The sequence below is a fragment of the Modestobacter sp. SYSU DS0904 genome (assembly GCF_054051115.1).
Map to the genome: position 1 here is coordinate 1 of NZ_JBJHAQ010000012.1, position 112,968 is coordinate 112,968.

General features: G+C 72.8%; 110 protein-coding genes and 1 tRNA gene (1 of these 111 only partly in view). 57 read left to right on the forward strand and 54 right to left on the reverse strand.

All coding sequences use genetic code 11. From position 1 onward, the window contains the following. Positions 1-334: 334 nt before the first annotated feature. A complete protein-coding gene (locus ACI79U_RS09990; RefSeq protein ID WP_457067192.1) occupies positions 335-1,846 on the reverse strand; it encodes an MFS transporter in 1,512 nt (503 codons plus the stop codon). 97 nt (positions 1,847-1,943) lie between these two features. On the opposite strand from ACI79U_RS09990, the gene ACI79U_RS09995 reads away from it, so the two are divergent. Together ACI79U_RS09995 and ACI79U_RS10000 are read left to right on the forward strand one after the other, a co-directional pair. Then, a complete protein-coding gene (locus ACI79U_RS09995) occupies positions 1,944-2,615 on the forward strand; it encodes a TetR/AcrR family transcriptional regulator (RefSeq protein ID WP_457067195.1) in 672 nt (223 codons plus the stop codon). Positions 2,616-3,060: 445 nt separating this feature from the next. Further along, positions 3,061-4,038, forward strand: coding sequence for an NADPH:quinone reductase (locus tag ACI79U_RS10000; protein WP_457067197.1), 978 nt, complete (start codon positions 3,061-3,063; stop codon positions 4,036-4,038). 76 nt (positions 4,039-4,114) lie between these two features. On the opposite strand, the gene ACI79U_RS10005 is transcribed toward ACI79U_RS10000, so the two are convergent. Next, on the reverse strand, positions 4,115-5,560 hold the full coding sequence (locus tag ACI79U_RS10005) for an aldehyde dehydrogenase family protein (RefSeq protein ID WP_457067200.1): 1,446 nt from the start codon (positions 5,558-5,560) through the stop codon (positions 4,115-4,117). Between the two features lie 183 nt (positions 5,561-5,743). Further along, on the reverse strand, positions 5,744-6,547 hold the full coding sequence (locus ACI79U_RS10010; RefSeq protein ID WP_457067203.1) for a PaaX family transcriptional regulator: 804 nt from the start codon (positions 6,545-6,547) through the stop codon (positions 5,744-5,746). A 296-nt stretch (positions 6,548-6,843) separates the two neighbouring features. On the opposite strand from ACI79U_RS10010, the gene ACI79U_RS10015 reads away from it, so the two are divergent. The 10 genes from ACI79U_RS10015 (at position 6,844) to ACI79U_RS10060 (ending at position 19,347) form a co-directional block, all read left to right on the forward strand. After that, a complete protein-coding gene (locus ACI79U_RS10015; RefSeq protein WP_457067205.1) occupies positions 6,844-8,187 on the forward strand; it encodes an MFS transporter in 1,344 nt (447 codons plus the stop codon). Positions 8,188-8,291: 104 nt separating this feature from the next. Beyond that, positions 8,292-9,881: an FAD-dependent monooxygenase gene (locus tag ACI79U_RS10020; protein ID WP_457067207.1), complete on the forward strand. Its 1,590-nt coding sequence runs from the start codon at positions 8,292-8,294 to the stop codon at positions 9,879-9,881. Beyond that, positions 9,878-11,965, forward strand: coding sequence for an acetate--CoA ligase family protein (locus tag ACI79U_RS10025; protein WP_457067209.1), 2,088 nt, complete (start codon positions 9,878-9,880; stop codon positions 11,963-11,965). The genes ACI79U_RS10020 and ACI79U_RS10025 overlap by 4 nt, the downstream gene beginning before the upstream one ends. Then, on the forward strand, positions 11,962-13,674 hold the full coding sequence (locus tag ACI79U_RS10030; RefSeq protein WP_457067211.1) for a (2,3-dihydroxybenzoyl)adenylate synthase: 1,713 nt from the start codon (positions 11,962-11,964) through the stop codon (positions 13,672-13,674). Before ACI79U_RS10025 ends, ACI79U_RS10030 begins: the two co-directional genes overlap by 4 nt. Positions 13,675-13,772: 98 nt before the next feature. Continuing rightward, entirely contained in the window at positions 13,773-14,921 is a 1,149-nt protein-coding gene (locus ACI79U_RS10035; RefSeq protein ID WP_457067213.1) for a cupin domain-containing protein, read from the forward strand. Continuing rightward, on the forward strand, positions 14,918-15,760 hold the full coding sequence (locus ACI79U_RS10040; RefSeq protein WP_457067215.1) for a fumarylacetoacetate hydrolase family protein: 843 nt from the start codon (positions 14,918-14,920) through the stop codon (positions 15,758-15,760). The genes ACI79U_RS10035 and ACI79U_RS10040 overlap by 4 nt, the downstream gene beginning before the upstream one ends. After that, the gene (locus ACI79U_RS10045; protein ID WP_457067217.1) at positions 15,757-16,473 is read left to right on the forward strand and encodes a maleylpyruvate isomerase family mycothiol-dependent enzyme; all 717 of its coding nucleotides are present in this window, start codon (positions 15,757-15,759) and stop codon (positions 16,471-16,473) included. The genes ACI79U_RS10040 and ACI79U_RS10045 overlap by 4 nt, the downstream gene beginning before the upstream one ends. A 134-nt stretch (positions 16,474-16,607) precedes the next feature. Then, positions 16,608-17,714, forward strand: coding sequence for an NAD(P)-dependent alcohol dehydrogenase (locus ACI79U_RS10050; RefSeq protein ID WP_457067220.1), 1,107 nt, complete (start codon positions 16,608-16,610; stop codon positions 17,712-17,714). A gap of 81 nt (positions 17,715-17,795) precedes the next feature. Beyond that, positions 17,796-18,593: an alpha/beta fold hydrolase gene (locus tag ACI79U_RS10055; protein WP_457067222.1), complete on the forward strand. Its 798-nt coding sequence runs from the start codon at positions 17,796-17,798 to the stop codon at positions 18,591-18,593. A 58-nt stretch (positions 18,594-18,651) separates the two neighbouring features. Further along, positions 18,652-19,347 carry a cysteine hydrolase family protein gene (locus tag ACI79U_RS10060; RefSeq protein ID WP_457067224.1) on the forward strand — a complete coding sequence of 232 codons (696 nt, stop codon included), beginning with the start codon at positions 18,652-18,654 and terminating at the stop codon, positions 19,345-19,347. Here the strand turns inward: ACI79U_RS10060 and ACI79U_RS10065 are convergent. The 4 genes from ACI79U_RS10065 to ACI79U_RS10080 all read right to left on the reverse strand — a co-directional run bounded on the left by ACI79U_RS10065 (position 19,313) and on the right by ACI79U_RS10080 (position 25,283). After that, positions 19,313-19,819 (reverse strand): hypothetical protein, encoded by a 507-nt coding sequence (locus ACI79U_RS10065; RefSeq protein WP_457067226.1) that lies wholly within the window; start codon positions 19,817-19,819, stop codon positions 19,313-19,315. The genes ACI79U_RS10060 and ACI79U_RS10065 overlap by 35 nt on opposite strands. A gap of 13 nt (positions 19,820-19,832) precedes the next feature. After that, positions 19,833-21,245 (reverse strand): APC family permease, encoded by a 1,413-nt coding sequence (locus tag ACI79U_RS10070; protein WP_457067229.1) that lies wholly within the window; start codon positions 21,243-21,245, stop codon positions 19,833-19,835. 332 nt (positions 21,246-21,577) lie between these two features. Continuing rightward, positions 21,578-23,572, reverse strand: coding sequence for a primary-amine oxidase (locus ACI79U_RS10075; protein ID WP_457067232.1), 1,995 nt, complete (start codon positions 23,570-23,572; stop codon positions 21,578-21,580). A gap of 106 nt (positions 23,573-23,678) precedes the next feature. Then, entirely contained in the window at positions 23,679-25,283 is a 1,605-nt protein-coding gene (locus tag ACI79U_RS10080; protein WP_457067234.1) for an amidohydrolase, read from the reverse strand. Positions 25,284-25,527: 244 nt separating this feature from the next. On the opposite strand from ACI79U_RS10080, the gene ACI79U_RS10085 reads away from it, so the two are divergent. Next, a complete protein-coding gene (locus ACI79U_RS10085) occupies positions 25,528-26,433 on the forward strand; it encodes an AraC family transcriptional regulator (protein ID WP_457067236.1) in 906 nt (301 codons plus the stop codon). Positions 26,434-26,465: 32 nt separating this feature from the next. On the opposite strand, the gene ACI79U_RS10090 is transcribed toward ACI79U_RS10085, so the two are convergent. After that, the gene (locus ACI79U_RS10090; protein WP_457067238.1) at positions 26,466-26,951 is read right to left on the reverse strand and encodes a MarR family winged helix-turn-helix transcriptional regulator; all 486 of its coding nucleotides are present in this window, start codon (positions 26,949-26,951) and stop codon (positions 26,466-26,468) included. 203 nt (positions 26,952-27,154) lie between these two features. Here ACI79U_RS10090 and ACI79U_RS10095 point away from each other — a divergent pair, with 203 nt between their 5' ends. The 5 genes from ACI79U_RS10095 (at position 27,155) to catC (ending at position 31,681) form a co-directional block, all read left to right on the forward strand. Next, on the forward strand, positions 27,155-28,261 hold the full coding sequence (locus ACI79U_RS10095) for an NAD(P)-dependent alcohol dehydrogenase (RefSeq protein WP_457067240.1): 1,107 nt from the start codon (positions 27,155-27,157) through the stop codon (positions 28,259-28,261). Between the two features lie 188 nt (positions 28,262-28,449). After that, entirely contained in the window at positions 28,450-29,391 is a 942-nt protein-coding gene (locus ACI79U_RS10100; protein ID WP_457067242.1) for a LysR substrate-binding domain-containing protein, read from the forward strand. After that, a complete protein-coding gene (locus ACI79U_RS10105; RefSeq protein ID WP_457067244.1) occupies positions 29,388-30,491 on the forward strand; it encodes a mandelate racemase/muconate lactonizing enzyme family protein in 1,104 nt (367 codons plus the stop codon). The genes ACI79U_RS10100 and ACI79U_RS10105 overlap by 4 nt, the downstream gene beginning before the upstream one ends. A 39-nt stretch (positions 30,492-30,530) precedes the next feature. Further along, positions 30,531-31,385: a catechol 1,2-dioxygenase gene (gene catA / locus ACI79U_RS10110; RefSeq protein ID WP_457067246.1), complete on the forward strand. Its 855-nt coding sequence runs from the start codon at positions 30,531-30,533 to the stop codon at positions 31,383-31,385. After that, entirely contained in the window at positions 31,382-31,681 is a 300-nt protein-coding gene (gene catC, locus ACI79U_RS10115) for a muconolactone Delta-isomerase (protein WP_457067248.1), read from the forward strand. Before catA ends, catC begins: the two co-directional genes overlap by 4 nt. A gap of 36 nt (positions 31,682-31,717) precedes the next feature. Here the strand turns inward: catC and ACI79U_RS10120 are convergent, their stop codons facing one another. Next, positions 31,718-32,254 carry a PadR family transcriptional regulator gene (locus ACI79U_RS10120; protein WP_457067250.1) on the reverse strand — a complete coding sequence of 179 codons (537 nt, stop codon included), beginning with the start codon at positions 32,252-32,254 and terminating at the stop codon, positions 31,718-31,720. 115 nt (positions 32,255-32,369) lie between these two features. Between ACI79U_RS10120 and ACI79U_RS10125 the strand changes: the two genes are divergently transcribed. Genes ACI79U_RS10125 through ACI79U_RS10145 form a run of 5 tightly spaced genes read left to right on the forward strand, consistent with a single transcriptional unit; the run spans position 32,370 to position 36,161 of the window. Next, the gene (locus ACI79U_RS10125; protein ID WP_457067252.1) at positions 32,370-33,182 is read left to right on the forward strand and encodes an ABC transporter ATP-binding protein; all 813 of its coding nucleotides are present in this window, start codon (positions 32,370-32,372) and stop codon (positions 33,180-33,182) included. After that, a complete protein-coding gene (locus tag ACI79U_RS10130; RefSeq protein ID WP_457067254.1) occupies positions 33,179-33,856 on the forward strand; it encodes an ABC transporter permease in 678 nt (225 codons plus the stop codon). Before ACI79U_RS10125 ends, ACI79U_RS10130 begins: the two co-directional genes overlap by 4 nt. Before the next feature lie 5 nt (positions 33,857-33,861). Beyond that, on the forward strand, positions 33,862-34,560 hold the full coding sequence (locus ACI79U_RS10135) for an ABC transporter permease (RefSeq protein WP_457067458.1): 699 nt from the start codon (positions 33,862-33,864) through the stop codon (positions 34,558-34,560). After that, positions 34,557-35,480 (forward strand): ABC transporter substrate-binding protein, encoded by a 924-nt coding sequence (locus ACI79U_RS10140; RefSeq protein ID WP_457067256.1) that lies wholly within the window; start codon positions 34,557-34,559, stop codon positions 35,478-35,480. Before ACI79U_RS10135 ends, ACI79U_RS10140 begins: the two co-directional genes overlap by 4 nt. Positions 35,481-35,537: 57 nt before the next feature. Continuing rightward, on the forward strand, positions 35,538-36,161 hold the full coding sequence (locus ACI79U_RS10145; protein WP_457067258.1) for a cysteine hydrolase family protein: 624 nt from the start codon (positions 35,538-35,540) through the stop codon (positions 36,159-36,161). 122 nt (positions 36,162-36,283) lie between these two features. Here ACI79U_RS10145 and ACI79U_RS10150 read toward each other — a convergent pair whose 3' ends face one another. Beyond that, complete coding sequence (locus ACI79U_RS10150) at positions 36,284-36,790, reverse strand: MarR family winged helix-turn-helix transcriptional regulator (RefSeq protein WP_457067260.1); 507 nt, start codon at positions 36,788-36,790, stop codon at positions 36,284-36,286. An 89-nt stretch (positions 36,791-36,879) separates the two neighbouring features. Here ACI79U_RS10150 and ACI79U_RS10155 point away from each other — a divergent pair, with 89 nt between their 5' ends. The 17 genes from ACI79U_RS10155 (at position 36,880) to ACI79U_RS10235 (ending at position 51,126) form a co-directional block, all read left to right on the forward strand. Further along, entirely contained in the window at positions 36,880-37,455 is a 576-nt protein-coding gene (locus ACI79U_RS10155; protein ID WP_457067262.1) for an NADPH-dependent F420 reductase, read from the forward strand. A gap of 121 nt (positions 37,456-37,576) precedes the next feature. Further along, on the forward strand, positions 37,577-38,020 hold the full coding sequence (locus ACI79U_RS10160) for a DoxX family protein (protein ID WP_457067264.1): 444 nt from the start codon (positions 37,577-37,579) through the stop codon (positions 38,018-38,020). 82 nt (positions 38,021-38,102) lie between these two features. Further along, complete coding sequence (locus ACI79U_RS10165) at positions 38,103-39,014, forward strand: dioxygenase family protein (RefSeq protein ID WP_457067266.1); 912 nt, start codon at positions 38,103-38,105, stop codon at positions 39,012-39,014. A gap of 9 nt (positions 39,015-39,023) precedes the next feature. Beyond that, entirely contained in the window at positions 39,024-40,112 is a 1,089-nt protein-coding gene (locus ACI79U_RS10170; RefSeq protein ID WP_457067268.1) for an LLM class flavin-dependent oxidoreductase, read from the forward strand. Beyond that, the gene (locus ACI79U_RS10175) at positions 40,109-40,633 is read left to right on the forward strand and encodes a VOC family protein (protein WP_457067270.1); all 525 of its coding nucleotides are present in this window, start codon (positions 40,109-40,111) and stop codon (positions 40,631-40,633) included. Before ACI79U_RS10170 ends, ACI79U_RS10175 begins: the two co-directional genes overlap by 4 nt. Then, positions 40,630-41,256, forward strand: a complete 627-nt coding sequence (locus tag ACI79U_RS10180; protein WP_457067272.1) for an alpha/beta hydrolase — start codon at positions 40,630-40,632, stop codon at positions 41,254-41,256. Before ACI79U_RS10175 ends, ACI79U_RS10180 begins: the two co-directional genes overlap by 4 nt. Beyond that, positions 41,256-41,966, forward strand: coding sequence for an SDR family oxidoreductase (locus ACI79U_RS10185; RefSeq protein WP_457067274.1), 711 nt, complete (start codon positions 41,256-41,258; stop codon positions 41,964-41,966). The genes ACI79U_RS10180 and ACI79U_RS10185 overlap by 1 nt, the downstream gene beginning before the upstream one ends. A 106-nt stretch (positions 41,967-42,072) precedes the next feature. Continuing rightward, positions 42,073-42,627, forward strand: coding sequence for an ABC transporter substrate-binding protein (locus ACI79U_RS10190; RefSeq protein WP_457067276.1), 555 nt, complete (start codon positions 42,073-42,075; stop codon positions 42,625-42,627). A gap of 29 nt (positions 42,628-42,656) precedes the next feature. Continuing rightward, positions 42,657-42,947: a hypothetical protein gene (locus ACI79U_RS10195; RefSeq protein WP_457067278.1), complete on the forward strand. Its 291-nt coding sequence runs from the start codon at positions 42,657-42,659 to the stop codon at positions 42,945-42,947. After that, a complete protein-coding gene (add, locus tag ACI79U_RS10200) occupies positions 42,944-43,972 on the forward strand; it encodes an adenosine deaminase (RefSeq protein ID WP_457067280.1) in 1,029 nt (342 codons plus the stop codon). Before ACI79U_RS10195 ends, add begins: the two co-directional genes overlap by 4 nt. Then, positions 43,969-44,841 carry an ABC transporter permease gene (locus ACI79U_RS10205; protein ID WP_457067282.1) on the forward strand — a complete coding sequence of 291 codons (873 nt, stop codon included), beginning with the start codon at positions 43,969-43,971 and terminating at the stop codon, positions 44,839-44,841. The genes add and ACI79U_RS10205 overlap by 4 nt, the downstream gene beginning before the upstream one ends. Further along, the gene (locus ACI79U_RS10210; protein WP_457067284.1) at positions 44,838-45,623 is read left to right on the forward strand and encodes an ABC transporter ATP-binding protein; all 786 of its coding nucleotides are present in this window, start codon (positions 44,838-44,840) and stop codon (positions 45,621-45,623) included. Before ACI79U_RS10205 ends, ACI79U_RS10210 begins: the two co-directional genes overlap by 4 nt. A gap of 83 nt (positions 45,624-45,706) precedes the next feature. Then, positions 45,707-47,092 (forward strand): NtaA/DmoA family FMN-dependent monooxygenase, encoded by a 1,386-nt coding sequence (locus ACI79U_RS10215; RefSeq protein WP_457067287.1) that lies wholly within the window; start codon positions 45,707-45,709, stop codon positions 47,090-47,092. Beyond that, positions 47,089-47,601, forward strand: coding sequence for a flavin reductase family protein (locus tag ACI79U_RS10220; protein WP_457067289.1), 513 nt, complete (start codon positions 47,089-47,091; stop codon positions 47,599-47,601). The genes ACI79U_RS10215 and ACI79U_RS10220 overlap by 4 nt, the downstream gene beginning before the upstream one ends. Further along, positions 47,598-48,863, forward strand: coding sequence for a bifunctional 3,4-dihydroxy-2-butanone-4-phosphate synthase/GTP cyclohydrolase II (locus ACI79U_RS10225; RefSeq protein WP_457067292.1), 1,266 nt, complete (start codon positions 47,598-47,600; stop codon positions 48,861-48,863). The genes ACI79U_RS10220 and ACI79U_RS10225 overlap by 4 nt, the downstream gene beginning before the upstream one ends. Positions 48,864-49,039: 176 nt before the next feature. Then, positions 49,040-50,014, forward strand: coding sequence for an ABC transporter substrate-binding protein (locus tag ACI79U_RS10230; RefSeq protein ID WP_457067295.1), 975 nt, complete (start codon positions 49,040-49,042; stop codon positions 50,012-50,014). Further along, on the forward strand, positions 50,011-51,126 hold the full coding sequence (locus ACI79U_RS10235) for an adenosine deaminase family protein (RefSeq protein WP_457067298.1): 1,116 nt from the start codon (positions 50,011-50,013) through the stop codon (positions 51,124-51,126). Before ACI79U_RS10230 ends, ACI79U_RS10235 begins: the two co-directional genes overlap by 4 nt. 64 nt (positions 51,127-51,190) lie before the next feature. Here ACI79U_RS10235 and ACI79U_RS10240 read toward each other — a convergent pair whose 3' ends face one another. From ACI79U_RS10240 to ACI79U_RS10275, 8 genes are all read right to left on the reverse strand, one after another. Next, positions 51,191-52,111: an Lrp/AsnC family transcriptional regulator gene (locus ACI79U_RS10240; RefSeq protein WP_457067301.1), complete on the reverse strand. Its 921-nt coding sequence runs from the start codon at positions 52,109-52,111 to the stop codon at positions 51,191-51,193. A gap of 75 nt (positions 52,112-52,186) precedes the next feature. Beyond that, the gene (locus ACI79U_RS10245; protein WP_457067304.1) at positions 52,187-53,521 is read right to left on the reverse strand and encodes a carboxypeptidase regulatory-like domain-containing protein; all 1,335 of its coding nucleotides are present in this window, start codon (positions 53,519-53,521) and stop codon (positions 52,187-52,189) included. Next, positions 53,518-54,078: a TetR/AcrR family transcriptional regulator gene (locus ACI79U_RS10250; RefSeq protein WP_457067306.1), complete on the reverse strand. Its 561-nt coding sequence runs from the start codon at positions 54,076-54,078 to the stop codon at positions 53,518-53,520. The genes ACI79U_RS10245 and ACI79U_RS10250 overlap by 4 nt, the downstream gene beginning before the upstream one ends. A gap of 69 nt (positions 54,079-54,147) precedes the next feature. Next, entirely contained in the window at positions 54,148-54,693 is a 546-nt protein-coding gene (locus tag ACI79U_RS10255) for a TetR family transcriptional regulator C-terminal domain-containing protein (RefSeq protein ID WP_457067309.1), read from the reverse strand. A gap of 142 nt (positions 54,694-54,835) precedes the next feature. Next, entirely contained in the window at positions 54,836-55,891 is a 1,056-nt protein-coding gene (locus ACI79U_RS10260; protein WP_457067312.1) for an ABC transporter permease, read from the reverse strand. Beyond that, positions 55,888-57,507, reverse strand: coding sequence for a sugar ABC transporter ATP-binding protein (locus ACI79U_RS10265; RefSeq protein WP_457067314.1), 1,620 nt, complete (start codon positions 57,505-57,507; stop codon positions 55,888-55,890). The genes ACI79U_RS10260 and ACI79U_RS10265 overlap by 4 nt, the downstream gene beginning before the upstream one ends. A gap of 62 nt (positions 57,508-57,569) precedes the next feature. Continuing rightward, positions 57,570-58,742 carry a sugar ABC transporter substrate-binding protein gene (locus tag ACI79U_RS10270; protein ID WP_457067316.1) on the reverse strand — a complete coding sequence of 391 codons (1,173 nt, stop codon included), beginning with the start codon at positions 58,740-58,742 and terminating at the stop codon, positions 57,570-57,572. An 85-nt stretch (positions 58,743-58,827) separates the two neighbouring features. Next, the gene (locus ACI79U_RS10275; RefSeq protein ID WP_457067319.1) at positions 58,828-59,787 is read right to left on the reverse strand and encodes a LysR family transcriptional regulator; all 960 of its coding nucleotides are present in this window, start codon (positions 59,785-59,787) and stop codon (positions 58,828-58,830) included. Between the two features lie 85 nt (positions 59,788-59,872). Here ACI79U_RS10275 and ACI79U_RS10280 point away from each other — a divergent pair, with 85 nt between their 5' ends. Genes ACI79U_RS10280 through ACI79U_RS10305 form a run of 6 tightly spaced genes read left to right on the forward strand, consistent with a single transcriptional unit; the run spans position 59,873 to position 65,576 of the window. Then, a complete protein-coding gene (locus ACI79U_RS10280; RefSeq protein WP_457067322.1) occupies positions 59,873-60,871 on the forward strand; it encodes a cyclase family protein in 999 nt (332 codons plus the stop codon). A gap of 31 nt (positions 60,872-60,902) precedes the next feature. Continuing rightward, on the forward strand, positions 60,903-62,033 hold the full coding sequence (locus ACI79U_RS10285; RefSeq protein WP_457067324.1) for an FAD-dependent oxidoreductase: 1,131 nt from the start codon (positions 60,903-60,905) through the stop codon (positions 62,031-62,033). Positions 62,034-62,051: 18 nt separating this feature from the next. Next, positions 62,052-62,990, forward strand: a complete 939-nt coding sequence (locus ACI79U_RS10290) for a VOC family protein (protein ID WP_457067326.1) — start codon at positions 62,052-62,054, stop codon at positions 62,988-62,990. After that, on the forward strand, positions 62,990-63,952 hold the full coding sequence (locus tag ACI79U_RS10295; protein ID WP_457067329.1) for a fumarylacetoacetate hydrolase family protein: 963 nt from the start codon (positions 62,990-62,992) through the stop codon (positions 63,950-63,952). Before ACI79U_RS10290 ends, ACI79U_RS10295 begins: the two co-directional genes overlap by 1 nt. Before the next feature lie 23 nt (positions 63,953-63,975). Continuing rightward, positions 63,976-65,151, forward strand: a complete 1,176-nt coding sequence (locus tag ACI79U_RS10300) for an alpha/beta hydrolase family protein (RefSeq protein WP_457067332.1) — start codon at positions 63,976-63,978, stop codon at positions 65,149-65,151. Positions 65,152-65,180: 29 nt separating this feature from the next. Further along, complete coding sequence (locus ACI79U_RS10305; protein WP_457067460.1) at positions 65,181-65,576, forward strand: VOC family protein; 396 nt, start codon at positions 65,181-65,183, stop codon at positions 65,574-65,576. 425 nt (positions 65,577-66,001) lie between these two features. On the opposite strand, the gene ACI79U_RS10310 is transcribed toward ACI79U_RS10305, so the two are convergent. Beyond that, the gene (locus ACI79U_RS10310) at positions 66,002-66,655 is read right to left on the reverse strand and encodes a TetR/AcrR family transcriptional regulator (RefSeq protein ID WP_457067334.1); all 654 of its coding nucleotides are present in this window, start codon (positions 66,653-66,655) and stop codon (positions 66,002-66,004) included. 107 nt (positions 66,656-66,762) lie between these two features. Here ACI79U_RS10310 and ACI79U_RS10315 point away from each other — a divergent pair, with 107 nt between their 5' ends. The 5 genes from ACI79U_RS10315 to ACI79U_RS10335 all read left to right on the forward strand — a co-directional run bounded on the left by ACI79U_RS10315 (position 66,763) and on the right by ACI79U_RS10335 (position 70,972). Then, entirely contained in the window at positions 66,763-67,971 is a 1,209-nt protein-coding gene (locus ACI79U_RS10315; RefSeq protein WP_457067336.1) for an FAD-dependent oxidoreductase, read from the forward strand. A 3-nt stretch (positions 67,972-67,974) separates the two neighbouring features. Then, a complete protein-coding gene (locus tag ACI79U_RS10320; RefSeq protein ID WP_457067339.1) occupies positions 67,975-68,214 on the forward strand; it encodes a putative quinol monooxygenase in 240 nt (79 codons plus the stop codon). A gap of 453 nt (positions 68,215-68,667) precedes the next feature. Continuing rightward, positions 68,668-69,693 carry an alpha/beta fold hydrolase gene (locus ACI79U_RS10325; protein WP_457067342.1) on the forward strand — a complete coding sequence of 342 codons (1,026 nt, stop codon included), beginning with the start codon at positions 68,668-68,670 and terminating at the stop codon, positions 69,691-69,693. Positions 69,694-69,835: 142 nt separating this feature from the next. Beyond that, positions 69,836-70,297 carry an SDR family oxidoreductase gene (locus ACI79U_RS10330; RefSeq protein WP_457067344.1) on the forward strand — a complete coding sequence of 154 codons (462 nt, stop codon included), beginning with the start codon at positions 69,836-69,838 and terminating at the stop codon, positions 70,295-70,297. Positions 70,298-70,384: 87 nt separating this feature from the next. Next, a complete protein-coding gene (locus tag ACI79U_RS10335; protein ID WP_457067346.1) occupies positions 70,385-70,972 on the forward strand; it encodes a GyrI-like domain-containing protein in 588 nt (195 codons plus the stop codon). A 259-nt stretch (positions 70,973-71,231) separates the two neighbouring features. Here the strand turns inward: ACI79U_RS10335 and ACI79U_RS10340 are convergent, their stop codons facing one another. Genes ACI79U_RS10340 through ACI79U_RS10350 form a run of 3 tightly spaced genes read right to left on the reverse strand, consistent with a single transcriptional unit; the run spans position 71,232 to position 72,893 of the window. Next, on the reverse strand, positions 71,232-71,594 hold the full coding sequence (locus tag ACI79U_RS10340; protein WP_457067349.1) for a hypothetical protein: 363 nt from the start codon (positions 71,592-71,594) through the stop codon (positions 71,232-71,234). Continuing rightward, positions 71,591-72,490: a helix-turn-helix transcriptional regulator gene (locus ACI79U_RS10345; protein WP_457067351.1), complete on the reverse strand. Its 900-nt coding sequence runs from the start codon at positions 72,488-72,490 to the stop codon at positions 71,591-71,593. Before ACI79U_RS10345 ends, ACI79U_RS10340 begins: the two co-directional genes overlap by 4 nt. A gap of 1 nt (position 72,491) precedes the next feature. Further along, positions 72,492-72,893 carry a nuclear transport factor 2 family protein gene (locus ACI79U_RS10350; RefSeq protein WP_457067353.1) on the reverse strand — a complete coding sequence of 134 codons (402 nt, stop codon included), beginning with the start codon at positions 72,891-72,893 and terminating at the stop codon, positions 72,492-72,494. A gap of 156 nt (positions 72,894-73,049) precedes the next feature. On the opposite strand from ACI79U_RS10350, the gene ACI79U_RS10355 reads away from it, so the two are divergent. Further along, the gene (locus tag ACI79U_RS10355) at positions 73,050-73,787 is read left to right on the forward strand and encodes an alpha/beta fold hydrolase (RefSeq protein WP_457067355.1); all 738 of its coding nucleotides are present in this window, start codon (positions 73,050-73,052) and stop codon (positions 73,785-73,787) included. A 191-nt stretch (positions 73,788-73,978) separates the two neighbouring features. On the opposite strand, the gene ACI79U_RS10360 is transcribed toward ACI79U_RS10355, so the two are convergent. The 11 genes from ACI79U_RS10360 to ACI79U_RS10410 all read right to left on the reverse strand — a co-directional run bounded on the left by ACI79U_RS10360 (position 73,979) and on the right by ACI79U_RS10410 (position 84,679). Beyond that, a tRNA-Pro gene (locus tag ACI79U_RS10360) sits at positions 73,979-74,052 on the reverse strand. 86 nt (positions 74,053-74,138) lie between these two features. Further along, positions 74,139-75,536, reverse strand: coding sequence for a ribosome biogenesis GTPase Der (gene der, locus ACI79U_RS10365; protein ID WP_457067357.1), 1,398 nt, complete (start codon positions 75,534-75,536; stop codon positions 74,139-74,141). Next, complete coding sequence (gene cmk / locus ACI79U_RS10370; protein ID WP_457067359.1) at positions 75,533-76,225, reverse strand: (d)CMP kinase; 693 nt, start codon at positions 76,223-76,225, stop codon at positions 75,533-75,535. Before cmk ends, der begins: the two co-directional genes overlap by 4 nt. Before the next feature lie 17 nt (positions 76,226-76,242). After that, entirely contained in the window at positions 76,243-76,605 is a 363-nt protein-coding gene (gene aroH, locus ACI79U_RS10375; protein ID WP_457067362.1) for a chorismate mutase, read from the reverse strand. Between the two features lie 116 nt (positions 76,606-76,721). Next, the gene (locus ACI79U_RS10380; protein ID WP_457067364.1) at positions 76,722-77,639 is read right to left on the reverse strand and encodes an aldose 1-epimerase family protein; all 918 of its coding nucleotides are present in this window, start codon (positions 77,637-77,639) and stop codon (positions 76,722-76,724) included. After that, positions 77,636-78,709, reverse strand: a complete 1,074-nt coding sequence (locus tag ACI79U_RS10385) for an ABC transporter ATP-binding protein (RefSeq protein WP_457067366.1) — start codon at positions 78,707-78,709, stop codon at positions 77,636-77,638. Before ACI79U_RS10385 ends, ACI79U_RS10380 begins: the two co-directional genes overlap by 4 nt. A 95-nt stretch (positions 78,710-78,804) precedes the next feature. Further along, complete coding sequence (xylB, locus tag ACI79U_RS10390) at positions 78,805-80,241, reverse strand: xylulokinase (protein WP_457067369.1); 1,437 nt, start codon at positions 80,239-80,241, stop codon at positions 78,805-78,807. Between the two features lie 58 nt (positions 80,242-80,299). After that, complete coding sequence (xylA, locus tag ACI79U_RS10395; RefSeq protein ID WP_457067372.1) at positions 80,300-81,490, reverse strand: xylose isomerase; 1,191 nt, start codon at positions 81,488-81,490, stop codon at positions 80,300-80,302. Between the two features lie 49 nt (positions 81,491-81,539). After that, the gene (locus ACI79U_RS10400) at positions 81,540-82,451 is read right to left on the reverse strand and encodes a carbohydrate ABC transporter permease (RefSeq protein WP_457067375.1); all 912 of its coding nucleotides are present in this window, start codon (positions 82,449-82,451) and stop codon (positions 81,540-81,542) included. Beyond that, positions 82,448-83,323 (reverse strand): carbohydrate ABC transporter permease, encoded by an 876-nt coding sequence (locus tag ACI79U_RS10405; RefSeq protein WP_457067377.1) that lies wholly within the window; start codon positions 83,321-83,323, stop codon positions 82,448-82,450. Before ACI79U_RS10405 ends, ACI79U_RS10400 begins: the two co-directional genes overlap by 4 nt. A 45-nt stretch (positions 83,324-83,368) precedes the next feature. Continuing rightward, positions 83,369-84,679, reverse strand: a complete 1,311-nt coding sequence (locus tag ACI79U_RS10410) for an ABC transporter substrate-binding protein (protein ID WP_457067379.1) — start codon at positions 84,677-84,679, stop codon at positions 83,369-83,371. Positions 84,680-84,996: 317 nt separating this feature from the next. Here ACI79U_RS10410 and ACI79U_RS10415 point away from each other — a divergent pair, with 317 nt between their 5' ends. Then, positions 84,997-85,995, forward strand: coding sequence for a LacI family DNA-binding transcriptional regulator (locus tag ACI79U_RS10415; protein WP_457067381.1), 999 nt, complete (start codon positions 84,997-84,999; stop codon positions 85,993-85,995). 53 nt (positions 85,996-86,048) lie between these two features. Further along, complete coding sequence (locus ACI79U_RS10420; RefSeq protein ID WP_457067383.1) at positions 86,049-88,409, forward strand: beta-xylosidase/alpha-l-arabinosidase; 2,361 nt, start codon at positions 86,049-86,051, stop codon at positions 88,407-88,409. Between the two features lie 89 nt (positions 88,410-88,498). Here ACI79U_RS10420 and ACI79U_RS10425 read toward each other — a convergent pair whose 3' ends face one another. The 8 genes from ACI79U_RS10425 to ACI79U_RS10460 form a co-directional block, all read right to left on the reverse strand. Continuing rightward, on the reverse strand, positions 88,499-89,341 hold the full coding sequence (locus ACI79U_RS10425; RefSeq protein ID WP_457067385.1) for a pseudouridine synthase: 843 nt from the start codon (positions 89,339-89,341) through the stop codon (positions 88,499-88,501). Positions 89,342-89,414: 73 nt separating this feature from the next. Then, a complete protein-coding gene (gene scpB, locus ACI79U_RS10430) occupies positions 89,415-90,350 on the reverse strand; it encodes an SMC-Scp complex subunit ScpB (protein WP_457067387.1) in 936 nt (311 codons plus the stop codon). Further along, positions 90,347-91,171, reverse strand: a complete 825-nt coding sequence (locus tag ACI79U_RS10435; RefSeq protein ID WP_457067390.1) for a segregation and condensation protein A — start codon at positions 91,169-91,171, stop codon at positions 90,347-90,349. The genes scpB and ACI79U_RS10435 overlap by 4 nt, the downstream gene beginning before the upstream one ends. Before the next feature lie 167 nt (positions 91,172-91,338). Beyond that, positions 91,339-91,797 (reverse strand): hypothetical protein, encoded by a 459-nt coding sequence (locus ACI79U_RS10440; RefSeq protein WP_457067392.1) that lies wholly within the window; start codon positions 91,795-91,797, stop codon positions 91,339-91,341. 59 nt (positions 91,798-91,856) lie between these two features. Beyond that, positions 91,857-92,777 (reverse strand): ParA family protein, encoded by a 921-nt coding sequence (locus ACI79U_RS10445; RefSeq protein WP_457067395.1) that lies wholly within the window; start codon positions 92,775-92,777, stop codon positions 91,857-91,859. A gap of 217 nt (positions 92,778-92,994) precedes the next feature. Further along, on the reverse strand, positions 92,995-93,942 hold the full coding sequence (gene xerD / locus ACI79U_RS10450; RefSeq protein WP_457067396.1) for a site-specific tyrosine recombinase XerD: 948 nt from the start codon (positions 93,940-93,942) through the stop codon (positions 92,995-92,997). 5 nt (positions 93,943-93,947) lie between these two features. Further along, positions 93,948-95,063, reverse strand: a complete 1,116-nt coding sequence (gene ald / locus ACI79U_RS10455; protein ID WP_457067398.1) for an alanine dehydrogenase — start codon at positions 95,061-95,063, stop codon at positions 93,948-93,950. A gap of 154 nt (positions 95,064-95,217) precedes the next feature. Beyond that, on the reverse strand, positions 95,218-95,661 hold the full coding sequence (locus ACI79U_RS10460; RefSeq protein ID WP_457067401.1) for a winged helix-turn-helix transcriptional regulator: 444 nt from the start codon (positions 95,659-95,661) through the stop codon (positions 95,218-95,220). A gap of 128 nt (positions 95,662-95,789) precedes the next feature. Between ACI79U_RS10460 and ACI79U_RS10465 the strand changes: the two genes are divergently transcribed. Next, positions 95,790-96,662, forward strand: a complete 873-nt coding sequence (locus tag ACI79U_RS10465) for an aldo/keto reductase family oxidoreductase (RefSeq protein WP_457067403.1) — start codon at positions 95,790-95,792, stop codon at positions 96,660-96,662. Between the two features lie 4 nt (positions 96,663-96,666). Here ACI79U_RS10465 and ACI79U_RS10470 read toward each other — a convergent pair whose 3' ends face one another. Both ACI79U_RS10470 and ACI79U_RS10475 read right to left on the reverse strand, forming a co-directional pair. Continuing rightward, positions 96,667-97,203: a dihydrofolate reductase family protein gene (locus tag ACI79U_RS10470; RefSeq protein ID WP_457067406.1), complete on the reverse strand. Its 537-nt coding sequence runs from the start codon at positions 97,201-97,203 to the stop codon at positions 96,667-96,669. Between the two features lie 13 nt (positions 97,204-97,216). Further along, positions 97,217-98,146, reverse strand: a complete 930-nt coding sequence (locus ACI79U_RS10475) for a helix-turn-helix domain-containing protein (RefSeq protein ID WP_457067409.1) — start codon at positions 98,144-98,146, stop codon at positions 97,217-97,219. A 118-nt stretch (positions 98,147-98,264) separates the two neighbouring features. On the opposite strand from ACI79U_RS10475, the gene ACI79U_RS10480 reads away from it, so the two are divergent. After that, the gene (locus tag ACI79U_RS10480; protein ID WP_457067412.1) at positions 98,265-98,912 is read left to right on the forward strand and encodes a hypothetical protein; all 648 of its coding nucleotides are present in this window, start codon (positions 98,265-98,267) and stop codon (positions 98,910-98,912) included. On the opposite strand, the gene ACI79U_RS10485 is transcribed toward ACI79U_RS10480, so the two are convergent. From ACI79U_RS10485 to steA, 9 genes are read right to left on the reverse strand one after another with little or no spacing between them, the layout of a single operon-like run. Beyond that, the gene (locus ACI79U_RS10485) at positions 98,897-99,310 is read right to left on the reverse strand and encodes a GlcG/HbpS family heme-binding protein (RefSeq protein ID WP_457067414.1); all 414 of its coding nucleotides are present in this window, start codon (positions 99,308-99,310) and stop codon (positions 98,897-98,899) included. The genes ACI79U_RS10480 and ACI79U_RS10485 overlap by 16 nt on opposite strands. Before the next feature lie 52 nt (positions 99,311-99,362). Then, complete coding sequence (locus ACI79U_RS10490) at positions 99,363-99,953, reverse strand: NUDIX domain-containing protein (RefSeq protein ID WP_457067416.1); 591 nt, start codon at positions 99,951-99,953, stop codon at positions 99,363-99,365. After that, the gene (locus tag ACI79U_RS10495) at positions 99,953-101,767 is read right to left on the reverse strand and encodes a CTP synthase (protein WP_457072638.1); all 1,815 of its coding nucleotides are present in this window, start codon (positions 101,765-101,767) and stop codon (positions 99,953-99,955) included. The genes ACI79U_RS10490 and ACI79U_RS10495 overlap by 1 nt, the downstream gene beginning before the upstream one ends. Continuing rightward, on the reverse strand, positions 101,673-104,030 hold the full coding sequence (locus tag ACI79U_RS10500) for a hypothetical protein (RefSeq protein WP_457067421.1): 2,358 nt from the start codon (positions 104,028-104,030) through the stop codon (positions 101,673-101,675). Before ACI79U_RS10500 ends, ACI79U_RS10495 begins: the two co-directional genes overlap by 95 nt. Beyond that, on the reverse strand, positions 104,027-105,175 hold the full coding sequence (locus ACI79U_RS10505) for a glycosyltransferase family 4 protein (protein ID WP_457067424.1): 1,149 nt from the start codon (positions 105,173-105,175) through the stop codon (positions 104,027-104,029). The genes ACI79U_RS10500 and ACI79U_RS10505 overlap by 4 nt, the downstream gene beginning before the upstream one ends. Continuing rightward, positions 105,168-106,799: a murein biosynthesis integral membrane protein MurJ gene (gene murJ, locus ACI79U_RS10510; RefSeq protein WP_457067426.1), complete on the reverse strand. Its 1,632-nt coding sequence runs from the start codon at positions 106,797-106,799 to the stop codon at positions 105,168-105,170. Before murJ ends, ACI79U_RS10505 begins: the two co-directional genes overlap by 8 nt. Beyond that, positions 106,796-107,644, reverse strand: a complete 849-nt coding sequence (locus ACI79U_RS10515) for a hypothetical protein (RefSeq protein WP_457067429.1) — start codon at positions 107,642-107,644, stop codon at positions 106,796-106,798. The genes murJ and ACI79U_RS10515 overlap by 4 nt, the downstream gene beginning before the upstream one ends. Then, complete coding sequence (locus ACI79U_RS10520) at positions 107,641-108,594, reverse strand: copper transporter (protein WP_457067431.1); 954 nt, start codon at positions 108,592-108,594, stop codon at positions 107,641-107,643. Before ACI79U_RS10520 ends, ACI79U_RS10515 begins: the two co-directional genes overlap by 4 nt. Further along, a complete protein-coding gene (gene steA, locus ACI79U_RS10525; protein WP_457067434.1) occupies positions 108,591-109,775 on the reverse strand; it encodes a putative cytokinetic ring protein SteA in 1,185 nt (394 codons plus the stop codon). Before steA ends, ACI79U_RS10520 begins: the two co-directional genes overlap by 4 nt. Positions 109,776-109,938: 163 nt before the next feature. On the opposite strand from steA, the gene ACI79U_RS10530 reads away from it, so the two are divergent. Then, complete coding sequence (locus ACI79U_RS10530) at positions 109,939-110,796, forward strand: TetR/AcrR family transcriptional regulator (RefSeq protein WP_457067437.1); 858 nt, start codon at positions 109,939-109,941, stop codon at positions 110,794-110,796. 65 nt (positions 110,797-110,861) lie between these two features. On the opposite strand, the gene recN is transcribed toward ACI79U_RS10530, so the two are convergent. Together recN and ACI79U_RS10540 are read right to left on the reverse strand one after the other, a co-directional pair. Further along, the gene (gene recN / locus ACI79U_RS10535) at positions 110,862-112,655 is read right to left on the reverse strand and encodes a DNA repair protein RecN (RefSeq protein WP_457067439.1); all 1,794 of its coding nucleotides are present in this window, start codon (positions 112,653-112,655) and stop codon (positions 110,862-110,864) included. Further along, positions 112,630-112,968, reverse strand: partial view of an NAD kinase gene (locus tag ACI79U_RS10540; protein ID WP_457067441.1) — the 3' portion only. Its footprint extends 663 nt past the window's final position; 339 of the gene's 1,002 nt are visible here — the last part of the coding sequence; its start codon lies off the right edge, out of view; the stop codon is at positions 112,630-112,632. Before ACI79U_RS10540 ends, recN begins: the two co-directional genes overlap by 26 nt.

The following is a 112,968-nucleotide window of genomic DNA, read 5'->3' on the forward strand; positions in this document are numbered from 1 at the left end:
GTGCGGAGCCGCCCCCCCCCCCCCCCCCCCCCCCCCCCCCCCCCCCCCCCCCCCCCCCCCCCCCCCCCCCCCCCCCCCCCCCCCCCCCCCCCCCCCACCGCGGCGCCAGAACCAGCGGCCTGCGGTCCTGGACGGTCACCGGCAGCCCACTCGGCCTGAACACGTGCGACCGACCGTCGCCGTCCTGCGCCGGCGGTCAGCCCGCTCGACGCTCAACCGACCGGACGTTCGGCGTGGTGCAGGGCGTTCCGCTCGGCACACGGCGCGGGAGTCGGTGTCGCCGACGCCGACGGGCCGGGGAACCACCATCGATGGATCCCCGGCCCGTCGGTGCTCAGTGCGCGATGACGACCGGGGCGTCGGGATCACGCTGGATGGCGCCGTGGGGCAGCAGCAGCCCGCAGATGACCGCGCCGGCGGCGAGGATCCCGGCGGACCAGGCGAACACCGTCGTGTAGCTGGACACCGAGGCCTGCAGCAGGGCGGCCGGGTCGCTGGGGTCGACCCCGACGAGGGCGTCGGTGGCCGCCGCGGCTGCGAGGGCGCTCAGCACGGCGGTCGCGATGGAGCCGCCGATCTGCTGGAAGGTGTTCACCGCGGCGGAGGCGACACCGGCGTCGGACGCCTGCACACCCAAGGTGGCGGCGGAGAAGGCCGGCGCCATCACCATGCCGATCCCGAAGCCGGCGATGACCAGGCCGGGAACCACGTGGGTCCAGTAGCTGCTGCCCACGTCGAGAGAGGTGAACGCGAGCATCCCGGCGGCACCGATCAGGAAGCCGGCCGCGACCGGGACCTTGTAGCCGACCTTCGCCACCACGGTGGGCGTGACCTGCGCAGCCACCATCAACGCCAGGATCATCGGCAGGAACGCCAGCCCCGTCTCCAGCGGGGCGAAGCCGAGCACCGTGGAGAGGAAGTAGGTCAGGAACAGGAAGACGCCGAACATCCCGGCGCCGACCAGCCCGATGGCGAGGAACGCTCCCCCACGGGTGCGATCGGTGACCACGCGCATCGGCAGCAGCGGGTGCGCGACCCGGGCCTCGACGGCGACGAACGCGGCGAGCAGCACCAGTCCGGCGCCGATGAAGCCGAGCGTGCTGACCGCGGTCCAGCCGTCGGTCTCGGCGGTTCCGAGGCCGTAGACGAGGGAGACCAGGCCGGCGACGCTCAGCACGGCACCGGGGACGTCGAGGCCCGGAGCGCCGGCCACGCGCGCCTCACGGCGGGGCAGCCACAGGAGCGCGCCGATCACGGCGATCGCGGCGATCGGCACGTTCACGTACAGGCACCAGCGCCACGACAGGTACTCGGTGAGCGCCCCGCCGAGGATCAGACCGACGGCACCACCGGCACCGGAGACGGCACCGAAGATCGCGAAAGCACGACCCCGGGCCCGGTCACCGGCGAAGGTGACGGTCAGCAGCGACAGGGCCGCCGGCGCCAGCAGCGCCCCGAAGGCGCCCTGTGCGGCGCGGGCGGTGACGAGCAGGCCGAAGGTGTCAGCGGCACCACCGAGGGCGGAGGCGGCGGCGAAGCCGATCAGGCCGGTGAGGAACAGCGGCTTGCGGCCCAGCAGGTCGGCCAGCCGACCGCCGACCAGCAGCAGCGAGCCGAAGGCGAGCGCGTAGCCGGTGACGATCCACTGCCGGGCGTCGTTGTCGAAGCCGATGTCCGCCTGTGCCGTCGGCAGCGCGATGTTGACGATCGTCGCGTCCAGGACGACGACGAGCTGGGCCAGGGCGACGACGGCGAGCACGAGCCAACGTCGCGCCTGCCCGCCGTCCCCGTCGATGGCCGGGTCACGCGGGAGCGTGTCCTGGCCGTGGGCGGTCGTGCTGGACATCAGGTCCTCCGGTTCAAGTGAAAAGGCTTGTTCACTTCCTCGCGCACCGTAGCAGCGGAAGTGAACAGGTCTTTCCGTTTGCGCTACGGTGACCGGCATGTCCTCCGTCACATCGCCTGCGTCGTCGGGCGCCGCCCGTCCGCTCCGAGCGGACGCCGAGCGCAACCGGCTCGCCATCCTCGCCGCGGCCCAGCGGGTCTTCGCCGTCCGCGGGCTCGATGTGGGCTTCGACGTCATAGCGCGCGAGGCCGGCGTCGGCGCAGCCACCGTGTACCGACGTTTCCCCGAACGCGCCGACCTGATCGAGGCACTGTTCGAGCAGGAGATCGACGACGTGGTCGCCCACCTGGAGGCTGCGGCGGCCGATCCCGACCCATGGGCAGGGCTCTGCCGCTTCCTCCGTTGGGGCATCGAGGCCCAGGCGCACAACCGTGGACTGGCTCAGGTGCTGGCCGAGGCCGGCCGCGGCAACGAGGACCTCGACCGCGGGCGCCAGCGGATCGAACCGCTCGCCGGCGCGCTCATCGCCCGCGTCCAGGCAGCCGGCGTCCTCCGTCCGGACGTGACCCCACTGGACCTGCTGCTCCCAGCGACGCTGCTCAGCCGGGTCGGCGCGCCGGAGGACGCCGGCGTCCGCGAGCGCCTCCTGGTCCTACTCCTGGACGGACTGGTCGTCCGGCGGGACGCACCGACGCCACTCCCGGCCTCCCCGCCCACGGAGGCCCACGTGGCGGACGTGACAGGGGCACGCCGTCCCACTGCACACTGATCACCGAAGCTGTGGGAGACGCGGCCGAGCGCACCGCCGCGAGCTCCTGACCGGCCGCCGCCGTTCCGAGTGGCGACCTCGGCGGGCGGGTCCTCGCCGCCGAGCTGCAGGAAACACGCCCAGCGAGGTGCTGCTGCGCATCACGGCCCGGCACCGCCCACGCAGCCTTCGACCTCGACGCCCTTGAGTCGCCGTGCGACGGGGCGCTGACCCCCGCGCCCACTCCCCCCGGCCGGCCGCTTCCGGCCGGACCGGCACGCGGTAGCCCCGAGGTCGCCCCGAGTGACGCCTCCGTCCAGGCTCAGCCCAGCCATCGGTGGCAGTGCACACGCCGGGAACAAGCACCTTCCATGGAAGGTTCCTTGCCGGACGTGCGGCAGTCCAGTGTGGACGCGCCGGCCACGCTGCCGGTGTCGCTGCCGGTGAGCCGAGGGAGGGAAACGAGATGCGCGCCGTCTGGTACGACCGTCAGGGACCTGCAGCGGAGGTGTTCCGGATCGGCGAGCTGCCGGATCCGCAGCCCGGGCCCGGCGAGGTGCGGGTGCGAGTCCGGTTCTCCGGCGTCAATCCCGGGGACACCAAGAAGCGCCGGGGCTGGCTCGGCTCATCCATGCCGTACCCGCGGGTGGTCCCGCACAGCGACGCCGCCGGCGTCATCGATGCCGTCGGCGAGGGCGTCGACGCCCAGCGCACGGGGCGCCGCGTGTGGGTCTACGGCGCCCAGTCCTACCGTGCGTTCGGCACGGCGGCCGAGTACACGGTGGTCCCCGACCAGCTGGCGGTCGACCTGCCCGACGGGGTGTCCGACGAGTTCGGTGCCACGCTGGGCATCCCGGGCATCACCGCTCACCGGGCCGTGTTCGGCGACGGATCGGTCACCGGCGCCACGGTGCTGGTCCACGGGGTGCTCGGCGGGGTCGGAACCGTCGCTGCCCAGCTGGCCGCCTGGGGTGGCGCCACCGTCATCGGAACGGTGCGGCACCAGCGCGACCTCGAGCTGCCTGCACCCGGTGTGGCCCACACGGTCGCGCTCGACCAGTCCGACCCCGCATCCGCCATCCGTGAACTGGCGCCCGGCGGCGTCGACCGGATCGTCGAGGTGGCCTTCTCGGACAACGTCGACCTGGACGCCGGGGTGACCAAGGTCGGCACGGTGATCGCCGCATACGCGACCAGGGACGACCGTCCCGGCCTCCCGTTCTGGCCGATGCTGTTCGACAACGTCACCATCCAGCTGCTCGGCAGCGACGACTTCCCCGTCGAGGCCAAGCGGCAGGCTGCGCGCGACCTGACCCAGGCCGCCGCGCAGGGCGCACTCGCCGTCCGGGTCGGCGAACCACTCCCCCTCGCGGAGGTGGCCGAGGCCCACGAACGGGTCGACGCCGGCACCCGCGAGCGGGTGCTGCTCGCCGTCGACGCCTGATCCGGGGCGGCGGACAGCATGACGGGCCGGTCAGGAACCCCACCGGGGATCCCGACCGGCCCGCCCGCCGTGGCGACTACTTCAGCAGGCGGATGGCGTGGTCCTCGACGTACTCGGACAGACCCGCCTCGCCGAACTCCCGCCCGATGCCGCTCTGCTTGACGCCCCCGAAGGGCATCCGCAGGTCCAGCGAGTCGAACGAGTGGGTGTTGATGAACGTGCTGCCGGCCTCGATCCGCCGGGCCATCGCGAACCCGCGCTCAGGGTCGCTGGTCCACACCGACGACCCCAGGCCCCACTCGCTGTCGTTGGCCCAGGCGATGACCTGCTCTTCGTCGTCGTAGGCGATGAGCGGGACGATGGAGCCGAACTGCTCCTCGCAGGAGACGGGCGCCGCGTGCTCCACGTCGCGCACGACGTACGGGAGCATGTAGTAGCCGTTGTCCCAAGACGACGGGTCGAGCTTCCGGCCGAGCTCGACCAGCGTCGCCGAGGAGTTGCGGGTGCGGTCGAGCAGGTCCTGGACCTTCTTGAACTGGGCCTCGTTGTTGAGCGGGCCGAAGCTGGCCTGCGGGTCCAGACCGTGCCCCACCGCGTACTCATCGACGCGCGCACAGAAGGCGTCGGCGAAGCGGCCGTACATGGCGCGCGGGACGTAGATGCGCTTCACGGCGAAGCAGATCTGTCCGGTGCGGGTGTAGACGCCTCGGAGCATCCGGTCGATCGTCGTGTCGAGGTCGGCGTCGTCGAGCACGATCGCCGGGTCGTTGCCGCCGAGCTCCAGCGTCACGTTCTTGATGGTCTGGGCCGTGGCTTCGATGACCTTGATCGCGGTGGACGTGCCCCCGGTGAAGCCGACCTTGCGCACGAGCGGGTGCCGGGTGAGTGCCGACCCGACATCACCCTCGCCGTGCACGACGTTGAGCACACCCGGCGGCAGGAGGGCGGCGATCTTCTCCAGGGCGAGGGTGAGCGCCGCCGGCGCGAACGGCGACGGCTTGAGCACGAGCGTGTTGCCGGCCCCCAGCGCGGGGGCCAGCTTCATCATCGTCAGGACGACGGGCATGTTCCACGGCACGATGGCGGCGGCCACCCCGCGCGGCACCTTCTCGACGCTGATGGTGCTCTGCTCATCGTCGTACCGGACAGCCTGCAAGAAGTCCTCGAGCAGGCCGGCGGTGTGCTGCAGGACCCCGGTGCCCAGGCCGAAGTCGGTCTGCGACTCCCAGAGCACGCCACCGTGCTCGCGCACCAGCAGCGGTGCCAGCTCCTCGCCACTGCCGGCGAGGGTCTCGGCCGCCGCCAGCAGCTTCTGCGCCCGCTCGGCCACCGGCGTGTCCCGCCACCCGGGGAACGCACCGTGGGCGGCCCGGACGGCACGGTCGACGTCGTCGACGGTGCCCACGGCGACCTGGGCGACGACCTCGTCGAGACATCCCGGATCACGGTGGTCCCGGATGTCGGAGATCACCGTCTCCCCGCCGATGATGTTGCCGATCCGCGGCACTGCGGTCTGGGTCATGGGTGCGTTCCCTTCAAGGGTCCGGGCTGTCGTCGCGGCACACCACGGCGCGGTCGGGACGTGCCCGTGGGCTGGTTGCCTGCCATGGACCAGCGTGGTGACCCACGTCGCATGTGTCAAGTCCTCGTCGGACAACAAGGACTTGACACTCATCCACCCGTCGCCGAGCCGACGTCGCGTCGGTCAACCTTCGTGCCGACCCAGCACCTCTCGCAGGAAGGCGGCGGCAGGCCCACCCAGGGCCTCGTGGGCGGCCACGAAGAGGTCGTGCGCCTGGTGCCCAGGCCACGCCTCCGGGAGGAGCTCGGCCGGCAGGTCGGGGTCCCGGAAGGGGAAGTGCCGATAGTCGGAGACCAGTCCGATCCGCAGACGCAGCGCCTCGGCTCCGGGCATGGCGCCCAGCTCGGCCGTGGACGGCAGCGCCTCGAGGCGGGCGACGAACTCGCGGTAGTCGCGACCGAGCGCCGGCAGGTCCCAGCACCGGTCGACCATGTGCAGGTCCGTCCCTGCCCCCCGGGACCGGCACGTCAGCAGGTCCAGACGGGCCGACGTGCCCTTCAGGGAGTCCTCCACCTCGTCGAGGCGATCGTGCGGACTCACCCACGTCGCGGTCGCCAGCGGACCGAACCCCAGCCAGGACAACGTCCGGCGCAGCCGCTCGCGCTCCGCGCGATCCTGCTCCGACACTGCGTAGATGACCATCCGCCACTGGCCGTCCCACGGCTCGCGCGTGCGCTGGAAGATCCTCGCGCGCCCGTCGTCCAGCAGCCGCCAGGCCTTGTCGGTCAGCCGGTAGACCACCTGACGCCCCTCGCGGCGGGTGTCGAACCAGCCCTCCTTGCGCATGCGCGCGAGGACGATGCGTGCCGTGGGCTCACCGATGTCGAACACCTGCAGCAGGTCGACCAGCGCCTGGGTCCGCGCTTCCCCGCCGTGGTACCGCAAGTGGTCGCCGAACAGGTCGAAGACGACCGACCGCGGCTTCATCTGGCTCCCGTCCGTCAGTTCCCGACGCGACCTGTGCGCACGCCTGGGTCAATTCTGCCGACCTCCGGTCCGGCTCGTCGCCACCGCCACCGCCAGGGTGCCCCCACGAGGGCACCCCGGGGCCTGCATGGCCCAACTTGTGTCATCTGCTTGACGGGTGGCGCCTGGATGACAGACATTGGGGTCGGCAAGGGACTCTCGTCCCGGCCACCGCGGAGCAGCCTCACCACCGCGCTGTCGCGCGCCGGCCAGCTCCCGCACGCCACGTCACGCCACCAGGACCTGTGAGGACGACGATGTCCCGTTCCCCGGCCACGACCAACCGATCCGGCCAGCGAAGCGCCCGCTTCGTGGTGCTCATCTGCTTCACGACGATCGTGTTCGACGGGTACGACCTCGTCGTCTACGGCACGACGGTCCCCGCACTGCTCGCGTACGAGCCCTGGGGCCTGACCCCTGCCCAGGCGGGCGCCATCGGCAGCTACGCCTTGGTCGGCATGCTGATCGGGGCGCTGGTCTCCGGCGCCCTCACCGACGTGCTGGGCCGCCGCAAGGTCATGCTCGCCTCCGTCACCTGGTTCTCGGTGGCCATGGCCCTGACCGCCGCCGCGCCCAACGCCGAGATCTTCGGCTTCCTGCGCTTCGTTGCGGGGCTGGGACTCGGTGGCGTGGTGCCCACCGCGATCGCACTCACCGTCGAGTACTCGCCGAAGGACCGCCGCCAGCTCAACAACGCCCTCATGTACAGCGGCTACTCGGTCGGCGGGATCCTCGCCGCCCTCGCCGGACTGGCCCTGCTCCCGGAGACCGACTTCCGCGTCATGTACGCGCTGGGCGCGCTCCCGCTCGTGATCGTCCTCCCGGTCGCCTGGCGGTACCTCCCCGAGTCGATCACCTTCCTGATGGCGAAGGGGCGCCACGAGGAAGCTCATGAGCTCGCGGCCAGGTACGGCGTCGTGCCCGACGACGTCTCCCCGGCACCCGCTCCGCAGAGCCTCCCGACGGACCGATTGGCCCCCATCCGCACGCTCTTCACCCGCCGCTACCTGACAGCAACGTTGCTCTTCGCCGCCGCGAGCTTCTGCGGACTGCTGCTCGTGTACGGCCTGAACACGTGGTTGCCGCAGATCATGCGCGAGGCCGGCTACGGCCTCGGCAGCTCCCTGGCGTTCCTGCTCGTGCTGAACGCCGGGGCCATCGTCGGAGCCATCGGCGCCTCGCGGCTGGCCGATCGGATCGGCTCGAGGCCGGTCACCGTGCTGGCCTTCGGTGCCGCGACCGTCTCGATCCTGCTGCTCTCCATCGACCTGCCGACGGCACTGCTGTTCTCGCTCGTCGCCGTCGCCGGCCTGGGCAGCGTCGGGACCCAAATCCTGATCAACGGCTACGTCGCGACGCACTACCCCGACACCAGCCGGGCCACCGCCCTGGGCTGGTCCCTCGGCGTGGGACGGATCGGCGCCGTGCTCGGTCCCGTCCTGGGCGGCCTCGTCGTGGGCAGCTCGCTCGGTTTCCAGTGGAACTTCTACTTGTTCGCGGGCTTCGCCGTCCTCGGTGCGCTGCTCATCGCGAGCGTGCCACCGCGGCCCACCGTGGCAACCGCCGCAGACCGGTCGGAGTCGGTCCGGCCCCGGCCATGACGCCAGCGAAGACACCCGCTGCCGTTGCTCGCGCCACACCCAACCTGTCACCATCGACGTCAGGCGGCACAGAAATGACACATTCACGTACTGGAGGGCCCGCCATGCGCATCGCGGTCGTGGGCGGAGGACCGGGCGGCCTCTTCGCCGCCACCCTGGCGAAGGCGAGCGACCCGACCCGCGAGGTCACGGTCTTCGAACGGAACCGGGCCGATGACACCTTCGGCTTCGGGGTGGTCTTCTCCGACGCCACGTTGGAGCGGATCCACGAGGCCGACCCGGTCCTGCGCACGGCGCTGACCGAGCACGGCGTCCACTGGGACCCGATCGAGGTGCGCCTGCACGGCGAGTCCTTCCTGTGCCGCGGCAACGGGATGGCGGCCGTCGAGCGCCGGGCCCTGCTCCGGCTGATGCAGGAGCACGCGGCCGACGCCGGGGTCGACATCCGCTTCTCCGCCGAGGTGGACCCCGAGGCGCTGCTCGCCGAGGGCTGGGACCTCGTGGTGGCCGCGGACGGCGCCAACTCCCGGGTCCGCCGGCTCTTCGACGACGTATTCGAGCCGAGTGAGGAAGAGGCGACAGCCAAGTTCATCTGGCTGGGCACGACGTACCCGTTCGACAGTCTGACCTTCGTCCACGAGCGGAGCGAGCACGGGGTGTTCGCCGTCCACGGCTACCCCATCGGGAACGGCGTCTCGACGTTCATCGTGGAGACCGACGAGGCTTCTTGGCGCGCCGCGGGACTCGACGAGTTCGACGTCACCCAGCCGCCGGGGACCAGCGACGAGAAGAGCAGGCAGTACCTGCAGCGCCTGTTCACCGAGCAGCTCGACGGGCACGAGCTGCTGGTCAACAACTCGCGGTGGGGCAACTTCCGGACCCGGCGCGCGCGGTGCTGGCGGCACCGCGTCGGAGGAACGGCGCTCGCCCTGCTCGGCGACTCGGCGCACACCGCCCACTTCTCCGTCGGCTCCGGCACCAAGATGGCGATGGAGGACGCCGTCGCGCTCGTCGCGGCTCTCAACGAGCACGGGGACGACGTCGACGCCGCCCTCATGACGTACGAGGCGGTCCGGCAGCCCCAGGTGGCCAAGATCCAGGGGTCCGCCCGGCCGAGCCTGTCGTGGTGGGAGACGTTCGGCCGGTCCTACGACACGCTGCCCCCGTGGCAGTTCGCCTACCACTTCTTCACCCGCAGCCTGCCCGAGTCCAAGCTGCGTCGGCGGGACGACGCCTTCGTGGCCGGCGTGCACGAGCGGTGGCAGCAGGCACACGGTGCTCCACCGCTGGACACGCCGATCGAGGTCGCCGGCGTTCGCCTGACCACCCGGCGGGTCCCCGTCGGCGAGCGGCAGGTCCACCTCCCCGGCGGTGACCTGCCGCTGCTGGGCCAGCCGCCGGTGGACGGCAACTCCTGGGGCCTGTCCGTCACTGCACCCGAGACCGAGGACCAGCTCCCCCCGGCCCTCGACGCCGTGGCCAAGGCCGCCGCCGACGGCACCGCACTGGTGGCCGTCTCCGGCGGGACGGCGCTGACCCGCCGCCTGCTGTGCGAGGCGGCACGACTGGAGCACGGCACCGTGGCACTGCTGGTCGAGGACGTCGACCCCGCCCTGGCCGAGGACGTCGCGATCACCGCGGTGCTCTCCGGCCGGGCCGACCTCGTCGCGACCTCGGGCGGTGCATCCGCATGACCGCTCTGCAGCCCCTGTTCGCCCCCCGCGGCGTCGCCGTCATCGGCGCATCACGCGACCCCGGGAAGCTCGGCGCGGTCATGGCCCGATCGCTGGCCCGGTTCCCCGGGACGGTCGTCGGCGTGAACGCCCGGGACGCCGACCCGTCGGCCGGGCGGTTCGCGACCGTCGCCGAGGCCGCTGCGGCCTCTCCCGACCCGATCGACCTCGCGATCCTCTGTGTGCCGGCAGCCGTGTCCGCCCGTGCGTTGGCCGACGCGGCAGGGGCCGGCGTCCGAGCCGCCCTGGTCTGCTCCGGCGGCTATGCCGAGGCGGGCGGTCCCGGCGTCGGCCACCAGCGAGATCTGGTGTCCGCCGCCCGGGACGGCGGGGTGGCACTGCTCGGACCGAACACGTCGGGCTTCCTGGCGCCCGCTCGGGGGTTGACGGCGTCCTTCGTCCCCGGGGTCGCCGACGTCCCGGCAGGTTCGGTCGCCGTGGTCGCGGCCAGCGGCGGGGTGAACCACGCCCTGGCCTTCCTGCTGGCCCAGGCCGAGGTCGGCGTGTCACTCGCCGTCGGCCTCGGCAACGCGGCCGGCGTCACCGCTGCTGACGTCCTGGACCACCTCGCCGCCGACGCCGACACGCGAGCGGTGGCGCTGCACGTGGAGTCGGTGGCAGACGGACCGGCCCTGACGGCGGCGGTCCGCGCCGTGTCCAGCCGGGTGCCCGTGGTCGCCCTGGTCGTCGGCCGCAACGACGTGGCCGAGTTCGCCCGGTCGCACACCGGGGCGCTGGCCACCTCCTGGCGCACCACCCGCGCGGCCCTGCGCGCCGCCGGTGCGGTGCTCGTCGACGACGAACGGCAGCTGATCGACGCGGTGACCGCCCTGTCGGCGGTCCGCCTGCCAGCCTCCGCGGCACCCGGCGTCGGCGTGGTCACCGCCCAAGCCGGACCAGGGCTGATCCACGTCGACGGACTCCGCGGGCGGGAGGTGTCGGTACCCCCGTTGCAGCAGAGCACCCGCAGGGCGCTCACGGAGCTGCTGCCACCGCTCACCTTCCAGGCGAACCCGGTGGACACCGGGCGCCCCGACCCCGCCTTCGGCCGGGTGCTGACCACCGTGGCGGCGGACCCCGCCGTCGACCTGGTCAGCGTGTACGCGCTGTCGGAGCCCGACGTCCTCGACCTGCCGTCGGCCGTCGCCGACCTGGGCCCGGCGCCGGTCGTGGTGGGGCTCGGCGGACCGCCGGATCAGGTCGTGCCGCAGCGGCAGGCGCTGCGGAAACTGGGCGTGCCCGCCGTCGACGGACCCACCGCCCTGACCGTGGCCGTCGCCGCCCTGGTCGAGGACGCCCGGGCGCAGGCCCGGGCGGGCAACCGGGTCACGCCGGCCACCCGCTCGGTGGACGTGCCCGGACACGACCTCGACGAGGACGAGGCCAAGACGCTGCTCGGCCGGCTCGGCATCGCCACTCCCCCGCGACGCGCGTGCGCCGACCGGGGTGCCGCTCACCGGGCCCTCGCCGAGCTGCCGGGTCCGCTGGCGATCAAGCTCCTCGACGCGGCGGTGACGCACAAGTCCGACGTCGGGGGCGTGCACCTGGGCATCCGGGACGCGGCCGGCCTCGACCAGGCCCTCGACGCGCTGGCGGCCATCGGCGCCACCCGTTTCCTCGTCGAGTCGATGGCGCCCGACGGCATCGACCTCATCGTCGGGGCCTCGCGCGACCCGGTCTTCGGCCCCGTCGTGCTGGTCGGTCTCGGCGGCGTCGTCGCGGAGGCACTGGCCGACGTCGCCATCGCCCCGGCCCCCCTCTCCGCGGAGCACGCCGGCGCCCTCGCCGACGAGCTGACCGGCCGGGCCCTGCTGGACGGCTTTCGCGGGGGCCCGGTCGTCGACCGTGCGGCGCTCGGCACGGTCCTCGCCGCCCTGGGGGACCTGCTCGTCACCCACCCGGAGATCGACGACGTGGAGATCAACCCGCTGCGCATCACCGTCGCCGGACCGCTGGCACTCGACGCCGTCCTCACGATCGGCACGCCGTCGCAGGGCGAACAGACCGAGGGCAAGCACACCGAGGGCAAGGAGGCCCGTTCATGACGCCCACCCGCACCGTCACCCCGATCGCCGAGGGAACCGTCCCGTGGCCGGACGAGGTCGCCCGCGAGTACACCGAGCGCGGCTGGTGGCGCGGGACCGCCCTCGGGGCTGAGCTCCTCGACGCGGCCGATGCCCGGCCGGACACCGTGGCCCTGGTCGACCGGGACGTCCGGCTCACCTACCGGTCGCTGACCGCGCGGGCCGACGCGCTGGCCAGCCGGCTCGTCGACGAGCTGGGACTGGCTCGCGAGGACCGCATCGTGGTCCAGCTGCCCAACTGCTGGGAGTTCGTCGTCCTCACCCTGGCCTGCCTGCGCGCGGGGATCGTGCCGGTGATGGCCCTGCCGGCGCACCGCCGGCACGAGCTGTCCCATCTCGTGGAGCACAGCGAGGCAGCCGCGATCGCGGTGCCGGCCACGTTGCGCGGCTTCGACCACGCGGAGATGGCCGAGGAGCTGCGCACCGCATCGAGCACCCTCCGGCAGGTCCTCGTGGTGGGCGAGGAAGTGCGCCCCGGCCAGGTCGACCTGACCGCGCTCTGCGCCGAGCCCGCCGACGCCCGGGTCCACCGCGTCCGATGGGACGGCGAGCAGCCCGCCAGCCGGTCGGTGGCCGTGTTCCTGCTCTCCGGCGGGACGACCGGCCTGCCCAAGCTGATCGCCCGCACCCACGACGACTACGCCTACAACGCGCGGGCCAGCGCAGAGGTGTGCGAGCTGGGCCCCGACACCGTCTACCTGGGCACCCTCCCGGCGTCGCACAACTTCCCGCTCGCCTGCCCCGGGATCCTCGGGACCCTGCTCGTCGGCGGCCGGGTGGTCATGCTCCCCTCCCCCGAGCCCGAGCGGGTGTTCGCCACCGTCGCCGCCGAGAGGGTCACCGTCGCGACCGCGGTGCCCGCGGTCGCCCAGCGGTGGCTGGACCACGCTGCCGAGAAGGGCGCCGACCAGCTCGCCTCTCTCCGCCTGCTGCAGGTCGGCGGCGCCCGGCTGGCCGACGAGGTGGCGCGGACCGTGCGGCCGGTGCTCGGCTGCACGCTGCAGCAGGTGTTCGGGATGGCCGAGGGCCTGCTCAACTACACCCGCCTGGACGACTCCGAGGACGTCATCTGCACCACCCAGGGTCGCCCGATGAGCGCGGGTGACGAGGTGCGCGTCGTCGACGAGTCCGACCGGGACGTCCCCGACGGGACACCCGGCGCGCTGCTCACCCGCGGCCCCTACACACCGCGCGGCTACTACCGGGCGGCCGAGCAGAACGCCCGCGCGTTCACCGCCGACGGTTGGTACCGCAGCGGGGACATCGTGCGCCGGCGTCCGGACGGCAACCTGGTCGTCGAGGGACGCGACAAGGACATGATCAACCGCGGCGGCGAGAAGATCAGCGCCGAAGAGGTCGAGAACCTCGCCTACCAGCTCCTGCCCCAGGTGTCGCAGGTCGCCGCGGTGGCGATGCCCGACAGTTCCCTCGGCGAGCGGGTGTGCCTGTTCGCCGTCGTGCGCCCGGGGAGCACGCTGACCCTCGACGAGGTGCGGGGCGCCATGGGCGGGGCCGGCGTCGCCTCCTACAAGTGGCCGGAGCGCCTCGAGGTCGTCGACGAACTGCGCACCACCAAGGTCGGCAAGATCGACAAGAAGGCGCTCCGTGAGGACGTCGCGCAACGGCTGACCGCGACAGCGACCGCAGATCGCCCGGCGCTGGCCCGCTGACCGCCCGGCCCCTGGGTCGCCGCGGCCCACTGCGCCCTTCTCGCCCACCCCGACGACGAGCAGCACCCGTGCACCACCTCAGTGAGGAAGGAACCACCATGACCCAGCAGCTGACCTCGCCGGTCTCGCTGACCGCCGTGGACGCCCCTGACCAGCCCTCGCCCACCCCCGAGCTGGAGCAGCTCTACCGCGGGTTCGAGCAGGAGCTGCTCGTCCCACTGTGGACCGAGATCGGCGACCTGATGCCGGCCCACCCGCGGTCACGCGCCGTGCCGCACGTGTGGCGCTGGCAGAACCTGCTCCAGCTCGCCGACCAGGCCGGTCACCTCGTGCCGGTCGGGCGCGGTGGTGAACGCCGGGCGATCGCGCTGGCCAACCCGGCGCTGGGCGGGAAGCCCTATGCCACCCCCACCCTCTGGGCCGCCATCCAGTACCTCATGCCCGGTGAGGACGCGCCCGAGCACCGCCACACCCAGCACGCCTTCCGGTTCGTCGTCGAGGGCGAGGGCGTGTGGACCGTCGTCGGCCGCGACCCGGTGCCGATGAACCGGGGCGACTTCCTGCCCCAGGCCGGCTGGAACTGGCACGCCCACCACAACGCGGCCGACCGGCCGATGGCCTGGATCGACGGCCTGGACATCCCGTTCCAGTACAACGCCGAGGCGCAGTTCTTCGAGTTCGGCCGCGACCAGATCAGCGAGCAGGAGCGGACCACGCCCGAGCGCTCGCGCTCCCAGCGGCTGTGGGGCCACCCGGGGTTGCGACCCGTCTCGGCCCCCGGCGGCACGCCCGGGACCCCGCTGCTCAACTACCGCTGGGTCGACACCGACGCCGCACTCACCGATCAGCTGGAGCTGGAGGCCGAGGGGCATCCCGGCATCGTCGAGCCGGGGCACGCCGCCGTCCGCTACACCAACCCCACCACCGGCGGAGACGTGCTGCCGACCATCCGGGCGGAGATGCACCGCGTCCGTCGAGGTGCCGAGACCGCACCGCGCCGAGAGGCAGGGTCGTCGGTCTACCAGGTGTTCGACGGGAGCGGCACGGTGACCGTCGGCGACGCCTCCTGGCGCGTCGAGCGCGGCGACCTGTTTGTCGTCCCCTCGTGGCAACCGCTGTCGGTGCGCTCCGAGGCCGGCAGCTCCGATTCGGACTCCGGCGCGCTGGACCTCTTCCGGTTCAGCGACACACCCATCTTCGAGGCCCTGCACCTCGACCGCCTGCAGGTGGACGGGGCCGCCCGATGAAGCTGGCCACCATCCGCACGCTGGAGGGCGCCACCCACGCCGTCCGGGTCGACGACGACCACCTGGTCGACCTGGGTGTCGCCGACCTGGGCGCGTTCCTCGCCGACCCCGATTGGCAGGAGCGCGCCGCTGGGGCGACCGGAACGGTCTCGGAGGTCCGGGGAGCCGCGTTCGCCCCGGTCATCCCGAATCCCGGGAAGATCGTCTGCGTCGGGCTGAACTACCGCACGCACATCCTCGAGATGGGCCGCGACCTGCCCGAGTACCCGACGCTCTTCAGCAAGTACGCCGACACCCTCGTCGGGGCCAACGACGACATCGTCAAGCCGCCGGAGACCAGCGAGTTCGACTGGGAGTGCGAACTCGCCGTCGTCATCGGGTCCCCGGTGCGCCGGGCGCGCGGAGCCGAGGCCGAGCGGGCCATCGCCGGGTTCGCCGTGCTCAACGACGTGACCTGCCGGGACTGGCAGTTCCGCACCCGCGAGTGGCTGCAGGGCAAGAACTGGGAGGCGACCACCCCGCTGGGTCCGTACCTCGTCACCCCGGACGAGCTGCCCGGCGGGGTGCGGCCCACGCTCGGGATCAGCACGCGGATCGACGGCGAGACCGTGCAGGAGGACACGACCGGTGACCTGCTCTTCGATCCCGTGGCGCTGGTCGAGTACGTCTCGACGATGGGCACACTCCGGCCCGGTGACGTCATCGCCACCGGCACGCCCGGCGGTGTGGGCCACGCCCGCAAACCGGCCCGCTACCTCGAGGTGGGGCAGCACCTGACCACGGAGATCAGCGGACTGGGCCGCTGCGAGAACCGCGTCGTCGCCGACGCGGGCGCATGAGCACCGGCCGCGACCTCGCCGCCAGCCGGCAGTGGGTGGCTCAGGGCACCGAGCTCTTCCTCAGCGCCCTGAGCCGCACCACGGACACCGCGTTGTCCGGCCCCACGGCCCTGCCGGGCTGGTCCGGCCGGCACCTGGTGGCCCACGTGGCCGCCAACGGCGAAGCCCTGCTCAACCTCACGCACTGGGCCGCCACCGGTCAGGAGACACCGATGTACTCGTCGCCGGAGCAGCGCGACCAGGACATCGAGTCGGGAGCCCAGCGGCCGCCCGACGAACTCCGTCAGTGGGCGGCCGAGTCCGCCCGGCGGCTGGCGTCCGCCCTCTCCGGTCTCTCCGACGACCAGTGGGCGCGGCTCGTGCGCACCGCCCAAGGGCGAACCGTCCCGGCCAGCGAGATCCCCTGGCTACGTGCGCGCGAGGTCATGGTGCACGCGCTGGACCTCGAGCAGAGCCTCACGTTCGCCGATCTGCCCGAGGACTTCGCGCGTGCCCTCATCGAGGACATCGTCACGCGTCGGGCCACCGGTGGGCAGCCCGCACTGCTGCTCACCTCGGACGACGACGGGTCCACCTGGGAAGTGCCCGGCGAGGGGGCGCGCACGGAGGTGCGTGGGTCCCTGCCGGCTCTCACCGCCTACCTGGCCGGTCGGCGCGGTGCGGATGTGCGCTCGCCGTCGGGCGCCGCACCCGACCTCCCGCCCTGGCTGTAGCCCGCCCCGTCCGGCGTCACCGGGAGCGGCGTGTGGAGGCCTTGCCGGGCACGAGTGCCACATGTCACTGTGGCGCGAGCCGACACGTGGATGACACAAAACAACCACGACCCGCACTCAACGAGGAGAGCCCCATGACCACCATCACCGCCGCCGTGGCCCGGGAACAGGGCGCCGCCCTGACGCTCGAGCAACTGGATCTGGACGAGATCCGGGACGACGAGGTCCGCGTCCGGATGGTCGCCAGCGGCGTCTGCCACACCGACGCGATCGTCCGGGACGGCGTCTACCCGACTCCGCTGCCCGCGGTCCTCGGCCACGAGGGGGCCGGCGTGGTCGAGGCGGTCGGCAGCGCCGTCACAACCGTCCGCCCCGGTGACCACGTCGTGCTGTCCGCCGCCTACTGCACTCACTGCACGGAGTGCCGGGCCGGGCGGATGGCCTACTGCGAAAACCTCTTCGCCCAGGACTTCGGCGGTCGGCGCACCGATGGCTCGACTTCCCTCGTCGACGCCGACGGCACCGAGATCTCCTCGCACTTCTTCGGGCAGTCCTCGTTCGGCAGCCACGCCAACGTCGTGGAGAGCAGCGTCATCCCCGTCCCGGCCGACGTGCCGTTGGAGGTGCTCGCCCCGCTGGGCTGCGGCATGCAGACGGGGGCAGGCTCGGTCCTCAACGAGCTCCGCCCGCCCGCCGGCTCCTCCCTCGCGGTCACCGGGGCCGGCGCCGTCGGTCTCGCCGCTGTGATGGCCGCCGGGGTGGCCGGTTGCACGACGATCATCGCGGTCGATCTGCACGACTCCCGACTCGAGCTGGCCCGGGAGCTGGGCGCCACGCACACCGTCAACAGCCGGAGCGGTGACCTGACCGAAGCGCTCATGGAGGCGACGGGCGGCCGGGGCGTCGACTACGTCCTCGACACCACCGCGATCCCCCAGGTCCTCACCGCGGCCGCCGGGGCGCTGGCGATCCGCGGCACCCTCGCGCTCGTCGGGGCCGGCAAGCCCGGCACCACGGCGCCGTTCGAGATCGGCCAGTCCCTGGTCAAGGGCTGGACGTTCAAGACCATCGTCCAGGGCAGCTCCGTTCCGCAGGTGTTCATTCCGCGACTCGTCGAGCTGTGGCGCCAGGGGCGGTTCCCGATGGACAAGCTCGTCAAGCACTACGAGCAGGACGACATCAACACCGCGTTCGCCGACTCCGAGTCGGGGGCGACGGTCAAGCCCGTCGTCCTCTACTGACCCCGAGGCCCTGCCGTGCGGCCGGTCGACCTCGTCCGGCCGCACGGCGCCTTCTCCCGCATCTTCGACCAGGGAGCTCCCATGGCGCCTCCGGATGTCTCGATCGAGGCCACCACCTCGGCGGACGGCACCACGATCGGCTACTTCCGCCGGGGTGCCGGTCCAGCGCTCGTCATCACGCACGGCAGCATGGGCACCTCGGCGGACTGGCTTCCCGCCACCGAGCACCTGGCCGGACACTTCACCTGCCTGGTCCACGACCGGCGCGGTCGCGGCCGCAGCAGTGACGGCCCCGGGTACGACCTGTCCACCGAGGTCGCCGACGTCGCCGCGATGATGGCCGTCGCCGGACCGGGTGCGCATCTCCTGGGCCACTCCTACGGGGCGCTCTGCACCCTGGCGTTCGCCGAGGAGCACGGCGTCGACGGCGCCCTCATCGCCGTCGAGCCACCGCTCGCCGTGGACGGCCCGGTCGCCGGCGAGGCCCTGCCCCGGTACCGGCAACTGATCTCGGTGGGCGACCTGGACGGCGCCGTCGCCCACGGTCTGGTCCACTTCGTCGGCATGGCCGCCGAGGACGTCGAGGTCATGCGCCAGTCACCGCTGTGGCCGACCTTCCGATCGCTCAGCCCCACCTGGGTGCGCGAACTGGAGCAGATCGATGCCCTGGGCCTCGACCTCGCGCACTACTCCTCCGTTGACGCCGGCACGCAGGTGCTCGTCGGCACTGCGACGACACCCTTCCTGCAGAGGTCCGCTCGCGCGCTCGCCGACGTGATCCCGCATGCGGTGCTGACCGAACTGCCCGGCCTGGACCACGGCGCCCACGCCGCCGACCCGGCCGGCTTCGCAGCAGCGGTGCGAGAAGCCATCCCCTGACGTGCACGGCGTCCCGCTGTGCGAACGGTCCGTCGTCCACCGATCAGCAGGAGCCCCCATGCCTTACGCCTTCGACCACATCGACCCGGCAACGACTGCCATGATCGTCGTCGACATGCAGAACGACTTCGTCGCCGACGGAGCCGCCATGCAGTCCAAGCAGGCACTCGCGATGGCTGACGAGCTCGCGCGCACCCTGCAGTTCTGCCGCGACAAGGGCATTCGGGTCGTCTACACCGCCCACGTGCACCGTGAGGACGGATCGGACATGGGGCTCTACGACGACCTCTACCCGCCCATCGCCCAGCGGGACGCCCTGGTGGACGGCACCCGCGGGGCCGAGATCTTCCCCGCACTCATCCCGGCACCTGGCGAGCACGTGATCAAGAAGCACCGGTACAGCGGATTCTTCGCGACCGACCTGGACCTCGTGCTCCGCGAATGGGGCATCGACTCGGTGGTCATCTCGGGCACGACGACCGAGAACTGCTGCCACGCCACAGCCCGTGACGCCATGTTCCACAACTACAAGGTCGCCTTCCTGTCCGACGCCACGGGCACGTTCGACTACCCGGACGTCGGCTGGGGAGCGATGTCCGCCGACGACGTCCAGCGCGCCACGCTCGCCATCCTCGCCTTCTCGACCGCCCACGTGATGACCGCGCAGGAGTTTCGCCGGCTGGTCGCCTCCCCCGGGTCGGACCAGGCGGCTCCGCGCGTCAGCTCCGTCGGGGTGCCCGTCGACCGGGTGTGACCGGCGGGCACCCCCGACCCGCGGCTGGCCCCGCATCCCGCCGGTGCCGCAGCAGTGCCGCGGTCAGCACGGTCAGGCCCAGCAGCAGTGACGCGGTGGGCAGGAGGAACCCGAGCAGCTCACCGGGCCCGGTCGATCCGTGCCCCATTCCGCTGTGCGCCGCACCGCCCGTCTGGTGGCCGCCACCGGCGAGCACCATGGGTGCGTGGGCGGCCAGCATGGCCAGGTCGACGCCGACGACGGTGCCCCAGAGCCCTGGCGTGGGCGCCCGCCAGAGGTGCCAGGCGCAGGGCAGGCAGGCCAGCGCCATGCCGGCCACGGCCAGCGACGCCATCGAGGCGTCCAGCGACACGACGTGGACGACGGCCGAGGCCAGCGCGATCAGGGCGCCGATCCGCGCGGTCACCGTGCCGGCCGGGTGGGCGGTGACGATGCCGTTCCGCGCCGCGAGCGGGCGGCTGCTGGCGTTCATGCGGATGCCCCGGTCAGATCTGCGGCGCGGAGTCGGGCAGCGAGGCCGCTGAGAAGGAGCGGGCGGCCTGCGGCCGGGCGGCGGCCAGCACCCACCCGGCGGCCAGCGCGACTCCGAGGAGCACGGCCGCGCCTACGCCGACAGCCGTCGAGCCGCCCATCAGCAACGGCAGGTTGTCCACCAGCAGCACCAGGACCGCGCCCAGGCCGACCAGCCCGAGCAGCGGGGCGATGAGCGTCTGCCACGGCCGGCGGTCCACCCCCGTCCGGCGGAAGAAGACGAGCACCGCCAGGCAGGTCAGGAACATCAGCAGCACGATCCCGACGGTCGCCATCCCCGGGAACCAGGTGAAGGCCTCCAGCACCGGGTCGAGGCCGGCGACCGCCACCACGGCCAGGAGCACGCCACCGATCGCGGTGGTGATGAGCGAGGCCACGTGGGGAGAGCCGTGGCGGGCGTGGCTCCGGCCGCAGGCCAGTGGGAGAACCCCGGTGTTGCCGAGCGAGAACAGGTACCGGCTCAGCACGTTGTGGAAGGCGAGCACAGCCGCGAACAGACTCGTCACGAACAGCACGTTCATCAAGTCGGCTGCCGCAGCACCCACGTAGTCGTCGACGGTCGCGATCACGATGCCACCGGGATCGGTGCCGGTTGCCTCGACCACCCGGCTGTCCCCCCACGCGCTGACGAAGGCCCAGGCGGACACCGCGTACAGCAGACCGATGATCGTCAGGGCTGCGTAGGTGGCCCGCGGGACCGTACGGCCGGGGTCGCGCGCCTCGTCCCGGAAGATGGCCGTCGCCTCGAAGCCCAGGAAGCCGGAGATGGCGAACATGAGGCCGATCCCCGGAGCCCCCGAGAGGATCTCGTCCGGCGAGAACGACGCCGAGGAGAGCCCTTCCGCCCCGTCGCCGCGTCCGATGATCGCCGCGTCCATCACCAGCACGATCGCGACCTCGACCACGAGCAGGACGGCGAGCAGCCTGCTCGACAACTCGATGTGGCGGTAGCCCAGGAAGGCCGTGACCAGCAGGAGCGCCGCGGTCCACGTCCACCAGGGCAGGGAGGGGCCGCCGTACCGGGTCACCAGCTCACCGAGCTGGAACCCGGTGTAGGCGTACACGCCGGCCTGCAGGGCGACGTAGCTGATCAGCGCCACCATGGCCCCGCCCAGACCGGCTCCCCGACCCAGTCCGGTGCCGATGTAGGAGTAGAAGGCACCGGCGTTCGGGACGTACTGGGTCATGGTCGTGAAGCCGACGGCGAAGAGGAACAGCAGAACAGCTGCCACGACGTACATCGCCGGAAAGCCGGCGCCGTTGCCCACCAGGACGCCGATCGGCACGACCCCTCCGATGACGCTGAGCGGCGCCGCCGCGGCCACGACCATCAACACGATCGAGCCCGGACCCAGCCGGCCGCTCAAGCGGTGCTGCGGCCGTTCCCCCTCAGGCGGGGCGACATCAGACGGGGGGGACTGCGTGGCCATGGTGACTCCGAGACGCTGGACGGACTGCGGATGGGTACGAGGTGCAGGAGCGGCAGTGCGGTGAGTGGCGCGCGGTGTCGAGCCGGTGCGCTGCGGGCGGGTCGGGTTGCCGCGCGGCAGCGGCGTCGAGGGCCGGTGCGGAGGGCACCTGCGGCGCGACGTCGGTCGACGGGCGCGGCATCGGTTCGGCGCCCGATCGAGCTGAGCGGAATCGGTGCGGGGGGCGTCAGTGGCCGGCTCGACCGCCCCGGACGCCCCCGTACCGGCCGTCAGTGGCTGCAGCCCGCCCCACCGTCGTGGGTGTGGGAGGCGCAGCACGAGCCCTCCCCCGCCGGCGTCGACGCCGGCAGGTCGAGAGCCGGGTTGCCGTCGAAGAAGCCCGCGGGCTTGAGCGAGAAGCCGGTGTAGTGCACCGGCATGACCGGCCAGTCCTCGGCGCGCGTCACGTGGTGGACGCCGAACGTGTACCAGACCACGAGGTCCTGGTTGCGCAGGTCGCGGTCCTGCGCGACGTACGTGGGCAGGCCCGCGCCACCGGGGCTCTGGTACGGGTAGTCGCCGGCGGCGAAGCGCTCGGCCGGGTCGTACTGGGTCACCCACAGGTTGTGCTCGACGAAGGCCGCCCGCCGGAACGCCGGCGCGTCGGTGTGGAACATCGGGTGGGCGCTCTCGCCCGGCATGAGCTTGAAGCCCACCGGGTCACCGACGAGGTTGGTGCTCGCCTCGTTGACGACCTTCCAGGCGCGGGCACGGGTGAAGTCGAGGTTCCGCTTCGCCTGGGACTCCCGCGTGAGCGGTTCGGTGACCACCTCCCACGCGTTGCCCCAGCGGTTCTCCGGGCCGACGGGCAGCGGGACCGAGTCGACCTCAACCACGGTGTTGAGGTCGCCGTCGACGGCCATGTCCAGTCGGGCGTTGAAGAAGTGCTGGTGGTGCGGCGCGTACAGGCCCGGCGCGATGGTGGTGCCGTGCCGGGACGTCTGCCCGTCGGCCAGTGCGCCCATCGACATGATGCCGGTCAACTTGACCTCGCACTCGATGGTGCCGTCCTGGTACAGGTACCAGTAGAACCCGTAGTCGTAGTTGGCGAGGGTCATGAACTGGGAGATCACCAGCCGACGGGACCGGCGCACGATGCTGCGGCCCGAGCGCAGATCGGTGTGCTTCCACAGCACCCCGAAGTCCTCCTCGTGCATGCAGATCGCGTTCTCGACGACCTGCCCCGTCCCCTGGCCATCGCTGAGCGCGACGTCGAAGTAGCGGATCTCGCCGAGGCAGTCACAGCCCAACGTCAGGCTGTTCGCGTTCTTGCCCAGGCCGTCCTCCCCGCCGTCGAAGACGCTCTTGCGCACCTGCGTCGGGCTGACGTCCGCATACGGCACCACCATCTCGCTGATCGACATGCGGTGGGCGATGGGCCGGACGCGCCCCTTGTCCTGGTAGCCCAGCTGGTGGATGACGAGTCCTTCGCGCGGGGTGAAGCCGACGCGGAAGCTCCACTTCTGCCAGGAGACCCGGTAACCGTCGACGGTGAAGCTCGGCCCGTCGGGCTGGGTGATGCGCAGGTCCTCCAGGTCGGCGCGGGTCTCGCTGAACGTAGGGACGTTGTCCGGGACGGCAACCTGCTCGGCGGTCCAGTAGTCGGCAGGTCGTTCCGGGATCGGGACCACCCCGTGATCGACGACCTCGAGCACCTTGAGCTCGTCGAGGTCGACGAGGACGGTGAGGTTGTCGACCGGGTGGGCGTAGGCGTTCTCGTCCTCGCTGTAGCGCACGTAGGTCAGCGGCCGGTTCAGGCGCCGGGAGGGTGCGTCCTCCTCGGTCAGGTATGCGCAGGGCCACGGCTCGAGCATCACGTGGGTGAAGTCGGTGACCCCGCGCTTGCGCATGGCCTCCTGCCAGCGGGGATCCTCCCGGACCAGGTTCTCGACCAGCTCCGGCTCGTCGGGCAGGAGCCCGGGCTGCGCGTCCGGCACGTGGCGCACGTCCCGGACGGTCCCCTCGGTCAGCGACACGACGGCTTCCAGCGTCTTGCGCTGCTCGACGTCCCGGATGACCGCGAACGCCCGCCGCTCCACCTGGGTGTCCGTCGTGAGTCCGCGCAGCTCCTCGTGAGTGGGTTCGTGGAGTTCGATGCTGGAGAACCGGGTGCCGGTTGCGTCCGGGTGGGCAGCCCGGAAGATCTGCGCCACCTGCGTGATCTCGTCCGCGCTCAGCGGGTCCAGCGGGTGGGCGGTGGTGATCGTGATGTCAGCGATGGTCATCGAAAACGTCCTCACAGGTCGTAGGGAAGGGATCGTGGCGCCGGGCGGAGGGCGAAGGCGCACCGCGGCGGCTGGGCGCCCGCTCCGAGAGCACGGCGACCCCGAGTCAGACGGGCTGGGCAGCGCGTTCGTGGACGAGCTCGCCGTCGATCCAGGTCTGGTCGACCGTCAGACCGAGCAGATCGTCGGCACCACACGAGAGGACGTCGCGGTCCAGGACGGCCAGGTTGGCCCGCTTGCCGACCTCGATGCTGCCCACCTGGTCGGCGTTCCCGGAGGCGTGCGCGGCCTCGATGGTGAGCATCCGCAGGGCCTCGGATGGGGTGATGGCCTCCTCGGGATCGATCAGGCTCCCGGTCAGCGCACGCCGGCTGACGGCCGTCGCCATGATCAGCCCGGGCTCGAAGGAGCCGCAGGGGTAGTCGGATGCGGCACTGAGCCGCACCCCGGCGTCGAGCATGCTGCGCAGCGGCTGGACCTTCAGGTGTTGCTGGTCAGGGCCTCGCAGCCCCATGAACGCGTCCCCGTGGTTGTAGGCCACCCCGGGGTTGACGACCAGGTCCACTCCCAGGTCGGCGATCCGCTCTGCCTGCCTGACCTCGGCGATGAAGGCGTGCTCGATGCGCAGCACCGAGTCGCTGTCGATCCGGCGGACCTGCTCGTAGGCGTCGAGCACCGAGTCGATCGCGCAGTTGCCCATCGCGTGCATGGTGATGCCGATGTTCTGCCGGGCCGCCTGGACGGCTAGTTCCTCGATCTCGTCGTTCCGGTAGAAGAAGGTGCCGACGTGCCGGGTGCAGCCGTCGTGCACCTTGTCGACGGCGGGGCCGTCGGGGAAGAACCGGTCGGCGAAGACCTTCATGACCCCACCGCGCAGCCGGTCACCGCTCGGGGTCAGGATCCGGTCGAGGACGTCGCCGCGGCGGAGGTCCTGCTGCGAGAAGAAGTGGTCACCGCCGTGCATCTGGTGGACCGTGCACGGCAGCTTGCCCGCCTCTGCCGCCCGCTGGTAGAGGGCCGCGGCCCTGGTGGTGACCAGGGCGTCACCGATGGCGGTGATGCCAGACGCGATGAACTGCCGCATCTTGGCCTCGAGCATGTCGAGCGCCTTCTCCGGGTCGCGGTGGGCGTGGTCGTCCCACGAGGCCGACAGGGCGCGGTTGATCGCAGCCTCGAACAGCGCCCCGGTCGGCTCGCCCGCGGCATCGGTCTCGATCATCCCGCCCCACGGTTGAGGGGTGTGGGAGTTGATGCCGAGCAGGCGGAGCGCCGCGCTGTTGGCGTACCCCCCGTGGCAGCTGGCGTCGACGATCAGGACCGGGTTGTCCGGGGCCGCTTCGTCAAGCTCGTACCGCGAGGGATGGCGCTGCTCGCGGACGAACTGGGCTTGGAACTGCATGCCCATGACCCACTGCCCCACGGGCAGCGTGAGCGCTCGCTGCCGGACGCGGTCGAGCAGGTCGTCCAGCGGTGTGCCAGGAACGGTCGCGCAGTCGACGTACTCGGGGTCGAACGCCGCGATGCTGAGATGGGTGTGCGGATCGATGAACCCGGGGACGACGGTTCGGCCGCCCAGATCGACCAGTTGCGCCTCTCCTGCTGCCGCCCGGACCTGGTCGTCGGTACCGACGAGGGCGACCTTCCCTGCGCGGACCAACAGTGCGGTCGTGGTGGCGTTCTGCGCATCGACGGTGTGCACTCGGCCGTTCATGATCGCCACGTCACGTCTTTGAGCCACGTCTCTCCTCCGACTCGACGGGATCGGACCCGCGATGTCGCGGCAGCCCGGTGGAGGGACGCTAAGAGCGGGCGTGGCGGGCTGACGCGGCGTTTCGCGAAGCGCCAACCGGCAATCTGCGACCGGCCAGCGGGCCGGCCGATGCCGCATGTCGACGTTTCTGATCCGAGCGACGACCGTCACCCCGGTGAAACACGTTTGTCCGTAAGATCCCGCCATGCGACGGCTGATCGCACGGGACGCTGCCGGGTGGTCGCGCGCCTGCAGCGAGGCCTTCGTGCCGCTGCGCGCCGAGACCGGGAACGGGTTCCGCGGCCGCATCGACCACGTCGCACTCGGCGCCGTCGGGATCTCCTCGGTCGCGTGCACCGCCAACCAGGTCACCCGTGCAGTGCGCTCGGCCGATCGCCGCCCCACCCATGACGATGTGCTGGTCAACCTGCACCTGGCCGGCAGCGGCCGGACGGAGCACGCATCCGGCGGGGCTCCGCTACTACCCGGCACCGCGACGCTGTACGACGCGGACAGCGACTACCGGCTCCGCTTCGACACCGCCGCTCGCGTGCTCACCCTGCAGGTACCTCGTGAGCGTCTCGGCATGTCCAGCCGGAGCCTCCGCGCGCTGCACGGTGAGCTCGTCGATGACAGACCCACGCTGACGGTGCTCCGGCACCTCCTCGTCGGCGTGATCGCGGCGGGCGGGCTGGACGACGAGCACGAGGAGGACGTGGCACACGCCGCCGTCGACCTGCTCTCAGCGGTGTTCCGGGCCGACCCCGCGGGGGCGTCGCCCTCGAGCGGGGAGGTGCTCTACCTGACGGCGCGGAGCCGGCTGGCCGAGCGTGCGGCAGATCCGAGCACAACGATCGACTCGGTCGCCCGGGAGCAAGGCATTTCCCGTCGCCGTCTCGAGGTCGTCTTCGCCGCCCACGGCGAGTCGCCCGCGGCGTTCCTCCGCTCGATCCGGCTCGCGACGGCCGGACGACTCCTCCGTTCTTCACCGCACGTCACGGTCGCCGAGGCCGCGCACGCCGCCGGTTTCAGCGACATCGGGACGTTCACCCGGGCGTTCCGGCGGCAGACCGGGCTCAGCCCCACCAGTTGGCGCCGCGAGCAGGGCTGACGTCGGAGGGGTCGACCATCCGCCAGCGAACGTCAGTCCGGCGGACCGGCTCCCACGCCGGATCCCGCCTGCCTGAGCGCCGCACGGAGCCCGGCCAGCTCGCCGGCCAGGCGGAGCCGGGCGGCGTGGTCCAGCGCACCCCCCAGCAGACGGTCCAGTTCCTGCTCGTTCGAGGCGTTCGCACCGACCAGCAGGTCTGCCCCGGCGGGGGTCAGATCCAGGTGGCTGGAACGGCGATCCGTCGGGTGCGGCACCCGTTCGCAGAGACCGGCCGCGACCATCCGGTCGACGAGCTTGCTCACCCCGCCCACGGTGATCGACAGGTCGGTGGCGATGTCCTGCACCCGGCAGCCCTCACGCGCGGCGATCACCCGCATGAGCTCGACCCAGCTCAACATGACGCCGTGGTCGGCGCGCAACCGTCGATCGACCGCGTTCCACAGCTCGATCTCCAACCGCACCAGCGACTCGAACAGCTGGAGCCCCGGCCGTCCCGCGTCGGGCAGGTCGTCACGCACGTCGCGCTCCCTCTCGTGGGCGACACGGCTCCCCCACCGTACCGATTCCGAGGAAGAAACAGGCGTACCTTCCATGGAATGGACTGGTCGGCGCGCACGACTGCTGCCACACAGTCCTCGCGGCTCACGGGGGCGCCCAGGCCGCCCGGACGGTCGCGGTCCCACACCCGGCTGGTCAGCCAGCTGCCAGAGAGAAGGAAGCAATGCAGATCACCGCAGCAGTGGCGCGCGAGCACGGTCAGCCGCTGAGCATCGAGACCCTGGAACTGGACGAGCTGCGGCCCAACGAGGTGCGCGTGCGGATGGTCTCGGTCGGCATCTGCCACACCGATGCAATCGTGCGCGACGGCGTCTACCCCACGCCGCTCCCGGCGGTGCTGGGCCACGAGGGCGCGGGTGTCGTCGAGGCGGTGGGCAGTGCGGTGCGGAGCGTGGTCCCGGGAGACCACGTCGTCCTGGGCGCCGCCTACTGCGGGTGGTGCAAGCACTGCCGCGCCGGGGAGATGGCCTACTGCGAGAACCTCTTCGCAGAGGACTTCGGCGGCCGGCGCCGGGACGGCAGCACCTCGCTGTCTTCGGGCACCGAGCAGATCTCCTCCCACTTCTTCGGGCAGTCCTCGTTCGCCACCTACGCCAATGTGGTCGAGGAGAGCGTCATCAAGGTCGACCACGACGCGCCGCTGGAGCACCTCGGCCCGCTCGGGTGCGGCCTCAACACCGGCGCCGGCACGGTCCTGAACGAGCTGCGGCCGCCGGCGGGGAGCTCCCTGATCGTGTTCGGCACCGGAGCCGTCGGCTCGGCCGCCATCATGGCCGCCGTCGTCGCGGGCTGCACCACCATCATCGCGGTGGATGTCGTGGACTCCCGGCTGGAGCTGGCCAAGGAACTGGGCGCCACGCACGTCATCAACACCAAGCACGACGACCTGGCCGCGACCATCACGGAGATCACCGGGGGCTCCGGTGTCGACTACGCAGTCGACACCACGGCGCGCCCGGAGCTGCTGACACAGGCCGCCGCGGCGCTGGGCATCCGGGGCACGCTCGCCCTGGTCGGCGCAGCCCGCCCCGGCACCGAGGTGGCGTTCGAGATCGGGCAGTCCCTCGTCAAGGGCTGGACCTTCAAGACCGTGGTGCAGGGCAGCTCGGTGCCGCAGACCTTCATCCCGCACCTCATCGACCTCTGGCGGCAGGGTCGGTTCCCCTTCGAGAAGCTCACCCGCGACTACGCCCTCGAGGACATCAACCAGGGATTCGCGGACTCCCGCAGCGGCCAGGTCATCAAGCCGGTCGTCGTCTTCGGCCGCTGAGGCACCCCCTCGGGGAGGACGGCCCCCTCCCCGGGGGCTCGGGCGCCGCAGTCCGCCGCGGGCGATCGCACGCCCGACGACTCGGACGCCGAGCGTCTCAGTCGAGCTGGATCTCGTCCTTCAGTTGACCGCGACACCGCCATACGTTGGCTGCGTCACATCGACACCGGGACGCGACAGGAGGACGCATGGAGATCCGCCAGCTCCAGTACTTCGTCGCAGTCGCCGAGACCCGTCACTTCGGGCAGGCGGCCGAACGACTGCACATGGCGCAGTCCCCGCTGTCCCAGGCGATCCGCCAGCTGGAGTCCCAGGTCGGCGCCCGGCTGTTCGAGCGGACGACCCGCCGCGTCGAGCTCACACCGGCCGGGGAGACGTTGCTCCGCGACGCCCGCCGCATCCTCGACGCGGTCGATGCCGCCCGGACACGGGTGCAGCTGGTCGGTGACGGGAGCACCGGGATGCTGCGGGTCGGGTCCACCGGCCTGGCCGCCTTCCGCCACCTGCCCCGCCTGGCGTCCATCGCCGCCCGCGAGCTGCCGGGACTCGAGCTGCGGTTCCGCCCGGACCAGCTGACCCCGGCACAGGAGCGCGACCTGTCGGAGGGGCGGATCGACGTGGGGGTCCTGCGCCCACCACTGCGCCAGGTGGGCCTCACCTGCCGGCTGATCAGCCGTGAACGGCTCGTCGTCGCGGTGAGCTCGACCCACGACCTGGCCAGGGAGACACCCCTCGCGCTGGCCGAGCTCCGCGCCCACGACTTCGTCGCCTACAGCGCTCCCGACTCGGTGGTGAACACCGCCGTCACCCGAGCCTGCCTGACCGCGGGATTCCTGCCGCGGCGCACCCGCGAGGCGCCGGAGGTCTCGGTGATCCTCACGTTCGTGGCAGCCGGCCTGGGCGTCGCGGTGCTGCCCGAGTCCGTCGTCGGACTGCACGTCGACGGCGTCCGCTACGTACCCGTCGCGGACGACGTGCACGTCGACCTCGCCCTCGCCTGGCGGACCGCCGACGACTCCCCCGCCCTGGTCCGGCTGCTCGCAGCGCTGGACGCCCACGGGTTTCTGTTGCCGGGCGAAGGAGTTCCCCCCGCCCCATCGCCCCCTGTTCCACTGGGAGAGGTCTCTTGAAGATCGTCAAGGTCGAAGCGATCCCCTTCGCGATCCCGTACCGCAAGCCTCTGCGCTTCGCCAGTGGCGAGGTGCACGTCGCCGACCACGTGCTGGTGCGCGTGCACACCGACGACGGCGTCATCGGGTCGGCCGAAGCTCCCCCGCGTCCGTACACCTACGGCGAGACCCAGGAGTCCATCGTCGCGGCTGTCGAGAAGCTCTTCGCCCCGGAACTGGCCGGGTTGACGCTGCTGGAGCGGGAGACGGCACACGCTCGGATGGACCGCACCGTCGGCAACCCGGCCGCCAAGGCGGCAGTGGACATGGCCGTGTGGGACGCACTGGGTCGCACGCTCGACCTCCCGGTCGTCCAGCTGCTCGGCGGCTACAGCGACCGGATGCGCGTCTGCCACATGGTGGGCTTCGCGCCGGACGCCGAGATGGTCGCCGAGGCCGAGCGGCTGCGTGACGAGCTGGGCATCCGCACGTTCAAGGTCAAGGTCGGCCGGCGCCCGGTGGAGCTCGACGTCCGAGCCTGCCGCTCACTTCGCGAGGCCCTCGGCCCGGACGTGGAGCTCTACGTCGACGGCAACCGGGGCTGGACGCCATCGGAGGCAGCTCGCGCGCTGCGGGCGATGTCCGACCTGGACCTCACCATGGCCGAGGAGCTCTGCCCGGCCGATGACGTCCTCGGCCGGCGCTGGCTCACCGCGCAGACGGACATCCCCACTGTCGCGGACGAGAGCGTCCCCACGCCCGGCAACGTGACGCGTGAACTGCTGGGCGGCTCGGCCACGATGATCAGCATCAAGACGGCACGGACCGGTTTCACCACGTCCGAGCGCATCCTCCATCAGTGCGAGGCCCTCGGGGTCGAGGTCGTCATGGGCAACCAGATCGACGGTCAGGTCGGCACCGCGTGCGCCGTCGCCTTCGGCGCTGCCCATCGCAGCACGTCACGCCGGGCCGGGGAGCTGTCCAACTTCCTGGACATGAGCGACGACCTGCTCACCACTCCCCTGGCGATCAGCGGCGGTGAGCTCGCCGTCGGTCCCGGCCCGGGCATCGGCGTCGACATCGACGCCGAGAAGCTCGCCCGCTACCGCACCGACCGCTGAATGCACCACCCTCCATCCGCAACGACGCAGGAGAACGCCATGACCGCCTCCACCGAGGTCAACCCCACCGCCGCCGCCTCCGGCCGGTCGGCCACCGAGCACTTCACCCAGCGGGAGCACGCCGCTGGTGCCGCCGACCCCGCGCGGGTGTCGGCGCTCGCGACCGACGCCATCACCGCGCTGCACGAGGTCATCCGCAAGCACCGGGTCACGTACGCCGAGTACGACGCCCTCAAGGCGTGGCTGATCCGGGTGGGCGAGGACGGCGAGTGGCCACTGTTCCTGGACGTGTGGCTCGAGCACGTCGTCGAGGAGGTCGTCAACGCCGACCGGAAGGGGACCAGCGGCACCATCGAGGGCCCGTACTACATCCCCGGGGCTCCCGAGTACCGCAGCGAGGCGACCGTGCCGATGCGCGAGGACGAGAAGGGCACCCCCTTCCTGTTCCAGGGCACCGTCAGCGACCTCGACGGCAACCCGCTGCCGGACGCCCGGGTCGAGTTGTGGCATGCCGACGACGACGGCTACTACTCCCAGTTCGCCCCGGGGATCCCCGAGTGGAACCTGCGGGGCATCATCCTCACCGGCCCCGACGGTCGCTTCGCCTTCCACACGGTCAAGCCCGCCCCGTACCAGATCCCGACCGACGGGTCGTGCGGCGCTCTCGTCCGGGCCGCCGGATGGCACCCCTGGCGGCCTGCGCACCTGCACCTCAAGGTGTCCGCACCCGGCAGGCAGCTGATCACCACGCAGCTCTACTTCGACGGCGGGGAGTACATCACCGACGACGTCGCCCAGGCCGTCAAGCCCGAGCTGATCCTGCGCCCGACGCCGGCCGCCTCCGGCACGGGCGAAGAGGTCACGTACGACTTCGCGCTGGACCCCGAGGCGTGACCCAGCTCTACGCGGTGCGCATGGACGTCGCGCTGCCGCCGGACATGGACCCGGCGGCGCGCGACGACCTGCTCGCCAGGGAGAAGGCCTACTCCCAGCAGTGGCAGCGGTCCGGGCACTGGCAGCACATCTGGAGGTGCGTCGGTGAGTACGCCAACCTCAGCGTCTTCGCCGTCGAGGGCAACGAGCAGCTGCACCAGATCCTGTGGGGTCTCCCGCTCTTCAAGTACATGACCATCTCGGTGACGCCGCTGGCGTCGCACCCGTCGGACATCGCGGTCGCCGGCCCCGACTGATCACCCCTGTCCCGGGCGTGCGATGAGGGACCGCCGTCAGCTGACGGGCTGCCCCTCATCGCCGTCGAGCACCTCCCGCAGCCACGCGCGCTCGGCCCTGCTGGTTGCGCGCGCGACCAGCAGGATGCCCCGTCGGTACGGATCTGCGACCTCCTCGGCGCGGAGGGGCCGGTCTCCCTCGTAGAAGAAGCTCGCGGGCTGTTCCAGGAAGTGCAGCCGACGACGGAGGACGGCGTGCTGGGCAGCCCGGTCCGGCAACAGCGAGAGGAACGCCAGGACGACGGAGAAGCGGCCGGCGTCGGTGATCTCGGCGTCGGCGGGCTGGCTGAGCCTCCGCACCAGCTCGGCCCGCCCGGCCTCGGTGAGGCTGAGGAGGTGGCGCGGCGCCGCGGCGATCCCCGCTTCGACGCGGCGGTCGAGCAGGCCCGCCTTCACCAGGCGGTTGATCGCCGGGTACAGGCTGCCGTCGCTGACCGGCCGGGTGTGCCCGGACAGCTGCGCCACGTGCCGGCGCAGGTCGTAGCCGTGCAGTGGGCCGCCCGCGAGGAATCCCAGGATCGCGAGTTCGAGCATGCGTCCAGCATGGCACATCGAAACGAGGTACCTCGGTTCGATGTACAGTCCCCCCCGGGCGACCGTCGAGCCACTGATGGCGACGCCGCCGGGCGACCCCAGGGGAAGGAGTGCTGTGATCGAGTTCCGTCACGTGAAGAAGTCCTATCCGGACGGCACACAGGCGATCGGCAACTTCTCCCTGACGGTGCCGTCGCACCAGACCGTCGCCCTCGTCGGTTCGTCCGGCTCGGGCAAGACCACCCTGCTGCGCATGGTGAACCGCATGGTCGAGCCCACCCGGGGGTCGGTCCTGATCGACGAGCAGGACGTCCGTGAGCTGGACGCGGTCCGGTTGCGCCGGTCGATCGGGTACGTGCTGCAGGCCGGCGGTCTGCTGCCGCACCGCACCGTGCTCGACAACATCGGAACGGTCCCCCGGCTCAACGGGGCGACGCGGCGGGCGGCTCATGAGCGCGCCATGGACCTGCTGGACCTGGTCGGCCTCGAGTCGGCGCTGGCGCACCGGTATCCCGCACAGCTGTCCGGTGGTCAGCAGCAGCGGGTGGGGGTCGCTCGCGCGCTGGCCGGCGACCCGAACATCCTGCTCATGGACGAGCCGTTCGGCGCGGTCGACCCGATCGTCCGCGCCGGCCTGCAGGCCGAGATGCGCCGGCTGCAGGCGCATCTCGGCAAGACGGTCGTCTTCGTGACCCACGACATCGACGAGGCCTTCATCCTGGCCGACACCGTCGTGATCCTCCGCGCGGGCGGCAAGGTGGCCCAGGCCGGCTCGCCGGCGGAGGTGCTCGCACACCCGGCGGACGACTTCGTCGCCGACTTCATCGGCGCCGGCACGGCCAAGCGCCAGCTCCGGATCGTGGACGTGGCGGGCCGGTCCCTGGTGGTCGACGGAGATGGTCGACCGGCAGGAGTGCTCACCTCGTGACCTGGCTGCGCCTCAACCTGTCGTGGGTCGTGGAGCTCACGGTCACCCACCTCCTGCTGTCCCTGCCGGCCGTGCTCGGCAGCCTCGCGATCGCAGTTCCGGTCGGGTGGTCCGCCCAGCGGTACCGAAGGGTGCGCGGGCCGTTGCTGACCGGCGTCGGGCTGCTCTACGCGATCCCGTCACTGCCCATGCTGATCATGGTCCCCGCCTTGCTGGGCGTACCGCTCCGGTCCGCGGCCACGATGATCACCGCGCTGACCGTCTACGGGGTGGCACTGCTCGTGCAGTCCGCCGCCGACGCCTTCGACTCCGTGCCCGACGGCGTCCGGCAGTCGGCCACCGCCATGGGCTTCTCGAGCTGGAGCCGCTTCTGGCGGGTCGAACTGCCGCTGGCCATGCCGGTGCTGTTGGCGGGGCTGCGGGTCGTCAGCGTCAGCACCGTCGGCCTGGTGACCGTCGGCGCCGTGATCGGGATCAGCAGCCTGGGCACGCTGTTCACCGACGGCCTCCAGCGGGGCCTGCTCGGCGAGGTGGGCACCGGTCTGGTGTTGACGGTGGCCCTCGCTCTGCTGCTCGACGGAGGATGCGTCCTCCTCGGCCGCCTGGCACTGCCCTGGACGCGGGTCGGCATCCACCTCGGCGACGACCGCCCCGGGACGGCGGTGTCCACGTGACCCTCATGGTCGATGCCCTCGGGTGGCTGGCGGATCCGGCCCACTGGTCCGGGGACGACGGCATCGCGCACCGACTGCTCCAGCACCTGGCCATCTGCGCGGCCGTCCTGGCCTGCGCCTGCCTGGTGGCGCTGCCGATCGGGGTCCTGGTCGGGCACGCTCGCCGCGGTCGCGGGGTGGTGGTCGTGCTGGCCAACGCGGCACGAGCCGTGCCGACTCTCGGCCTGCTGACGCTGCTCGGCCTGGTCCTCGGCATCGGCCTCGGCGCTCCGGTGCTGGCCTTGGTGGTCCTGGCTGCGCCGTCCCTCCTGGCCGGCGCGTACGCCGGCGTCGAGGGAGTCGATCCCGCGACCGTCGACGCAGCCCGAGCCGTCGGCATGACCGAGCGACAGGTCGTCGCCCGGGTCGAACTGCCGCTGGCCGCACCGGTGATCCTCGGCGGCGTCCGCTCCGCGACCGTGCAGGTCGTGGCCACCGCCACCCTTGCGGCCTACGTGGCCGACGCGGGACTGGGCCGCTTCCTGTTCGCCGGCCTGCGGACCCGCGACTACCCCCAGATGCTCGCCGGCGCACTCCTCGTCGCTGCGCTGGCCGTGGTGCTCCAGGTCGTCCTGACCGTGGCGCAGCACCTGGTCACCCGTCGCCGCGTACCGGGCCCTCCATCCCCCACCCATCGAGCCGGATCCACCGAGAGGACATCGTGACCCGCCGTACCCCCCGCCGCCTGACGACGCTGGGCGCCTCCCTGGCGCTCCTGACCCTGAGCGCCTGCTCCTCGTCCGACCCGCTGGACGCAGCCACCGAGGGCGGCGACGCCGACGGCCAGACCATCGTCATCGGTTCCCAGGACTACTACTCCAACGAGATCATCGCGGAGGTCTACGCGCAGGCCCTGGAAAAAGAGGGCTACTCGATCGACCGCCAGTTCCGGATCGGGCAGCGGGAGGTCTACCTCCCGGAGATCGAGGACGGGTCGATCGACCTGTTCCCCGAGTACACCGGCCCGCTGCTGCAGTACTGGCAGCCCGACACAGCGGCCCGGCTGGCCGACGACGTCTACGCCGAGCTCACCGCCGCCGTCCCCGACGGACTACGGGTGCTGGACCAGTCCTCGGCCACCGATCAGGACTCCTACGTCGTCACCCGGGCCTTCGCCGAGAAGTGGGGCCTCACCTCGATCGCGGACCTGGCGAAGGTCACCGAGCCGCTGACCCTGGGCGGCAACTCGGAGGGCGAGTCGCGCCCCAACGGCCCTCAGGGGCTGAAGAACACCTACGGCGTCGACGTCGCCTTCACGCCGATCGAGGACGGTGGCGGCCCGCTGACGGTGAAGGCGCTCCAGGACGGTGACATCCAGCTGGCCATCATCTACACCGCCGATCCCTCCATCGCCGCCAACGACCTGGTGACGCTGGAGGACCCCGCCGGGCTCTTCCTCGCCTCGCACGTCGTCCCCGTCGCGAGCGACGACGTGGACGCGGGCGCGGCCGAGGTCATCGACGCCGTCGACGAGGCACTGACCCCCGAGGGGCTCATCGCCCTCAACGCGCGCAGCATCGACGAGCAGGCCCCCGCGACCACCCTCGCCGCCGACTGGCTGGCCGAACAGGGCTTCGACCAGTAGCCGACACCGTCGCCGACCCCTCTACCCCTTCGTCCGACCCCAGCAAGGAGTTCCACCATGAGCACCCTGAACCTCGACGCCACCACGACCGCGGTGCTGGTCATCGACATGCAGAACGACAACGTGCTGCCCGAAGGCGCCTTCGCCGACTTCGGCGCGGCCGCGCACGCGGCGGAGCAGAACGTCGTCGAGAACGTGGCCACGGTCCTGGCTGCGGCGCGCGCGGCGGACGTCGCAGTCGTGCACAACCGGATCGTGGCGTACCCCGGGCGGCCCAGTGGCGGCACCAACGCGCCGATCTTCCGCTTGATCGGCCCGGAGTCCCTGCTCCTCGGCTCCTGGGGCGCCGCACCGGTGGACGGCCTCCAGCCGGTCGGCGACGAGCTCGACCTGCTCCGCATCCGGATGAGCGCCTTCAACGGCACGGCTCTGGACACCGTCCTGCGCAACTACGGCGTCACCGCGGTTGTCATCGTCGGCGTCTGGACGAACATGGCAGTCGAGCACACCGCACGGGACGCCGCCGACCACGGCTACGAGGTCACCGTCGTCTCCGACGCGACCTCGAGCATCAACGCCGAGTGGCAGCACGCCGCGTTGAACTTCGCGCTGACCAACATCGCCACGATCGCGACCACCGCCGAGGTCCAGCAGGCGTTCGGCACCGGCACTCGCGCCTGAGCATCACCAGCCGACGCGGTCAGCGAGCGGTGGGGCGAGCACCGGTGACCGGCGCCGCCCCACCGCACCCGCGCCGCTCCAGGACGCGGTCCGGGATGCAGCCGGCCGGGGGACACCACCGATCAGCCGCCGGCCGGCGGGTCGTCGTAGCGGGTGTACGTGGCAGCCATCGAACCGGCCGGGTCCAACCGGGCCAGGATGGCGTCGCCGATGGCCGCCAGCTGGTCGACCTGCTCCTCGCTCAGCGCGTCGATGACCAGCCGCCGGACGTTCTCGACGTGCCCGGGGGCCGCCTCGGTCACGGTCGTCCAGCCGGTGTCCGTGAGGCGGGCATTCGTCGCCCGGCGGTCCTCCGGACAGGGGAACCGCTCGACCAGGCCGCGGTCCTCCAGTCGCTGCACGACGTGCGAGAGCCGAGGCAACGTGGCGTTCGTCTGCCGAGCCAACTCGGTCATCCGCAGCGTCCGGTCAGCCGCCTCGGAGAGCATGGCCAGCACGTAGTACTCGAACTCGTTGAGGCCGGCGTCCCTGCGCAGCTGCGTGTCCAGCGCGCCGGGCAACAGCTCCAGCACCGCGATGAGCCGGATCCAGGCACGCAACTGCCTTCGACTGAGCCAGGTCGTGTCCACGGTCACATCCTCCTCCGGAATAGTTGTAGCTTCAAGTTACTTCTGTCAGTATCGCTTGTAGCGACAACCAATACGGACTGGAGAACGTCATGGCACACGTGAGCATCATCGGCACCGGCAACATGGGCCCGGCCATCGCCACCGTCGTCACCAACGGCGGGAACACCGTCGAGCTCTTCGGCCAGGCCGACGCCGGCAAGCCGATTACCGGCGAGGTCGTCGTCCTCGCCGTGCCCCACGCCGCCGTCGCCGGCATCCTCGCCCAGCGCGGTGACCAGCTCGCCGGCAAGGTGGTCGTCGACATCACCAACCCGGTCGACTTCGAGACGTTCGACTCCCTCGTCGTCCCCGCCGACGGCTCGGCCGCCGCGGAGATCGCCGCCGCCCTGCCGCAGTCCCGCGTCATGAAGGCCTTCAACACCAACTTCGCCGCCACGCTGGCCACCGGCACCGTCGGCGAGCAGCCCACCACCGTGCTGATCGCCGGAGACGACGCCGACGCCAAGTCCCTGCTGGCCGGCATCATCACCGCAGGCGGGCTGCACGCCATCGACGCAGGCTCGCTGCGCCGCGCCCGCGAGCTGGAGGCCCTCGGCTTCCTCCAGATCACCCTCGCCGCCGGCGAGAAGATCTCCTGGACCGCCGGCTTCGCCGTCCACGCCTGAGCCTGCCGGCCACCGGACGAGCCCCACAGCAGGCGCCGCCCGTCGGCGCCCTGCTGCCCCCCGGGTCTGGGCCGCGCTGCGCCCGCCCGACCGCCCACACCCCACATCGACAGGACCTGCCGTGACCCTCCCCCTCCCCGCTCCCGCTCGTGACGCCGCCCTCCTCATCGCCCGCGTGGCCGTCGGCCTCGTCTTCTTCGCCCACGGCTGGCAGAAGCTGTTCACCAACGGCGTGGACGGCACCGCCGCCTTCTTCGACCAGGTCGGGGTGCCTGCCGCCTCCGCCGCGGCGTGGCTCGCCGCCCTCGTCGAGCTCGTGGGCGGGGCGGCGCTGATCCTCGGCCTCGCCGTTCCCGTCGCGGGGCTGCTGCTGCTCGTCGACATGATCGGCGCCTTCCTCTTCGTCCACGCCGGCTCCTCCCTCTTCGTCGATCAGGGCGGCTACGAGCTGGTCCTCGTACTCGGCGCGACCGTCCTGCTGCTGGCCGTCCTCGGCGCCGGCCGCTTCAGCGTCGACCACCTGCTGTTCGGGCGCCGCCGGAGCACCCAGCCCACGGGCGTCTGACCTGGGTCACTGCAGGGCGGTCCGCACGGACCGCCCTGCAAGGGATCAGCAGACCACCCCCACCCCACCGCCAGGAGCCCGCATGAACACGCCGCCCGCCACCGCGACCGCCGCCGCCGACGCCCGCATTCCGTCGGCGCACCCCTTCGCCGCGCACCTGCGACGCGTCGCCGCGCTCGAGGCCGAGCGACCGCACCGCTACTGGGTGCCGGAGGACGGGCCGCTGCCCAGCCTGTACCTGTCCCACGGCGGAGGACCGATGCCGTTCGGCAGCCGGGACTGGCTCGACCCGCTGCACGACTGGGCCCGGGCGCTGCCCAAGCCGAAGGCGATCCTGGTCGTCTCGGCACATTGGGAGTCCGCGCCGCTGTCGGTGAGCGCGGCTCGGCCCAGCGAGCTGGTCTACGACTTCGGGGGCTTCGACGCGCTGTACTACACGTTCCGCTACGACACCCCCGATGCCGGCGACCTGGTCCGGCAGGTCGTCGGCCTCATGCCGGACACCGAGCAGGTGCACCAGCACACCCGCCGCGGCCTGGACCACGGCGCCTGGGTCCCGCTGAAGATCATGTACCCGGGCGCCGACGTCCCCGTGCTGCAGCTGTCCCTGCCCAGCGACCACCCCGACGAGCTGATGCGGCTCGGCGAGCGGCTGCGGACGCTGCGCGAGCAGGGCGTCCTCGTCGTCGGTTCCGGTCACATGACGCACGGCCTGCCGTTCCTCACCCGCGAGGCCTGGACCGAGAACAAGGTGCCCGGCTGGTCGGCCGACTTCGATGCCTGGGCCGCCGACGCACTGGCTCGCGGCGCCGTCGACGAGCTGGCCCGCTACCGGACCGCCGCACCGGGCATGCCGTACGCGCACCCCACGGTGGAGCACTTCACCCCGCTGTTCGTCACGCTCGGCGCGGCGACCGACCCCACTGCGCCGGTCGTGACCACCCTCGACGGCTACGGCGTCGGCCTGTCCCGGCGCTCCTTTCAAGCCGCCTGAGCCAGCCCCATGACCCTGCAGCGCAACGCGTTCGAGATCGGGCTGTTCACCTTCGGTGAGATCACCGCCGATCCCGCCACCGGCCGCCCGCTGGACCCTGCGGTCCGGCTGCGGGAGTTCATCGACCTGGCCGTGCTCGCCGACCAGGCCGGGCTCGACGTCTTCGGTGTCGGGGAGCACCACCGCCCCGACTTCGCCATCGCCTCACCGCCGGTGGTGCTCGCAGCCGTTGCGCAGGCCACCTCACGGATCCGGCTCACCAGCACCGTCACCGTGCTGTCGACGGCGGACCCGGTGAAGGTGTTCGAGGACTTCACCGCCGTCGACCTCATCTCCGGCGGTCGCGCGGAGATCACCGCCGGCCGTGGGGCCTACACCGAGTCGTTCCCGCTCTTCGGCCACGACCTCGCCGACTACGAGTCGCTGTTCGAGGAGAACCTGGATCTGCTGCTGCAGCTGAACCGGCAGGAGAGGGTGACCTGGTCCGGGCGGCACCGGGCCCCGCTCGAGGACGTCGCGGTGTACCCGCGGCCGGTCCAGCAGCAGCTGCCGGTGTGGGTCGCCGTCGGCGGGACACCGGCCAGCGTGGTCCGGGCCGGCCGCCACGGCCTGCCGCTGTACCTGGCGATCCTCGGCACACCGGCGCGGTTCACGCCGCTCGCCGACCTCTACCGCTCCACCGCCGCGCAGCACGGCGCCGAGCCGGGCGGCACCCGCGTCGGTGTGACCAGCCACTTCTACGTCGAGCCCACCTCGCAAGGTGCCCGCGAGAGCTTCTACCCGTACTACTCCCGGTACATCGGGGAGAACATGCCCGGCGCCCGTGGGCGTGCCCTGCCGCGGGCCGCCTTCGACGAGTGGGCCGGCCCGCAGGGCGCGCTCTTCGCCGGGAGCCCCGCCGAGGTGGTGGACAAGATCCTCTGGGAGCACGAACTGCTCGGTCACGACAGGTTCCTCGCCCAGGTCGGCCTCGGCGGACTGCCCTTCGCCGCCACCGCCCGGTCCATCGAACTGCTCGCCACCGAGGTCATGCCGGCCGTCCGGCGCGCCCTCCCCCACCTCGCCACCCAGCGAGCCGACCTGGAGCACACCCCATGACCGTCTCCCCCGTCCGCCTCAACCACGCCGTACTCTTCATCGCCGACCTGGCGCGCGCGGCCCGCTTCTACACCGACGTCTTCGGCATGGAGCTGGTCGCACACGAGGAGCAGCTCGACGCCGTCTTCCTCCGACTCCCCCGCTCCGGCAACCACCACGACCTCGGCCTGTTCTCCGTCGGCACGGACACGGACACGGGCCCGCGTCAGCGCGGCGTCGGGCTCTACCACCTCGCATGGCAGCTGGACACCATCGACGAACTGGTGGAGTTCCGCCAGCGGCTGCTGGATGCGGGTGCCCACACCGGCGAGTCCAGCCACGGTGCGACCAAGAGCCTCTACGGCGCAGATCCGGACGGCAACGAGTTCGAGGTCATGTGGATGCTCCCGCTCTCCGAGTGGGGCGCCTACACGAACGCGGGGATCGTCGAGCCCCTGGACCTGGACGCCGAGGTCGCACGCTGGTCCGGCGTGCGCACCGCCGGCCGGGTCACCATCGGCCCCGACGAGGCCTCGGCGTGACCGCGGCCGCTGCACCGACGGTCCTCTGGCGGGGCAGTGAGGACCCTGCCGCCCCGCTCGTCGTGCTGCTGCACGGCCGGGGCTCCGACGAGCGCGACATCGCCCCCCTCGCCGACCACCTCCCGGCCGGCCCGGCCTACGCGGCGGTGCGGGCGCCGATCGGCGAGGGCCACGGACACGCCTGGTTCGCCAACCGGGGCATCGGAAGACCGGTGGCCGAGTCACTCGCCTCCTCCGTCACCTGGTTCCGCGGCTGGCTGGACGAAGCGGCTCCGGCCGGACGCCCCGTGGTGCTCGTGGGGTTCAGCGGCGGGGCCACCTTTGCCGGCGGCGTGGTCCTCACCGACCCGGCCCGCTTCGCCGGCCTGGCCACCCTCTACGCGACGCTGCCGTTCGAGGCGGGCGTGCCGACGACGCCCGGACGCCTGCACGACGTTCCGGTCCTGGTCGCCCAGGGCGATGCCGACACCGTGATCCCCACCGAGCTGCAGGCCCGGACATGGGAGTACCTGCACACCGACTCCGGCGCGCAGCTGACGTCCCGGCGATCACCCGGCGGCCACCAGCTCACCCACGACGACGTCGCAGTGCTCGGCGAGTGGCTCTCGGACCGGATCGGCTGATGGACCTGGGACTACGTGACCGCGTCGCGATCGTCACCGCCGCATCGAGAGGTCTCGGCCGGGCGAGCGCCGAGGCCCTCGCCGCCGAGGGTGCCCGCCTGGTCCTCAACAGCCGCGACGAGCGGGCGCTGGAGGAGCTGGCGGCGTCCATGCCCGATGCCCTCGTGGTGCCCGGCGACGTCACCGACCCATCCATGCCCGCCGACCTGGTCGACGCCGCGGTCCGCCGCTGGGGCCGGGTGGACGTCGTGGTGGGCAACGCCAGCGGTCCCCCCACCGGGGGCGCCTTCGACGTCGACGACGAGCAGGTGCTCGCCGCCGTCAACACCAACATGCTGGCCTCCATCCGGCTCGCGAGGGCGGCTGTCCCACACATGCGACGGCAGCAGTGGGGGCGGATCTGCTTCATCGCCTCGGCCAGCGTCCGACAGCCGATCCGCGACCTGACGCTGTCCAACATCGCCCGGACCGGGCTGTGGGCCTGGACGAAGACGGCTGCCCAGGACCTCGCCGAAGAAGGCATCACGGTGAACCTGGCCGCACCGGGCCTGCACGCCACCGACCGCCTGCTCGAGCGGGGCGTGACCGGCCGCACCGGGGAACCGGCCGACTTCGGCAAGGTGGTCGCCTTCCTCTGCTCGGAGCCGGCCACGTTCGTCAACGGGATCGCGATGGGTGTCGACGGCGGTGCGGTGACCGGCCTGCTCTGATGCCCCTGCACGTCACCGGGCGGCCAGCTGTCACACGGGTCAGGGATTTACGCGTTCGGAACAACATGCGGCCTCGGTCGACACACGATCGGCGTTATCTGTACCCATGGCGCAGCGAACTACAGGAGACGCAAGGTCATGGCGACGAGCGAGCCGTTCCGGTCGACTCGGAACGCTGACCGCCGCTGCGCTGCTGCTCGCCGGGTGCTCGTCTGACGGGCAGGCCGACACGAGCGCCGACGAGCTCACCCACGTCACGCTCGCGCTGAACTACATCCCTGATCCGTCGCTCAACGGGCTGACCTTCGCGATGCAGCAGGGCTTGTTCGAGGACGCCGGCCTCGACGTCGAGCTCATCCCCTTCGGCAGCACCCCGGCCGAGTCGCTGGTCGCCTCCGGCCAAGCCGACCTGGGCCTGGCGACCGACCTCCGAACTGCGCTGCTCGCGACGGCGTCCGGCGCCGAACTCGTCTCCTACATGGCGACCTACCAGCACGTCCCCTACTCCCTCACCGTGCTGGCGGACTCGTCGTACCAGCGGCCCGCGGACCTCGCCGGGACCACGTACGGCGGCTTCGGTTCACCGATGGAGCTGGCCGTCGTGGACGACATGATCACCGCAGACGGCGGAAGTGCCGGCGCCGACGAGTACCTCGACTGACCCGACCGCCGGCCGACAGGAGGACCGACATGACGACCACGCCGCTCGTGCTCGGCGCACGCGAGCCGATGTCCACGACGCGCCCCTGCGGCGCACGGAACGGTCCGCGCCACCGGACAGCGGACGCCACCACCCTCCGGCGCTGGCAGGAGGTGGCGCCCATCCTGGCGGAGGGGCGGGTCGACTGCCTCTGCTCCCCCGTGGTCGACCACCCGTCGGACGGTCACGGCAGCCCGCTGGGCCACCGCCGGCACACCGCGGCCTCCGACCAGGTGCCCGGGCGCCACCGCACCGTCCGCTGCTGGAGCGACCCGTCATGACGGGCGGTCACGCCGCCCCTGAACGGGATCTCGCCCTGCTCCCGAAGGCACACCTGCACGTCCACCTCGAAGCGGCCATCCGTCCAGCGACGGTGACCGAGCTGGCGAGGCAGCACCGTCTCACCGTCGCGCCGACGCCGGCGGGCGCCGACTTCGCCGCGTTCGCCGGTGCATTCCTCGGACTGATCGCCATTCTGGCGCTGCCGGGCGTACTGCGGCGGGTGGTCCACGAGGCCGCAGTGGACGCCGAGGCAGACGGCGCGGTCTACCTGGAGCTGGGGGTCAGTCCGCAGTTCTATGCCGCCCAGTACGGAAGTGCGGACGCAGCGCTGGCGGAGCTGTGCGACGCAGCGGCCGACGCGGGCAGCAGCACCGGGGTCCAGGTCGGGCTGATGGTGACCGTCGACCGCACGGCACCGGTCGCCGAGGGCATGGCGCTGGCTCGACTCGCTGCCGGGTACGCCGGACGGGGAGTCGTGTCGCTCGGCCTGGCCAACAGCGAGGTCGGCCACCCAGGCGCCCCCTTCGCCGAGGCCTTCGCGCTGGCGCGGTCGGCCGGGCTGAGGTCCACGCCGCACGCCGGGGAGCTGCTCGGCGCCGCCTCGGTCGCCGAGGCTGTCGACGTGCTGGGCGCCCAGCGCGTGCAGCACGGCATCCGCGTCCTCGAGGACCCGGCGCTGACCGCTCGACTGGCGGCGCGGGGCGTCGTCCTCGACGTGTGCCCGACCTCCAACACCTTCCTCGGCCTGGTCCCCGACGTCTCCCGACACCCCCTTCCCCGCCTGCTCGACGCGGGCGTCGCCTGCTCGATCAACGCGGACGACCCGACGATCTTCGGCGTCGGGGTCCTCGACGAGTACCGGACCTGCAGATCCGCTCTCGGCCTGACCGACGAACAGCTGGCCTCCTGCGCGCGAACCTCGATCCAGGCGTCCCCGGTCGGCGACACGCTCAAGGCACGAGCCCTGGCCGGGATCGACACCTGGCTGGCCGCGCCCCCCACGAGCTCGAGAGGGTCCCGATGAGCACCACGGTCCACCGCCTGGAGGCGCCACCACTGACACCCGCCGAGGAGGCGGCCGCCGGCTCCGGCCCGGGCCAGCGGCCGCGCGCGGCAGGACGCACGAACGGCGTTGCGCAGCACGTGCTGGCTCCCACTGCGACCGTCGCGCTGCTGCTGCTGGTCTGGCAGTTCGCTGCCACTCGGGGCGACCTGTCGGCGTCCGTCCTCCCGTCGCCCGTCCGCGTGGTCACCGCCGGATGGGCTGACCGAACGGCGCTCATCGAGGCCACGGCCGCGACCTTGCACATCACCGTGCTCGGGCTGGTGTCAGCCGTCGTCGTCGCCGTTCTGTCCGCCACCCTGCTCAGCTTCGTGGCCCCCCTCCGGTTGATGCTGCTGCCCGTGCTGATCGGCGCCCAGTCCGTCCCGATCATCGTGCTCGCGCCGCTTTTCGTGATCTGGTTCGGCTTCGAGAGCGGTCCCAAGATCGCCATCGTCGCGATCGTCAGCATGCTGCCGATGACGGTCTCGACGCTGCAGGGGCTGCTCGCGGCCGACCCCGAGGCGGCGACCCTGCTGCGCTCGATGGGCGCCTCGCGGTGGGACGTGTTCCTGCGCCTGCGGGTGCCGACCTCCGTGCCGCACTTCATCACCGGGCTCCGCATCATGTCCAGCTTCATCGTCGTCGCGGCGATCTTCAGCGAGTACGTGGGGGCCCGTACCGGGCTCGGCATCTACATGCAGACCCAGAAGAACGTCTTCCGCACAGACCTGGTCTTCGCGGCGGTGGTCATCAGCATCGCGATCGGGCTCACCCTCTTCACCCTCACGTACCTGTTGGAAGCGATCGCGATGCCGTGGGAGCGTCGCCGGAAGGTGGCCCAGCGATGAGCTCCACGTTGCTCTCCGTCGAGGCGGTGGCGAAGTCCTTCACCTCGCGCCGCGGGGAGGTGACCCCGGTCATCCGCGACATCAGCCTGCGGCTGGACGAGGGTGAGTTCGTCTCGGTCATCGGCCCCAGCGGGTCCGGCAAGTCCACGTTGTTCAACCTGCTCGCCGAGCTGACAGAGCCCACGTCGGGATCGGTCACCTTCCATGGCACCCGGACACCGGGAGAACCGTTCTCGGCCTACATGCCGCAGAAGGACCTGCTGTTCCCCTGGCTGAGCGTGGAGGACAACGCGTCCCTGGGCCTGGTCCTGCACGGCATGCGCAAGAAGCCCGCACGGGAGCGGATCGCCACGCTGCTGCCCACCTTCCGGTTGGAGGGTCGGGCCAAGGCGCTGCCCTTCGAGCTCTCCGGCGGCATGCGCCAGCGGGTCGCGCTGCTGCGCACGGTCGTCCAGGGCCGCCCGGTGCTGCTGCTGGACGAGCCCTTCGGTGCCCTGGACTACCTCACGCGCACCGAGCTGCAGCTCTGGCTGGCCGAGCTCTGCGTCGAGGACGGGCTGTCCGTGCTGCTCATCACCCACGACGTACCTGAGGCGCTCTTCCTGTCCGACCGCGTGTACGTGCTCTCCGACCGACCGGCCACGGTCCGGCTGGTCCTGGAGCAGGACGCTCCGCGCCCTCGAACGCTGGGCCACCTGGAGACCGAGGAGTTCAAGCGCAACGAGCGCCTGCTGCTCGACGAGCTGACGGCGAGCGGGTCGGCACCGCCTGGTCGTCACTGAGCGACCGGCCTCACGTCCCTCGACCCGACACCAGCTGGGCCTCGACGTGCACCCCCACACCCACAGATCGGAGCACCACCCGCATGAGCATCATCCTCGGCGCCTTCCAGACCATGAACCCCAACGGCACGGTCGGGGTCAGCTGGCGGCACCCGGCGAACACCTCACTGGAGTTCCTGACCCTCGACTACTGGATCCGGCTCGCACGTCAGCTGGAGTCCGGCGGCTTCGACTTCCTGTTCTTCGCCGACAGCTACGGCTACCCGACCACCGCGGACGGGGACACGATCGCCCAGGGCCTCGTCGACGGGACGAACGTGCCGATGGCCGACCCGGTCACGCTGATCTCGGCACTCGCGGCAGCGACCGACCGGCTCGGTCTGGCCGTCACAGCGTCCACCCAGGTGGAGAAGGCACCCGCCATCGCCCGCCGCTTCGGGACGCTGGACCACCTGACCGGCGGGCGGATCGGCTGGAACGTGGTGACCGGCGCGGCACAGGCGTCATCGGCTGCGCTGTTCGGCGAGGACCTGATGCCCCACGACGACCGGTATGCACAGGCCGAGGACCACATCTCCATCTGCCTGAAGTTGTGGGAAGGGTCCTGGGCCGACGATGCGCTCGTCGCCGACAAGACGGCTGGCGTCTTCGCCGATCCGGCCCGGGTACGGCAGATCGAGCACAAGGGCCCACACCTGCGCGCCAAGGGGATGCTCGGTGTTCCACCCGGTCCGCAGCGGAGCCCGCTGATCCTCCAGGCGGGCGCGTCGTCGGCCGGTCGCGACTTCGCCGCCAGGTACGCCGAGCTGGTCTTCATCGGCGGCGGCGACACCGACCAGGCGACCCGTCACATCGGCGACATCCGAGCCCGCGCAGCCGCACTCGGCCGCGGCGAGGACGCCGTCAAGTTCGTCGTCGGGGCGCACTTCGTCGTCCGCGCGGACGCCGCGGACGCCGCGGCCGCCCGTGCCGAGATGCTCGAGTTCGCCACCCTCGAGCAGGCCGCGACGACCTATGCCTGGCTCACCGGCATCGACCTCACGACCCTCCCGCAGGACGCCCCTCTCCCCGACCTGCACACCGAGCTGGGCCAGTCCTCGCTCGACCGGTACCTGGACCCCGCGACCGGCCTGCGGAAGACCCCGCGCGAGATCCTGACCGAGTTCCGCGACAACGGGCTCAACGGCACCGTGTTCGTCGGCGACGCGGCCACGGTCGCGGACGCGGTCGAGGACTTCCTCGACCGGACCGGTGCCGACGGCTTCCTCGTCCAGCCGCACATCACCCCGGGCACGTACGACGACTTCATCGAACACCTCGTCCCCGAGCTGGTCCGACGTGGTCTCGTCGAGAAGAGCAAGCCCCGCACCACCCTGCGCGCCCGGCTGTTCCCCGAGATCGGTGACCATCTGCCGACGACCCACGTCGGGGCCACCTACCGCCACGAGGAGCAGGAGCAGCAGAGGTGACCGAGGTCGGTGTGGCCACGACCGCCGCGTTGGCGACCAGGTTTCGTGAGGTGATGGCGGGGGTGGCGACGCCGGTGTCGGTGGTGACGTCGATGGCCGGCGGTCTGCCGCACGGCACGACGGTGAGTGCTTTCGCGTCGTTGTCGATGGACCCGCCGATGGTGCTGGTGTCGCTGGACCGGGGGTCGGAGCTCCTGGCGCTGTTGCGGGAGAGCGGCCGGTTCGGGGTCAACGTGCTGGGGGCGGATCACTCGTCGTTGGCGTTGACGTTCGCGAGGAAGGGCGGCACGGGCAAGTTCGCCGGGGTGGCGTGGGAGGCCGATCACGACCTGCCGCGGTTGCCCGGGGTGCCGGGCTGGTTGGCGTGCGAGGTGGCCCAGCTGGTCGAGGGCGGGGACCACGTGGTCGCGCTGGGGACCGTGGTGGCTGCGGAGACGACGGGTGGGCAGCCGCTGACGTACCACGGGCGGGTGTTCGGCACCCACGCCGCACTGGAGATCAGCCGGTGAACCGGCGGGCCGGGGCTCCGCTGTCGGGCCGGCGGACGCCGGCGGAGTCGGTGCAGGCGGCGGTTGCTGCGCTGGCGGCGGGCGGGATGGTGATCGTGGTCGATGACGCCGATCGGGAGGACGAGGGTGACCTGGTCCTGGCGGCGGAGTCGGTGTCGACCGAGCAGATGGCGTTCCTGGTGCGGCACACCACCGGGATCGTGTGTGCGCCGATGCCGGCGGTCCGTGCCGAGCAGCTGCGGCTGCCGCAGATGGTGGCGGACAACACCGACGCCCACGGCACCGCGTTCACCGTCACCGTCGACGCGGTCGAGACCGGCACCGGGGTCTGCGCCGCTGACCGCGCCACCACGGTCCGTGCACTGGCCGACGCGCGGGCGACCCCGGGTCAGTTCCGCCGTCCCGGGCACGTGTTCCCGCTGGTGGCCCGCGACGGTGGGGTGCTGGTGCGCGCCGGGCACACCGAGGCCGCCGTGGACCTGACCACCATGGCCGGCCTGTCCGGTGTCGGGGTGATCGGGGAGATCGTCGAGGAGGACGGGTCGATGCGCCGCGGCCGGTCGCTGGCCGACTTCGCCGCCGCCCACGGGCTGCCGGTGCTGGCCATCGCGGACCTGGTCCGGCACCGGCGGGCCACCGAACGCCTCGTCGAGCTCGTCGGCACCGCACAGATGCCCACCGAGTTCGGTGACTTCCGCGCCCTGGCCTACCGCAACACCCTCGACGGCACCGAACACCTCGCCCTGGTCATGGGTGACCTGGCCGCGGCCTCCCACACCGAGGCTGGTGCGCTGGTACGGGTGCACTCGGAGTGCCTGACCGGGGACATCCTCGGCTCGCTGCGCTGCGACTGCGGCGGACAACTGGAACAAGCACTGGCCGCGGTCGCCGCCGAAGGCGTCGGCGCGGTGGTCTACCTGCGCGGCCACGAAGGCCGCGGCATCGGCCTGGGCCGCAAGATCCGCGCCTACGCCCTGCAGGAACAGGGCCTGGACACCATCGAGGCCAACACCGCCCAGGGCCTGCCGGTGGACTCCCGCTCCTACGGCATCGGCGCCCAGATCCTCGCCGACCTCGGCGCCACCCGCATCCGCCTGATCACCAACAACCCCGCCAAGTACGGCGGCCTCGACGGACACGGCCTCACCATCACCGGCCGGGTCGCACTCCCCGTCCTCCAGACCCCGCACAACCTCCGCTACCTCCGCACCAAACGCGACCGCATGGGACACGTGCTGCCGGCAGATGCGACCGGGGCGTGAGCAGGATGACGGCACACGTAACGGCCTCTTAACCGAAGGTGCGGTTCGACGAGACACGCGCTGCTTTTCATGTACTCATGAAGCCCTTCTCAACCAGATCCGCCGTCGCATTCCGGTCTCGGCCCCACGCCCGGGGACGACGGACGATCGCGTCGTCCATCGCTCTGGGCACCGGCGTGGCCCTGCTCGCCGGTTGCGGGTCCGATGACGCGGCCGCCGGGTCGGCGGAAGGGACCACCACGATCAGCTTCGCGCTCAGCTACCTCCCCGACCCGTACCTGAACGGCCTGGCGTACGCGATGCAGGAAGGCCTGTTCACCGAGGCCGGCATCGACGTGGAGCTCCTGCCGTTCGGCTCGACCACCTCCGACTCCCTCGTCAGCAGCGGCCAGGCCCAGTTCGGGTACACCGTGGATGCACGTTCGGCACTGCTCGCACAGGCCGCCGGGTCGGACTTCACCTCCCTGATGGCGGTCTACCAGCACACGCCGTACCAGCTGGCCGTACGCGAGGACTCCGAGATCGACTCGCCGGCCGACCTCGCCGGCAGGACCCACGGGAGCTTCGGCTCGCCGTACGAGGTGGCCGCCGTCAACCAGATGATCAGCAGCGCCGATGGACAGGGGGTGGCCGACGAAGTGGTCCTGAGCACGGGCGCCTACCAGGCTCTGGCCGCCGGCCGGGTGGACAGCGTGCTGGCCTACCCCGGGGACCTCTACGGCCTGGAGCAGGACGGCACCGCGGTCACCACGTGGGACACCACCGAGTACGGCGTGCCGGACGCCGCCGCCACGATCCTGATCGGCAACGACGACTTCGTCGCCGAGAACCCCGACGTCACCGAGGCGTTCGTGCAGGCGCTCCAGGACGGCTACGAGGCGGCGGTGGACGACCCAGCGGCGGCGAACGCCGCCCTGATCGAGCAGTTCCCCGGGGAGGTCGACCAGGCGGTCATCGACTACGTCAGCGACCTCCAGGCGAGCGCGTTGTACCCCGTCGCCGACGGTCCGTTCGGCACCCAGTCGGCGGAGATGTGGCAGGCCAACGCCGACTGGATGGCCGAGAAGGGTCTGCTGGTGGACGAGAACGGCGACCCGGTCGACCAGTTCGACGTGTCCGGGCACTTCACGAACGAGCACCTCGCCCGGTGACGACCGGCCAGGTCCCCAGCGCGGTGGAACACGACAACGACTGGGCCGCAGAGGAGCAGGGCCCGATCGATCCTGGGCTCGCGCTGGACCTGCTCGCCCGTCGGCTCCCGCGCGCGGAGCTGCACTGCCACCTGGTGGGCGCGATCCGGCCCTCGTGCGTCCGGTCCCGGCGCGCGGGATCGACGCGGCCGGACGCGGCGCACGACTACGTCGACGTCAGCAGCTTCTTCGCCATGCACAAGCGTTTCGCCAGCAGCCTGGACAGCGTCGAGGTGATCACGGCCACCACGCTGCGGATCCTGGAGGGCGCCGTCGACAACGGCTGCCGGCACGTCGAGTTGTCGCTGAACCACCGGGAGTTCCTCGGCAGCGGACTGTCCATCGCGACGATCCTCGACGCCGCCGGCCCGGCGTTCGCCGAGATGCGGGAGCGCACCGGGCTGACCGGCGGACTCATCCTCGCCATGGACCGCGACAGCCCGCTGGAGGTGGCGCTGCACGCGGTCGACGACGCGGTGGCAGCGCGGCGACGCGGCGTCCCGGTGCTCGGCATCGGCAACGACGGGTTCCCCTCCCGCCCGCTGCCCGAGTTCCGGCCTGCTTTCGAGCGGGCCAGCGGGTCGGGGCTGCGCACCACCTGCCACGCGAACAAGCCGCAGGACGTGGTCGATGCGCTCGAGCTCGGGCTCGATCGGATCGACCACGCCTGGGAACTGCAGGGGCGGACGGACCTGCAACGCCGGGTCGCCGACGCCGGTGTGCCGGTGGCCATGGCGATGACCAGCTGCCTGATGATGCTGCCCGGCCGGTTCCCGACCGCCGAGAGCTTCCCCTTCCAGGAGCTGCGGACGGCAGGCGTCCGCGTCACGCTGAACGTGGACGACGCGGCGATGTTCTTCACCGACTCGGCGAACGAGTACCGCCTCGCCGCGCGGACGTACGGGTTCGACGGGCGGACGCTCGCCGACGTCGCACTCGCCTCGCTCGAGGCCGCCTGGTTGGAGGAGTCCCGCGACGCACGACTGCTCGAGTGGCGCGACGAGGCCGCGGCACTCCTGCTCGACCCCCGCGCGCCGCGGTTCGCACACGCCGACCGGCCCGTCGGCGCCTGACCACGCTCGAGGCGCCACCGGTCGGGCTCGTCGAGGCCTACCAGCGTGCTGGAGCCCGTCCCCGTCAGGCGAGGGGGACGGGCACCCAGCTGACGTGGTCGCGCACGGTGGCGATCGGCACGACCTCGGAGGCGCGGACCCGCGGTTCCCCGGTGATCTCCTGCACCGCCTCGGTGAGACGCTGCGTGGACGAGGCGACCACGTGGCAGCTCAGTTCGTGGCGCCCCGTCTGCTGCGCCACGTACCGGACCGACGTCAGGTCACTCAGGTCGCGAGCGAGCGACAGGAGATCCTGCGGTGCCACGCCCAGGTTCACGTTGGCCGCCGTCTCCGCTCCGCTCGGGGCGAGCACCTGGGTGACGTAGCGGATCGCCTGCGACTCGATGAGGTGGAGCACGCGCCGTCTCGTGGCTGCGACGGTGAGGCCCACCCGGTCGGCCAACGCGGTGTAGCTCGCCCGGGCGTCCCGGCGGAGCAGGGGGATGAGCGTCCGATCGACCCCGTCGAGGTCCCGGTCCAGGCTCAGCTCCCACCCCTCGGGCGTGCGCGCGCTCCCCGACCAGTTGCTGCCGACGAACAACCTGAGGAAGAGGGAGTGAGTCGCCTCGGCCACCGCGTCCAGCTGCGCGACAGCGTCGATGCCCGCGACCATGTCATCGAAACTGCGCGCGGCCCGCTGTACGAACAGCGTCGGCTCGGTCGTCCCGCGGGCGATCCAGGGGGCGTCCGAGAGCGCCGGCGCCTTCGAGAGATCCACGAGCGGATCGGAGAGCCGTAGCCGTGTCATGTACAGGAAGCGGTGGTCCTCCACCGACGGATGGACGACGATCGTCGGCCGCACCCGCCCGTCGGCGATGAGCGCCTTCACCCGCGCGCGCGCTGTCGACTCGGGCAGCGCCAGACGTTCTGCGACTGCCCGGACGGCGATGCGGGCGTCCTCGACCAGGAGCGCGACGATGCGCTCGTCCGTGCCGTCCAGCGTCACGTCGGCTGTTCCCGCATGACCGGGAGCCTAGAACGAGCAACGGGGCACTTCCCGCCGCCCGTTCGAGGACCAGGGTCAGCCGACCTCGCCGACCGTCAGGTTGCCGGCCGGGTCGCGCCAGTCCTGCAGGCGGAGATCGTGGTGCGACTCGCGCGGTCCGGCGTCCACCGTCACCGTCACGATCACCGGCTCGCAGTGTCGCGCGGTGGCGATCAGGTGGTGCAACCCGGCCGAGACACCCAGCACCAGGTAGTTGCCCTCTCCGTCAGCGAGGGCCTGCTCCACCTCACGCCCCGACTCGTCCAGCACCGTCACGCTGGCCTGCTCGACCGGACCGCCGGAGAGGTTCGTGACGCGGCCGGAGAGCGTGTGCCGCAACGGCATCGCCGGCCCGGTCGGCGCCGCGACCGCCGCGAGCAGGTGCCGGCGCTGGTGGGAGCGGTGGGCACAGGCCATCAGGACCGCGCCCACGGCCACCCAGGCGACCAGTACGGCAAGCGGCCTGCCGACCGTGCCGATCCCGTAGGCGCTGGCCCGCACGAGGTCGACGAAGGCGCCCAGCGGCATGCCCTCGTGAAGGAGTCCCAGGTAGGAGGGCAGCATGTCCGCCGCGACCGTGCCGGCAGACGTCGGGACCCCGAGCACCAGGACGAACGTCAGGGCGACCGGCAGCAGGTACTGCCGCACGTAGGTGGCCGCGGCCGTGATCACCCAGGCGATCGACTGCACCACCAGGAAGCCCGCGGGCAGGAGAGCCGGGTCGGCGGGCAGGACGTCCCGGACCACGGCCACCGCATACGTCACCACGGACGCGAACACACCGACGGCAGCGATCGCGGCGAGCTTCTTGACCGTCGACCACATCGACAGCTGCAGCAGCACGATGGAGGTCACCATGCCGACCATCGCCAGCGGGAAGGCGTAGAAGAACAGACCCGCCCCACTGCTGTCGCCCGGCGACAGCGGCGCCGCGTCCACAGCACCGGCCTGCACGCCGAGCTCCCTCCGCGCCACCTCCTGCAGTGCGTCGGTGACGTACGAGGCGCGTGCCCTGTTGGCCGCGGAGGCCGTGAGGACGCGACACTCCCCCGCGGCGTCCTGGACGACAGGCGGACCGCACGTCAGCGCCCCCGCGAGACGCCCTTCGGCCACGTCCCGCTCGGCATGCACCGGGTCCTCCAGGCGCCTCGGCACGAACGCACCGTCGGAGGATCGCAGGACGTCCTCCACCCGGTCACCATCCGCGCCGGCGACGACCAGCCCGACGGGGACGCCGTGCGGCTGGGGGTGGGCGAAGGCGAGGGAGAACAGCACGCTCATCGTCGCCACGAAGAAGAACGGGAACCAGAGCAGGGACGCGACGCGCCCGAGGCTCGGCTGTGGTGCCAGGCCGATGACCCCGCGGCTCACGCGACCACCCAGTCCAGCAGCGCGGCCGCGGCGGCGTCGACGCGATCGACGTCCCCGGTGACCAGCAGGTCCTGACACAGCCCACGGAGCCCGGAGACCACGAGGGTGGCCCGAGTGGCCGACTGCACCGGATCCCAGCCGGCGCGCGCGAAGGCGTCCGCGACCGGTCCGGTGAGCACGTGCACGGAGGTGGCCGCGAACTCGCCGTAGACGTCCGGCTTCGTGGTGGCCAGCGCGAGCACCTGGAGGAGCATGCGGACACTCCGGCGCTGCTCCCCTCGGCTGATGGCGTACCAGAGCGAGCCCGCCGCGGCGCGGAGGTCCGCGGGCCCACGCACGGCGGCGAACATCCGCGCGACGTCCGGGCGACTCGCCGCCAGGACCTCGGCGACGAGGGTGGCCCGGTCACCGAAGTAGTACAGGAGCATCCGTTTGCTCGTCCCGATCGCCCGGGCCAGTGGCTCGAGAGACAGGTCGGCGACTCCGTGCTCATGCAGGTGGTCGAGCACGTCGCTCAGCAGCGCGGCACGCCTGGCCGGGTCAGCGGTGCTGGACACCCGCAGAGTGTACCGATCGGTACGGACAATACGTCTCGGAGAGCTGGCCGACCATGTCGTCGGCGTCGACTACAGCTCGACCGTCAGCAGTGCGCCGATGTGGGCGAGGACCTCGGCCGCCATGTCGACGGAGTCCTGGTCGTAGAGCCACTGGCTCTGCAGCCCGTCCATCAGGGCGATCGCGGCACGAGCAGCACTCTCCGGTTCCACCCCCGGACGGAGCTGGCCGGCTTCTGCAGCCCGCTCGAAGGCCCCGCGCGTGAAGTCGACCACCCAGGCATACCGCTTCGCGAAGTAGTCGAAGAGCGGGTGACCCGGGGTCGTGGCCTCGGCGGAGAGCGTCGCACGGAGCCCCACGAGGGTCGGCGTGTTCTGGTTGTGCTCGACGGGCTCGACCAGGGCGCGGATCGTGGCCAACCCCGGCAGATCGGTGGTGCCGAATCGTGAACGGGTCAGGTCGTCGCGCCAGGCCAGCAGCGCCGCGATCAACTCGAGCTTGCTCGGGAAGTGGTGCAGCAGGCCGGCCTGCTGAGACCGGCACGTTCTGCGACGTCCCGCAGAGCCGATGAAGACGCGTGGTGCGGCGTTGCTGGAGCGGCGCGTGACCGGCCGCACCGGGAGCCGGCCGACTTCGGCAAGGTGGTCGCCCTCCCCTGCTCGGAGCCGGCCACGTTCGTCGACGGGATCGCGTTGGGGGTCGACGGCGGTGCGGTGAACGGCTTGCTCTGACAGCTCGCGGGACGCCGCGAGATGCCGCTCAGCCGGTCCGGACGCCCCGATGGCGACCCAGGTAGTGCGACAGACCGACGGCGACCAGCAGCGCCGCGCCGTTGAAGACCGGGCTGGCCCAGGCGCTGGCACCGGACAGGGTCAGCCCGCTGACGGCCACCGACACGAAGAGCACGCCGATGATCGTGCCGACGGCGTTGAAGAACCCGGGCACGACGGCGGTGGCCCCGAGGAACGCCGCAGCCAGCGCCGGGAAGAGCAGACTCGTCCCGTTGTCGGCGGTGGCGCTGCCCGTCCGGGCCAGCTGGAGCACACCGGTGACCCCGGCGAGGGCGCCGGCCAGCACGAACGTGGTCCAGACCGATCGGTCGACCCGCACACCCACGAGCCGCGCGGAGCGGGGATTCGACCCGATCGCGTAGAGGCTCCGGCCGAACGGGGTCTGGGAGAGCAGGTACCAGAGTGCGACGGTGGCCAGCAGGACCACGAAGACCACCCGGGGCAGTCCGAGCCAGGTCGCGCCGCCGAAGCGCGGGAGTGCCGGGTCGATGCCGGCCAGGATGGTCTGACCGCCGGTGTACCACTGGACGAGGCCGCCCAGCAGGGTCGCCATGCCGAGGGTCGTGACGAAGCTGTTGAGCCCGAATCTGGTCACGAGCAGCCCGTTGACCCCGCCGATCACGGCTCCGGTGCCGATGCCCACGGCGATCGCCAGACCGAGTGGGAGCGCGTGGAAGCTCATCAGCCCGGCGGTCAGGACGCTCGATGTCGCGGCGATCGCGCCCAGGGAGAAGTCGAAGTACCCCGTGACCAGCGGCAGGATGACCGCCAGGGCGAGGAGCGCGACCACGGACTGGTTGCCCAGCAGGACGCTGGCGTTCTGCGTGGTGAAGAAGGTGGCCGAGCTGTCCGGGTACACCGCGAAGAACGCGATGACCGCCAGCAGCAGAGCCAGCAGTGCGTTGCGCTCGGCGAAGCCCTTCACCCGGGGTGACCGCTCGGGGGCGGTGGTGGGGTCGAGCGCAGTGTCGCCGGACCCGTCGCCGGGGGCGGTCTCCACGTGCTCGGTGTTGGTCAGGCTCATCGTCGGTCTCCTGGGGTCGGCGCCGGACCGGTGGTCGGGTCGGTGCTCTGGGTCAGTGCGGTGAGCCGGTCGGCCGTGAGGTCCGGTCCGCTCACCTCGGCCGTCACGCGTCCGTCGCGCAGCACGAGCACGCGATCACAGAGGCCGCACAGTTCGAGCAGGTCCGAGGAGGCCACGAGCACGGCACAGCCGCGCGCCGCGGTCTCCTGCACCGTCCGGTAGATGTCGGACCGGGACATGACATCGACGCCCTGCGTCGGCTCGTCGAGCAGGAGCAGCGTGGGCTCGCGCCGGAGCCAGCGGGCCAGGATCGCCTTCTGCTGGTTGCCGCCGGACAGTGCCGAGAACGGGATCTCGGACGACGACGCCTTGATCCCGTGCGCGCGGATCAGCGCGCGGGCCTCGGCCCGCTCCCGACGGACCGCCATCCCCCACGGCCGCCAGTAGCGGCGGATCACGGTGGCCGACAGGTTGTGCCGGACCGTGAGGTCGCCGAAGGCGGCCTCACCGCCACGGTCCTCCGGAACGTAGGCGACTCCGGCCGCGATGCGTGCCGCCGTCGTGCCGGCCGCCGTCCCGCCCGATCCGGCCGAGGCGATCCGCACGCTGCCCTCGACGGGCGTGTGCTCGCCGAACACGGTCTTGAGCAGGGAGGTGCGGCCCGAACCCACGAGGCCGGTGACCCCGACGATCTCCCCGCGCCGGACCTGCAGGTCGAGCCCGCGCAGCGGGCCCCCCGACAAGCCCGACACCTCGAGGACCACGTCGGCCTGCTTCTCGGCCGGCGCAGGTCGACCACCGCCACCCCCGCCATTAGGGGCCTGGGCGCCGGCGTCCGGACCGGCTCCGGTCATGCGGGCCACCAGGTCCCTCTCGGTGGGGCGCACGGCTACGAGGGACGCCACCGTCCGCCCGTCCCGGAACACGGTGAAGTCGTCGGACACCGCCAGCACCTCCGGCATGCGGTGGCTGACGATCAGCACCGTCTGTCCCAGGTCGGCCCGCCGGCGCACCGCGTCGAGGAGGAGCTGCGACTCGTGCTGGGGCAGCGTGGCGGTGGGCTCGTCGAGGACGAGGACCAGGTGCTGGTCGCTCTCCTGGTCCTGCAGCGCCCGGGCGATCGCCACCAGGGTGCGTTGCGCCGGGCGCAGGGCCCTGACCGGGGTGGCGGGCGAGGCGTCGATCTCATAGGTCTCCAACAAGCCGGCGACCCGCCGGTGCAGGGCCGCCCAGGAGACCCGACCGGCCAGCCCGCGGGGATAGCCGGCGTCGAGTGCGACGTTCTCCGCGATCGACAGTTCGGGGAACAGGCCCAGGTCCTGGTGGACGAACCGGAGACCGGCCGCCCGTCCGGCACGGGCGTCGTAGTCGGCGGCCGACCAGACCGATCCGTCCACCTCGATCCGCCCGGCATCCGCGCGGTGGACGCCGGCGAGCACCTTGATCGTCGTGGACTTGCCGCACCCGTTGCCGCCGACGAGGGCGTGCACGGTGCCGTGCCGGAGGGCCAGGTCGGCACCGTCGAGGGCGAGCGTCGCCCCGAAGCGCTTGGTCATCCCCGTGATCCGGAGGACGACGTCCGTGGTGGAAGCCGGAGGGGTGTGCGTGGTCGTCATGGTGATCCTCTCGCCGGTGGCCGCGCCCGAGGGCGCGGCCACCGGAACAGACACGCGGGCGGTCAGACGCCCCATGCCTCCTGGTAGGCGGCCCGGAAGTCGACGGGCTCGAAGTCCTGGCCCTGCGGCGGGAGCCCGTTCTCCGCGTCGATGACCTGGAACCCGTCGCCCTGGACCTCCGGCTCCTCGCCGTTGAGCACTCGGATCGCGGTGTCCACCGATCCCCAGCCGCCCCACTGGGTGGGGTATCCGACGATGGCGTCCTGACCGCCGTCGCTGCGGATCAGCTCCATGTTGGCGACGTTGCCCAGCCCGCTGATGACGTTGAGATCGGCCGACCGCCCGGACGAGACCACGGCCTGCGCCAGTCCGGCCGGCATCCAGCCACCGAGAGGCACGAAGACCGAGTCGACCTCAGGCGACTGCAGCAGCGCGGTGGAGAACTTCTGCGGCAGCGCACCGGTCATCACGTCGTTGTTGGCGACCTCCAGCGTGCCGACGATCTCGCAGCCGTCGCACGTTGCCATCTCCTGCTCGAACCCCTCGGCCAGCCAGGGACCCCACAGCGGGTCGGTGAACACCAGGTGGAGCACCTTGGCCTGACCGTCCGTCGTGCCGATCAGCCAGTCGGCCGCGAGCTTGCCCTGCAGTTCGAAGACGTCGCGGACACCCATGCCCTCGAGCTGGATCCGCTCGCTGGCCCACAGCGGCTGGCCGCCCACCTCGTCGCAGTCGGCACCCCCGCCACCGACGACCGTGACCCCGGCGTCCTTCGCCTCCTGGAAGGGCTGCTGGATGCTGGCGCAGTCGATGCCCACGGGCACCACGACGTCGGCGTCGGCGCTGATCGCCTGCCGCACGCAGTCACCCCAGCCGTTGGGGTTCAGCTGCCCGTCGCACAGCCGCACGTCCCAGCCCACCGCCTGGGCCGCTTCCTGCACCGCGGCCGTCGGTGTGGAACAGCTCGGGATCTGCTCACCGCAGGAGACGACCCAGAGGCTGACGTCCTCCGGCGGAGTCGTCGCCGTGGTGGGAGGCGCGCCCATCTGCCCCTCGTAGGCGACCTCGAGCAGGTCCTCCGTGGCAACGGGGTCGCCGCCTGCGGAGGCGTTCGGGCTGGCCGAGCCCGCCGAGTCGGCCGGGTCCGCGTCCGAGGAGCCGCAGCCCGTCAGGCCGATGGTGGCGACCAGGGTGAAGACGGCGGTCACGCCGAGCCGACGCATGGAGCGGGTCATCAACTCTCCTTCGAGACAGAAACCCGTCGCCGGTGACGGGCATCACTGCCGTCGAAGTGTCAGCACCGGGGCAGCGGAGCGGAAATCACTTCTTGCGCTGACCGGTATCAGTCAGGTCGATGACCACGGGCTGCTCCCCCAGGGCCAGCTGCGCCGCCCGCACGACCACGTCGCGCAGGTAGGAGTGCTCGGGATCGTTGTCGAAGACCGGGTGCCACCACATGGCCTCGATCAGCGGGCCCGCGTCGAAGGGGACGGGGAGGGCGCGGATGCCGGAGTTCAGCGGCAGCTGGTCCACCAGTCGGCGCTGCAGCAGCGCGATCCGATCGCTTCCCGACACGAGTGCGGGAACGGTCAGGAAGCTCTCGTTCACCACCTGGACCCGCGGCTCGATGCCGAGCATGCGCATCTGGCGCGCGGCCGGCGTCGACGCCGTCTGCCCGTGGTAGGTCACCACCCACGGGAGGGTCTCCAGGTCTGCCACGGTCAGCCCCACGTCGGCCGCCGGGCTGTCGGCCGCGACCACGCAGACCCACTCGTCGCGGTACAGGTCGTGGTGCGAGAGGTCGCTGACGAAGCCGTGAGGCAGGAGGAGCAGGTCGGCGGTGAGCAGCACCTGGTCCGCCCGTTCGACCATCGCCGGTGAGTGCGGCGTCAGTCGCAGCCTCGTGTTCGGCGCCTCCTCGGCGAGCAGCTCGGCCACCGTGTCCCCGAGGATGGCCACGACGTAGTCGCTGACGAGCAGCGTGAACTCGCGGGTCGAGGACGCCGGGTCGAACTCGGGCTGGGCCGCGAAGACGCGCTCGACGCCGGACAGGGCGATCCGGGCGAGTTCCTTGAGCTGCACCGCCAGGGGGGTCAGTCGGTACTCGTTCCCCTGGCGCGTCAGCAGCTCGTCATCGAAGTGCCGGCGCAGCCGCGCGAGGGAGGCCGACAGCGCCGGCTGGCTCAGCCCCATCTGCGCCGCGGCCCGCGTGACGCTCCGCTGCTGGAGCAGCGCGTCGAGGGACACGAGCAGGTTGAGGTCCAGGCTGGCGAGGTTCACCGAACGAGCGTATCGATCGGGCTGATGTGTTCCATCAGACATCTCGTCTTCCCTCACCCTTGTGGGCTGCACCACTGTCGAGGACGTGCAGCACTCCCCTGAAGGCCTTGACCGGACCGATCCCGAGGGCGCCATCGCCGCCGCCGCGAAGCGCTGCTCGAACTGGGGACGCTGGGGCGCCGACGACGTCCTCGGGACGCTGAACTTCCTCGACGAGGCCAAGCGCCTGGAGGGTGCCCGGCTGGTCCGGCGCGGGGCGAGCTTCTCGCTGTCCCAGTCCTTCGACATGGACGGCCCGCAGAAGGGCTGGCGCCGTCGCACCAACCCGGTGCACACGATGTTGGACACCGGTACCGACGCAGAGCGCGGCGTGCAGGGATTCCCGCACGGGATCGGCGGGGCGGACGACGTGATCGCCATGCCGCTGCAGGCTTCGACCCAGTGGGACGGCCTCGGTCACATCTTCGATCACGGGATGGCCTGGAACGGCCGCCGCGCCGGTGACGTCGTCACCAGCGACGGGGACAAGGTGACCGGCATCGAGACCGCCGCCGCGCACATCACCGGTCGCGGCGTGCTGCTCGACGTAGGCCGGGCGGTCGGCACCGACGGCGAACTGCCCGACGGCTTCGCCATCACCGCCGAGCACCTGGCGGCCACCATCGCCGCACAGGGCGAGACCGCGCTGGTGGGTCGCGGCGACCTGCTCCTGGTGCGCACCGGCCGGCTGGCCCGCGCCCGGCGCGACATCGCCGAGGGCCGGGGCTGGGGTGACTACGCCGGCGGGGACTCCCCCGGCCTGTCGTTCACCACCGCCGACTGGCTGCACGACACCGAGATCGCCGGCATCGCCACCGACACCTGGGGCTTCGAGGTGCGGCCCAACGAGTTCGACGTCGCCTTCCAGCCGCTGCACCAGGTCTGCATCCCCAACATCGGGCTCTTCCTCGGTGAGATGTGGGACCTGGACGCGCTGGCCGCCGACTGTGCGGCCGACGGTGTCTGGGACTTCTTCCTCACCGCCGCGCCGCTGCCCGTGACCGGCGCCGTCGGCGCCCCGGTCAACCCCATCGCGGTCAAGTGACCGGCAAACGCAGAGACGAGGGAGTCCTGACATGCCCGCTGTGAACAGCGTCCTGGTGGTCGGTAGCGGCCTCGCCGGGACGGCCACCGCCATCCACCTCGCATCCGCGGGCGTGGCCGTGGACCTCGTCGAGATCAAGCCGGACGCAGCCGCCCTCGGCTCCGGCATCACGCTGCAGGGCAACGCCCTCCGCGAACTGCGGTCACTCGGCGTCTGGGACCAGGTCGAGGCCGCCGGCTACGCCTTCGACGTCACCGGCATCCGCGCGCCCGACCCCTTCGGCACCGTCGTGGCCGAGATCCCCGACGCGAAGACCGGCGGCCCCGACCTGCCCGCCGCGATGGGCATGCCCCGGCCCGAGCTCGCCCGCATCCTCTGCCACCGGGCGACCGACGTCGGTGTGAAGCTGCGGTACGGCACCACGTTCACCGAGCTCACCCAGGACGGTTCCGGCGTCGACGTCACCTTCTCGGACGCATCCACCGGCCGGTACGACCTGGTGGTGGGCGCCGACGGCGTCCGCTCCTGGACGCGACGGGCCCTGGGGGTCAACCTGGAGACCCGGTCGATCGGGATGGGGATCTGGCGCGCCTTCGGGCCACGGCCGGCGAGCGTGACCCGAACCGACCTGGTCTACGGCGGACCGTCGTTCATCGCCGGGTACTGCCCCACCAGTGAGGACTCGCTCTACGCGTACATCGTCGAACCGGCCCGGGACCGCAGCAGCCTCACCCCCGACGAGCAGCTGGCCACCATGCGGCGGTTGTCGGAGGCCTACCACGGCCCGTGGGACGAGATCCGGGAGACGCTCACCGACCCCTCGCGGGTGAACTACACCTGGTTCGAGACCCACGTCCTCGACGAGCCGTGGAACCGCGGCCGGGTGGTGCTCATCGGCGACGCCGCGCACACCTGCCCCCCGACCATCGCGCAGGGCGGCGCCATGGCCCTGGAGGACGCCGTCGTCCTGGCCGAGCTGCTCACCGAGCGCGCCGCACTGGACCAGGACCTGTGGAACGCCTTCATGGCGCGCCGGTACGAGCGGGCCAAGACCGTCGTCGACGCGTCCAACCAGCTCGCTCAGTGGCAGCTGGACCACGTCCAGGGCGACATCCCCGGACTCATGCGGTCCATCGCCGCGCTCACCAGCCAGCCCGCGTAAGCAAAGGACCCCCCTCTCATGACCCAGCGCCTGATCACCCACCTGCGGCACGTCGACCTGGCCGTGCCCGACTTCGCCAAGCAGCTGGACTTCTACGCCGGCACCTGGGGCCTCAAGGCCGAGCACACCGACTCCGGCCTGGCGTTCCTGGCCGCCGAGGGCTCCCCGGAGCAGTACATCGTGCGGCTGCGCGAGTCGGCCGACAAGCGGATCGACCTGATCTCCTTCGGCACGGCCACCGCCGCCGACGTCGACACCCTGGCCGGGCAGCTGGCTGCCGACGGAGTCCGGCTGATCGGTGAGCCGGACACCCTGCAGACCCCCGGGGGCGGCTACGGCTTCCGGTTCTTCGACAACGAGGGCCGCACCGTCGAGATCAGCTCCGACGTCGAGGCGCGGCAGCACCGCACGATCGAGGAGGGCGAGTCGATCCCGGTGCGGCTGTCCCACGTGGTGCTCAACTCCGCCGACCCCGAGGGCACCGTCGCCTTCTACGAGAAGCACCTGGCCTTCGCGCTGTCGGACACCCTGATGCACCCGCGGATGGGCAACATGATGTGGTTCCTGCGCACCAACGCCTGGCACCACAGCATGGCGGTCGCCCGCGGCCCGCACCCCTCCCTGCACCACGCCTCGTTCGAGATGCGCGGCATCGACGAGTACATGCGCGGCACCGGCCGGTTGCTGCGGGCCGGCGTGGAGAAGATCTGGGGCCCGGGCCGGCACATGGCCGGCAACAACACCTTCAGCTACTTCCTCGACCCGCACGGCAACACCGTCGAGTACACGACCGAGCTCGAGGTGCTGGACGAGGACACCTGGCACCCGCACCTCTACGACTTCACCAACCCCGAGGTCTCCGACCAGTGGGGCACCGCGAACGCGATGAACGAGTTCGTCGCCCAGCGTTCGTTCAACGACCCGGACAAGGGTCTGTTCGTCGCTCCCCCGGTCTGATGCGCTTCGCCACCTGGGAGTCCGAGGAGCAGGTGCAGGCCGGCGTCGTGTCGGACGCCGGCCTGCACCCCCTCCCGGACGGGACCACCGTGCTCGACCTGGTGCGCCGGGGGCTCCCCGCTGCACTCGAGGCCGGCCAGACCGCGCTGACCGGACCGGCGGTGCCGCTCGACGGCGTTCGGTTGCTGCCCCCGCTGGACGCGCCGACGGTGCGGGACTTCGTCGCGTTCGAGGAGCACGTCGAGGGGGTCCGCAAGGCGATCGACGGCGTCGCCGGTGTCGTCGCCGAGTGGTACCAGGCGCCGACGTTCTACTTCACCAACCCCTACGCCCTGATAGGCGCGCACGACGACGTCGCCGTGCCGCCGGGCTCGCAGCGGTTCGACTTCGAGCTCGAGGTCGCCGTCGTCGTCGGCCGGGACGGCGCCTCGCTGACCCCGGCGCAGGCCCGCGAGCACGTCTTCGGCTACACCGTGCTCAACGACTGGTCGGCCCGCGACCTGCAGGCCCGGGAGATGAAGGTCAACCTGGGCCCGGCCAAGGGCAAGGACTCGGCCACCACCCTGGGTCCCTGGCTGGTCACCGCCGACGAACTGGAGCCCTTCCGGGACGACGACGGCTTCCTGGCCCTCGACCTGCGGGTGAGCGTCAACGGCACCGAGGTCGGCCGGGACCTGCTGTCCAACATGGGCTGGCCGTTCGAGGAGCTCATCTCCTACGCCTCCCGTGGCACCGAGGTCCGCGCCGGGGACGTGCTCGGCTCGGGCACCTGCGGCAACGGCGGCTGCCTCGCCGAGCTGTGGGGCACCCGCGGCGACACCGCTCCCCCGCCGCTGCGACCCGGCGACGTCGTCGAGATGACCGTCGAGGGCATCGGCACCATTCGGAACCGGGTCGTCGCCGGGGTCGAGCTGCCCCCGGTCCACCCCGCTCGACCCCGCCCCCGCACCCGTCCCGTCTGACCGACGGCACCGAGAGGAACACCGTGTTCGAGTACTTCCCCACCGGTCCCTACACCTGGAACCTCGGCGTCGTCGCGACGCTGAACTCCGGCGGCCTGATCGACGAGGTGGACCGCGCCTGCCGACCGATCAAGGACGCCGCCAACGCAGGCGAGGACGCCGGCACACCGGACTTCCTGCGCGCCTGGCGGGCGCTGACCGACCAGCTCGTCGGCCAGGCAGAGGAGGCGGAGAAGGCCGGGCACACCCGCACTGCTGGTCAGCTGTGGTTCCGGGCGAGCAACTACCTCGCCCAGGCCGAGCGGATGTTGTCCCACGCCGATCCCGACCGGGTGCCCACCTACCGGCGGATGCTGGAGATCGCGGAGCGGGCCTTCACCACGCACAGCCCCCGGGTCTCCCGCGTGCAGATCCCCTACGAGGGCACCACGCTGCCGGCGTACTTCAGTGCCGCCCCCGCCACCGACGACGGGCCGGCCCCGGTGGTCGTGCTGGTCAACGGGCTGGACTCCACCAAGGAGCACATGTACGCCTCGAACTTCTGGCTGGAGCTCGCCGAGCGCGGCATCTCCTGCCTCATGCTCGACCAGCCCGGCACTGGCGAGGCGCTGCGTCTGCAGGGGCTCACCGCCCGCATCGACGCCGAAGCCTGGGCCAGCGCGACCGTCGACTGGCTGGAGACCAGGAACGACGTCGATGCCGCCCGGATCGGCATCGCCGGCTGGTCACTCGGCGGCTACTACGCCCCGCGCGCCGCGGCCTTCGAGAAGCGGTTCGCCCTCTGCGTGGCCTGGGGCGCCAACCACAACTGGGGCGCGGTGCAGCGCCGCCGCCGCGAGCGGGAGGGCGAGCGGCCGGTGCCGCACTACTGGAGCCATGTGCTGTGGGTGTGGGGCGTCCAGGGCGATGAAGACCACCTCGACGAGTTCCTCGACTTCGCCGACGGCGTGCACCTGGACGGGGTGGTCGAGCAGATCACCGTGCCCTTCCTCATCGCGCACGGTGCCGGCGACCGGCAGATCCCGCTGGAGTACGCGCACCGCTCCTACGACCAGGCGGTCAACTCCGCCAAGCGCGACTTGCGGGTCTTCACCGCCGAGGAGGGGGCGACCGAGCACATCGGCCTGGACCACCTGCCCTTCGTGAGCACCTTCATCGCCGACTGGGTCGCCGACACCTTCATCGAACTGACCCGCTGAGCGACGACGACAGGAGCGAGACCGTGGCCATGCTCTTCATCGACCTGGCGGTCCGGGACCTCGCGGCATCGCGCGACTTCTACGGCGCGCTCGGGTTCTCCTTCAACGAGCACTCCTCCGACGAGTCGACCGTGGCCGTCGTCCTGGACGACGACATGGCATTGATGCTGCGGTCCCGGGACCGGTTCGCGGAGCTGGTGGCCGGCGAAGTCGGCGATCCGACCGCCGGGACGACGGTCGTGCACAGCCTCACCGTGGGCACCCGCGGCGAGGTGGACGAGCTCGTCGCCACGGCCCTGGCCAGCGGCGGTGCACCGTGGCTGCCGGCGCGGGAGGACACCTCCGGCTACACCGGCAGCTTCGCCGACCCGGACGGCCACGGATGGCAGCTGACCTGCATGGGGCCCGTGCACGTGATCGACTGACCGCGCCGGTCGCTGCCGCGAGGTCCGGTCCGGGTCATCAGCTCCCGAGCGGAGGAGCGCCGCGCCGGACCGGACGAGCAGAACGGAGTGCACACGAGCGGCCGTCCTTGCTCGGGGCGAGGCGGCCGCACGCGTGCACCAGGTCCCCGGCTGGTCCGCGCCAGGGTCGGTCGGGCATCAGGCCGGGCAGCTGTCGAGGGCGTGCGGGTCGTCGGAGTCCACGCCCCTCTCCGCGGTGACCCGGCCGGGGACCCGTTCGCCCGGATCCATGGGCGGACTCATCGTCGCTCTTCCGGTGGTCAGGGAAGGCCAGATGCTGGCCCTCCAAGCGCAGAGACCCAGCATCTGCGGCCGCATCACCTCCGGATCCGAGGCCTCGCATCACTCTCGCCCCGCTCACCCACGGCGCAAGACGGTCGTACGGCTCAAGCCAGCGGCTCGGACAACAGGTAACGGACGGCTGTGTCGGCCAGGGCGGCGGTGAACGTGTCGTCGTCCACCGGTGAGGCGGTCCCGAAGTCCGAGCCGTAGGCAACCCGGATGACGACCGCGGCGAAGACGGTGCTGAAACACGACCAAGCGGCGGCCTTCGCGTCGGGATGCGCATCGACGACGGGCGACACGGTGTCGACGAACCGGCTGCCGAGCTCGCGGCTGTACAGGGACCCGCGGCGCTGTACCTCCGGGTGCGCCGCGGAGATCAGCACGACGGCTCTGAAGAACGACCGGTGGGCCAGCAAGCCGCGGACGGCCGTGGTGACAGCGGTCCGCACCCGTTCGTGGGGGGTGAGCCCGATCCACCGGTCGGGGCGGTCGAAGGCGGCCCGGACATCGTGGAGTCGGCTGATGCCGTGCTCGTACACGGCGAGGAACAGTGCTTCCTTGCTGGTGGTGCGAGCGTAGATCGCCGGCGGGGCGACCCCGGCGCGCTCGCACACCGCCGCGATGGTGAACGCCTCGTAGCCGCCGTCCTCCAGCAGGGCGACCCCGGCATCGAGTACGCGTGCCCACGCCTCCCGACTTCGCCGCTGCCTGGGCGGGCGGACAGTCAGGTCTTCAGGCGTCCAGGGCTCGACCACCGGCCCATCCTCTCTCCTGAGCGTCCCTTGACGTGGGCGTGACCCGCGATACAGTTTCCTCAAACAGTAGCGCTCGCTACCGTTCTTCTCAGCGTCGAGAGGTGCTCATGCCTGCCGCCCCCTCCCCTGCCCGCCGAGGCCGCGTCGCGGTGCTCGGTGCCGGCCCCGCCGGCATGGCCGCAGCCCTGGGCGCTCTCAAGGCCGGCCACGAGGTCGTCGTCTACGAGCGGTACCGGGAGGCACGGCCGGCCGGCAACATCCTCAACCTGTGGCCGCCGCCGCTGAAGGCGCTGCGGGCCCTGGGCGTGGACACCGTCGACCTCGGTGCGCCGACGGACTCGGAGTTCCGCAACCTGCGGGGCGACGTGCGCGTCCGGGTCAAGCTCGACCAGGACGTCAAGGACGAGTTCGGGGGCGGGTTCATCGGGCTGCTGCGCCCCGAGCTCTACCGCCGGATGCTGCAGGCCATCCCCGAAGGCACCATCCGACACAACCAGCAGGTGCAGCGCATCGAGCAGGACGATCGAGCGGTCACCTTGCACTTCGCCGACGGCACGACAGCGGAGCACGACGTCCTGATCGGTGCCGACGGCATCGACTCCCTGGTCCGCAGGACGCTGTGGGGCGATGCGCCCAAGCGGGAGCACAAGCTGCACATCTTCGGTGGCTTCACCTTCGCCGACGTGCCCGGCACCACGCCCAACAGCTGTGTCCTGACCCACGGCCCGACGGTTCAGGGCAGCTGGACGTCCATTCGCAACGAGGGCCGAGACGGTCACCAGTGGTGGGTGCTCACCGGCACCGATCCCGACGCTCCGGCACCGACGGACCTCAAGGCAGCCGCCAGAGAACTGGCGAAGGGTTTCCCCGCACCGCTGCCCGGTCTCATCGCCGCCACTGACGCCGCCGACGTCCAGCGGTGGGTCCTCCGGGACCGGAAGGCCCTCAAGCAGTGGTCCAAGGGGCGGGCCACCCTGGTCGGCGACGCCGCCCATCCCACCTCGCCGTACGCCGCCTACGGCGCCGGCATGTCCATCGAGGACGGCTACTTCGTCGGCGTCGCCCTGCGCGGTGTCGACCTGACCGACTCTGCAGCGGTCGCCGCCGCCCTGCAGGCCTACGAGGACCCCCGGAAGCCGCACACTGCCCAGCAGGTCCAGCAGGCGTACCTGCTGGGCAAGGTCTTCCACCACGCGCCGGCACCTCTGCGCCCCGTCCGGGACTTCCTGTTCGACCACACGCCCTTCCTGCAGAAGGTCGCCGGCGACAGCAACCCGAAAATGATCAGCAAGCAGCTCGCCCTGATCGAGGCGTGACCCGTGCTGGTCGTGCACAGCAGTGCCAGCGCGGCACCGGGTCGCCGGGACGAACTCGTCGCGGCGGCCCGGGCGATGGCCGCGCAGACACGGCTCGACCAGGGCTGTCTGTCGTACTCCTTCGCCGCGGACCTGGACGACGCGAACCTGGTCCGCGGCGTCGAGGTGTGGGCTGATGCAGCCGCGCTGGAGGCGCACATGACCCATGGGCACACGCGGGATTTCCTGGCCGCGGTCCCTTAGCTGATCGCCGACCCGCCGGTGCTCGAGCACTGGGTGGTCACCCACGGCGACGCCCGGGCTGGCTGAGCGCCGCCCTGTGGATCAGCAGCCGGCTCAAGGCGTCTTGGTACGCCGCCTCGGAGTGGACGGAACGACGTCCGCGACGGTCGGTCGCTCGCCCGGCTGCCACTGACCATCTGGGCGTCGCCGCCACACGTCCGGGCATGCCGAACGCGCCGTCTCGCGCGCAGCGCGTCGAGAATCGTCGGGCGAGCTCGCAGCCTCGTGTGCGGCGTGCCCGGGGGCCGCGGCTTGGATGGAGCGAGCCAGCGTGTGGGCGACGTGCGGGCCGATGAGCTCCTCAGCGAAGGGCATGGGTGCATGATCAGCGCCCTCGCCGCACGCGTGGCGGGGTGGGCTGCCCTAGGTGCGTTGCACCCTGGGCCGGGCAAGAGCGGGCGCGCACAGTCGGCCGTGCCATCCGGCACACCGAGCCTGCTGATCCGCTCCGGAGCAGCGGGCCACCACGAGGAGATCGACATGTCGGGCACCGAGCAGCACACCACCGTCGACGGACGGACCACATCCTCCCCCACCCGCGACGCGGCCGAGCACCCGCGGCGACGTCGCCGTCCCGAACGCCGCCTGACGGTGGGAGACCTCCTGCACACCACCACTCGTAGCCGTCGTCGTGGGCTCACCGCGGTGGTGGCGGGGGTCATCACCTCGCTCCTCGCGATCCTCGGGCTCGCTGGTCCCGCCAGCGCTGGGGGCGGACACGACAAGCCGACCGTGGTCATCGTCCACGGCGCCTGGACCGATGCGGGGTCCTTCAGCGAGGTCCAGCAGCGGCTGCAGCGGGGCGGTTACACGGTCCTGGACTTCGCCAACCCGCTGCGCTCACTCAGCGGCGACAGCGCAGGGCTGGCCTCGTTCCTGCAGAGCCGGACGAGCGGCCCGGTGATCCTCGTCGGCCACTCCTACGGTGGCGCCGTGATCACCGAGGCCGCGACGAGCGATCCCGACGTCCGCGCCCTGGTCTACGTCGACGCCTTCGTGCCGGAGAAGGGCGAGAGCCTGCTGGCGCTGCTCTCCAGCGCGGGTCCCGTCGACCCGTCTGCCCTGTTCGACATGGTGCCGTACCCCGGCTCGCCGGAGGGTGACGTGGACCTGTACCTGAAGGAGGCCGCCTTCCACGCCACGTTCGCGAACGGCCTTCCGCGCGAGGAGCGGGACGACCTCTACGCCCGGCAGCGCCCGATCACGTTCGGTGCGGTGAACGAGGCGGCGGCGAACGAGCCCGCGTGGAAGTCGCTTCCCTCGTGGTACGTCGCGGGCTCCGAGGACGGCAGCATCCCGCTCGAGCTGCAGGAACGCATGGCGTCCCGCGCCGGCGCGGAGCTCACCACGGTGAAGGCCGGGCATCTCGCGATGACCCGCTTCCCCGCCGCGGTCGCGAAGGTGATCGAGGAAGCCGCCACCGCGACGGCCCACTCCTGAGTCGATGTCGCCGCAGGGCGAGAAGCCGATGGTCCATCGGTCCTCCGTCCTGCGGCGGCGACCCCGTGGCCCCGCGCGAGACCCGCGCGCCCCAGCGAACCGCCCCCTCATCCGACCGACCGTTCGGCGGAGGCCGCCAGCCATGGATCCTGACCAGCTCGACACCGACCTCAGCGACGGCGAGATCGATCGGATGATCGACGTCGGCATCCGGGGAACCATCGACCTGGTGCGATACAGCGCGCCGGTGATGGGCTCGGGTGGCCGGATCGTCACCATCGGCAGCGTCAGCGCCCACCACCTCCCCGACGATGCGTCCTCGGCCTACGGGATGACCAAGGGGGCCGTCGCAAGCCTCGTCCGCGGCCTGGCGCGCGAGCTCGGCCCCCGGGGGATCACGGTCAACAACGTCCAGCCAGGTCCCGTCGACACCGACGCCGACCCCGCCGACGGCCCGTCCGGGGACACCCTCCGGTCACTCATCCCGATCGGCCGGTTCGGGACGGTCGCCGACGTGGCCTCCTTCGTGGCGTACGTCGCCAGCGACGAGGCCGCCTATCTCAACGGCGCGTCCCTGGACATCGACGGCGGCTACAGCGCCTGACCTGATCCCTGCGCTGACCCACGGGTCAGTGCTCGCCTCCCGCCAGCACCGACCTCGACCCGAACACGAGAGAACGAGGAACACGCCATGTCAGGCAACCGCTCCACCCCACACCTCCACGCCGCCGACGAGCCCGAGGTCGTGCGCACCCCGGCCGTCCACTACGTCTCCATCAGCGGCTCCGGCGCCCCGGGGACCGACGAGTTCTACCGCAAGAAGGCCGCCGTCGCCGAGATCGCCCGGGTCCTGGACGAGGGCGACTCCGAGCCGGTGGTGAAGATCCAGTACTGGTACCCGGCAGGCTCGACGCCCGTCGAGATCGCCGACTTCTACAGCGTCAACCCGATCCCCTCACTCCGGTACCGGGTGCTGGCGCTGGTCCCTGCCGACACGACGGCGGACGACCTCGCCGCAGCACGTGCCCGCGCGGCGAGCCGCACCGATGTGGACGAGATGGAACTGTTCGCGCTGCCCGAGCAGGACGTCGTGCAGGTGATGCACCATGGGCCCTTCGCAGAGGAGTTCGGGACGCTCGCCCGACTCGGCGAGTTCGCCCAAGGTCTCGGTCTGCACCGCAACGGGCCCCACCACGAACTCCACCTGGACGGCTTCACCCGGGAGACTCCCCAGCACTCCCTCCGCACGATCCTCCGCGACCCCGTCGCACAGGCATAGCTGGAGGATGTGCGGGTGCTGGGATCAGCTGATCCCAGCACCCGCACATCGGTGCTTCCCACCGCCACTCGACGCGCGTCGCGGGGGCTCCCGGGCTCGTCGAGAGTCGGGCACCACGGCCCCGTTCGACGGGACCGCAAGGCGTGCCGGAGTCGGTCCCGGGCTCTCCACCGGCAGGTCCCGGCACGGGGGCGCTACTCGGGGAGGCCGTGGTCGCTCGGGGATCCGCCGGCCTGCTCATCAGGTCACAGGCAGGAGTTCAGGGCTGAGCCGTGGGTCCGCCGGCCGAGGGGGCGAGGCCGTGCTCGATCCTGTCCATGGTGTCCGCGAAGGCAGCGGAGATGTCGATGCCGAGGCGCTCGGCGATGACGATCACCCACCACAGCGACTCGGACAGCTTGTGTGCCAGCTGCGCATCGACGTCGCCGGCGATCTCCCAGGTCCCGTCATGGGCCAGGACCAGTCGACCGACGGTGCCGACGTCGTTGCTGAAGCCCAGCATCAGCTCCTGGAGCGTCCACACCTGGCCGTTCATCCGACGTTCGATGGCCTCGTAGAGGGCTCGGACCTCCATCGCCCGCCGGCGTGCCGACTCCAGGTCGACCTGTTCGGGATGGTTCACGGTGACTCCTGTGTCTGTGTCGTGGGGAGAGCACCCGACTGCCGGAGACCTGGTGCGCCCTCGCGCTGAGTCGCCTCGATCGTGCCGAGGAGGGCCAGCGCGTCCTCGCTGGGACTGCCCGGCGCGGCGCTGGCCACGGTCAACTGCAGTCCCGGGGACTCGCGTACGTCGAACGTCTGGTAGGAGAGCTCGAGGTCGCCGACGGCGGGGTGCCGGATGTGCATGTGCACGGTCGTGAGTCCGGCGACCTCGTGGTCGTCCCACATGGCGGCGAACGCCGGGCTGCGGACGTAGAGGCGGCGCACGAGGGCGGCGACCTCGGGGTGGGGCGGCGAGAAGCCCGCGGCGAGGCGGATGCCGCTGACCGCGGCGTGCGCGGCGTCGTCCCAGTGCACGAAGTACGTCGGCGCGGTCGGGTCGAGGAACATGTACTGCATCACGTGGCCGTCGTGGTTGGCGGGAGCGATCAGCCCGGTCGCGATGTCGTTGGCCGCGATCACCCGGAAGGCGGGGTTCACCACGTAGGCCGCGGCCTTCGGGAAGGAGTTCATCAACTGCCGCAGGTGTGGGCTCAGCTGCTCGTCGGTCGCCCGGCACGTCGGGGCTAGCCGCGCCAGGCGGAAGGCGTGGTCACGGGCGTCGGCGCCGAGTTGCAAGGCGCGGGCGACCGCCTCCATGAGCTGCGGAGAGGGGGTGCGCTCGCGGCCCTGCTCGAGACGGGCGTAGTAGTCGGAGCTCACGCCGGCCAGCACGGCGACCTCTTCGCGGCGCAGGCCGGTCACGCGGCGGCTGCCGATGCTGGGCAACCCGGCGGACTCCGGGGTGATCCGTGCGCGTTGGGCCCGGAGGAAGTCCCCGAGCTCGTTGCCTCTCCCACCAGTGTGCGTTCCGGGCATGTCAGCTCCGTTCGGTGTTCACCATCACGAACCGGCTGCAGCGGCCGGACTCCTCGAAGGTCACGGTCCAGCGGTTGTCGAAATCGCCGAGCTTCGCGTACCGCCCGATCCCGGTGATGACGACGTCCCACCCGTCGATCGCGGTGATGGACCACTCGAACTCCCATCCGCCACTCTGCCAGTCCCACCGGCTGCGCCAGCCCTCGACGATCGCGTCCCGACCGATCCACTGCGTCTCGAAGGGCGATTCGTGGTACTCGGCGTCGTCGGTGAACAGGGCCTCGATGTCTGCGCGGGCGTTGCTCTTCCAGGCCGTCACGTAGCCCTCGACCCACCGGGTGATCGAGGCGGTCGTCGGGCCCGAGGCGTCCGGGAGGCCCACGTCTGCGGGGGCTGGCGTCATGGACCAGATGCTGCCCGCAGGTGCAGACGCCAGACAGGGTGCACTGCTCCCAGGGTGTCGCCCCCTTCACCGGCGAGTGCAACCCCAGCAGGGTCGGGGGCGGAGAACGTCTCCGCGTGATCCCCCTCGCTCGCCCCCTGAGAGGTGCACCCAGCCATGATCGATCCGACCCCCGAGCCCACCGTGGTCATCGTCCACGGCGCATGGACCGATGCGAGTTCCTTCGCGGGCGTCCAGCGCCTCCTGTCCCAGGAGGGCTACACGGTCCTCGAGTTCGCCAACCCGCTCCGTTCGCTGGCCGGCGATGCGGACTACCTCGCCACGTTCCTCCGGACGCGGACGAGCGGGCCCGTCGTCCTGGTGGGCCACTCCTACGGTGGCGCCCTCATCGGGGCCGCCGGGCTCGCCACGCCCGACGTGCGCTCCCTGGTCTACGTGAATGCGTTCGTCCCGGCCGAGGGCGAGAGCCTGCTCGACCTGCTCAACAGCCTCGGGCCCGTCGACCCGACTCAGCTGTTCGACATGGCGCCCTACCCCGGCGCCCCCGAGGGCGACGTCGACCTGTACATCCAGCGCGGGCCGTTCGAGCCGGCGTTCGCGACCGGTCTCTCCGAAGAGCTCCAGACGGAGTTCTACGCCAGGCAGCGTCCCATCACGTTCGCAGCCGTGGACGCGCCGGCGGCCCCGGGCCAGGCCTGGGAGCAGCTCCCCTCCTGGTACGTGGCCGGGAGGGTCGACGGGAGCATCCCGCTCGAGCTGCAGCTGCGGATGGCCGAGCGCGCAGGAGCGGCCGTCACCGAGGTCCAGGCCAGGCACCTGTCCATGGTCAGCCACCCCCGCGAGGTGGCAGACGTGATCAAGCAAGCTGCACGCGCCACCGCAACACACGCGTAGGCAGCCGTCGAGCGACTCGTGTCGGACAACTCGTGCTGGTCCCGAGGGGGCTGAACAGCCGCCGCAGTCGGCCTCAGACCGCTCCACCAGCAGGCCAGTACAGCAGCCCGTTGCGGTAGTGGACGCCCCCGAGGACGTCAGAGGCGGGCCGACCTGATGGTCGCCCCGCCTCTGACCTGCCACTTCTACTGTCGGGCTGACAGGATTTGAACCTGCGACCCCTTGACCCCCAGTCAAGTGCGCTACCAAGCTGCGCTACAGCCCGAGCGTCGGGTGCTTCCGGATGACCCGGCGGCCCCGATCGCTGCCCGAGCAGGTTACCGCACCCGGTCCCCTGCCCTGCGGGCCGGGTCAGCCCTTGCGGTCCCGCGCCCTGCTGTCGCGCACCTTGACCGACACGTCGATCGGCGTGCCCGCGAAGCCGAAGCGCTCGCGCAGCTTCCGCTCCAGGAACCGCCGGTAACCGGGCTCCAGGAAGCCCGTGGAGAACACCACGAACCGAGGCGGCCGGATGTCGGCCTGGGTGACGTACTTGATCTTCGGGGCCCGGCCACCCCGGGCCGGCGGCGGCGTCTCCTGCACCAGGGCCCGGATGAAGGTGTTCAGCTCCGCCGTGGGCACCCGGGTCTCCCAGCCGGCCAGGGCGGCCCTGAGGTGGCCGGCCAGCTTGTTCACCCCGCGCCCGGTGGTCGCCGAGATGTTGACCCGGCTGGCCCAGGTGATCCGGGCCAGGTCGCGGTCGATCTCACGTTCCAGCTGGGCGTGCCGGTCCTCGTCGACGTTGTCCCACTTGTTGAAGGCGATGACCAGCGCCCGGCCGGCCTCGATCACCTGGGTGATCACCCGCTGGTCCTGCTCGCTGATCACCTCGTCGGCGGCCAGCAGCACGACCGCGACCTCGGCGGCCTCGATGGCCGCCTCGGTCCGCAGGCTGGCGTAGTACTCGGTGCCGCTGGCGGTGTTCACCTTGCGGCGCAGCCCCGCGGTGTCGACGAACCGCCACTGCTCCCCGCCGAGGGTCACCAGGGAGTCGACCGGGTCGACGGTCGTGCCGGCCACCGAGTCGACGACCGAGCGCTCCTCCTTGGACAGCCGGTTGATCAGGCTGGACTTGCCGACGTTCGGCCGGCCGACCAGCGCGACGCGGCGGGGGCCGCCCACGTCGTCCTGCTCGCGCGGCGCCTCCGGCATCGCGTCCAGCACCAGGTCGAGCAGGTCACCGCTCCCCCGGCCGTGCAGGGCGCTGACGGTGAACGGCTCGCCGAGGCCGAGGGACCACAGCTCGGCCGCGCCGGCCTCCCCGCGCTCGTCGTCGACCTTGTTGGCCACCAGGATCACCGGGGTGGTGCTGCGGCGCAGCACCCGGGCGGCGGCCAGGTCGGTCTCCGTCGCCCCCACCGAGGCGTCCACGACCAGCACGATCACGTCGGCGGTCTTCATCGCGTACTCGGCCTGCCGGGCGATGGAGGCGGCCATGCCGCTGGCCCGGGGCTCCCAGCCGCCGGTGTCCATGACCATGAACGACCGGCCGTTCCACAGCGCCTGGTAGGAGATGCGGTCACGGGTGACGCCGGGGACGTCCTGCACCACCGCGGCGCGGCGGCCCAGGAACCGGTTCACCAGCGTGGACTTGCCCACGTTCGGTCGGCCGACGACGGCCACCACGGGCATCGGCCCGGTGTGCTCGGCGTCGATCGGGGCGGGGTCGGTGGAGGTGGGGTCCATCGGGGTGGGGTCGGTGGTGCTCATGCGGGGTCTCCCACTGCTGTGCTGGCCAGGTCGAGCACGCGCTCGACGACGGCCTCGCGGTCCAGCCCGGTGCTGTCGACGACGATCGCGTCCTCGGCCGGGCGCAGCGGGCTGTCGGCCCGGCTGCTGTCGTACTCGTCGCGGCGCCGGAGGTCGGCGGCGATCTGGGCGATGCGGGCGGGGTCGTGCACGCCCAGCTGCCCGGCGCGGCGCTCGGCGCGGACCTCGGGCGCGGCGGTCAGGTAGATCTTGCAGGTAGCCCCGGGCAGCACCACCGTGCCGATGTCCCGGCCCTCGACCACGACGGCGTCGGCCGCGGCGACGAGCGCACGCTGCCGGTCCACGAGCAGCCGCCGCACGGCCGGGACGGCCGACACCGGCGACACCGCCCGGGTCACCTCCGCGCCGCGGATGCGTGCGGCGACGTCGACGCCGTCCACCTGCACCAGCTCCGCCGCCGCCGAGGTGCCGATGCGGATGTCGGCCGCAGCGACGGCGCGGGCGATGCCCTCGGCGTCGTCCAGGTCGACCCCGGCGTCCAGCACGGCCACCGTGGCCGCGCGGTACATCGCGCCGGTGTCCAGGTAGTCCGCCCCCAGCCGGGTGGCGACCGCCCGGGCCACGCTCGACTTCCCGGTGCCCGAGGGCCCGTCCAGGGTCACCTGCCCCCGGAAGCGGAACTCGTTCACTTCTCGGTCCTCAGTGCTCACTGCGCGATGTCCCGGCGCAGCGCGACCGCACCCCGCAGGTAGACGTGCTGCACCTCGGCCCGGCTCAGCGGGGTGTCGACGTGCGCCATCAGCCGGAGCACCCGCGGCAGCGCGTGCGGCACGGCGATCTCGGTGGCGCACATCAACGGCACGTCCCCCAGGCCCAGCTCCCGCGCAGCCAGCGCGGGGAACTCCGACACCAGGTCGGGAGTGGCGGTGAACAGGATGCTGATCAGGTCGGGCGACTCCAGCTGGTTGCGCTCCAGCACGGTGGTCACCAGTTCCCGGGTGGCCTCCAGGACCTCGTCCCGGTCGTCGGCGACCACCTGCGTCGCACCCCGGATGGCTCGGACGGCCACGGCACTCTCCTCGATCGCTTCGGCACGCGGGTCGCCGCGCACCTCGGTCGAGTCTAGGGAGGCCGCGCCACCCGCCCGGGACGGCGGCCGACGGCCACCGTCCCGGGCGGGGCTGCTCAGCCGATCGGGCGGATGCCCCAGCGGCCGGTGACGGTCTCCCCCGGCTCCAGCCGGCGGACCCCCTCGCCGGTCTGCAGCGCGTTGGGCGGGCAGGTCATCGGCTCCACCGCCAGGCCACCGCGGCGGCGCGGCCCGACGACGACGTCGCCGGTGAACACCTGCACGTGGTCGTAGGAGTCGTCCATCCAGACGGCGGCGCCGCGGCCGTCCGGCCCGGTCAGCCGCACCTCGGCGAGCCCGTCGGGGCCACGCTCGAGGTCGGTGAAGGCGTGGTCGATCCGCAGGTCACCGATGAGCCGGCCCGCGCGCAGGTCGTACTCGGTGCCCTCGACCGGCGCCGACCCGGTCGGGATGCCGCGCTCGTCGGTCTCCAGCCGCGTGGCGCCGGGGGCGACCACCGTGCAGTCGTCGACCCGGAGCCCGGCCCCGGCCGCGAGGTAGGGGTGGTGCCCCTCGCCGTAGGGCAGCGCGGTGCCGCCCTCGTTGGTCGCGCTGGTGGTGACCGTCAGCCCCTCGGGCGACAGCTCGTAGCCGACCCGCAGGCGCAGCGCGAACGGGTAGCCCGGCTGCGGGTGCAGCAGGTGCTCCAGCGTGATCGCGTCGCTCGCGCGCTCGACCACCGACCAGCTGACGAACCGGACCAGCCCGTGGATCGCGTTGGACACCTCGGGCTCGTTGATGGGCAGCTGCTGCTCCTGACCGTCCCAGGTGTAGCGCCCGTCGCGCAGCCGGTTCGGCCACGGGGCGAGCACGTGCCCGCGGCCGAACTCCGCCAGCTCGTGCTCGGCGAACCCGTCGACGACCTCCCGGCCGCCGGTGCGGTAGGTGCGCAGCCCGCCGCCCACCTCGACGACGGTCACCTCCGCCCCGGCGCAGGAGAGCAGGTACTGCTGCCCGGTGGGGAGCACCGTCATCCGATGCGCTCGCCGCTCGCGGAGTCGAACAGGTGCACGTGGCCACGGCGCGGGCTGACGTGCAGCACGTCGCCCTTCTCCGGCGGGGTGCGGCCGTCGGCGCGGGCGATGATGTCGTGCTCGGCGTCGCCGACCTTGGTGCGCCCGTAGACGTAGGCGTCGGCGCCGAGCACCTCGACGACGTCGACCTCGACGGTCAGGCCGTGCTCGGCGAACTCGATGTCCTCGGGCCGGATGCCGACGGTGACCTTGTTGCCGGTGGACTGGCCCAGCACCTCGCGCGGGACCGGGTAGACGGTGTCGCCGAAGGAGACCCCGCCGTCGACGACGTCCAGGTCGAACAGGTTCATCGCCGGGGAGCCGATGAAGCCGGCGACGAAGACGTTCTTCGGCTGGTCGTAGAGCTCCCGGGGCTTGCCGGCCTGCATGAGCAGCCCGTCCTTAAGCACCGCGACGCGGTCGCCCATGGTCATGGCCTCGGTCTGGTCGTGGGTGACGTAGACCGTGGTGACGCCCAGCCGGCGCTGCAGCGAGGCGATCTGGGTGCGGGTCTGCACGCGCAGCTTGGCGTCGAGGTTGGACAGCGGCTCGTCCATCAGGAACACCTGCGGGCTGCGGACGATGGCGCGGCCCATGGCGACGCGCTGGCGCTGACCACCGGAGAGCGCCTTCGGTTTGCGGTCCAGGTAGGGCTCGAGGTCCAGCAGCCGGGCCGCCTCCTCGACGCGGGCGCGGCGGTCCTCCTTGCCGATGCCGGCCATCTTGAGCGCGAAGCCCATGTTGTCGGCGACGCTCATGTGCGGGTACAGCGCGTAGTTCTGGAACACCATCGCGATGTCCCGGTCCTTCGCGGCGACGTCGGTGACGTCGCGGCCGCCGATCAGGATGCGCCCGCCGTCGATCTCCTCCAGGCCGGCGAGCATGCGGAGCGAGGTCGACTTCCCGCAGCCCGACGGGCCGACGAGCACGAGGAACTCACCGTCCTCGATCTCCAGGTTGAGCGCGTCCACCGCGGGGCGCTCGGCCCCTGCGTACAGACGGGTCGCGTGGTCGTAGGTGACAGACGCCATCGTGTGGTCCTCCTACCGGCAGGAACGTGCCGGACGATCCGAGTGGGTGGGGTCACATCTTGCTGTACTGGTCGTGCGGCCTGACGGCGTGCGGGTCACACCCGTCCGGCGGTCATGTCCCGGACCTCGGCGTAGCGCTCCCGCACGTGCGGGACCGGATCGGCCTCGTAGGTCTCCGTGCTGGTGGCCGGCCAGACCGGCGGGGTGTCCCCGCCGGCGAGCGTCCAGGCCGCCTGCCGCGCCGCGCCGTCGGCCACGTACTCCCCCGGCGGGGGGACGAGCACCGGGACGCCGAGCACCGCCGGAGCGAGACGGCGGACCGCCTCGGACCGGGCGCCCCCGCCGACCAGCAGCACCCGGCGGACCGGGTTGCCGAGGGCGGCGATCGCCTCCAGGCCGTCGGCCAGCCCGCACAGCAGGCCCTCCACCGCGGCCCGCGCCAGGTGCGCGGGGTCGCTGGTGGCCAGGGTCAGCCCGTGCAGAGCACCGGTGGCGTGCGGGCGGTCGGGGGTCCGCTCCCCCTCGAGGTAGGGCACCATCACCAGCCCGCCGGAGCCGGCCGGTGCGGTGAGCGCCAGCCGGGACAGCTCGTCGTGGTCGACCCCGAGCAGCCGGGCGGTGGCGTCCAGCACCCGGGCGGCGTTGAGCGTCACGACCAGCGGCAGGAAGTTGCCCGTGGCGTCGGCGAAGCCGGCGACGGTCCCCGAGGGGTCGGCCGAGGGGGTGGTGGAGACGGTGGAGACGACCCCGGAGGTGCCGATGGAGAGGACGACGTCCCCGGGCTCGGCGTTGATGCCCAGCGCGGCCGCGGCGTTGTCGCCGGAGCCCGGGCCGAGCACCGCACCGCCGTCGGCGGCCAGCGCACCCGCGGCCACCTGCCCGGCCCGCTCGGCCGGCCCGAGCACCCGGGGCAGCGCCGGGGCGTGCCCGAGGGCCCGCTCCAGCAGGTCGGTGCGGTACTCCCCGGTGAACGGCGACCAGTAGCCGGTGCCACTGGCGTCGCCCCGGTCGGTGACCAGTGCCTCCAGCCCCGGCGAGCCGGCCAACCGCCAGGTCAGCCAGTCGTGCGGGAGGCAGACCCCGGCCGTCCGCGCCGCGTTCTCCGGCTCGTGCTCGGCCAGCCACCGCAGCTTGGTGACGGTGAACGAGGCGACCGGCACCAGCCCGACCGCGTCGGACCAGGCCCGGCGGCCGGCGTCGTCGTCCCCGTCGCCGAGCTCGGCGATGAGGTCGGTCGCGGCGCCGGCCGACCGGGTGTCGTTCCACAGCAGCGCGGGGCGCACCACCTGGCCGGCCTCGTCGAGGCAGACCATGCCGTGCTGCTGCCCGCCGACGGCGACCGCGGCGACGTCGCCCAGGCCACCGGCGGAGTCGATCGCCTCCCGCAGCGCCGCCTCCCAGGCAGCCGGGTCGACCTCGGTGCCGTCGGGGTGCGACGCCCGGCCCTCCCGGACCAGGGCGCCGCTCTCGGCGTCCCGCACCACGACCTTGCACGACTGGGTCGACGAGTCGACCCCCGCGACCAGCGTCATGCTCCCGCCACCTGTGTCCCCACCGATCGTGTCACTGCTGCGTTCGGTTCCTCGTCGGTCAGCGGGCGCCGAGCAGGTGCTCGACCATCAGCTGGTCGACCCGGACCACGCCGGCGCCCCGCTTGGCCACGGCGTCGGCGTCGAAGTCCTCGAACGCCGAGCGGTCGGCCAGCAGGTCCTCGAAGGTCTCCCCCGCGCCCAGGGTGGACTGCCGCAGCTCCGGCACGCGCGCGGCGGCGAGCGCCTCCTGCACCTCGGGGTCGGCCCGGAAGGCCGCGGCCCGCTCCTTGAGCATGAGGTAGGTGCGGATGTTCGCCGCGGCCGAGCGCCACACGCCGTCCATGTCCTCGGTGCGCAGCGGCTTGTAGTCGAAGTGCCGCGGGCCGTCGTAGGCCGGGGCGCCGTCGACGCCGCCGTTCTCCAGCAGGTCGACGGTGGAGAAGGCCTGCAGCAGGTCGCCGTGGCCGAACACCAGGTCCTGGTCGAACTTGGGGCCGTGCTGGCCGTTGAGGTCGATGTGGAACAGCTTGCCCGCCCACAGCGCCTCGGCGATGCCGTGGGTGAAGTTGAGGTTCGCCATCTGCTCGTGCCCGGTCTCGGGGTTGAGCCCCACCAGGTGCGAGTGCTCGAGCTTGGCGATGAAGCCCAGCGCGTGCCCGATGGTGGGCAGGAAGATGTCGCCGCGGGGCTCGTTGGGCTTGGGCTCCAGGGCGAAGCGCAGGCCGTAGCCGCGGGACTCGGAGTAGGCGGCCAGCGTGTCGATGGCCTCGGCGTAGCGGTCCAGCGCGGCGATGAGGTCCTTGGCCATGTCGACCTCGGCGCCCTCGCGGCCACCCCACAGCACGTAGGTCTGGGCGCCCAGCTCGGCGGCCAGGTCCATGTTCCGCATGACCTTGCGCATCGCGTAGCGACGCACCTCGCGGTCGTTGGCGGTCAGCCCGCCCTCCTTGAACACCGGGTGGGTGAACAGGTTCGTCGTCACCATCGGCACGACCAGCCCGGTCTCGTCCAGGGCGGCCCGGAAGCGCTTGATGTGCGCGTCCCGCGCGGCGGTGTCGCTGCCGAACGGGATGACGTCGTCGTCGTGGAAGGTGACGCCGTAGGCGCCGATCTCGGCGAGCCGGTGCACCGACTCGACCACGTCCACCGGCGCGCGGGTCGCGGTGCCGAACGGGTCGGCGGCCGGCCAGCCGACCGTCCAGAGGCCGAAGGTGAACTTGTCCTCGCGCGTGGGCTGGAGGCTGGTCATCAGGGGATTTCCTCTCGAGTGCTGGCGGTTCAGGAGGTGTACCGGGCGGTCACTTGCCGAAGCCGGCCGTCAGGCCGCCCAGCAGGTAGCGCCGACCGAACAGGTACAGCAGGAAGATCGGGACGACCGACAGCGTGACAGCCGCCAGCAGGCCGGGCACGTTGGTGCCGAACTGCCCCTGGAAGTCCCACAGGCCCAGGGTGAGCACCCGGGTGTCCTTGGACTGGGTGAGCACCAGGGGGAACAGGAAGCCGTTCCAGGCGTTCAGCGCGGTGAACACCGAGATGGTGGTGATCGCCGGCTTGGCCAGCGGGAGCACCAGGCTGCGCAGCACCGCGAACGGCCCGGCCCCGTCGAGGGTCTGCGCCTCGTACAGCTCCTTCGGGATGTCCCGCAGGCTGTTGGTCATCACCAGCAGCGCCACCGGCATGGCGTAGGCCGCCGTCGGCAGGATGACGGCCAGCAGGGTGTCGTACAGCCGCATCTGGGTGATGAGCAGGTACACCGGGATGATCGTCGCCTGGGCCGGGATGGCGAGGCCGATCAGCATGATCGAGAAGCCGCGCTGCACCAGGGGTCCGGTGTTGCGGGCGATGGCGTAGGCCGCCGGCACGCACAGCCCCACCACGATCGCGATCGTGGCGATGGTGACGATGGCGGTGTTGACCAGGTAGGTCGGGAAGCCGCCCTGGAGGACCGTCGAGTAGTTCTCCGCGGTCGGGTCCGCCGGCGGGTTCAGCGGGTTGGTCGACAGGTAGTCCGTCCGGGTGCGGAAGCTCGCCGCCACCAGGTAGTACAGCGGGACGGCGACGATGGCCAGCCACAGGGTGGCCAGCACGCCGGCGAGGTAGTTGGGCCGCTCCCGGCGGCCGCTCGCACTGCCGCCGCGGCGGGGCGGCTGGGAGGCGGACGAGCCCGCGCTGATGGTCTCCGGGTCGATGGCGGTCTGGGCCACGGTCACGCGCCTTCCTGCTCGCTCTGCATGTCGCGGAAGCCGGTCGCCCTCGTCACGACCAGGGACAGCACACCACCCAGCACGAGCAGGAGCACCGCGATGGCGCTCGCGTAGCCGAGCTCGTAGGCGCTGAACCCGGTGATGTACATGTACAGCGGCGCCACGCGGGTCGCCGTGCCGGGACCGCCGCCGGTCAGGATCAGGATCGTGTCGAACGTGGTGAACGAGCCCACCAGCATCAACACGGACGAGGTGATGACCGTGTAGCGCAGCAGCGGCAGCGTGATCGAGAAGAACTGCTTGAACCGCCCGGCACCGTCGATCGTGGCGGCCTCGTAGAGGCTGGCCGGGATCCCGCGGGTGGCGGCTTGGTACAGCAGCGTGTGGAACGGGATGTACTGCCAGCTCACCACGAACACCACGGTGTAGACGACGATCGAGGTGTCACCGAGGAAGTTGAACCGGTCCAGGAACGGCAACGCCTGGGTGACGCCGAAGTTGGTGTCGAGCACCGACCGCCACAGCAGGGCGATGGCGGCGGTGGACAGCAGCAGCGGCAGGAAGAACAGGGTGCTCAGCACCGCCCGGTTCCGCTGCCTGCCGGCCGCCCAGACCCCGATCACCAGCGCGATCGGGGTCTGGACGAGCCAGGACAGGACCATGAACACGAAGGTCAGCCGCAGCGAGGCGAGCGCCTCGCCGTCCTGCGCCAGCCGCGTCCAGTTCTCCGTCCCGGACAGGCCCGGAAAGCCGAAGCCCCTCCAGTCGGTGAAGCTGAGGTACACGACCAGCACCATGGGCACCAGCGCGAACAGCCCGAAGAAGAGCAGTGCCGGTGTGGCGTACCAGGCAGACGGTCGCTCCAGACCCGTCTGCACCGATGACCTTCGTGACTTCATGATCTACCGCTCTCGTTCGATCTCTCAGCCGGCCAGCGCGTCGACGAAGCCCTGGGCGTCGATCTCGCCGAGGAAGAAGCGCGACAGCTGCTCCAGCATCTCGTTCGCCTCGTCAGAGGTGAGGTCCTGGTCCCAGGACAGCTGGAAGTTGTCCGCCTCGACGGTGGAGTCGTACACGAACGTCGCGTGGTCGCCGTTCTCGGTGGCCTCGAGCTGGTCGCGGATGCCCTGAACCGGCGGCACGTCCCCGGCCTCGATGAGGTCGGTGATGTACTCGTCGCTGGTCAGCTGGGTCCGCAGGTACTCGCGGGCCGTCTCCTTGCTGTCGGAGTTGGCGGTCAGCGAGTAGAAGTTCGACACGTTGCCGACCAGGTTCGACGGGTCGCCCTCGCCACCCTCGACCGCCGGGAACTCCGCCCAGCCGAGGTCACCGGCGGCGACGAAGTCCGGGCTCTGGTCCAGCTGGTTGGTGAACTCCCAGGAACCCATCAGGTGGAAGCCCGCGTCGCCCTGGGCGAGGATCGTCGAGGCGCCGCCGACGTCGTAGCCGACGGAGGCGAAGTCGGTGCCGAAGGCACCGCGCTCGATGAAGTCCTGCAGCAGCGTCATGGCCTCGAGGACCTCGGGCTGCTCCCAGCCGCCGGCCTGGTCGTCGCGGATGTTCTGGAAGACCTCCGGCCCACCGACACGGTCGAGCAGGTACTCGGCCCACATCAGCTCGGTCCACGCCTGGTTGCCGGCCAGGGCGACCGGGGTCTTGCCCGCGGCCTTCAGCTGGTCGACCGCGGTCAGCATCTCGTCCCAGGTGGTCGGGACGGTGGCGCCGGCCTCGTCGAGGACCGCCTGGTTGTAGTAGAGGAACACCGGCTGCATGCCGCGCATCGGCAGGCCGTAGTTCGTTCCGTCCAGCTCCGCGCCGGCGAGGACGCTGGGCAGGAACGCCTCGCGCAGCTCGGGGTTCTCGTCGAGCAGCGGGGTCAGGTCCTCGACCTCACCGGCGTCGACGTACTCCTTGAGGTTGCCGCCGCCCCAGTTGAAGAAGAGATCCGGCGCGGTCGGGGTGCCGATCGCGATGCGGAGCCGCTGCTTGTACGGGTCGTTGCCGAACGTCGTGAGTTCGGCCTCGCCGGTCTCGGACTGCTCGTTGAAGCGCTCGATGGAGCCCTCGAGGATGGGCTGGAGCGCAGCATCCTGCAGCGCCCAGATGGTGGCGGTGTCACCGCCACCGCCACCATCACCGCCGCCGGGCCCGGAGGACCCGCAGGCGGCCATGGAGCCGATGAGGACGAGGGACGTGGCCGATGCGGCCACACGGGTCAGACGCCGGGAGTTCATCCCACGCACCTTCCTGTTTCGTCGTTGAAAACCGAAAGTTTCGGGCAGTTGCGAGAACGTAAGACACGCCACGATCCGGTGTCAACGACGGGGTACCTCCGCAACGGAACGGTGTCCAAGCCGTGACATTCGACTCGATCGCGCCAGTCTGCACCCTCTCGGACCGGCCGCCGCGGGCAGGGAGTTTCGATAATTGCCGAGGTGTGGCTAGCATCCGTTTCCACGCCGACAGCGACGCCGGCCCGCCCGGCGCTGCCTGCCGTGGGGGCGGCCTCGACGCAGCCGGCACCCGCATGCCGACCCCGGGAGGACCGACAGTGGCTGCCCCACAGGTGGGCCGGCCGACGCTGGCGAGCATCGCCGCGGCGGCCGGCGTCTCGCTGCCGACCGTCTCCAAGGTGGTCAACGGCAAGCAGGACGTCGCCCCCGCCACGCGAGCGCACGTGCAGAAGTTCCTCGAGCAGCACAACTACGTGCCGCTCACCCGCAAGGCCTCCGAGAGCCTCCTGGTCGACGTCGTCTTCACCGCCCTGGACAGCCCCTGGGCGATCGAGATCCTCCGCGGCATCACCGAGAGCGGGCTGGAGGTCGTGGTCAACGCGCTGAGCCAGGCCCCCGGCAACGACTGGGTGCAGCAGCTCATCGCCGGCGGGCGCCGCGGGGCCATCGTGGTCACCTCCCGGCTCACCCCCGCCGACCAGCGCCGGCTCGGCCGCTCCCGGCTGCCCGTCGTCGTCATCGACCCGGTGGACATGCCCGGTCAGGACGTGCCGAGCGTGGGCGCCACCAACTGGGCGGGCGGGCTGGCCGCCACCGAGCACCTCATCGAGCTCGGGCACCGGCGGATCGCGGCCATCGGCGGGCCCGAGCCCTTCCTGTGCAGCCGCGCCCGCCTGGACGGCTACCGCGCCGCACTGGACCGGGCCGGCATCGCCGTCGACCCGCAGCTGCTACGGCACGGCAACTTCCACCACGAGGGCGGCTACGAGCAGGCCCGCCTGCTGCTGGAGCTGCCCGACCGGCCGACGGCGGTCTTCGCCGGCAGCGACGAGCAGGCCTTTGGCGTCATGGAGGCGGCCCGGCAGGCGGGGCTCTCGGTGCCCGCGGACCTGAGCGTGGTCGGCTTCGACGACCTGCCGATGGCGCGCTGGTCCTCCCCGCCGCTGACCACCGTGTGCCAGCCGCTGGCCGACATGGGCCGGATGGCCGGCCGGGTGCTGACCGAGCTGATCACCGGCGAGGAGCTGGCCACCCAGCGGGTGGAGCTCGCCACCCACCTGGTCACCCGCGCCTCCACCGCACCGCCCCGTACCTGACCACCGGCGACCCGAGCTCGCCGCCGCTGAACCGGACCACCAGGAGCACCACCGTGACGAACGCGAACGACCAGCACACCGCCGAGGACCCCGCACAGGCCACCGCCGGCTGGCGGGACCCCGCCCGCCCGCTGGCCGAGCGGGTGCGCGAGCTCATGGACGCCATGACGCTGGAGGAGAAGGTCGCCCAGCTGTACGGCGTGTGGACGGCGATCTCCGAGGGCGAGGAGGTCGCCCCCAACCAGCACGAGTTCGCCGAGCCGCTGCCGCCGTGGGAGGAGCTGACCAAGCCCGGGCTGGGGCAGCTGACCCGCATGTTCGGCACCGGCCCGGTCGAGCCGGAGACCGGGGCCCGGGTGCTGGCGCAGACCCAGCGGGGCATCGTCGAGGGGTCACGGCTGGGCATCCCGGCGATCGCGCACGAGGAGTGCCTCACCGGCTTCACCGCCTGGCAGGCCACCGTGTTCCCGATCCCGCTGGCGTGGGGGGCGTCCTTCGACGCCGAGTCGGTGCACACGATGGCCCGCGGCATCGGCGACCTGATGCGGTCGGTCGGCGTGCACCAGGGCCTGTCCCCCGTCCTCGACGTCACCTTCGACCACCGGTGGGGCCGCACCGAGGAGACCATCGGCGAGGACCCCTACCTGGTCGCCGCCCTGGGCACCGCCTACGTGCGGGGGCTCGAGGACGCCGGGATCGTCTCCACGCTGAAGCACTTCGCCGGGTACTCCGCCTCCGGCGCGGCCCGCAACCACGCCCCGGTGCGGATGGGCCAGCGCGACTTCCGCGACATCGTGCTGCCGCCGTTCGAGACCGCGCTCCGCGAGGGCGGCGCCCGCTCGTTGATGAACTCCTACGCCGCCGTCGACGGCCTGCCGCCGGCCGCCGACCCCGCGCTGATGACCGACCTGCTGCGCGGCACCCTGGGCTTCGACGGCACCGTGGTCGCCGACTACTTCGCCGTCTCCTTCCTGGAGACCACCCAGGGCGTGGCCGGTGGCCCGGGCGAGGCCGCCGCGCTGGCGCTGACCGCCGGCATCGACGTCGAGCTGCCCACCGTGCGCTGCTACGGCGCGCCGCTGCTGGAGCGGATCCGCTCCGGTGAGGTGCCGATGGCGGTCGTGGACACCGCGCTGGAGCGGGTGCTGCGGCAGAAGGGCGAGCTCGGGCTGCTCGACGCCGGCTGGGACCCGGATCCGGCGGCGCTGCGCGAGGGCGCCACCATCGACTTCGACCCGCCGCACATGCGCGCGCTGGCCCGCACCATGGCGGAGCGGTCGGTGGTGCTGCTGGACAACCGGGCCGGTGCCCTGCCGCTGACCGGCCCGGGCAGGCTCGCCGTCGTCGGCCCGGCCGCCGACGAGGTCCTGTCGCTGATGGGCTGCTACGCGTTCCCCAACCACGTCGGGGTGCAGCACCCGGACATGGAGCTGGGCATCGAGCTGCCGACGCTGCTGGACGCCGTCCGCGCCGAGTTCCCCGACGCCGAGGTGACCACCGCCCAGGGCTGCCCGGTGCAGGAGGTCGACCGCAGCGGCATCGCCGACGCCGTCCGGGTCGCCGAGGACGCCGACGTGGTGCTGGCCGTGCTCGGCGACATCGCCGGGCTGTTCGGCCGGGGCACCTCCGGTGAGGGCTGCGACGCCGACGACCTGCGGCTGCCCGGCGCGCAGGGCGAGCTGCTCGACGCGCTGCTGGAGACCGGCAAGCCGGTCGTCGTGGTGCTGCTCACCGGCCGTCCCTACGCCCTCGGTGGCGTGGTCGACCGGGCCGCCGCGATCGTGCAGGCCTTCTTCCCGGGCGAGGAGGGCGCCGGCGCGGTCGCCGGTGTGCTCAGCGGCCGGGTCAACCCCTCGGGCAAGCTGCCGGTCCAGGTGGCCCGCACGCCGGGTGGCGCGCCGAACACCTACCTGCACGCGGCGCTGGGCGCCAAGAGCGGGATCAGCGCCGCGGACCCGACCCCGGTCTTCCCGTTCGGGCACGGGCTGTCCTACACGTCCTTCGCGTGGGAGGACGGCACGGCCGGAGCGGCCGAGCTGCCCGTCGACGGCGAGGTCACCGTGTCGGTGACGGTGCGCAACACCGGCGACCGGGACGGCGCGGACGTCGTCCAGCTGTACCTGCACGACCCGGTGGCCAGCGTGGTCCGCCCGGTGCGCCAGCTCGTCGGCTTCGCCCGGGTCGAGCTCGCCGCCGGCGCCGCCGCGCGGGTGACGTTCACCGTGCACGCCGACCGGACGTCGTTCACCGGCCGGGACATGCAGCGGGTCGTCGAGCCCGGCGACCTGGTGTTCCAGCTCGGCGCCTCCAGCGACGACCTGCGCTTCGAGGTCCCCGTGCAGCTGACCGGCGCGACGCGCGTGGTGGGCACCGACCGGGTGCTGAGCACCCCGGTGGAGATCCGCCCCCTGTGACGGCCGGAGGGGCGGCTGTCACAGACGGCCGCCCCTCCTGGCGCTCTCCCGACCGCCGGTGCCCCCTCGGGGGCACCGGCGGTCGGCGTTCACAGACCGACGAGCTCGTGCAGGGCGCCGACCTCCTGGCGGGTCAGCTTCCGGATGGTGCCCACGCGCATCCGGGCCAGGTCGACCGGGCCGACGGCGGTGCGGGTGAGCCGGTTGACCGGCAGCCCGACCTCGGCCAGCAGCCGCCGCACGATGTGCTTGCGGCCCTCGTGCAGCACGACCTCCACCACGGACTGGCCGGCGTGGGTGTCGACGACCTGGAACGCGTCGACCTTCACCGGGCCGTCCTCCAGCTCGACGCCCTTGCGCAGCCGGCGGGCCATGTCGCGCGGCACCGAGCCGCTGACCTGCGCCAGGTAGGTCTTCTTCACGTTGTAGGACGGGTGGGCGAGCCGGTGGGCCAGCTCCCCGTCGGTGGTGAGCAGCAGCAGGCCCTCGGTGTCCTGGTCCAGCCGGCCGACGTGCACCAGGCCCGCGGCCAGGTCGCCCATCATGTCGCCGACGGTCGGCCGGTTCCGGTCGTCGCTCATCGCGGTGATCACGCCGGAGGGCTTGTTCATCGCATAGGTGATCTTGTCGTTGCGGATGTCGATCCGCCGCCCGTCGACCGCGATGACGGCGGTGTCGGGGTCGATCCGCATGCCCTGGGTCATCACCACCGCGCCGTTCACGCTGATCCGGCCGGCGTCGATCATGTCCTCGCAGACCCGACGGGAGCCGACGCCGGCGCGGGCGAGGACCTTCTGCAGCCGTTCGCCGGGGCGGTCGTCGTCGGGCTCGGTGGTGTCCCGGTCACCGGGGTGGGCCGGCGCGAGCTCCATCTCCTCCGACCAGCCCTCGCCGCCCGCGGTTGGGGACTCGTCGTCTGCGTGCGTGTTCATCCCCGCCAGTCTCCCACCCCGCTGCCGCACCCCGCGCCGCACCGTGACCGGACCGATCGGCGGGCTCCCTCCCTCACCGATCGGGGTGCTCGTCCAGCATGGAACGGGTGTCCGGCACCAGCGGGGCCAGCGGCGGCAGCTCGTCCAGGCCGGTCAGCCCGAGCCGTTCCAGGAACAGCGGGGTGGTCACGTACAGCCCGCCCCCGGTGTCCGGGTCCGAGCCGGCCTCCCGGATCAACCCCCGGGTCACCAACGTGCGGACGACGGCGTCGACGCCCACGCCCCGGATCGCCGAGACCCGGGCGCGGGTGACCGGCTGGCGGTAGGCGATCACCGCCAGCGTCTCCAGCGCCGCCTGGGTGAGCCGGCTGCGCTGCCCGCCGAGCAGGTGCCGCTCGACGACGGGGGCGTGCTCCTCCCGGGTGTAGAGCCGCCACCCCTCCCCCACCTGCCGCAGCACCACCCCCGCGCCCCGGGCGTCGTAGTCGGCGGCCAGCGCGCGGATCTCCTGGCGCAGCCGCAGCACCGAGCAGCGCAGCGCCGCGGCGAGGGTGCCCTCGTCCAGCGGGGCGTCGGCGACGAACAGCAGCGCCTCGAGCCCGCCGCGCAGGGCGACGTCGTCCAGCGACTGCTCCTCCGGCGCCGGTTCCGCGGCCGCCGGTTCCTCCACCGGCGCCTCCCGCTCGGGGACGACGACCAGCTCCACCGGCGGCGCGGCCGGGCCCCGCGGGAGCGGTGACGCCGTGGACCCGGCTGGGGGCGGGGCGTCGTCGGACAGCGGGGCGTCGTCGGACGGCGGGGTGGCGTCCTCGGCCACGCCCAGGCCGGCGGCCAGCTGGGCGGCGATGGCGTCCCAGGCCTCGACCGGTGGCTCGTCGTCGTCCTGGCCGGCGGCGGCGAACTCGGCGGCGAGGGTGTCCCAGGAGAAGGCGGGGCGCTCCTCGGGCTGCCCCTCGCCGGTCTGCTCGTCGCCGGTCTGCTGGTCATCGGGCAGGTCGGGCCCGGTCACGCGTACTCCGCCACGCGGTCGTCGTCGTCGACCCCCGGGAGCCGGCCGTCGACGAGCTGCGGGCCGGTCCACCGCACGTGCAGCTCCCCCAGCGGGACCGCCTGGTCGAAGGTGACCAGCTGCTGCCGGTACAGCTCCAGCAGGGCGAGGAAGCGGGCCACCACCTCCAGGGTGTGCGCGCAGTCCCGGCTCAGGCCCCGGAAGGTCGCCGTCCCGGCCTCCGCCAGCCGGGCGCGGACCAGGACCAGCTGCTCGGTGAGGCTCACCGCCGGCGCGTGCAGGTGGGAGACGCTCACCGTGGGCGGGGGCTTGGGGGTGAGTGCCTGCGCGGCGAGCGCCGCGAACTGCTCCGGGCTGACCCCGAGCAGCACCTCCGGCAGCAGGTCGGCGAAGCGGGGCTCCAGCGCCGCGTCCCGGGGGAACCGGCGGGCCGCCTGCGCCTCCCGCGCGCGGAGGAACTCGGCGGCCTGCTTGTAGGCCCGGTACTGCAGCAACCGGGCGAACAGCAGGTCGCGCGCCTCCAGCAGCTCCAGGTCGTCCTCGTCCTCCACGTCGGCGGCCGGCAGCAGCCGGGCGGCCTTGAGGTCCAGGAGGGTGGCGGCGACGACGAGGAACTCGCTGGCCTGGTCCAGGTGCAGCTCGTCGCCGAGCGCCCGCAGGTGCGCGATGAACTCGTCGGTGACCTTCGACAGCGCGATCTCGGTGACGTCGAGCTTGTGCCTGCCGATCAGCTGCAGCAGCAGGTCGAACGGGCCCTCGAAGTTGGTCAGCCGGACGGTGAACCGGCCGTCGGGGACCACCTCCGGCGCCGTCGTCGTCACGCGCCGAGCCTAGATCGCCACGGGCCGCTGGTCAGCCACGCGACCACAGCAGTCCCTACCGCCACCGCGGCGCGCCCCTTCCCGCGTTGATCATCGGCATCCGGCGCCCTGCGTCGGCGCGCCGGACAGCCATCTGCCGATGATCAACGGGGGGATGAGGGGTCAGCTCACTTGCGCAGCCGGCGGACCAGGACGGAGTCCGCGCCGTGCAGCTCGTAGTCCGACAGCAGGACGGCGATCGCCTCGCGGACCAGCCGACCCCGGTCGGCCACCACGCCGTGCTGGCCGCGCAGCGTGAGCCGGGCCGACTCCAGCGCCAGCAGCTCCTCCGCGGAGCAGTAGACGGTGATCTTCTCCTCGTGCCGGGTGCGACCGCGGTCGGCCCGCTGACCCGCAGCGGGCCTCGGGGCCGGCGCGGGCAGCCCGGCGCGGTGGCCGGCGAGCTCGTCGACGACGATCCGCGGCGCGCCCCCGGCCACGTCGGGCACCAGGGTGAGCGGCGCGGCGCCGGGCGGCGGCGGCGTGGTCTGCGGCTCGGCGGCCGGCTCGGGCTTGGCCCCGCGCAGCGCCGGGGACGACTGCGCGGCGGCGAGGGTCGGCAGCTCGGTGACCGGCGACGCGGACACGGCCGCGGTGTCGGTGCGGCGGAACAGCTCGCTCGCGCCAGGGAGAACAGGACGCCGTGTCACAGTGCGATGACCTCCTTGGCCAGGTCGCGGTAGGCAGCGGCGCCGGAGGACGTGGGCGCCCAGGTGGTGATCGGCTGACCGGCGACCGTCGTCTCCGGGAAGCGCACGGTGCGGCCGATGACGGTCTGGAAGACGGTGTCGCCGAAGGCCTCGACCACGCGGCTGAACACCTCGCGGCAGTGCACGGTCCGCGTGTCGTACATGGTGGCGAGGATCCCGGACACCTCCAGCGCCGGGTTGAGCCGCTCCTTGACCTTGTCGATCGTGTCGACGAGCAGGGCGACGCCGCGCAGCGAGAAGAACTCGCACTCCAGCGGGATGATCACGCCGTGCGCGGCGGTCAGCGCGTTGACCGTCAGCAGGCCCAGCGAGGGCTGGCAGTCGATGAGCACGTAGTCGTACTCGGCGCGGATCGGGGCGAGCACCCGCATCAGGGTCTGCTCGCGGGCGACCTCGCTGACCAGCTGCACCTCGGCGGCGGACAGGTCGATGTTGCTGGGCACCAGGTCCAGCCCCGGCACGTTGGTGGCCACCCGCACGTCGGCCAGCGTCGTGGCGGGCTCCATCAGGGCGTTGTAGATCGTGCGGTCCAGCTGCTGCGCGGGGATGCCCAGGCCGACCGAGAGCGCACCCTGCGGGTCCAGGTCGACCAGCAGCACCTTGCGGCCGGCCTCGGTGAGGGCGGCACCGAGGTTGATGGTCGACGTCGTCTTGCCGACGCCGCCCTTCTGGTTGCACATGGCGATGATCCGCGCCGGCCCGTGCTGCGTGAGCGGCTTGGGGTCGGGCAGCTTGCGCTGCCGCGCCTTCGCCGGGTCGACCCGGCTGGCCGGCGCCCCCATCTCGGCATCGCCGGCCGGGGCCCCGCCGTACGGGAGCGCGACCGCGCGCCCCGCCGCCTCGGCTCGTGTCGACATGGTGTGCGCCCTCTTCCCTCGCTGGTGCCGACCGGCGGCGTCCGCCGGCCCCGGACCCGCGGCCGCCGGACGACGGCCACGTCGGGAGACCTCGCAGCACGGCGGGGGGAAGCCACCGCACCGATCTCCCACTGCTGATCTCGGCAGCCCGGGGAGCAGACGTGACCGGCTGGCGGTCGAGATGTCGACAAGTCTGCCGACGGGCCCCGCGGGGGTGTCAGCGGAGCGCGCGGGGGTGGCTGGTGGCGTAGACCTCGCGCAGCCGGTCGACGGTGACCAGCGTGTACACCTGCGTGGTGGTCACCGAGGCGTGCCCGAGCAGCTCCTGCACGACCCGGACGTCGGCGCCGCCGTCGAGCAGGTGGGTGGCGAAGGAGTGCCGCAGCGTGTGCGGGGAGAGCTCGGCGGAGATCCCGGCCCGCTCGGCGGCGTCCCGCAGGATCGTCCAGGCGCTCTGCCGGGACAGCGGCCCGCCGCGGGCGTTGAGGAACAGCGCTCCCCCGCGCACCCCGGACCGGCCCTTCTCGGCGAGCGCCGGCCGCGCGCGCACCAGGTAGTCCTCGACGGCGCGGACGGCGTAGCTGCCGACCGGCACCACCCGTTCCTTGCCGCCCTTGCCGGCCAGCCGGACCGCCGCGGCGGACAGGTCGAGGTCGTCGACGGCCAGCCCGACCGCCTCGGAGATCCGCGCGCCGGTGCCGTACAGCAGCTCCAGCAGCGCCCGGTCGCGCAGCCCGCGGGGCCCCTCGAGGGACCCGGCAGCGGTCAGCAGCGCCTCGATCTCCTCGATCGGGATCGCCTTGGGCAGCCGGCGGGCCGGGGCCGGTGGGCGTACCTGCGCGGCGACGTCGTCGGGCACCAGCCCGTCGAGCAGCGCGAACCGGTGCAGCCCGCGGACGGCGACCACCGCCCGCGCGGCCGAGGTGGCCGAGAGCGGCGGGTGGTCGTCGTCGCCGGAGCGCAGCGCCACCAGGAACGCCGCGACGTCGGACTCCCCCACCTCGCCCAGGCCGCGCACGCCGGTGGCGGCGAGGAACTCGGCGTACCGGCGGAGGTCCCGGCGGTAGGAGGCGATGGTGTTGGCGGCCAGGCCGCGCTCGACCGTCAGGTGGTCCAGGTACCCGGTCACCACCCGCTGCACGTCGGGGCCGGCGCCCGTCTGCACGACCGTCAGGACAGCACCTCCCCCAGCGGTTCCCAGGGCAGGCCGTGTGCCGCGGCCACCCCCTCGTGCACCAGCCGGCCGCTGGCGACGTTGACCCCCCGGGCCAGCGCCGGGTCGGCCGTCACCGCGGCGTCGGTGCCCTGGGAGGCGAGGGCGAGCACATACGGCAGCGTGACGTTGGTGAGGGCGTAGGTGGAGGTGTGCGGCACCGCGCCGGGCATGTTGGCCACGCAGTAGAAGACCGAGTCGGCCACGCCGAACGTCGGGTCGTCGTGCGTGGTCGGCCGGGTCGACTCGAAGCAGCCGCCCTGGTCGACGGCGATGTCCACCAGCACCGACCCCGGCTTCATCCGGCCCACCAGCTCGTCGCTGACCAGCGTCGGCGCCTTGGCGCCGGGCACCAGCACGGCGCCGATGACCAGGTCGGCCTCCAGCACCGCCCGCTCGACCTCCAGCGCGTTGGAGGCGACCGTCTGCAGGTGCCCGCGGTAGAGCCGGTCGGCGGCGCGCAGCTTCTCCAGGTCGCGGTCGAGGACGGTGACCTGCGCCTGCATGCCCAGCGCGATCGCGGCCGCGTTCATCCCCGAGACGCCGGCCCCCAGGACGACGACCTTCGCCGCGTGCACCCCGGACACGCCGCCCAGCAGCACGCCGCGCCCGCCCTGCGCGCGCTCCAGGGTGTGCGCCCCGACCTGCGGGGCCATCCGGCCGGCGACCTCCGACATCGGGGCGAGCAGCGGCAACGCCCCGCCGTCGGTCTGCACCGTCTCGTAGGCGATGGCGGTGGTGCCCGCCGCGAGCAGCGCATCGGTGCAGGGGCGGGAGGCGGCCAGGTGCAGGTAGGTGAACAGGGTCTGCTCGGGGCGCATCCGGCCGTACTCCTCCGCGACCGGCTCCTTGACCTTGAGCAGCAGGTCGGCGTCGGCCCAGACGTCGTCGGCGGTCGGCACGATCCGGGCGCCGGCGGCGGTGAAGTCGGTGTCCGGGATGGACGACCCGGCCCCGGCGTCCCGCTCGACCAGCACGTCGTGCCCGGCGGCGACCAGCTCGGTGACCCCCGAGGGCGTCAGCGCGACCCGGTACTCACGGTTCTTGACCTCTCGCGCGACTCCGACCCGCATCTGCACCGACCCCCGGTCTCGGCGGCGGCCACCGGGGTGTCGGTGGTGCCACCGCGTGTGGGCGGCCCGGTCGGGGCCGCCTCGGCCGGAGTCTAGGCACGCCGGGCCCTCGGGGTGTGCGCACGGCCACGTCCGGCCGGTCGCCGTCCCCCGGTCAGGCGATGCGTTCGTCGTAGGCCGCGCGCCGGGCGAGCACGTCGTCCATGTGCTCCTGGGCCCAGGCCTTGAGGCTGCGGATCGTGGCGTACAGCGAGAGGCCGAGGTCGGTCAGCTCGTAGGAGACGGTGACCGGCACCGTGGGCGTGACGGTGCGGGTGAGCAGGCCGTCGCGTTCCAGGGAGCGCAGCGTCTGGGTGAGCATCTTCTGGCTGACCCCGGCCAGCTGGCGGGACAGCTCCGAGTACCGCATGGCCCGCGGCTCCCCGCTGCACGGGCCGCCCTCGGAGTGCGGGCCGCCGGTGCCGAGCGCGGCCAGCACCAGCGTGACCCACTTGTCGGAGATCCGGTCGAGCAGCTGGCGGCTGGGACAGGCCGCCAGGAACGCGTCGTACTCCGCCTTGCTGAGCGCCCGCTGCTGGGCCGCGGTCGTCGTCGTCACGAGCTGCTCCTCTCGCCGCCTGGGTGCGCTACGCACTTCCAGGTGCCTACTTCCCGTCGGGGAGTGACTGCACCACTCTCGCCGGTGGAGCCACCCGGCGCCACCCCCGCACCCGAGAGAGGCAGGACATGGGCACGCTCTCCACCACCCTCCCCGGCGGCACCTGGTCGCTTGGCGACCTGACCGTCACCCGCTTCGGCTACGGCGCCATGCAGCTCGCCGGCCGCTGGGTCATGGGCCCGCCGGCCGACCGCGACGGCGCGCTCGCCGTGCTCCGCGAGGCCGTCGACCTGGGCATCACCCACGTCGACACCAGCGGCGCCTACGGGCCGCGGATCACCAACCAGCTGATCCGCGAGGCGCTGCACCCCTACCCCGCGCAGCTGCACGTCGCGACCAAGGTCGGCGCCACCCGCGACGCCGACGGCGGCTGGCCGACGGCCCGGGAGCCCGCGGACATCCGCGCCCAGGTGCACGGCGACCTGGAGACCCTCGGGCTGGACGTGCTCGACCTGGTGAACCTGCGGCTCGGCGACGCCGAGGGGCCGGTGGCCGGCTCGCTCGCCGCGCCGTTCGAGACGCTCGTCGAGCTGCAGCAGCAGGGCCTCGTCCGGCAGCTCGGCGTCAGCAACGCGACCGCGGAGCAGGTCGCCGAGGCCCGCTCGATCGCCCCGATCGTGTGCGTGCAGAACATGTACAACCTCGCCCACCGCGCCGACGACGAGCTCATCGACGCCCTGGCCGCCGACGGCATCGCCTACGTGCCGTTCTTCCCCCTGGGCGGCTTCACCCCGCTGCAGTCCTCGGCGCTCTCGGCGGTCGCCGCCCGGCTGGACGCGACGCCGATGTCGGTCGCGCTGGCCTGGTTGCTGCAGCGGTCGCCGAACGTCCTGCTGATCCCCGGCACCTCGTCGGTCGCGCACCTGCGGGAGAACGCCGCCGGTGCGGGGCTGCAGCTCACCGCCGGGGACCTGGCCGAGCTGGACGCGATCGGCCGCTGACCGCTCAGCCCGCGGGCGGCGGGGCGACGGCGTACCGGACGCAGACGAACTCGCCGTTGCGGGCGCACTCGAGCACCTGCAGCTCGACCCGGCGCGGCAGCAGCGGTGCCCCGCCGCCCAGCGTCACCGGCGCGATGGAGACCACCACCTCGTCCAGCAGGCCGCGGTCGGCGAACTGCCCGGCCAGGTCCCCGCCGCCGACGATCCAGACGTCCCGCCCACCCGCGGCCGCCGCCATCGCCGCGTGCACCTGCGCCGGGTCGTCGGCCGTGAAGCGCAGGTCCGCGCCGGGCGGCGGGGTGAGCTCCCGGTGGGTGAAGACCCAGGCCGGGCGCTCGGGGAGCCACTCCGGGTCGTGCTCGCGGACCCAGAGGTACGTCGTCGCGCCCATGGCCAGGGCACCGATGCCGGCGAGGAAGCCCTCGTAGCCCATCGGCCCGTCCGCGTCGCTCTCCCGGCTCAGCAGCCAGTCCAGCGAGTGGTCGCGGGTGGCGATGAAGCCGTCCAGCGAGGTGGCGGTGTAGTAGACGGTGCGGGTCACTCGGTCCTCCTGCTCATGGCGTCCTCCTGCTCAGCCAGTCGATCGGGTCGCCCGCGTCGACCGGCACGCCGGCCGCTCGGAACCAGTGGCGCGCCAGCTGCCGCCGGTGCGCGCCGAAGGTGAGGACGTGGGCGACGACGCTGCCCAGAACGAACGTCTCGGGCGGGTCGCAGAGCGCGTCGACGAGCCGGTCGCCCCAGGCGCCCCGGCGGGAGACGTCGCGCACGAAGGCCAGCCAGCGGGGTGCGGCGGCGTCGTGCCGGGCGAGCAGGGCGGCCGGGTCGTCGGCGCCCCGGGCCGGGGTGTCGGCACCCTCCACCGAGGCGAGCCAGACCTCCGTCGTCCACACCAGGTGCTCGAGCACGGCGGCCAGCGACTCCTCCGGACCGTCCCAGGGCAGCACCTGCAGCCCGGCGGCACGCGAGCGGCGGTACTCGTCCTCGGGCAGGCCCGTCGCCGTCTCCAGCAGCGCGCGGGTGTCGTCCAGCGCGTGGTGCACCAGCAGCGCGGTGACCGCGTCGCCGCCGCCGGAGCCCGGCGCACCGGCGACCCACAGCGAGGTCGGCGGGTGGAAGTGGATGCCGTTCGGTGCGGGCAGCCAGTGGCCCTCCCGGGCCGGCGCCGGCACCCGCTGCCCCGGGGGGCGGCCGTAGGCGCGGGCGAAGGCCCGGCTGAACCCCTCCACCGACCCGTACCCCGCGGCGAACGCCACGTCGGTGACCCGGTGCCCCTGCTGCAGCTGCCAGGCCGCCCGCTCCAGCTCCACCCGGCGGCGCAGCGCGACCGGTGACTCCCCCGCGCCCCGGGCCACCTGGCGGCTGAAGTGCCAGGGCGAGACGAAGGCGTCCCCGGCCATCTCGGTGAGCGTGCGGTTGTCCTCGTCCAGCACCGCGTCCAGCAGCTCGCGCAGCCGGTCCCGCCCGGCCGGCACGTCCTCGGTCATGCGTGCAGTCTCCCGACCCGCGGCGCGCCCGCGCCCGACCGTTCTTGCTCGGATCGCCGTCCCCGCCGCGGTGCCGCAGGATCCCGGGGACCGCCCCCGCCGACCCCGGAGCCGACCGATGCGCCTGTACGCCGACCGCCCCGACCGCCGGGCCCGCCAGGTGGCCGGCGACCTCGCCCTGCTGCTCTGGGCGGTGCTGTGGGTGCTGGTCGCCCGCGCGGTGCACGGCGCGGTGCTGACCCTGGCCGAGCCGGGCCGGGCGGTGGCCGGCCTGGGCCGCTCGCTGTCCGAGGCGATGGACTCCGCCGCCGGTGCGGCCGACGACGTGCCGATGGTCGGTGACGAGCTCGCCGGACCGTTCGAGGCGCTCGGGCGGGCCGGCGCGTCGGTGACCGGCGCCGGGCAGGCCACCGAGGACGCCGTGCACACCCTGGCCGCCGTGCTCGCGGTCGTCCTCGTGGTGCTCCCGGTGGGCTGGCTGCTCGCCCGCCGGCTGCCGGCCCGGCTGCACTGGGCCCGGGAGGCCGGCGCCACCGACCGGCTGCTGGGGACCGGCGGGGTCGAACCGGCCGACCTGGAGCTGCTGGCCGCCCGCGCGATGGCCACCGCACCGCTGGCCGAGCTGGCCCGCCTGCCGGTGGGCATCGGAGCCCGCTGGCGGGACGGCGACCCGGCGGCGGTGCGGGACCTCGCGGGGCTGGAGCTGCGCCGGCTGGGCCTGGAGCTGCCCCCGGGCGGCGGCCGGGCGGATCAGCCCACCGTGTAGCCGCAGGTGGCGACCGCGGCGGAGCAGACCGCCTCGTCCTGGGCACCGCTGCCACCGGCCGCGCCGATCGCGCCGACCAGGGCACCGTCGGTGAGCACCGGGACCGCGCCGGTCTGCGGGGTGTAGCGCCCCCCGGTCATCGTGGTGAGCGCGGAGACGAAGTTCGGCATCGACTGCATCCGGGTCTTCTGCACGTCGCTGGGCACCCGGAAGGCGACCGACGTCCAGGACTTGCCCAGGGCCACCTCCGGGGTGATCCACGGCGCGCCGTCCATCCGGGCCACGGCCACCACGTGCCCGCCGGGGTCGGTCACCGCGAAGGACATCGCCACGCCGATCCCCTCGGCCTCCGCGCGGGCGGCGGCGATCAGCTCCAGGGCCTGGTCGAGGGTCAGCACCCCTCCACCCTGTCCCCCCGGGTGCCCCGGCGACAAGCCGGGGCACCATTCCTCAGGCGCCGTCGAGCGGGCGCAGCCGCGGTGCGGTCGCCCGGACCTGCGCCGCGGCCAGCAGGCCGACCACCGCGGCCACGTTGGAGATCGTCCCGTCGAAGACCTGCTGCACCGCCTCGTCCAGCGGCACCCGCACGACGGTCATGTCGGCCTCCTCGTGCTCGACGACGAAGCCATCCGGCCGGTCGACGTCGGAGAGGCCCTCTGCCAGGTAGATGACCACCTGCTCGTCGCAGAAGCCCGGTGAGGAGAAGTGCGTGGTCAGCAGCGACCAGCGCGCGGCGGACAGCTGCACCTCCTCGGCCAGCTCCCGGCGCGCGGTCTCCACCGGCGGCTCGCCGTCGGCGTCGCGCAGCCCGGCCGGCAGCTCCCACAGGTACTGCCCGACCGGGTGCCGGTACTGGCGCAGCAGCACCACCCGGTCCTCGTCGTCCACCGCGACGACGGCCACCGCACCGGGGTGCCGGACGACCTCCCGGACGCTGTCCCCGCCACCGGGCATGGCCACGGTGTCCCGGCGCAGCGAGATCACCCGGCCGGTGTAGACCTCCTCGCTGGCGAGGACGTCGTACTCGTGGGGGCCGCTCATCAGATGCCCACCGGCTCGTCCTCGGGCACCGGCAGCCGGGCGGAGTCCTGGTAGGTGGCCGCGGCCTGCACGAAGGCGGCGAACAGCGGGTGCGGCCGGGTGGGACGGCTCTTCAGCTCCGGGTGGGCCTGGGTGCCGACGAAGAAGGGGTGCACGTCGGCGGGCAGCTCGGCGAACTCCACCAGGGTCCCGTCCGGCGAGGTGCCGGAGAAGACCAGGCCGGCCTCGGTCAGCCGGTCCCGGTAGGCGTTGGCCACCTCGTAGCGGTGCCGGTGCCGCTCGGTGATCTCCGTCGCCCCGTAGGCGGCGGCGACGACCGAGCCCTTCTGCAGCGCGGCCGGGTAGCTGCCCAGCCGCATCGTGCCGCCCATGTCCCCGCGTCCGGCGACGACGTCGAGCTGGGTGGCCATCGTGGAGATGACCGCGTCGGGGGTGCCCGGGTCGAACTCGGTGGAGTTCGCACCGGTGATCCCGGCCAGGTTCCGGGCGGTCTCGATCACCATGCACTGCAGGCCCAGGCACAGGCCCAGCGTGGGGATCCCGTTGACCCGGGCGTGCCGGATGGCGCCGAGCTTGCCCTCGATGCCGCGCACCCCGAAGCCCCCGGGGACGCACACGCCGTCGACCCCGGCCAGCGCCGTCGCGGCGCCCTCCTCGGTCTCGCAGTCGTCGGAGGGGACCCAGCGGATCTCCACCCGCGACCGGTGGGCGAAGCCGCCGGCCCGCAGCGCCTCGGTGACCGACAGGTAGGCGTCGGGCAGGTCGATGTACTTGCCGACCAGGGCGATCGTCACCGTCTGCTTGGGCTGGTGCACGCGGTCGAGCAGGTCGCCCCAGACGGTCCAGTCGACGTCCCGGAACGGCAGCCCGAGCCGGCGGACGACGTAGGCGTCCAGTCCCTCCCGGTGCAGCACCTTCGGGATGTCGTAGATCGACGGGGCGTCGGGGCAGGAGGTGACCCCTTCGGCGTCCACGTCGCACATCAGCCCGATCTTGCGCTTGATGCCCTCGTTGATCTCCCGGTCGGACCGGCAGACCAGCGCGTCGGGCTGGATGCCGATGCTGCGCAGCGCGGCCACCGAGTGCTGGGTGGGCTTGGTCTTCAGCTCGCCCGACGGCGCGATGTAGGGGATCAGCGAGATGTGCAGGAAGAAGCAGTTGTCCCGGCCGATCTCGTGCCGCACCTGGCGGGCGGCCTCCAGGAAGGGCAGGGACTCGATGTCGCCGACCGTGCCGCCGACCTCGGTGATCACGACGTCGACGCGCTCGGAGGTCTCCGCGACGGCCATGATGCGCGACTTGATCTCGTTGGTGATGTGCGGGATCACCTGCACGGTGTCCCCGAGGTACTCCCCGCGCCGCTCCTTGGCGATCACGTCGGAGTAGACCTGCCCGGTGGTCACGTTGGCCCGGCCGGTCAGGTCGTTGTCCAGGAAGCGCTCGTAGTGGCCGATGTCCAGATCGGTCTCGGCGCCGTCCTCGGTGACGAACACCTCCCCGTGCTGGAAGGGGTTCATCGTCCCCGGGTCCACGTTGAGGTAGGGATCCAGCTTCTGCATCGTCACCCGCAGCCCCCGGGCGGACAGCAGGGCACCCAGTGAGCTGGCCGTGAGGCCCTTGCCCAGCGAGGAGACCACGCCGCCGGTGACGAAGACGAACTTCGTCGGCTGCGAATTGGGGAGAAGAGGTCCCCGCCGGTTGTCGGGAGAGTTGCCGCTTTCAGCCAGTCGACCCACGGACGCCCACGTTAACACGCGGGTTCGCGCCTCCCGGCTCCCCTCCCGCGGCGCCGCTGACCGGGTCGGCGTCGGCACCGTGCGGCACCGGGGTGCCGGCGGCCAGCCAGATCAGCAGCGGCACCAGCAGGGTGGCCGCGGTGGCCGGCAGGGCGACGCCGCTGTCGTTGGCGAGGGCGCCCACGGTCAGGCTCAGCGCCACCGCGGTCAGCCCGGCCCGCAGCACCCGCAGCTGGGCGCCGGTGAGCCCGCCGGGACGCCGTCCGGGCGCGCTGCGCAGCAGGCCGCCGGGCCGCAGCAGCCAGAGCGCGGCCAGCGCGGCGACCAGCAGCGACCAGGACAGCGGGCTGCCGGTGAGGATGGCGAGGTTGGCCGCGGCCTTGCGGCTGACCACCGTCCACGCCTCGCCGTCGAGCAGCTGCCCGACGAACCGCCCCAGGTGGGTGCGCCGGTCGGCCGGCCGGCTCCAGTCCAGCACCGCCACCGACCCCACCACGACGACGGCCATGGCGAGGATCGCGGACAGCCGGGGAACCGTCACCCGGATCCGGGCCAGCAGCATCCCCAGGACGACGAAGCCGGGCACCGCGGCGAGCACCCCGCCGAAGTCCCGACCCAGCCCCGGGGCGCCGACCAGCCCCACGCAGACGACCCCCGCGACCAGCACCGGCAGCGCCCAGCGGGCGCGGGAGGGTCCGGGTACCCGGCCGGCCCACCAGGCCGCGGCACCGGCGGTGAGCAGCAGGGCGCTCACCGCGAGGAGGCCGAAGGTGAGGTTGCCGTACCCGGTGAACCGGCCGGCGACGATCGCGTCGTAGCCGAGCAGGCCGTTGAGCTCCAGCGGGGACCCGGCCAGCACGTCGGCCACCAGGGTGGCCAGGGTGACCGCCAGGACCACGGCCGCCGGGCCGGTCCGCCGGGTGCGCCACGGCCCGGCCGCCGCGAGCCCGCCGACGGCGAGCGCGGCGACGACCACCGCGAGCGCGAGGGCGACCCGCGGCTGGGCCGCCCGCTCCCACGGGACGACGCCGGCCAGGTAGGTGGCCACCGGCACCGACGCCACGACGAGCGCGGCCAGCCGCAACGCGCCCCGGGCCCGGCCGGAGGCAGCGGGGCGCGGACGGCGCGGTCCGAGCACCGCCAGGGCAGCCAGCAGCAGCGCCCCGTTGACCGCGACCAGGATCCAGAAGAACGTCCCGGTGCTGCGGTGGTGCACCACCGCCCGGGTGTTGGCCCGCTCCAGGACCGGAACCGCCTCGGCCAGCGGCGGGCGCTCCCCGGCCACCCGCATCGGCTGCCCGTTCATCGCCGCCGGCCGCGCCACGCCCAGCGCCCGCAGCACCGTGGGGGCGACGTCGATCAGCTGGGTGAACGGGGCACGGCCGGTGCTCGCCGAGCTGAGCCAGCCGGCCGGGAAACCGGGTCCGTCCACGATGCCGACGTGCAGCTGGGGCCGGCCGTCGTTGACCTCGGACACCCCCTGCAGGACCAGCAGCGTCTCGCCGGGCAGCCCGGCGACGGCCTCGCGCAGCACGCCGACGGCGGCGTCGACCTGCCGCACCGCCCACGGCCGGGCGTCGGCGCGGGTGCCGGTCTCGGTCTCGGTCTGGCTGGAGCTGCCGGCGTCGGTGAGCGTGTCCAGGGAGACCAGCGTGAGCGGGCACCCGGCCAGCAGCGCGGCCACCTCGGTCGGGTCCTCGGGCAGCCGGTCGACGACGGTGAACCGGCTGTCCGCGCCGGCCACCGCCAGGGACGCCGCGCGGCCGACTGCGGTGCTGCACTCGACCGCGTTCCCCAGGGCCCCCGGTCGGGCGCCGAACCGCACGGTCGCCGAGTCCTCGGCCACCCGCTCGACGGTCCGCCGGGGGTCCGCCAGCCCGACCTGGGCGACCTGCTCCTCGACGCCGCAGAAGGACAGCGAGGTGTCCACCGGGTCGACCGCGGGGGCGGCGGGCTCCGCGGCCTCCTCCTCCGGCACCGGGGCGCTGGGCAGCGGCACCGGCGGGATCGGCTCGAACGGGCCGGGGTAGCGCGCGCGGTTGCCCGCGCCCAGGGTCGCCCAGCCGTCCAGCAGGCAGGTGGTGGAGCGGGCGGCGCGGACCGAGACCGCGGAGATCCCGGCGTCCTCGGCCAGCGACCACAGCTGCGGGGTGGTCTCCGGGTCCAGGTCCGACCACAGCAGGCCGGCCACCCCGACCACCAGCACCCGGTTGGCCCGCCACTGGTCGTCGGCGGTTTGGCCGTCCGCGGCCACCGCCGGCCCCGCGGTGCCGGCGAGCAGGCCGGCCAGCACGGCGAGCAGCAGCGGCAGGACGGCGACCGCCCGGGCTGCCCGGCTCACCGGCGCAGCCCCAGCAGTTCCCCGTAGAGCGCGACCAGCTGGGCCGCGGTCGCCGCCTCGTCGGGCCAGGTCGCCGCCTGCCGTGGGCCGGCCTCGCCCAGCCGGGCGGTGCGCGCCGGTTCGCTGAGCACCCGGGTCACGGCCTCGGCGAGCGCCTCGGCGTCGCCCACCGGCACCAGCTCGGCGGCGTCGCCCACCAGCTCGGGGATGCCGCCCACCCGGGAGGCGACGAGCGGGGTGCCGGCGCGCAGCGCCTCCTGGGCGGTCAGCGACCGAGCCTCCCACACCGAGGGCAGCACGCAGACGTCCGCGGCGCCCAGCAGGTCAGCGACGTCGGTGCGGCGGCCCAGCAGCGTGACCGGCAGCTGCTCGGCGCGGATCCGGGCGGTGAGCTCGTCGTGCAGCGGTCCGTCGCCGGCGATGGCCACCAGCGGTGCGGGCTGCAGCCGGGGGTCGGCGACCCAGCGGGCCACCGCGTCCAGCAGCACGTCGTAGCCCTTCTGCGGGTGCAGCCGGCCGACCGCGACCACCAGCGGCCGGCTGTCGTCGTCCAGGCCGACCTCGCGGCGCACCTCCGGCCGGGGGCGCTGGGGCGGCGGGAGCGGGGGCGCGGCCACCGGGGCGACCCGGACGTCGCGGGCGCCGAGGCGGCGGGCGTTCTCGGCGAGGTCGCCCGAGGCGGCCAGCACGACGTCGGCGCCGCGGATGGTCGCCCGCTCGGCGACCTGCAGCACCCGCCGGCGCAGGCCGCTCCCCTCGGGCAGGGCGTTGTGCAGGGTGACCACCAGCGGGCAGCGGCGCCCTCCGGCCAGCCGGCGGGCGGCCGCGGCGACCAGACCGGCCCGCAGTCCGTGGGCGTGCACCAGGTCGGCGCCGGCGGTCGCCCGGCGCAGCGCCAGCACGGCACGCAGGTCGGCGACCGGGTCCAGGCCGGCGGAGATGCCGACCGGCCGGAAGTCGGCACCGGTGTCGGTGAAGGCGAACAGCTCCTCGGTGGCCCGCGGGCCGCACACCCGCACCGACGCGCCGGCCAGCCCGAGCGGGGTCAGCAGCGAGCGCAGGTGGGTGCCGACGCCACCGGTGCTGGTGGCGAGCACCTCGGCGATCCGCCGGTCGGCCAGTGGGAGCTCCTGCGGGTCAGCCATCGGTCACCTCCTGCCGCACCGGTCCGCGCAGCCCGGCCACGGCCGCGAGCAGCGGCCGCCGGGCGGTGCCCATGATGATCGCACCGGCGACCACCAGCACGACGGCACCGGCGACCACGCCGGAGCCCAGCGCCGTCGGCACGCCGTCGGGGACCGGGTCGGCGCCGAGCAGGCGGGCGGTGGTCAGCCCCGCCGCGCCGCCCAGGACGGCGGCGGCGACGGCCGCGGTCCCGGCCCGTGCCACCCCGGCCAGCGCGTCGGCCCCGGCCACCCGGGCGGTGACCGCCAGCAGGGCCAGCCCGGCCACGGTCACCCCCACGGTGTGCCCGGCGGCCAGCGCCAGCGCCCGGTCGCCCGACGGCAGCGCGGCGGACAGCAGCAGGTCGGCGAGGACGGCGACCAGCCACCCGCCGGCCACGCAGACGGTCGGCGCCCGCCACAGACCGCGGGCGTACAGCGCCCGGGACAGCAACGCGACCAGGCCGTAGCCGAGCAGCCCCGGGGCGAAGGCGACGATCGCCGGCTGCAGGGCGAGGGCGCTCCCGGTGTCGTCGCCGGAGGCGAGGAACACCCGGGCCATCGGGCCGGAGACCGCGACCAGCCCGGCCGCGGCGACCGCCGAGCCGACCAGGACCAGCACCGTGGCCGGGGCCAGCGCCCGCCGGTACGCCGGCTCGTCGCCCCGCTCGGCGGCCTCGCTGAGCCCGGGGTATACCGAGGTGGCCAGCGGCACGGCGACGGCCGCCCACGGCAGGAGGAACAGCGTCAGCCCGGCGAAGTAGACGACCAGGGTGCCGTCGGGGGCGTCGGTGTTGGCCAGCCGGATCGCCACCACCGCGACCAGCTGCTGCCCGGCCAGGGTCAGCACCCCGGCCAGCGCGAGCCGCCGCACCCGGGGCGCGGCGCCGACGGGGAAGCGCAGCGTCGGCCGCAGCCGCAGCCCCAGCCCGCGCATCGGCACCAGCAGCGAGCAGGCCAGCGCCACCACGCCGAGCGTCGTCCCGACGCCGAGCACCAGCTCGGCCGCCGTGGAGAGGGTGTCGACCTCCCGGCTGCCGTCCAGGGCGGCGAAGAGCAGGTAGGCGGTGGCGACGACGAGGGAGCTCAGCAGCGGAGCGATCGCCGGGCCGGCGAACCGCCGATGCGCCTGCAGCACGCCGGTGAGCACCACGCCGATGCCGTAGAGGACCACCTGGGGTGCGAAGACCAGCAGGAAGCGGGCGGCGAGGTCGACCTGGCCCGGGTCGCCGGCGTCCCCGCCGAGCAGCAGCACCGCGATCGGGCGGGCCAGCACCGCCACCAGCACGGCCAGCGGCACCAGCAGCAGCAGGGTCCAGCCCAGGAGGGCCGAGGCGGTGCGGCGCACCTGCTCGCGGTCCCCCGCGGCGATGCCGCCGGCCAGCATCGGCACCACCAGGCTGGCCAGCGCCCCGCCGGCCACCACCTCGAAGACGATGTTGGGCACGTTGTTGGCGGCCTGGTAGGTGTCGCCGGTGGAGTCCGCGCCCACCGTGTTGGTGAACACCACCGTGCGGCCGAAGCCGACCACCCGCGCCAGCAGGGTCAGCACCGAGATCAGCAGCGCCGCCCCGGCGACGCCCGTGGCGACCCGCCGGGCGCTCACGCCCGTCGGCGGCCGAGCCGGTCCAGCTCGCGCAGCCCCGGGGTGGCCTCGATGACGCGGGTGAAGCTGATCCGCTCGCTGGCCAGGGTCAGCGCGGCGATGCCGGTCAGCAGGGCGGCGCGCGCCGGGCGACCGGGCAGCGCCGCCAGGCGCAGCCCGAGCAGCGCGCCGACCGCGTTGGCGCCGCAGTCACCGAGCATCACCCGCTCGCCCAGGTCGGCGGGCAGCACGCCGAGGGTGGCGCCCAGGGGTCCGGCGACGAGCCCGCCGGCGGGACCCCCGGCGGTGGCCGCGGCGAGCAGGACGGCGGCCTTGCCGGCCCGGCCGGGGCGCAGGTCCAGCAGGTTGACCAGGTTCGCCGTGCCGGCGACGAGCCCGGTGGTGAGCACGCCGTCGACGAGGGCCCCGGCACCGGTACCGCGGCGGGTCAGCACCGCGGCGACCGCGGCCGCCGCGCCGATCCCGGCGACCTTCACCGCGCCGGCCGAGACGCGGCCGGCGCGCAGCGCGGCCAGGTGGCCGGCCAGCCCCTTGTCGCGTGCCTGCTCCGGTCGGGCGCCGGCGAGGTCGTCGTAGCCGCCGACCAGGCCCGCGGCGGCACCGACGACGAGTGCGGCGGCCCGCTGCCCGGCGGGGGCACCCGCGACGGCGGTGCCGGTGGCCGCGGCGGCGAGCACCGGGCCGCCGAGCAGCGTGACCGGCCGCGAGGCGTAGTTGGTGCGCCGCCAGCGCGCGCCGGCCGGGCGGGTGGTGAGCTCCGCGGCGCCGGCCAGTCCGGCGCGGGCGGCGACCGCTCCGGCGGCGGCGAGGACGAGGGTGCGGCGGGTCGGTCCCCGGTGGCTCACGAGACCGGCGCCGGCACCGGCTGGGCGTCCTCCCCCGTGCCGTACCGCCCCGAGGTGCCCGCCCCCTCGGCGACGAGGGCGAGCACCGTGCTGATCCGGCCGGCGGCGGCGGTGACGTTGTCGATGGTGGAGACGTTGTCGCTGGCCCCGGCGTCGGCCCGGATGGCGGCGATCAACCCGCCCTCCTCGGCCGCTGCCGGGTCACCGGCGACGACGGCCCCGGCACCGCGGGCGTCCAGCGCGGTCGCCAGCTCCACCAGCGCGTCGGTGCGCGCCTCGGCGTCCTCGCCCTCGACGGCACCGGCGGTCAGGACCACCGCGAAGTCCGCCGGGCTCACCGAGGTGGTGTCCCGGCTGAGGACCTCGAGCTCCTCGAGCCCGGCGAGCACCTGGGAGGTGGCGGTGGTGTCCGGCGGGACACCGGCGCCCTCGTCACCCTCGCCGGGCACCATCAGGACCTGGGCCAGCAGCGAGGCGAGCAGCTCGCCGGTGTCCGCCGTCTCCGCGGGCACCACCCCGGCCGGCAGCCCCGGGCCGCTGAGGTAGCTCTGCACGCTGCCCTCGGTGGACGGGTCGGCGTAGGCGTCGGTGAGCAGGATGGTGCCGGTGACGGTGGCGCCGGCACTGGCCAGCAGCGCGGTCACGCCCTCGACCACCTCGGTGTCGACGTCGTCACCCTCGACGACGAGCAGCACGCTGCGCCCGGGCAGCCGGTCGGCCACCAGCACCGGGCCGACCGCCTCGTCGAAGCCGCCGTCGGAGTCGAGCTGGGCCTGCAGCTGCCGGGTCTGGTCCTCCAGGTTCCGCTTGTCCTCCTGCAGCGCGGTCACCTGGTTCTGCAGGTTGGACAGCACCGGCCCGTTGAGCTGGGTGGTGCCGATGACGATCCCCAGGGCCACGGCGAGGAAGACCGCGATCAGGGAGACCAGGTGGTAACGGAAGTCGATCACGAGAAGAGGCTCTCCAGCCAGAACACGAAGCTGTCCCATTGGTCGATGAGCAGGTCCAGGTACACCCGGCCGGCGGTCGAGACGGCCATCGCCGCCGCGATCGAGGCCAGGGCGGCGAGGACGAGCAGGGTGAGGGCGAGGGTGGAGATCCGGCTGCGGTAGAGCCGGCTCACCCCCTTGGCGTCGACGAGCTTGCCGCCCAGGCGCAACCGGGTGAGGAAGGTGGAGGCCATGCCGCCGCGGCCCTTGTCCAGGAACTCCACCAGCGTGGCGTGCGTGCCGACGGCGACGATCAGCGAGGCGCCCTTCTCGTCGGCCAGCAGCATCGCGATGTCCTCGCTGGTGGCCGACGCCGGGAAGGTGATCGCCTCGACCCCGAGGTCCAGCACCCGCTGCAGCCCGGGGGCGCGCCCGTCGGCGTAGGCGTGCACCACGACCTCGGCGCCGCAGCGCAGGACGTCGTCGCTGACCGAGTCCATGTCGCCGATGATCATGTCCGGCTGGTACCCGGCCTCGCGGATGGCGTCGGCGCCGCCGTCGACGCCGATGAGCACCGGCCGGTAGTCGCGGATGTAGGACCGCAGCGCCGCCAGGTCCTCCTTGTAGTCGTACCCGCGGACGACGACCAGCGCGTGCCGGCCCTCGATCCGGGTCCGGACGTCGGGCACCCCCACCCCGTCGAGCAGCAGCGCGCGCTCGCGCTTCATGTACTCCATGGTGTTGGCGGCGAACGCCTCGAGCTGGGTGGACAGCCCGGCGCGGGCCTCGGCCATCGCCACGTCGACGGTCTCCGGGGTCTGCTCGACCCCCTCGGCGACCACGGTCTCCCCCGCGTAGACCCGGTTGCCCTCGACGCGGACCGGCGTGCCCTCCTTCAGGGCGGCGAAGACGTCCTTGCCCACGTCGTCGATCAGCGGGATGCCCGCCTCCAGCAGGATCCCGGGGCCGAGGTTGGGGTACCTCCCGGAGGTGCTGGGTGCGGCGTTGACCACCGCGGCGACCTTGCAGGCGACCAGCGAGTCGGCGCTCACCCGGTCCACGTCGAGGTGGTCGATGATCGCGACGTCACCCGGGCGCAGCCGCTTGGTGAGGTTCTTGGTCCGGTGGTCGAGCCGGGCGGTGCCGGCCACGCCGGGTCCGGTCGAGGACGCCCGTCCGCGCCGCAGGGTGCCGATGCGCATGCGCTTCATGCTCCCACGGGGCACCGACACCCGATGACCGACGCGCGACGGTCACCAACCGATCACGGGTGGTGAACGCCACGGGGGTGGGTGCGACACGCCGACGTCCGCACCGGGTGTCGCTGCCCGGGGACGGGACCGGCCCGTCACTAGCGTGGCTGCTGTGACTGGAGGGGCCTCCGCGAGCCGGGGTACAGCGACCGTCCTGCACGATGCCGCCCCCGAGCCGGTCGACGCGGCCGGACCCGGCGCGGCTGCCGATCCCGCGGACGACGTCGAGCGCACCGCGCAGGTGGTGGCCTTCGCCCCGCCGGCGGCGACCGCCACGGCGCCGCCGGCCGAGGACGCCGAGGAGCCGCGTCGGCGACCGGTTCGCCGGCGCGGGCGCGGCGGGCCGAACAAGCGGGAGCTGCGCCGCCAGCAGACCCGCGAGGAGATCGTCGACGCCGCCGCCGGGCTGTTCGCCGAACGCGGGTTCGACGCCGTGAGCGTCCAGGAGATCGCCCAGCGCGCGGGGGTGGTGGAGAAGACCGTCTTCAACCACTTCCCGGTCAAGGAGGGGCTGGTCTTCGAGGCCGACCCGCCGATGCGCGAGGCGCTGCTCGACGCCGTCCGGCACCGGCGCGTCGGCCAGTCGGCGCCGGTGGCCGCCGGCAGCTTCGTGGTCGCCGCGATCAGCCAGCTCGGTTCCGCCGCGGCCGCCGAGGGCGTCGCCGAGATGGCCCGGGTGATCCGCGGCTCGCGGACCCTGCAGGTGCGGGAGCGGGAGATCCTCGGCGTGCTGACCGACGCCCTCGCCGGGGAGTTCGCCGCCGAGACCGGTGCCGAGCCGGGCCAGCTCGAGCCCTGGCTCGCCGCGCACACGGTGCTGGGGCTGTACGCGGCGCTGCTGGAGCTGGCCCGCGACCGGGTGCTGGCCGGCGCCGCCGGCCCGGAGCTGGTCGCCGAGCTGCGCGCCCGCGGCCGCTCGGGCCTGGCCCTGGTGCAGACCGGCCTGGCCGGGTACGCCGCGCGCCCGTAAGCCTTCCCCCAGCCACTCCCCCGCCACCCACGGGCTCGCGGCGGGACCCGGCCGGGTGGCCGGGCCTACTGGCCGCGGTCGGCGGCGACCGCCAGCAGCTCCCGGGCGTGCGCCTGCCCGGTCTCGCTGTCGGCCAGCCCGGACAGCATCCGGGCGAGCTCCCGCACCCGCTCCTCGCCGGTGACGGTGTGGATGTCGGTGGCGGTCACCCCGGCACCGGAGTCCGGCGCCTTGTCGACCACGACGTGGGTGTCGGCGAACGCGGCGACCTGGGCCAGGTGCGTGACGACGACCACCTGGTGCTCCCGCGCCAGCCGGGCCAGCCGGGCGCCGATCTCCCCGGCCGCCTGCCCGCCCACGCCGGCGTCCACCTCGTCGAACACCATCACCGGCACGGGGTCGGCACCGGCGAAGACCACCTCGATGGCCAGCATCACCCGGGACAGCTCGCCGCCGGAGGCGCCCTTGTGCACCGGCCGGGCGGGCGCACCGGGGTGCGCGGACAGCAGCAGCGCCACCTCGTCGGCGCCGTCGGCACCGGGGTGGTCGAGGTCGGTCTCGATGCGGAAGGACACCTGCGCGCTCTTCATCGCCAGCCCGGCCAACTCGGTGCCCACCGCGGCGGCGAACCCATCGGCCGCCGCCCGGCGCCCCTCGGTGACCCGGGCCGACAGCGCGGCCAGTTCGGCGCGGGCGGCGTCCCGCTCGGACTCCAGCGCCTCGAGCGCCTCGTCGGAGACGTCGAGCTGGGCCAGCCGCTCCTGCGCGTCGGCCGCCCAGGCCAGCACGCCGCCCAGCCCGGCGCCCGGGTCGGCGTACCGACGCACCAGCGCGGTGATCGCCGCGCGCCGGTCCAGCACCTCGGCGAGCCGGGCCGGGTCGGCCTCCAGGTCCGCGACGTAGCCGGCCAGCTGGACGGCGACGTCGGAGACCACCGCCACCGCGTCGGCGAGGTCGCGGGCCAGCAGCACCAGCGACGGGTCGTCGGAGGCGGCCAGCGCCCGCTCCGCGGTGGCCAGGGCGGCCGAGGCGTCGGCCGGGAAGCCGCCGTCGCCGCCCAGCTCGCCGGTGACGTCACCGACCAGGGCGATCCGGGCCTCGTCGGCGACCACGCGCAGCGCGTCGGCGTCCCCGAGCCGCTTGGACTGGGCGTCGAGCGCCTCGTCCTCACCCGGCTCGGGGGCGACGGCGGCGATCTCGTCCAGCCCGTGCCGGAGCACGTCGGCGGTCTGCGCCAGCTCGCGGGCCTGGCTGCGCCGGCGGTCCAGGTCCTCGGCGAGCTCCCGCCACCGCGCGTACGCCACCCGGTGCTCCTCGACCAGCGCCAGGTGCGCCGGGCCGGCGTAGCGGTCCAGGGCGCGACGCTGCTCGGCCGGGCGGGTGAGCCGCAGCTGATCGGTCTGCCCGTGCACGGCCAGCAGGTCCTCGGACAGCTCGGCGACCAGGCCGACCGGCACGGTGCGCCCGCCCAGGTGCGCCCGCGACCGGCCCTCGGCGCTGATCGTGCGGGCGAGGATCAGGCTGCCGTCCTCGTCGGGGTTGGCGCCGGCGTCGGCGGCCCGCTCCCACACCGGCGAGCCCGGCGGCAGGGTGATCCGGCCCTCGACGCTCGCCCGGCCGTTGGCGCGCACCCGGCCGGGGTCCGCGCGACCGCCGAACAGCAGGGTCAGGCCGGTGACGACCATGGTCTTGCCGGCGCCGGTCTCGCCGGTGACCACGGTCAGCCCGGGCCCCAGCTCCAGGGTGACGTCGTCGATCGCGCCGAGACCGCGGATGTGCAGCTCGGTGAGGGCGCCGTTGCGAGCCGGGGCCATCGGAGTCGCCGGGGTCGGGTCAGGCCGCGCCGTCCGGGTCGCCACCGCTCACCTCCTCGGGTCGGCGGGTGGCGCCGTCGGCGGTGTTGATCTCCCGGCTGAGCACGTTGCGGTGCCAGTGCGGCGCCTCGAGCCCGGGCCCGTGCGAGCGGGCCTCCCGGAAGCCGCGCACCGGCAGCCCGAACTTGGCCACCAGGCGGTCACCGAAGGACGTGGGGTTGACCCGGGCGATGCGCACCGGCCGGTCCGAGCGGCGCACGTCGACCCGGCCGCCGTCGGGCACCTCGACGAGGCGCCGTCCGTCGGCGGAGATCCGCGCCCGGGCGCCGTCCGGCGGCACGGCGACGGTCAGCACCGA

Coding starts and splice junctions, on each gene's coding strand:
- ACI79U_RS10195 (WP_457067278.1), top strand. CDS start 42,657: ATGACGACCACGCCGCTCGTGCTCGGCGCACGCGAGCCGATGTCCACG.
- ACI79U_RS10330 (WP_457067344.1), top strand. CDS start 69,836: ATGGATCCTGACCAGCTCGACACCGACCTCAGCGACGGCGAGATCGAT.
- ACI79U_RS09990 (WP_457067192.1), bottom strand. CDS start 1,846: ATGTCCAGCACGACCGCCCACGGCCAGGACACGCTCCCGCGTGACCCG.
- ACI79U_RS10005 (WP_457067200.1), bottom strand. CDS start 5,560: ATGACCCAGACCGCAGTGCCGCGGATCGGCAACATCATCGGCGGGGAG.
- xylB (WP_457067369.1), bottom strand. CDS start 80,241: ATGACGCTGGTCGCGGGGGTCGACTCGTCGACCCAGTCGTGCAAGGTC.
- ACI79U_RS10335 (WP_457067346.1), top strand. CDS start 70,385: ATGTCAGGCAACCGCTCCACCCCACACCTCCACGCCGCCGACGAGCCC.
- ACI79U_RS10050 (WP_457067220.1), top strand. CDS start 16,608: ATGACCACCATCACCGCCGCCGTGGCCCGGGAACAGGGCGCCGCCCTG.
- ACI79U_RS10190 (WP_457067276.1), top strand. CDS start 42,073: ATGGCGCAGCGAACTACAGGAGACGCAAGGTCATGGCGACGAGCGAGC.
- ACI79U_RS10185 (WP_457067274.1), top strand. CDS start 41,256: ATGGACCTGGGACTACGTGACCGCGTCGCGATCGTCACCGCCGCATCG.
- ACI79U_RS10030 (WP_457067211.1), top strand. CDS start 11,962: ATGACGCCCACCCGCACCGTCACCCCGATCGCCGAGGGAACCGTCCCG.
- ACI79U_RS10465 (WP_457067403.1), top strand. CDS start 95,790: ATGGGCACGCTCTCCACCACCCTCCCCGGCGGCACCTGGTCGCTTGGC.
- ACI79U_RS10205 (WP_457067282.1), top strand. CDS start 43,969: ATGAGCACCACGGTCCACCGCCTGGAGGCGCCACCACTGACACCCGCC.
- ACI79U_RS10085 (WP_457067236.1), top strand. CDS start 25,528: ATGCGACGGCTGATCGCACGGGACGCTGCCGGGTGGTCGCGCGCCTGC.
- ACI79U_RS09995 (WP_457067195.1), top strand. CDS start 1,944: ATGTCCTCCGTCACATCGCCTGCGTCGTCGGGCGCCGCCCGTCCGCTC.
- ACI79U_RS10380 (WP_457067364.1), bottom strand. CDS start 77,639: ATGACGGTGCTCCCCACCGGGCAGCAGTACCTGCTCTCCTGCGCCGGG.
- ACI79U_RS10305 (WP_457067460.1), top strand. CDS start 65,181: ATGCTCTTCATCGACCTGGCGGTCCGGGACCTCGCGGCATCGCGCGAC.
- ACI79U_RS10480 (WP_457067412.1), top strand. CDS start 98,265: ATGCGCCTGTACGCCGACCGCCCCGACCGCCGGGCCCGCCAGGTGGCC.
- ACI79U_RS10065 (WP_457067226.1), bottom strand. CDS start 19,819: ATGAACGCCAGCAGCCGCCCGCTCGCGGCGCGGAACGGCATCGTCACC.
- ACI79U_RS10145 (WP_457067258.1), top strand. CDS start 35,538: ATGAGCACCCTGAACCTCGACGCCACCACGACCGCGGTGCTGGTCATC.
- ACI79U_RS10025 (WP_457067209.1), top strand. CDS start 9,878: ATGACCGCTCTGCAGCCCCTGTTCGCCCCCCGCGGCGTCGCCGTCATC.
- ACI79U_RS10270 (WP_457067316.1), bottom strand. CDS start 58,742: ATGACCCGCTCCATGCGTCGGCTCGGCGTGACCGCCGTCTTCACCCTG.
- ACI79U_RS10045 (WP_457067217.1), top strand. CDS start 15,757: ATGAGCACCGGCCGCGACCTCGCCGCCAGCCGGCAGTGGGTGGCTCAG.
- xylA (WP_457067372.1), bottom strand. CDS start 81,490: ATGACCAGCCTCCAGCCCACGCGCGAGGACAAGTTCACCTTCGGCCTC.
- ACI79U_RS10350 (WP_457067353.1), bottom strand. CDS start 72,893: ATGACGCCAGCCCCCGCAGACGTGGGCCTCCCGGACGCCTCGGGCCCG.
- ACI79U_RS10175 (WP_457067270.1), top strand. CDS start 40,109: ATGACCGTCTCCCCCGTCCGCCTCAACCACGCCGTACTCTTCATCGCC.
- ACI79U_RS10120 (WP_457067250.1), bottom strand. CDS start 32,254: ATGCTCGAACTCGCGATCCTGGGATTCCTCGCGGGCGGCCCACTGCAC.
- ACI79U_RS10285 (WP_457067324.1), top strand. CDS start 60,903: ATGCCCGCTGTGAACAGCGTCCTGGTGGTCGGTAGCGGCCTCGCCGGG.
- ACI79U_RS10260 (WP_457067312.1), bottom strand. CDS start 55,891: ATGAGCCTGACCAACACCGAGCACGTGGAGACCGCCCCCGGCGACGGG.
- ACI79U_RS10095 (WP_457067240.1), top strand. CDS start 27,155: ATGCAGATCACCGCAGCAGTGGCGCGCGAGCACGGTCAGCCGCTGAGC.
- ACI79U_RS10015 (WP_457067205.1), top strand. CDS start 6,844: ATGTCCCGTTCCCCGGCCACGACCAACCGATCCGGCCAGCGAAGCGCC.
- ACI79U_RS10080 (WP_457067234.1), bottom strand. CDS start 25,283: ATGAACGGCCGAGTGCACACCGTCGATGCGCAGAACGCCACCACGACC.
- ACI79U_RS10155 (WP_457067262.1), top strand. CDS start 36,880: ATGGCACACGTGAGCATCATCGGCACCGGCAACATGGGCCCGGCCATC.
- ACI79U_RS10215 (WP_457067287.1), top strand. CDS start 45,707: ATGAGCATCATCCTCGGCGCCTTCCAGACCATGAACCCCAACGGCACG.
- ACI79U_RS10315 (WP_457067336.1), top strand. CDS start 66,763: ATGCCTGCCGCCCCCTCCCCTGCCCGCCGAGGCCGCGTCGCGGTGCTC.
- ACI79U_RS10075 (WP_457067232.1), bottom strand. CDS start 23,572: ATGACCATCGCTGACATCACGATCACCACCGCCCACCCGCTGGACCCG.
- ACI79U_RS10210 (WP_457067284.1), top strand. CDS start 44,838: ATGAGCTCCACGTTGCTCTCCGTCGAGGCGGTGGCGAAGTCCTTCACC.
- steA (WP_457067434.1), bottom strand. CDS start 109,775: ATGCGCATCGGCACCCTGCGGCGCGGACGGGCGTCCTCGACCGGACCC.
- ACI79U_RS10355 (WP_457067355.1), top strand. CDS start 73,050: ATGATCGATCCGACCCCCGAGCCCACCGTGGTCATCGTCCACGGCGCA.
- ACI79U_RS10170 (WP_457067268.1), top strand. CDS start 39,024: ATGACCCTGCAGCGCAACGCGTTCGAGATCGGGCTGTTCACCTTCGGT.
- ACI79U_RS10035 (WP_457067213.1), top strand. CDS start 13,773: ATGACCCAGCAGCTGACCTCGCCGGTCTCGCTGACCGCCGTGGACGCC.
- ACI79U_RS10505 (WP_457067424.1), bottom strand. CDS start 105,175: ATGGCTGACCCGCAGGAGCTCCCACTGGCCGACCGGCGGATCGCCGAG.
- ACI79U_RS10165 (WP_457067266.1), top strand. CDS start 38,103: ATGAACACGCCGCCCGCCACCGCGACCGCCGCCGCCGACGCCCGCATT.
- ACI79U_RS10010 (WP_457067203.1), bottom strand. CDS start 6,547: ATGAAGCCGCGGTCGGTCGTCTTCGACCTGTTCGGCGACCACTTGCGG.
- add (WP_457067280.1), top strand. CDS start 42,944: ATGACGGGCGGTCACGCCGCCCCTGAACGGGATCTCGCCCTGCTCCCG.
- ACI79U_RS10410 (WP_457067379.1), bottom strand. CDS start 84,679: ATGAACTCCCGGCGTCTGACCCGTGTGGCCGCATCGGCCACGTCCCTC.
- der (WP_457067357.1), bottom strand. CDS start 75,536: ATGAGCACCACCGACCCCACCCCGATGGACCCCACCTCCACCGACCCC.
- ACI79U_RS10000 (WP_457067197.1), top strand. CDS start 3,061: ATGCGCGCCGTCTGGTACGACCGTCAGGGACCTGCAGCGGAGGTGTTC.
- ACI79U_RS10385 (WP_457067366.1), bottom strand. CDS start 78,709: ATGGCGTCTGTCACCTACGACCACGCGACCCGTCTGTACGCAGGGGCC.
- ald (WP_457067398.1), bottom strand. CDS start 95,063: ATGCGGGTCGGAGTCGCGCGAGAGGTCAAGAACCGTGAGTACCGGGTC.
- ACI79U_RS10020 (WP_457067207.1), top strand. CDS start 8,292: ATGCGCATCGCGGTCGTGGGCGGAGGACCGGGCGGCCTCTTCGCCGCC.
- ACI79U_RS10100 (WP_457067242.1), top strand. CDS start 28,450: ATGGAGATCCGCCAGCTCCAGTACTTCGTCGCAGTCGCCGAGACCCGT.
- ACI79U_RS10060 (WP_457067224.1), top strand. CDS start 18,652: ATGCCTTACGCCTTCGACCACATCGACCCGGCAACGACTGCCATGATC.
- ACI79U_RS10055 (WP_457067222.1), top strand. CDS start 17,796: ATGGCGCCTCCGGATGTCTCGATCGAGGCCACCACCTCGGCGGACGGC.
- catA (WP_457067246.1), top strand. CDS start 30,531: ATGACCGCCTCCACCGAGGTCAACCCCACCGCCGCCGCCTCCGGCCGG.
- ACI79U_RS10135 (WP_457067458.1), top strand. CDS start 33,862: ATGGTCGATGCCCTCGGGTGGCTGGCGGATCCGGCCCACTGGTCCGGG.
- ACI79U_RS10475 (WP_457067409.1), bottom strand. CDS start 98,146: ATGACCGAGGACGTGCCGGCCGGGCGGGACCGGCTGCGCGAGCTGCTG.
- ACI79U_RS10265 (WP_457067314.1), bottom strand. CDS start 57,507: ATGACGACCACGCACACCCCTCCGGCTTCCACCACGGACGTCGTCCTC.
- ACI79U_RS10345 (WP_457067351.1), bottom strand. CDS start 72,490: ATGCCCGGAACGCACACTGGTGGGAGAGGCAACGAGCTCGGGGACTTC.
- ACI79U_RS10295 (WP_457067329.1), top strand. CDS start 62,990: ATGCGCTTCGCCACCTGGGAGTCCGAGGAGCAGGTGCAGGCCGGCGTC.
- ACI79U_RS10290 (WP_457067326.1), top strand. CDS start 62,052: ATGACCCAGCGCCTGATCACCCACCTGCGGCACGTCGACCTGGCCGTG.
- ACI79U_RS10490 (WP_457067416.1), bottom strand. CDS start 99,953: ATGAGCGGCCCCCACGAGTACGACGTCCTCGCCAGCGAGGAGGTCTAC.
- ACI79U_RS10040 (WP_457067215.1), top strand. CDS start 14,918: ATGAAGCTGGCCACCATCCGCACGCTGGAGGGCGCCACCCACGCCGTC.
- ACI79U_RS10425 (WP_457067385.1), bottom strand. CDS start 89,341: ATGAACACGCACGCAGACGACGAGTCCCCAACCGCGGGCGGCGAGGGC.
- ACI79U_RS10445 (WP_457067395.1), bottom strand. CDS start 92,777: ATGTCGACACGAGCCGAGGCGGCGGGGCGCGCGGTCGCGCTCCCGTAC.